The sequence below is a fragment of the Microbacterium sp. A8/3-1 genome (genome assembly GCF_040267695.1).
In the GTDB taxonomy this organism is placed as follows: Bacteria; Actinomycetota; Actinomycetes; order Actinomycetales; family Microbacteriaceae; genus Microbacterium; species Microbacterium luteolum.
Genome location: NZ_CP158357.1, coordinates 621088 through 732677, shown reverse-complemented (window position 1 = coordinate 732677; position 111590 = coordinate 621088). Strand labels below are relative to the sequence as shown.

The window sequence follows — 111590 nt, the reverse complement described above, 5'->3', positions numbered from 1 at the left end:
TGGATGAGCTGACCCGGCTTCACGCGGAACGACGGGCGGTCGACGAGCTGGCCGTCGACGAGGATGTGACGGTGCACGACGAGCTGGCGAGCCTGCGCGGTGGTGCGGGCGAAGCCCGAACGCACGACGAGCGCGTCGAGACGCATCTCGAGGAGCTCGACCAGGTTCTCACCGGTCAGGCCGTCGTGACGACGAGCCTCGTTGAACGTGTTGCGCATCTGCTTCTCGCGGATGCCGTACTGCTCGCGCAGACGCTGCTTCTCACGCAGACGGACGGCGTAGTCGCTGTCGGCCTTGCGCTTGGTGCGGCCGTGCTCACCCGGAGCGTAGGGACGCTTCTCGAGGTAGCGGGCGGCCTTCGGGGTGAGCGGGATGCCGAGGGCGCGGCTGAGCCGAACCTTGCGGCGGTCCTGGGACTTCGTGGTCACGAAGTTGTCCTTCCGATGACGTGGTCGCGTCTTTCACGACTCACGGACGTATCGTCCGCGTTCTGCCTGGGAGCGCACGCCGGGGCACCGACCAGGTGGGGTGTGAACGAGGAGATGCCCGAAAACTCGGTTTCGAGCCGGTCAAGTCTAACAGATCACCGGGTCGGCTCGATGATGCGGTTCAGCGATCGCCGAGGATGCGGCGGATCCGCTCCAGGCGGGCGGCGACGTCGCGCTCGGCCCCGAGGGTCTTCGGCTCGTAGTAGCGCCGGCCGTCGAGCTCGTCGGGCAGGTACTGCTGCGGCACGATGCCGTACTCGCTGTCGTGCGAGTAGACGTAGCCCTTGCCATGCCCGAGCCGCTTCGCGCCCGGGTAGTGCGCATCGCGCAGATGCACCGGTACCCGACCGAACCCGCCCTTGCGGATGTCGGCGATCGCGGCGTCGATACCGACGTAGGCGGCGTTCGACTTCGCGGTGGTGGCGAGGTACACGGTCGCCTCGGCCAGCGGGATGCGGCCCTCCGGCATCCCGATGAAGGCGACGGCGTCGGCCGCCGCGACCGCGATCACGAGCCCCTGGGGGTCGGCGAGACCGACATCCTCGGATGCCGAGATGACCAGGCGCCGGGCGATGAAACGCGGGTCCTCCCCCGCCTCGATCATGCGGGCGAGATAGTGGAGCGCGGCATCGGGATCGGACCCTCTGATCGACTTGATGAACGCGCTGATCACGTCGTAGTGCTCGTCGCCCTGACGGTCATAGCGCAGCAGCGCCTTGTCGACCGCCTGCGCGACGTCGTCGTCGGAGACAGAGGGCACGCCGCTCGCGTCGGAGTCCTTCTTCTTCTTGCCCTTCGCCTTCGCGTCAGCCGAATGCGACAGGGCCACCGCGGCAGCGGCTTCGAGACCGGTGAGCGCCCGGCGGGCATCGCCGGATGCGAGCCGGATGAGGGCGGATCTCGCCTCGTCGCTCAGTGCGACGGCGCCGTTCAGACCGCGCGCATCGCCGACGGCCCGATCGACCAGCAGGCCGATGTCGTCATCGGTGAGCGGCTGCAGGGTGAGCAGCAGCGAACGCGACAGGAGCGGCGAGATCACCGAGAAGGACGGATTCTCGGTCGTCGCCGCGATCAGGATGACCCAGCCGTTCTCGACACCGGGCAGCAGAGCATCCTGCTGCGCCTTGGTGAACCGGTGGATCTCGTCGAGGAAGAGGATCGTCGTCTGCCCGTAGAGGTCGCGCTGGGTGATCGCCTCCTGCATGACCTCGCGCACGTCCTTCACACCGGCGGTCACGGCCGAGAGCTCGACGAAACGCCGCCCCGAGGAGCGGGCGATGGCCTGCGCAAGAGTGGTCTTGCCTGTCCCGGGAGGGCCCCAAAGGATGATCGAGACCGCACCGGGCGACGTCGCCTCCGGGTCTGCGAGGGCCACGATCGGCGAACCCGATCGCAGAAGGTGACGCTGCCCGGCGACCTCGGCGAGGGAGACCGGGCGCATGCGCACGGCGAGAGGCGTCTGCCCGGAGAGCAGCGCGGCAGGGGACGTCATCCCACCAGGCTACTGGCGGGTCACGACACTCAGGCGACGCTCAACGCACCTCGCCGCCGACGGTAGGCTCTGAGGCGACGTGACGCACCGTCGCACGGATGGGAGATCGAGGCATGGCCGCACGCGGTTCGAGGAGCACCAGGCAGGAGCGCGTCCAGGCCGAGCGCCGCACCCGTCTGCACACCGCGCGCACGATCTGGCATCAGGGTCAGATCCGTCGGCGCACGCGCGACAACGCCATCGCCGCGATCGTCGGAGCCCTCATCGTCGTCGCGGCCATCGGCAGCCAGGTCGTGCACGCGCAGGTCACGGCTCCCGAGCCCACGCCCTCGCCGACGGTCGAACCGACGACCGGGCCGACGGAGACGCCCGCCGAGACGCCGGTTCCGATCCCCTCGGACACCCCTGCGGAATAGTCCGCTACGACGCGCGCCCGCGTCAGTACTCGATGACGGCCAGCCGATAGCCGCGCTTGACCACGGTCTGCACGAGCTCCGCGCCGCACAGGGATTCGCGCAACCGCGCCACGGCGACCTCGACCGCGTGGCCGTTGCGGTCGCTGCCCGGCAGCACTCGTCCGATCTCGGCGCGCGACAGCACCCGCCCGCCGGCGATGAACAGGGCTTCCATCAGACGCGCGGCGGTGTGGGACAGCGGCACGAAGCGCTCGTCGATGAGCACCCCTCCGCTGCGTACCTCGAGGCGCCCGGCATCCGTCTCCAGCGATGGGGCACGACCTCCGCCGAAGTGCGCGATCACGCAGCGGGCGAGTGAGCCGAGGCGTCCGCGGTCGGCGATCGTCGTCTCCAGATCCGCCGCGAGGAGCGGGCCGGCGGTGATGGGCCCCACGGCTGCGAGCAGAAGGCGCCCGGATGCTGCGCGGCGGCGGATGTCGTCGAGTGCCCCGGCCTCCTCGGCGACGGCCAGCCAGGAGGCTGCTCCGGGGGCGGAGGTGAACAGCACCGCGTCGGCCTCCCCCGCTCCTGCTTGCAGAGCCGACCGTCGGACGACCTCCGGGTCGGGCGGCGGCCCCCAGCGATAGACCGTGACGCTCACCACGTCGGCCCCGGCACCGGCGAGGAGCTCGTCGAGTCCATCGGCCCCGGCGCCGTGGTGCTGCACGACGATCCGCTTGCCGGTGATCCCGGAGGCGAGCAGGTACTCGCCCACCTCCGCGGAGGTCTCGGACTCCGCCACCCAGTCGGCGGTGAAACCGGCCTGCTGGATCGCGCCGTGCGCCTTGGGTCCGCGCGCGACGAACTGCGCCCCTCGCAGCGCCGCGGTGATGCCCTCATCGAGGCCGTGCTCATGCGCGGCATCCATCCACCCGCGGAAGCCGACGCCCGTCGTCACCACGACGATGTCCGGTGGCGCGGCGATGAGCTGCTTCGTCCTGCGCATCAACTCGGCGTCGTCGGCATTCGCGACGATGCTCAGCGCGGGGGCGCGGTGCGCGTGCGCACCGCGACGCTCCAACGCGGTGGCGAGGTCGACCGACCGGCGATCGGCGGCGACGATGATCGTGCAGCCGGCCAGGGCGGACTCGAGGGTCGGCGCGTTCGTCACGCCGAACTCTCCGCGAACTGCGATGTCGTGGGCAGCAGCAGGCCGGCGCGCGCGACGTCGCCGATCACGATCACGGCGGGATTGATCACGGCGGCCTCCTCTGCGTCGGCCACGATAGCGCCCAGCGTGCTGCGCACCGTGCGCTGTTGCGGCGTATGACCGTTCTCGACGACCGCGACCGGGCGATCCGCCGAGACACCGTGCTGCAGCGCCGCGGCGGCGAGACGCGGGAGCGCGGCGACCCCCATCAGCACGACGGTGGTGACGGAGTCGTCGGAGAGCGAGGCGAGCGTGCTCTCGGTGAACGGGCCCTGGCCGTTCACCACATGCAGAGCGGATGCCACGCCGCGATGCGTCACCGGGATGCCGGCTGCCTGGGGCACCGAGATCGCGCTGCTCACGCCCGGCGTCACCGATACGGGGATGCCAGCGGCCTCGCACGCGAGCACCTCCTCGCCGCCGCGGCCGAGGACGAAAGGATCGCCACCCTTCAGCCGCACGACGCGCCTGCCCGCCCGCGCGTGCTCGACGAGAAGCGCGTTGATCTGGGCCTGCGGCACGGGGTGGTGCCCCGGACGCTTGCCGACGTCGATGACCAGCACATCCGGTCCGAGCTGGGCGCGCACCTCGTCTGCGGGCCCGAGCCGGTCCGCGATGACCACATCGGCCTCGGCGAGCAGCCGGTGGGCGCGCAGGGTCATCAGGTCGGCCGGTCCTGGCCCTCCGCCGACGAGATCGACGCGCCCCACACGCGTCGATCCGCCGCTCGTCCACGATCCAGCCGTCCTCCTCCGGCGGAACCGGAACATCATGCGCCGTCCTCCCCGGCGGCGCCCCCGGCGACGTCGACGTGCACGCCGTCCGGGGTGACCCGGACGGGGTACACGCGCAGCGCTGCATCCGGCTTCCCCTGCGTCTCCAGACACACGCCGGTGCGCAGGTCGAACACCTGCTTGTGCAGCGGCGACGCGACCGTCGGCGCCTCTCCCCTGCTCCCCACGATGCCGCGGGAGATCACGTTCGCACCGCTGTACGGGTCGAGGTTCGAGACGGCGTGCACGCTGCCGTCGGCGAGCAGGAACAGCGCCACCTGCTCGCCGCCCAGCAGAGCCGCGCGGCCGCGTTCGACCTCCAGATCGGCCACGGCGCACACGCGCACGAGGGTCTCCTCCGCGATCAGACCGGTCATCGTCGTACCTCCAGTGCCGTCCCGGCGATCAGGACCGCGCCCGAACGCCGTTCCTCGGCCGTCGCCGGCCTGATCTGACCACGCTCGGCCACGTAACCGAGCGAGGGGTCGGGGGTGTCGGCGGCGTTGACGAAGGAGCGGAACCTCTCCAGCTTCTGCGGATCCTTCAGCGTCGCGGCCCACTCGTCCTCGTAGTGCTCCACGTGCAGCGCCATCGCGGCGTCGAGATCGTCGCAGATGCCGAGACTGTCGTCGAAGATCACGGACCGGAGGCCGTCGAGCCCTCCTTCGACCTCCTCGCACCACGGGGCGGTGCGCTGCAGGCGATCGGCCGTGCGGATGTAGTACATGAAGAACCGGTCGATCGCGCGGATCAGACCCTCGTCGTCCAGCTCGGACGCGAGCAGCTCCGCGTGTCGCGGGGTGAAGCCGCCGTTGCCGCCGACGTACATGTTCCACCCGTTCTCGGTCGCGATGATCCCGACGTCCTTCGAGCGGGCCTCCGCGCACTCCCGCGCACACCCCGAGACACCGAGCTTGAGCTTGTGCGGCGCCCGCAGACCCCGGTACCGCAGCTCGAGCTTCACGGCCATGCCCACCGCGTCGAGCACGCCGTAGCGGCACCACGCCGAGCCGACGCACGACTTCACCGTGCGGAGCGACTTGCCGTAGGCGTGACCGGACTCGAATCCCGCGTCGACGAGCCGCTCCCAGATCAGCGGCAGCTGCTCCAGACGCGCGCCGAACATGTCGATGCGCTGACCGCCCGTGATCTTCGTGTACAGGGCGAAGTCCTTGGCGATCTGCCCGATCGCCAGCAGTCCGTCCGGGGTCACCTCGCCACCCGGCATCCGCGGAACGACCGAATAAGTGCCGTCCTTCTGCATGTTCGCCATCACGTGGTCGTTCGTGTCCTGCAGCGTGGCGTTCTCGCCCTCGAGCACGTGCTGACCGACGAGCCCCGACAGGATGCTGGCGATCGCCGGCTTACAGATGTCGCAGCCGCGTCCGCGGCCGAAGCGCTCGACGATGGAGCTGAACGTCGACAGCTCGGCGATCCGCACGGCGTCGAACAGCTGGCGCCGCGACATGTCGAAGTGCTCGCACAGCGCGTTCGACACCGTCTGCCCGAGCTTCGTGAGCTCCTGGCCGACCACCTTCTTGACCATCAGCACGCAGGAGCCGCAGGTCGCGCCCGCCTTCGTGCAGCCCTTGACGGCGGCGGCGTCCCTGCACCCCTCCTCGTGAACGGCCTGACGGATCCGACCCGCCGAGACGTTGGAGCACGAGCACACCACGGCTTCGTCGGGTAGCTCCCCGACTGGGGCGGCATTGCCCCCTTCCGGCAGGAGGTAGGCCGACGGGTCGGCGCCGAGCTTCGCCCCCACGAGGGGGCGCAGCGAGCCATAGGCGCTCGCATCGCCGACGAGGATGCCGCCGAGCAGGGTCTGCGCATCGTCGGAGAGCACGAGCTTCTTGTAGACGCCGGCGACCGGGTCGGCGTAGACGACGTCGAGCGCGTCGGGCGTGCGAGCGAGCGCATCGCCGAAGCTCGCCACATCGACGCCCGAGAGCTTGAGCTTGGCGGATTCGTCATAGCCGGGGAAGCTGGCCTCTCCCCCGAGCAGCCGGGTCGCCGCGACCTCCGCCATCGCGTACCCGGGAGCCACGAGGCCCACGCACCGGTCGTCGAAGTTGGCGACCTCGCCGATCGCGAGGATGTTCGGGTCCGACGTCGAGCACCGCTCGTCGATCAGCACGCCCCCGCGCGGATGCACCTCGAGCTCCGCGTTCCGAGCGAGCTCGTCCCGCGGGCGCACGCCGACCGTGAACACCACCACGTCCGCGCGCTGGAACGAGCCGTCCTGGAACTCGAGAGCCGTGACGGCACCGGATTCGTCCGGATCGAGCCTCGTCGTCCGCGCCTGCGTGCGCACCGTGATGCCGCGGGACTCCAGGAGGCGCTTCAGCATCCCCCGCCCGCCTGATCGAGCTGCGCCGACATCAGGCGGTCCGAGTACTGCACGACCGTCGTGTCGACGTCCATCCCCTGCAGCGCACCCGCCGCCTCGAGCCCCAACAGGCCGCCGCCGATGACCGCACCGCGGAGGGGCCGGCCGAGCGCGGCCGTCCGCGCGGCCACGAAGTCCCGCAGCGACTGCACGTCGTCGAGCGTGCGATACACGAAGCAGCCCGGAAGGTCGGCGCCGTCCACGGCCACCCGCGCCGCGTAGGAGCCGGTCGCGAGCACCAGCGTGTCGTAGTCGTAGTTGCGACGGGAGCGCGTCCGCACCGAGCGGGCGGAGCGGTCGATGCGCAGGACGCGATCATTGTGGATCAGGCGCACCCGTGCGTCGCGGAAGACCGCGCGGTCGAGCTCCAGATCATCCGGCGTGGCTCCCGAGAAGAAGCTCGTCAGTCCCACGCGGTCGTACGGTCCGCGGCCCTCGTCGCCGATCACGGTCACCCGCACGTCCGCATCGGCGCGGCTGAGCAGGCTCTCGACGAACCGGTGCGCCACCATGCCGGCTCCGACCACCATGATCTCGTGCGGCGTGGATGCGGTGTCGTTCATGGGGCTCCTGTCGACCGGGGGAACTGTCGTGCTGGCGACGATAGGAGCGCCGTGTTTCCCGGAGAGGACGCTGCATGTTTCACCCGTCGAACGATCTCCTCACAGATCGGTAACGGTGATGTGAGAAGTGCCGGCCTCACCCGGAACCCGCGGGCGTACTAGGCTGAGCCTCGTCCTTTCCGCCTCCCGCGGCCTTACCGCGCAAGGAGAATCACCGTGTCTGCCACCGAGCCGTCGAAGCCGACTCCCCCCATTCCCGCACCCCCCGCCGTGCCGATGCCGCGAAAGGCGCCGACGCCTGCCGTCGTGCCTCCGGTGGCTCCGTCGCCGGCTTCATCCTCGTCGTCCGCCGAGTGGGGTCGCGTCTCCGAAGACGGCACCGTCGAGGTGCGTGAGGGCGAAGCCTGGCGCGTGGTCGGCCAGTACCCGGATGGAACCCCCGACGAGGCGCTCGCATATTTCGTGCGGAAGTTCGACGACATCGCCTTCAAGGTGCATGCCCTCGAACAGCGTCAGCAGACCGGTGGCGCGTCGGCGAGCGATCTCGCCAAGCAGGCCGGCCACCTGATCGACGAGGCGACGGATGCCGCCGCCGTCGGAGACCTCGCCGGTCTCCGCGATCGCCTGAACGCCCTCACCGCCTCGCTCTCCGAGGCCACCGAGCAGGAGGCGCAGCAGGCCAAGGAGCTCGTCGACAAGGCGATCGCCGAGCGGACCGTCCTCGTGGAGCGCGCCGAGGCGATCGCCGCGCGCGACCTCAGCAAGGTCCAGTGGAAGCAGGTCACGGCGGAGCTCGGCGAGCTGTTCGACGCCTGGCAGGCTCAGCAGCAGACCGGCCCGCGCCTGTCGAAGGGCATCTCGCAGCAGCTCTGGAAGCGATTCCGCGATGCGCGCGCTGTGGTCGACAAGCAGCGGCGCGCGTTCTACTCCGAGCTGGACGACACGCACAAGGTCGCTCGCGATGCGAAGTCCCGCCTGGTGGAGCGTGCCGAGGCGCTCGCGCCGCGCGGCACCGACGGCATCCCCGCCTACCGCAACCTCCTCGACGAGTGGAAGGCCTCCGGCCGCGCCGGGCGCAAGGCCGACGACGCGCTGTGGGCCCGCTTCAAGGCGGCGGGCGACGCCCTCTACGCCGCGCGCGCCGAGCAGGCCGCGGCCGAGGAGGCCGAGTCCGGGCCGAAGATCGAGGCCCGACAGGCCCTTCTCGAAGAGGCCAAGGCCGTCGCCGACGAGTCGAACATCAAGCGCGCACGTGCGCTGCTCACGCGCATCCAGCAGCAGTGGGACGAGATCGGACGTGTCTTCCCCCGGGAGAAGGAGCGCGCGCTGGACGACCGTCTCCGCGTGATCGAGCAGGGTCTGAAGGCCCGCGAGGAAGTCGACTGGAAGAAGAACAACCCGGAGACCAAGGCCCGCGCCAACGACATGAGCTCGCAGCTCCTCGAGGCGATCGAGAAGCTCGAGGCCGAGCTCGCCGCCGCTGAGAAGGCCGGCGACAAGAAGGCCGTGAAGACGGCTGCCGATGCGCTCGAGGCGCGACGCACCTGGCTCAGCGCTCTCGGCGGCTGACCCGGTTCTCCACAGGTCGCCCGCGATCACTCGCACGCGGGGTGCATCACGCCACACTGGCGTGATGCACCCCGCGTTCCTGTATCTGCCCGGCGCCCGTCTCAGCGAAGCCGAGCTGAGCGCGGCGCGGATCGACGGGCACGTGTTCGAGATCGGCGATGCCTACGTCCCGGCCGACCTGATCGAGACGGCCGATGTCCGGGCGACCGCCATCGCCACCCTCGTGCGCCCGGGAACAGCGGCGTCGGGACCGACCGCGGCCTGGATCCACGGCGCCGGCGACGTTCCTCCGTCGGTCCACCACGTCAAGCGCGCGGTGGACCGACGCCTGCGTCCGCACGTCAATGCACGGCTGGTGTTCCACGACACAGTGCTCCCAGCATCCGACCTGCAACTGATCGGCGGGATCGCCGTGTCGACGCCGGCGAGGACCATGCTCGATCTCGCCACGACGTTGCACAGGGACCCCAGGATGAAGCCGTGGATGGAGCGCCTCGCGCGACTCTTCCCCGAGCTCTCCTCGGAGACGGCGTCCGTGCTCCGGTCGCTTCGGCGGGTACCCGGAAGCCGGGTCGGGCTGGCTGCGCTGGAGCGTCTGGAACTCAGGAGGAGGTGACGCGGTAGACGTCGTAGACCGCGTCGATCCTGCGCACCGCGTTCAGCACGCGATCGAGGTGCACCGCATCGCCCATCTCGAACACGAACCGGCTGAGAGCGAGGCGCTCGTCGTTGGTCGTGACCGTCGCCGACAGGATGTTGACGTGGTGCTCGCTGAGCACCCTCGTCACGTCGGAGAGCAGACCGGAGCGGTCCAGCGCCTCGACCTGGATCTGCACGCGGAACACGCTCTTCTTCGTCGGAGCCCAGGAGACCTCGACGAAGCGGTCCTGCTCCGCGCTCAGCGCCTTCACGTTGACGCAGTCGGCACGGTGCACGGAGACGCCGCTGCCGCGGGTCACGAATCCGACGATGGAATCGCCCGGCACCGGGGTGCAGCACTTGGCGAGTTTGACCAGGATGTCGGCGGCACCGCGCACCAGCACACCCGAGTCGCCGGAACGCGGCTCCCGCGTCGGAACGCTGCCCGGGAGATCGATGGTTCCGGTCGCCGGATCGCTCGCGGCGACGAGCGCCGTGACCTTCTCGAGCACCGACTGGGTCGAGACGTGTCCTTCGCCGACCGCGGCATACAGGGCGGAGACGTCTTCGTAGTGGAGCTGGTGGGCGACCTCCGCGAAGGAGTCCTGGCTCATCAGCTTCTGCAGCGGCAGGTTCTGGCGGCGCATCGCCCTCGCGATGGCCTCCTTTCCCTGTTCGATCGCCTCTTCGCGGCGCTCCTTCGTGAACCAACCGCGGATCTTGTTGCGCGCGCGGGTGCTGGCCACGAATCCGAGCCAGTCCTGGCTCGGTCCGGCATCCGGGTTCTTCGAGGTGAACACCTCGACCACGTCGCCGCTCTTCAGCTCGGACTCCAGCGGCACCAGGCGCCCGTTGACCTTGGCCCCCATGGTGCGGTGACCGATCTCGGTGTGCACGGCGTAAGCGAAGTCCACGGGTGTCGCGCTGGCCGGGAGTCCGACCACCCGCCCCTTCGGCGTGAAGACGTAGACCTCCTTCGCGCCGATCTCGAAGCGCAGGGAGTCGAGGAACTCGCCGGGGTCGGCCGTCTCGGCCTGCCAGTCGGAGATGTGCGCGAGCCACGCCATGTCGGTGTCGGAGGCGCGAACCTCGGTCTTGCCGCCGCCGTTCATCCGCTCCTTGTACATCCAGTGCGCGGCGACGCCGTACTCCGCCTGCTGATGCATCTCGTGCGTGCGGATCTGGATCTCGACCGTACGACCGGCCGGACCGATCACCGTCGTATGGAGCGACTGGTAGAGGTTGAACTTCGGCGTCGCGATGTAGTCCTTGAAACGGCCGGGCAGCGGCGTCCAGCGGGCGTGGATCGCACCGAGCACGGCATAGCAGTCGCGAACCGAGGCGACGAGCACCCTGATCCCGATCAAGTCGTAGATGTCGTCGAACTCGCGACCCCGGATGACCATCTTCTGATACACGGAGTAGAGCTGTTTCGGCCGTCCGACGACCTTGCCGCGGATACGGAGATCACGCAGATCCTCGTCGATCTCCTCGACGACCTGACCCAGGTACTTCTCGCGCTGCGGGGTGCGCTGCGCGATGAGGCTGTGGATCTCGTTGTAGATCTTCGGATGCAGCACGGCGAACGAGAGATCCTCGAGCTCCGACTTGATGGCCTGGATGCCGAGTCGATTGGCCAGCGGCGCGTAGATCTCCAGCGTCTCCTTGGCCTTCTTCGCCGCTTTCTCCGGCGGGACGAAGCCCCAGGTGCGCGCATTGTGCAGGCGGTCGGCGAGCTTGATCAGGAGCACGCGGATGTCCTTGGACATCGCGACGATCATCTTGCGGACGGTCTCGGCCTGAGCACTCTCGCCGTACTTGACCTTGTCGAGCTTGGTGACACCGTCGACGAGCATGGCGACCTCGTCGCCGAACTCGGCCGTCAGATCGGTCAGGGCGTATCCCGTGTCCTCGACCGTGTCGTGCAGCAGGGCGGCCGCGATCGCGCGGGGTCCGAGACCGAGTTCGGCGAGGATCTGCGCGACGGCGAGCGGGTGCGTGATGTACGGCTCGCCGCTCTGCCGCTTCTGGCCCTCGTGTTTCTCCTTGGCGACCGCGTATGCGCGCTCGATGACCGGGAAGTCGCCGCGAGGATGGTTGGCGCGGACGGTGCGGATCAGGTTGTCGAGGTCGTTGATCCTGGACGCGCGCGAGAAGATGCGGGGCACCAGTCGTCGCAGACTGGAACCCTGCGACGACGTCTGCGGCTCCGCCATCCACTCACCTCCCGAATCTTCTCATCTTACGCGTGCTGTGCGGGACGAGCTCCCGCGAGAGGGAACGATCAGGCGTCGACGGACGCCTTGCTGCGGGCCTCGCGGATGCGGGCGTCCCGCTCCTTGAGCTGCGGCTCGTTCTCGCGGAACAGCGAGTACAGCGGAGCGGCGACGAACAACGTCGAGTACGTGGCGACCAGGATGCCGACGAAGATCGACAGCGAGATGTCGGTGAGCGACTCGGCGCCGAGCCAGAAGGCGCCGATGAAGAGCACCGCGCCCACGGGCAGCGCCGCGACGACGGACGTGTTGATCGATCGGACGAGCGTCTGATTCACGGCGAGGTTGACGGACTCCCCGAACAGCCGTGCGGACTTCTCCCCGTCCTCCGTGGTGTTCTCGCGGATCTTGTCGAACACGACCGTGGTGTCGTACAGCGAGTACGCGAGGATCGTGAGGAAGCCGATCACGGCGGCGGGCGAGATCTCGAACCCGGCCAGCGCGTAGACGCCGACCGTGATCACGAGCACGTCCAGGAGGCCGATAATCGCGGCGGCCGACATCTTCCACGTGCGGAAGTAGATCGCGAGGATGAGGAACGTCAGCGCCAGGAAGATCGCAAGACCCCACAGCGACTGCTTGGTGACGTTCTCGCCCCAGGCCGGGCCGATGAACGACGACGTCACGTCAGCCGCGTCGACCTTGTAGACATCGGCGAGGGCCGCGGCGACCTGCTGCGTCTCGTCGGCGCTCATCTGGTCGGTCTGCACACGGACGTCGCGGTCGCTCACGATCACGACCTTGGTAGCCGCACCGGGGACGACCGACTGCACGGCGGCGGTCGCCTTCTCCTGGTCGCGGCTGTCCGGTGCCTGCACCGTGAACTGCGACCCGCCGGTGAACTCGATCGAGAACTGGATCGGACGGATCAGCGGCACGAGCGCCGAGCCGACGACGAGCACGATCGCGATGATGAACCACAGACGGCGCTTGCCGACGAAGGGGAAGGAGGTCTTCCCCGAGTACAGGTTGTTGCCGAACTCACTCATGGAAGGCATCAGGCGTCTCCCTCCCTGGTTCCCTTGGTAGAACTGTCGGCGTTGGCGGGTCTCTCCCCGGCAAGGGCTTCCGCACGTTTGCGTTCGGCGATCGTCTGGCGACGGTCGGCCTCACCGCGGGCGCGGGCATTCTTCGCCCCGCGTCCGGTGGTGGCGCTGGAGACCTCTCGGAACTGCGAGCGGCTGCGGTAGACGGCGCCGAGGGCCTCGGGGTCGAGGCCGGACAGCTTGTGTCCGCCTCCGAAGAACCGCGTGCGTGCGAGGAGCTGCATCACGGGATGCGTGAAGATCACGAAGATGAACACGTCGATCAGGGTCGTGAGACCGAGCGTGAACGCGAAGCCCTTCACCGTGGCATCCGCGAGGATGTAGAGCACCACGGCGGCGAGGATGTTGATCGACTTCGAGATGTAGATCGTGCGCTTGGCGCGGCCCCAGCCGTCTTCCACGGCGGAGGTGATCGACTTGCCGTCGCGGAGCTCGTCTCGTATTCGCTCGAAGTAGACGATGAACGAGTCGGCGGTGAAGCCGATCGACACGATCAGCCCCGCGACGCCGGCGAGCGACAGACGGAAGCCCAGTCGCCAGGCCAGGATGCAGATGATGATGTAGGTCAGGACGCCCATCACGGCGATCGAGGCGATGATCACCGACCCGAGAGCTCGGTAGACGATGAGCGAGTAGATGGCCACGAGCGCGAGACCGATGAGACCGGCGATCAGGCCGATCTGCAGCTGCTGCGTGCCGAGAGTGGCCGAGATGGTGTCGGAGCTCTGCACGGTGAAGCTGAGCGGCAGCGCACCGAACTTCAGCTGGTCCGCGAGGGTCGTCGCGCTCTCCTGCGTGAAGCTGCCCGAGATGCTCGGGCGGCCGTCGAGGATCACACCGTTCATCCGCGGTGCACTGAGGACGCTGCCGTCGAGCACGAAGGCGAACTGGTCCCGCGGCGACAGGCCGTCGATGCGGTTCTGGTTCAGACGCGTGCTGACGATGCCAAAGGCGTCTCCGCCTTCGCCGCTCATCGTCAGCTGGACGAGCCACGCTCCCGACTTGGGGTCCCGACCGGCCGAGGCGTCCGTGATGGCCGTGCCGTCGAGCTCGGCCGGGCCGAGGAGGAACTTCTGAGTGGCGTCGGGCGAGCAGGCGATGAGCGGCTCGTCCTTCGGGGCGCGGGCCGGGTCGTTGTCCGGGTTGGCGCAATCGTAGGCCTGGAACTCGGCGGCGAGCTTCTCGGTCACCCAGGACAGGTCGCTGGCGTCCGTGGGCTCGACCGTGGGCGTCGCGTTCAGCGAGGGATCGGGCGACGGGAAGGGCGTGGATTCGCCGTCCTCGCCGACGAACTCTGTGCTGGCCGCGTTGGTCGCCAGCACCGGCCGGAACTCCAGCTGAGCGCTCGACTGGATCCGCTCGCGGGTCTGCTCATCGGCGACACCGGGGATCTGGACGACGATGTTCTGTCCGCCCTCGGTGGTGATGTCGGCCTCGGCGACGCCGGACGCGTCGACGCGCTGACGGATGATGGCCGCGGCCTGGTCGAGCTGCTCGGACGAGGGCGCAGCCCCGTCCTCGGTCTCGGCGCTCAGGACGATCTGCGTCCCGCCCTGCAGGTCGAGGGCGAGTTCAGGCGTCCACGAGCTCACCGCCTCCCCGTTGCCGTCCTTGATGAGGTAGACGCCCAGCGAGTTGATGCCGAAGAGCACGCCCGTCACGAGGAGCAGGCCGAGGAGGACCCGCCAGGCGTGACGGACCGGAGAGGATGAAGCCACGTGTGTTCAGCTTTCTGAGATGCCGGAGATGCGAGAGGCAGCGCTGGCGGCGGTCTTACTTGTCGTCTGCGTCCCGCTCGAGACGCGCACGCGTCTCCTCGGTGGTCTCGATCGCCGGAGCGTCGGTCTCGTTCGCCACGACGTCGTCCTCGACGACCACGGGCTCCTCGACGACGACGTCCTTGGGCTCGACGATGCGGAGGATGGCCTGGCTGTGCACCTCGATGATGGTGCCGGGAGCGATCTCGACGAGCGCCGGGGAGTCGAGGTCCTCGGGGTCGTAGGCGACGATCGTGCCGTAGATGCCGCCCTGCAGCAGCACCTTGACGCCGGGGACGGTCTTGGTCGCCTTCTCCTCCTGCTCGGCCTTCATCGCCTTGGTGCGCTTGCGCGTGTTGAAGATCATGAAGACGAGAAGAACGGCCAGAAGACCGAAGAGGATGAATTCCATGGGCATGGGGGAAGCGCCTTTCTCAGGTGCACGCACCAGCCTTTGGGCGCACAGAGGTATCCGGGGGGAAGTCTTCAGCGATTATAGGTCATCAAGACGAAGCGCCCCGTCTGGGTGCGGGACACCCAGGTGCGCATACGCCTCCGGCATCGCGACTCTGCCCCGCGGTGTGCGACCGAGGAACCCGATGCGGACGAGGTACGGTTCGACGACGCTCTCGACGGTCTCGCCCTCTTCGCCGACCGCGACGGCGAGCGTGCTGAGTCCCACCGGTCCGCCGCGGAACCGCCGGACGAGCGCTTCCAGCACGGCGCGATCCAGCCGGTCGAGACCGATCGCATCGACGTCGTAGAGCTCGAGAGCGGCCCGGACGTCGTGGATGGTTGCCGACCCGTCGCCGTGCACCAGTGCGTAGTCGCGGACGCGTCGGAGCAGACGGTTCGCGATGCGCGGAGTACCGCGGGAGCGCCGGGCGATCTCCGCGAGCGAGTCCCGGGGGATCTCCACGCCCAGCACGATCGCCGACCGCTCGATGACCTGCTCGAGCTCTCGCTCGTCGTAGAACTCCAGGTGTCCGGTGAATCCGAAGCGATCGCGGAGCGGGTTCGGCAGCAGCCCGGACCTGGTCGTCGCGCCGACCAGGGTGAACGGGGCGAGCTCGAGCGGGATGCTGGTGGCGCCGGCGCCCTTGCCGACCATGATGTCGATGCGGTAGTCCTCCATCGCGAGGTACAGCATCTCCTCCGCGGAGCGGGCCATTCGGTGGATCTCGTCGATGAAGAGGACCTCACCGGGGACCAGGCTCGACAGGAGCGCGGCGAGATCGCCGGCATGCTGGATCGCCGGCCCGCTGGACAGGCGCAGTGGCCGGTCGCTCTCGTGCGCGACGATCATCGCGAGCGTGGTCTTGCCGAGTCCGGGCGGGCCGGCCAGGAGGATGTGATCGGCGGGGCGGCTCTGGATGCGGGCCGCCTCGAGAAGCAGCTGCAGTTGCCCGCGGACTTTCTGCTGACCGACGAACTCACTGAGGCTGGCCGGGCGCAGGGCGCCCTCGATCGCGAGCTCGGTGTCGTCGACGGGCTCGGTGGCATCGCGGGCGTCAGACACGCGCCTGTCCTCCCTGAGCCGGTCCGAGCAGGGCGAGCGTGCTCCGCAGGAGCGAGGCGACGGAACTGCGCTCGGCGTCGGTGGCGTCGGCCGCGGTCTGCGCCGCTGCCTCGGCGGCGACCTTCTCCGACCAGCCGAGACCCACGAGGGCCGCAGCGACCTGCGAGACGACGTCGCCGCCCGTCGCGGGGATCGGCCTCGACGACGACACCGCGCTGGGATGCACCTTGCCGGCGAGCTGGAGCACGATGAGCTTCGCGGTCTTCGGACCGATGCCCGAGACCCGGCGGAACGGCGCGTCGTCCTCGGAGGTCACGGCATCCGCGATCTGGTCGACGGTGAGGTGCGAGAGCACTCCGAGCGCCGACTTCGGCCCCACCCCGGTGACGCTGATCAGCAGCCCGAAGACCTCCAGCTCGCTGCGGTCGGCGAATCCGAACAGCGACAGAGCATCCTCGCGGACGATGAGGCTGGTGTGCAGCCGGAGCTGCTCCCCCACGGTCGCCGTGTGCGCGACATCGGCCGGGACGGCGACGGAGAACCCGACTCCACCCACCTCGATGACGACCTGGTCGGGCGTCGAGTGCAGGACGACGCCGTGCAGAGAGGAGATCATCCTGTCAGCCTACGGCGTGACTCGTAGCTATGTTCGAGCGACACGCTCTGCGGCAGCCCAGGCACGCTGCGCCGGCGTGAGCGCGCCCTGCGTGGCGACCGCACCGCCGCGGCGCCAGGCGTGGCACAGGGCGATCGCGAGAGCATCCGCCGCATCAGCGGGCTGCGGCGGCGCGTCCAGGCGGAGGATGCGGGCGATCATGGCCTGCACCTGGCGCTTGTCGGCGGAGCCGTACCCGGTGACAGCCGCCTTGACCTCGCTCGGCGTGTGTGTGGCGGCGGGAAGGCCGGATTCCGCGGCGATCAGCAGCGCGACGCCGCTCGCCTGCGCCGTGCCCATCACCGTATGGGTGTTCTGCTGCGCGAACACACGCTCGACGGCCACGGCATCCGGTCGGTACTCGGCGATCACCTCGCGGATGCCGGCTGCGACGATCGCGAGACGGTCGCCGATCTCGGCATCCGGCGAGGAGCGGATGACCCCCACGTGCACGAGAGTTCCGCGGCGCGATCGGTCGACGTCGACGACACCGACACCGCACCGGGTGAGGCCGGGATCGATGCCGAGCACGCGCACGGAGGAGGTCACTCCCCCAGGCTAAGCCGGGCGGCCGAGGACGGCCGTCAGGCTCGCCTCAGGCGTCGTCGTTCTCGAGCTCCGCCTGCACCTCGGTCGACAGGTCGAAGTTCGTGAAGACGTTCTGCACGTCCTCGCTGTCCTCGAGCGCGTCGATGAGACGGAAGACCTTGCGAGCGGTGTCGGCGTCGATCTCGACCTTGAGGTTCGGGACGAACTCCACGTCGGCGGACTCGTAATCGATCCCGGCCTCCTGCAGCGCACTGCGCACCGCGACCAGATCATGCGCCTCGGTGATGACCTCGAACCCCTCGGCGTGCGGTTCGATCTCCTCGGCACCCGCCTCGAGCGCCGCCATCATCACGTCGTCTTCGGTGGTGCCCTCAGAGCCGACGACGATGACGCCCTTGCGGCTGAAGTTGTAGGCCACGCTGCCCGGGTCGGCGAGGGTCCCGCCGTTGCGGGTGAGTGCCGTGCGCACCTCTGCGGCCGCGCGGTTCTTGTTGTCGGTCAGACACTCGATCATGAGGGCCACACCGTTGGGTCCGTATCCCTCGTACATGATCGAGAGGTACTCGACGGCCTCGCCGCCGATGCCCGCTCCGCGCTTCACCGCGCGGTCGATGTTGTCCTTGGGGACAGAGGTCTTCCTGGCCTTCTGCACCGCGTCGAACAGGGTCGGGTTGCCGGCCATGTCGGCGCCGCCGAGCTTCGCCGCGACCTCGATGTTCTTGATGAGCTTGGCCCACGACTTCGCCCGTCGGGAGTCGATGATGGCCTTCTTGTGCTTCGTGGTCGCCCACTTGGAATGCCCGGACATAAGTCTCCGCTCGTCGTATCCGCCCCGGAGCTCGCGCCCAGGGCATCGTCAATCCTAACGAACTGCGCGAGTGGCGCAGGATGGAGATATGCGCAGATCCCGACACATCACCCCGGTCCTCCGCTCTTCCGAGGTGCGCGACGACGAGCCGACGCCTGCCGACACCTTGCGATACCTGATCCATCTGCCCGACGACTACGACGCCGACCCGGACCGACGCTGGCCGCTCGTGCTGTTCCTCCATGGCGCGGGCGAGCGGGGTGCCGACCTCGAACTGGCTGCGCTGCACGGCCCGCCGAAGCTGGCGGATGCCGGTCACGAGTTCCCGTTCATCCTCGTCACGCCCCAGTGCGCCGCCTCGAGCCAGTGGGTCGCAGAGCTCTCGACGCTGTCAGGGCTGCTCGACGAGGTCGTCGCGGCGCACCGCGTGGATCCGGCACGCGTATCGGTGACCGGGCTCAGCATGGGCGGGTACGGAACCTGGAGCCTGGCGGTGCGGTATCCCGATCGATTCGCCGCTATCGCGCCGATCTGCGGCGGGCTGTGGATGCAGAGCGCTGCGCCGATCCGCACGGTGCCCGTCTGGGCCTTCCACGGCGACGCGGATGATGTCGTGCCGATCTCCGCCACGGAGCAGATCGTGACCGAGCTCCGTTCACTCGGCACCGACCCGCAGTTCACCCGATACGCGGGCGTCGGCCACGATTCCTGGACCGAGACCTACGAGAACCCCCGGTTCTACGACTGGTTGCTCTCCCAGCGACGCCTCCCCTGATATCCGTCTGGTGCGAGAGGGCTCGCGGGTGTAGTCCTGACCCATGGACCCGAGTGGCTTCGACGACAGAACGCATGCTCTCGATGCCGCCCACCGCCTCGCGACGGAGTTCCTGGAGACTCTCGATGACCGACCGGTGTGGCCGCGCGCGAGCCTGGACGAGATGCTGGATGCCTTCGGCGGGCAGCTGCCGGAGGACGGCACCAACCCTGCCGCAGTGATCGAGGAGATCGCCGAGCGTGCGGAGCCCGGGCTCGTCGCGATACCGGGCGGGCGCTTCTTCGGCTTCGTGATCGGCGCCACGCATCCGGCCGCCCTGGCCGCGGACTGGCTCGTCTCGGCGTGGGACCAGAACTCCGGCTCGTCCACCCTCACACCCGCGACCGTCGCCATGGAGCGCATCGCCGGGCAGTGGATGCTCGAGCTCTTCGGCCTCCCCGCGACGGCGAGCGTCGGCTTCGTCACAGGTGGGCAGCTCGCGAACTTCACGTGTCTGTCGACGGCCCGCGTCGCCGTGCTGGGGCGCGCGGGGTGGGATCTCGCCGAGCGCGGTCTGCGCGGTGCTCCCCCGATGCGATTCGTGGTCGGCGCAGACCGGCACGGCTCTATCGATCGGGCGGCCCGGTTCCTCGGCATCGGGCGATCCGAGCTGACGGTCGTGGAATCCGACGACCAGGGCAGGATGCGAGCGGATGCGCTCGAGCAAGCCCTCCTCGGCGGAGACGGCCCGACGATCGTCTGCCTGCAGGCCGGCGAGGTGCACACCGGGGCGTTCGACGACTTCGGCACGCTGATCCCGATCGCCAAGAGACACGGCGCCTGGGTGCACGTCGACGGAGCATTCGGACTGTGGGCCGCGGCATCCGACTCTCTGCGCCCGCTCACACTCGGAATGGAGCAGGCGGACTCCTGGGCGACGGATGCCCACAAGACGCTGAACGTGCCCTACGACTGCGGCATGGCGATCGTGCGCGACCCGGCCGATTCGATCGCGGCGTTCCGGACCGGCGGCGACTATCTGATCTACTCAGGTCTCGATCCCTGGGATGTCACGCCCGAACTCTCGCGTCGCGCCCGCGGCGTTCCGGTCTGGGCGGCGATGCGCAGCCTCGGCCGGTCGGGCATCGCCGCCCTGATCGACCGCCTGCATGAGAACGCCGTCGCGATGGCGACGGGGCTCGCATCCATCGACGAGATCGAGATCCTCAACGACGTCGACTACACGCAGGTCATGTTCCGGGCCGGGACGGATGCCGCGACCCGGGCATTGGGCGAGGCGATCCTCCGCGACGGGACGGCCGCCGTCACCGGCGCGGAGTGGCGCGGCAGGGCATCGCTCCGCTGCTCGATGTCATCGTGGGCGACGACTCCCGATGACATCGAGCGCACGATCGGGGCGTTCCGCCGACTGGTCGTGAGCTAGGCGGCTGCCGCGGAGACGGCGCGCACCCTGTCGAGGAACCGCCGATGGAAGCGCGTCTCCCCCGTGATCTCGGGGTGGAAGCTCAGCCCGAGCAGGCTGCCCTGCTCCACGGCGACGACGCGTCCGTCAGGCAGAGCCGCGAGAACATCGGCGGCGGGACCGACGGATTCGACGACGGGGCCGCGGATGAAGGCGGCCTTCACCGGTTCCGGTCCGAGCTCTGCGACGGTGAGCTCCGCTTCGAAGGACTCGACCTGCCGCCCGAACGCGTTGCGCCGCACCACGGCGTCGATGCCCCCGAACGATTCCTGACCCTCGATCGCATCCACGACCGTGTCGGCGAGCAGGATCAGCCCGGCGCAGGTGCCGAGCACGGGCATACCCGCGGCGATCGCCGCACGGACCGGCTCCTGCATCCCGAAGATCCGGGACAGCTTGTCGATCACGCTGGACTCGCCACCCGGGATGACGAGGCCGTCGACGGCTGCAAGCTCCTCCGGGCGCCGGACGAGCGTGACGTCGGCTCCGAGTTCTGCGAGCAGGGCGGCGTGCTCGCGCACGTCGCCCTGCAGCGCGAGGACGCCGACCTTCGGCTTACCAGCCACGCTCGGCGAGACGGTGCGGCGCCGGCAGGTCGGAGACGTTGATGCCGACCATCGCCTCACCGAGTCCGCGCGAGGCCTCCGCGACGACCTTCGCGTCGTCGTAGAACGTGGTCGCCTTGACGATCGCCTTCGCGCGCTCGACGGGGTTGCCCGACTTGAAGATGCCCGAGCCCACGAAAACGCCGTCAGCGCCGAGCTGCATCATCATCGCGGCATCCGCGGGGGTCGCGACACCGCCGGCCACGAACAGCACGACGGGGAGCTTGCCGGTCTCGGCGATCTCGGCTACGAGCTCGTAGGGCGCCTGCAGTTCCTTCGCGGCGACGAACAGCTCATCCTTCGGCAGCGCGGTGAGCGCGGCGATCTCGCCGCGGATCTTGCGGATGTGCTTCATCGCCTCGGAGACGTCGCCCGTGCCGGCCTCGCCCTTGGAGCGGATCATCGCGGCACCCTCGTTGATGCGGCGGAGAGCCTCACCGAGGTTGGTGGCGCCGCAGACGAAGGGGACCTTGAAGCCGAACTTGTCGATGTGGTTCACGTAGTCGGCCGGCGAGAGCACCTCCGACTCGTCGATGTAGTCGACGCCGAGCTCCTGCAGGATCTGCGCCTCGACGAAATGCCCGATGCGCGCCTTCGCCATGACCGGGATCGAGACCGTGTCGATGATGCTGTCGATCATGTCGGGGTCGCTCATCCGCGAGACGCCGCCCTGCGCGCGGATGTCGGCCGGCACGCGCTCGAGCGCCATGACGGCGACGGCGCCGGCGTCCTCGGCGATCTTGGCCTGCTCGGCGGTGACGACGTCCATGATGACGCCGCCCTTGAGCATCTCGGCGAGGCCGCGCTTGACGCGCGAGGATCCGGTGGTGGTCTGGTCGGTCATGAGGACTCCTGTCGGGTGCGCCACTGTCGTGAGCAACAAAGTCTGGATTGATCTAGGCCAAACATAGCACTGTCCGAAACGACCTAGAATCGAGAAGCCATGAGCGACGAGATCACAGGAACCACGGCGGCGGACATCGCCGACAGCGTGCGCGGACTCCGCGACCGCGGCATCCTGCGTCCGGGGAGCCCGCTGCCGCCGGTGCGAGAGCTCGCCGCGCGTCTCGGCGTGAATCGGAACACCGCGGTGGCCGCCTACCGGCAGCTCGCCCAGGCAGGGCTGGTGGTCTCGCGCGGACGCGCAGGAACGGTCGTGACGGGCCACGAATCCGTCCCGCAAGAGGGCTATGCCGCCGACACCGTGCTGCGCGACGTCGGCACCGGCAACCCCGATCCCCGCCTCATCCCCGACCCCTCCCCTGCGCTCATGAACATCGCGAGCCGGCCCGTGCTCTACGGCGAACCCGTGATCGACCGCGGCCTCGACGAGTGGGCGCGGACCTGGGTCGCCGCCGACCTCGACGCCGAGTTCCGCGTGACGATCACGAGCGGCGCCGTCGATGCGGTCGAGCGCCTGCTCGCGCAGGCACTCATGCGCGACGATGCCGTGGCGCTCGAGGATCCGTGCTTCCTCGCCAGCATCCACACCGTGAGACTCGGCGGATACCGCGCCATCGCGGTGCCCGTGGACGAGCAGGGCATGACCGTCGACGGCCTGCGTGCGGCTCTGGACGCGGGCGTCCGTGCGGTCATCTGCACACCGCGCGCGCAGAATCCGACCGGCGCGAGCCTCACCGCCGAGCGCGCGGCCGCGCTGCGTGCGGTGCTGGCCGATCACCCCTACGTCCTGATCATCGAGGACGACCACTTCTCGATGCTCTCGCAGCGGCCCTACGAGTCGCTCATCGGTCCGGATCACCGCCGATTCGCCCTCGTACGCTCGGTGTCGAAGTTCCTGGGCCCGGACATGTGCCTCGCGGTCGCCGCGACCGACGCCGAGACCGCGGACCGGTTGGCGATGCGCCTGAGCCCCGGCACCACGTGGGTCAGCCATCTGCTGCAGCGCCTCGCGCTGACTCAGCTCACGGATGAGGCGGTGACCGCCGAGGTCGCCGCCGCGGCCGCGCACTACGCCGAGCGCAACGCCGCCTTCTCCGCGCGACTGCGCGACCACGGCATCCCAGCACCGACCTCGGACGGGCTGAGCCTCTGGGTCGAACTGCCTCAGTCGGCCCGTATCGTGGCCGAGCGCCTGATGCGGCGCGGCTGGCTCGCACGTACCGGCGACGAGTTCGCCCTGGACGATCGCGCCGAGCCCTCCCACCACCTGCGCCTCACCGTGCACGACCTCGACGATCAGGACGCCGCGACGCTCGTCGCGGACCTCGTCGCCGCCGTGCGTTGACCACCCGCCGCGGACACCGGGCCGCCTTGAATGAAAGGATCGGAGAATGAAGATCCTCTCCATCCAGTCGGCCGTCGCCTACGGCCACGTCGGAAACTCCGCCGCCGTCTTCCCGCTGCAGCGCATCGGCGTGGAGGTGCTGCCGGTCTACACGGTGAACTTCTCCAACCACACCGGCTACGGCGCATGGAGAGGGCCGCTGATCGCGCCCGACGATGTGCGCGAGGTCATCACCGGCATCGAGGAGCGCGGCGTCTTCGGGCAGGTCGACGCGGTGCTCAGCGGCTATCAGGGCGGCGAGGGCATCGGCGACGTGATCATCGACGCCGTCGCACGCGTCAAGGCCGCGAACCCGAACGCCGTCTACGCGTGCGACCCGGTCATGGGCAACGCGAAGTCCGGCTGCTTCGTCGCCCCGGCGATCCCGGTGCTGCTGCGGGAGCGCGTGGTGCCGGTGGCCGACATCATCACCCCGAACCAGTTCGAGCTCGGCTTCCTCACCGGCACCGAGCCGGACACTCTCGAGTCGACCCTCGCCTCGGCCGACCTGGCGCGGGCGATGGGGCCGCGGACGGTGCTCGTCACGAGCGTCGAGCGGCCCGACCGCGAAGAGGGCACGATCGAGATGCTCGTCGTCGACGACGCCGGCGCGTGGATCGTGCAGACCCCGCATCTGCCGATGAAGGCGAACGGCTCCGGCGACGTCACGGCTGCGCTGTTCACTGCGCACTACGTCGAGACAGGCAGCGCCCAGACGGCGCTGGAGCGCACGGCATCCAGCGTCTACGACCTGCTCAAGGCGACGCTCGACTCCGGGGAGCGCGAACTGCGGCTCGTCGAGGCCCAGGAGTTCTACGCGAACCCCCGCATGCAGTTCAGCGCGCGCCAGGTGCGCTGAGGGTCAAACCCGACGTCGGGTCCCTGCGGACGTTGGGTCCCTGGGCTTGTCGAAGGGCAGACGCTTCGACAAGCTCAGCGACCCAGCATCCGGTGGTCGTTGAGCGAAGCGACGCGAAGAAACGCGTTCAGCGCGGCCAGGCGTTCGCCACGGCCTCGCGCACCTCGCCGAGAAGCTGCGGCAGCGCCTTGGTCTTGGCGATGATCGGGAAGAAGTTGGCGTCCGATGTCCACCGCGGCACGACGTGCTGGTGCAGGTGGCCGTCGACGCCGGCGCCCGCCACGGCACCCTGATTCATGCCGAGGTTGAATCCGTCGCAGCGCGACACCTCGCGCAGGACGCGCATCGCCGTCTGCGTGAGCGCACCGATCTCGGCGACCTCTTCGGGCGTCGCCTGGTCGTAGGTCGCGATGTGGCGATACGGGCAGACCAGCAGGTGACCGGAGTTGTACGGGAACAGGTTCAGCAGCACGTAGGCCGTCTCCCCGCGCGCGACGATCAGCCGGTCGGCGTCCGCATGCTTCGGCGCCTCGCAGAACGGGCACTCGTCGCGCAGCGGTTCCGGCCCCGCCTGGATGTATGCCATCCGGTGCGGGGTCCACAGCCGCTGGAACTCGTCGGGCACGCCGACGAGGCGCCCGGCATCCTCCAGCTCAGCCATGGCTGAGTCCCTGAGCATGCCTGCGGGTCACGCCAGTTCCCCTGCCGTCTGCACCAGGGCGTGCGAGTCGATCGCCGCGCGGATGCGGGCGACGGCATCCGCGATCGGCACGCCGTTCTCCTGCGTGCCGTCGCGGTAGCGGAACGAGACAGTGCCGGCAGCACGGTCCTGCTCCCCCGCGATCAGCAGCAGCGGCACCTTGCCGGTGGTGTGGTTGCGGATCTTCTTCTGCATCCGGTCGTCCGAGGTGTCGAGTTCGGCGCGCACGCCGGAGTCCCGCAGCGTCGTGATGACCTCACCGAGGTAGTCGGCGTACTCTTCGGCGACCGGAATGCCCACGACCTGCACGGGCGACAGCCACACCGGGAAGTCGCCCGCGTAGTGCTCGAGCAGGATCGCGAAGAATCGCTCGATCGAGCCGAAGAGCGCGCGGTGGATCATGATCGGACGCTTCTTCTGCCCGTCCTTGTCCATGAACTCCAGGTCGAAGCGCTCCGGCAGGTTCGGGTCGACCTGGACGGTCGAGAGCTGCCAGGTGCGGCCGATCGCGTCACGGGTCTTCAGGTCGATCTTGGGCCCGTAGAAGGCCGCCTCGCCGGGAACCTCGGTGAGCTTGAGACCGGATGCCACGGCGACGCGGCGCAGCGCATCGGTCGACGACTCCCAGAACTCCTCCGAGCCGATCCACTTCGACTTCTCGTCGTCCTTCATCGAGAGCTCGAGCTCGAAGTCGGTCAGGCCGAAGTCGCGCAGCATCGAGAGGATGAAGTCGAGGACCTTCGAGACCTCGTCCTCGAGCTGGTCGGGCGTGACGAACAGGTGCGAGTCGTCCTGAGTGAAGCCGCGCACACGCGTGAGGCCGTGCAGGGCGCCGGAGAGCTCGTTGCGGTAGACCGTGCCGTTCTCGGCGAACCGCAGCGGCAGATCCCGGTAGCTGCGCGCGCGCTCCTTGTAGATGAGGATGTGCATCGGGCAGTTCATGGGCTTCAGGTAGTAGTCCTGGCCCTGCTTGGTGATGTTGCCCTCGTCGTCGCGCTCCTCGTCCATCACGATCGGCGGGAACATGCCCTCCTTGTATGTGACGAGGTGGTTCGAGGTGAGGAAGAGGTCTTCCTTCGAGATGTGCGGGGTGTACACGTAGGTGTAGCCGCCCTCGATGTGGCGCTTGCGGGCGTGCTGCTCCATCTCGCCGCGGATCATGCCGCCGCGAGGGTGCCAGACCGAGAGGCCGGAGCCGATCTCCTCCGGGAACGAGAACAGGTCGAGCTCCTTGCCGAGGCGGCGGTGGTCGCGCTTGGCGGCCTCCTCGAGGCGGTGCTGGTAGGCGCGCAGCTCGTCCTTCGTCGGCCATGCCGTGCCGTAGATGCGCTGCAGCTGCGGGTTCTTCTCGCTGCCGCGCCAGTAGGCGGCGGCGATGCGGGTGAGGTCCCAGCCGTTGCCGATCATGCGGGTGTTAGGCAGGTGCGGTCCGCGGCAGAGGTCCTTCCAGACGACCTCGCCGTCGCGCGTGGTGTTGTCGTAGATCGTGAGTTCGCCCTCGCCGACCTCGACGGAGGCACCCTCGGCGACCTCCTTGCCCGGGCCCTTGAGTCCGATGAGCTCCAGCTTGAACGGCTCATCGGCGAGCTCGGCGCGTGCCTCGTCATCCGTCACGACGCGGCGGACGAAGCGCTGTCCTTCGCGGATGATGCGCTGCATCTCCTTCGTGATGGCCTTGATGTCCTCGGGGGTGAACGGGGTCTCCACACCGAAGTCGTAGTAGAAGCCGTCGGTGATGGGCGGACCGATGCCCAGGTTCGCCTGCGGGTTGATGCGCTGCACGGCCTGCGCGAGGACGTGAGCGGCCGAGTGGCGGAGGATGTTCAGACCGTCGGCGCTGTCGATCGTCACCGGTTCGACCTCGTCGGCATCCGTCACGGTCGTGGCGAGATCCTTGAGGTCGCCGTTGACGCGCATGGCGACGACGTTTCGGTCGGTGAACAGGGCGAAGCCATCGTGCGGCCGGGCGTTTTCAGGCACAGAAACTCTCCATCTGGGTCACTACCCAGGTTACCGCTCCGCCCAGGCGCTCCGGACCGCTACGCGACGGCCTCGGATGCCGTGTTCGAGGCCGTCGGCGCGAGGATCACGATCGCGGCACCGACGAGGGCGACCGACGAACCGACCCAGTCCCACACAGTCGGCTTGAAGCCGTCGACGATGATTCCCCAGGCGAGCGAGCCAGCGATGAAGATCCCGCCGTACGAGGCGAGCACCCGACCGAAGTTCGCGTCCGGCTGCAGGGCCGCGATGAATCCGTAGGCACCGAGCGCCATCACGCCGAGGGCCGCGAAGATCCAGCCGCGATCCTCTTTCATTGCCTGCCAGATCAGCCACGCGCCGCCGATCTCGGCGAGAGCCGCGAGGACGAACAGAACCACGATGCGGAAGACGGTCATCCCGCCAGTGTGTCAGGGACGACGAGCCCGGTCTCGTAGGCGAGGATCACCAGCTGCGCGCGATCGGATGCACCGAGCTTCGACATGATCCGGTTCACGTGGGTCTTCGCGGTGTGCGGAGAGATGACCAGCTGCTCGGCGATCTGCTGATTGGTCGCGCCGCCGGCGACTCGGAGCAGCACCTCGCGTTCGCGGACGGTGAGCTGTCGCAACGCGGGCGAGTCCCAGACGTCTGCAGCGGGACGCCGCGGCATCACGGTGCGGGCGATCAGCGCGCGGGTCGCTGCGGGCGACAGCAGCGCCTCGCCGCGATGGATCGTGCGAACCGCCTCGACGATCTCCTCCGGTTCCGCACCCTTTCCGATGAACCCGCTGGCCCCGGCCCGCAACGCCGCAACGACGTACTCGTCCTCTTCGAACGTCGTGAGGATGAGCACCCGTGTGCCGCTCCCCTGGTCCGCGCAGATCTCCGCGGTTGCCGCGATGCCGTCGAGTTCCGGCATCCGGATGTCCATCAGGGCGACGTCGGGCAGGGTCTCCCGCGCGGCGACGACTGCTGAGCGCCCGTTCGCCGCCTCTCCGACCACCTGCAGCCCTCCGTCCGCGAGGATGTCGCGGACCGCCTGGCGGATCAGTGGTTGATCGTCGACGATGAGGACGCGCGTCATGCGTCATCTCCCGCTGTCGGGATCGCGACGTGAAGCCGGAACTCGTCCTGGTCGCGCAAGACGACGACACGCCCTCGCACGGCGGCCACGCGCTCCCGCAACCCACGCAGTCCGTGGCCGCTCGGCGTGGCATCCGGGCTCTCCTCGCCGACGGCGTTGGTCACGACGATGTCGACCACGCCGTCACCGCCGCGGATCGCGAGCGCCGCCCGATCGCCCTCTCCGTGCTTGTGGGCATTCGTGAGCCCTTCTCGAATCGCCAGGTAGGCCACATGATCGCTCGATCCCGCGAGCGCTCCGAGCTCCGCATCCCGGCGCAGGTCGACGCGCAACCCTGCCGCCTCGACCTGCGCCACAAGGTCGTCCACTCCGTCCAGTCCCACGGGCGGATGCCGGTCGCACGGTGCGTCCGTGTCGCCGTCGCGCAGCACCGACATCAGCCCACCGATATCGGTCAGCACGGTTCGAGCGGCCGCACGGATCGCGGTGAGCGCTTCTCGTGCCCGTTCCGGCCGCGCCTCGATCGCCGATGAGGCGACGCCCGCGTTCAGGCTGATGACCGCGATCTGGTGGGCGACGATGTCGTGGAGATCGCGAGCGATGCGTACGCGCTCCTCCGCCACGCGTCGCCGCGCCTCCTCTTCTCGACCGCGTTCGGCTCGCTCGGCGCGCTCTCTCATCGCCGCGGCGTACTCCCGCCGGGATCGGGTCGCGTCTCCGACGGCACCGGCGAGGACGATGAAGAGCAGGAACTGCAGGGCACGCGAGTCGAAGACCTCGCCGTCGAGCGTCATCGCGTTCGTGAAGAAGACCAGGATCGAGGCCGCGCCCACCAGCAGCAGCCCGACCGGCCGTGCCACCCGGTCGGTGACGGCGAAGGCCGCCACCGCGATGGCGATCATGACCCCGGGCGAGAGCACCCCGAACAGCGCGGTGACAGTGCTGCATCCCAGGCTGACGGCGAGGACCACGACCGGCAGGCGACGACGGAAGGGCATCAGCGCGGCCGGCAGCAAGGCCGGGACGAGCAGCAGCCCACGAGCCTGGAACACCGCATCGGGGTACGGAAGAAAAGCGAGCAGGATGACGATGGCCACCGCGAGGACGTCGGTCAGCAATGTCGCCGGACGGGGAAAACGGAAGGACGACACCCCTCCAGTATTCCGGGCTGACGCACGGGGCGAGTCCCTCCCGGGGATGAGACTCGCCTACCGCGAACGCGGTACGGAAGTGTCTGCGACGGGCGGATGCTTGCGCGCGCCTCCGAGATCAGGCTGGGAAGGTGCATGCATCGCGTGCTCGGAAAGGACAGCAATGAAGAAGGCAGTCAGACGCACACTGCTCACCCTCACCGGCATCGCGACGGTGATCGTCGTCGGCCTCGCCACGACGACGGTCGTGAACGTCGTCGCGACCGAATCGGAGAAGGACGCGATCGCAACCTACGGGCAGGCGGTCTCGGTGGACGGGCGTGACATGAACGTCCTGGTCACGGGCGAGGGGCCCGAGACGATCGTGATGCTCCCCGGGTTCGGCACCGCGTCGCCGGTGATCGACTTCAGCCCCCTCATCCCCGATCTCGCGGACGATCATCGCGTTGTCGTGGTCGAGCCGTTCGGCTACGGCCTGAGCGACGGCACCGAGAAGGCACGCACGACGGAGAACATCGTGAGCGAGGTCCACGATGCCCTGCAGTCGCTCGGTGTCGAAGAGTACACACTCATGGGGCATTCGATCGCCGGGATCTACGCGATCGAGTTCGCCGAACGCTACCCCGACGAGGTGAGGGCATTCGTGGGCATCGACAGCAGCCTCCCCGGGCAGCCGAGCGCAGACGTCGAGTTGCCGATCGGACTCCTCGTCACGGCCAGGAATCTCGGTCTGATGCGGATCATCGCCGGCGCGGCCGATGGCGGGTACATCCCGCCGACCTATTCAGCGGAGGATCGTGAGCAGATGCACATGTTCACGAATCGGAACACCTTGGCGCCGACCTATGTCGACGCGATGTCGCGTCTCGGAGAGACGTTCCGCGAAGCCGAGGGCAAGGAGTTCCCGGATGACCTCCCGCTGCTCCTGTTCGTCCAGAAGCAGAACAAGACCGTCCCCGAGTGGCTCGACCTGCACGAGCGACAGGCGGCGAGCGTGACGGACGGAACCGTCATCCCGCTGGCTGGAGACCATTACCTCCACCACACGCACGCGAAGGACATCGTCGACGGCTTCCTCGCGTGGGAGGCAGCGCGTCAGCCGTCGGACTGATCCGCCGGCTTCGCTCAGCCTCGGCTGACGTCGCCGGAACCCGACACGTCCTCCGTGACGCGGGCATCGCCGCTGTAGGAGATGTCGCCGCTGCCGTCGATGACGGCGTCGAGCGTCCCCTCCGCGGTCACATCGGCGCTGCCCGCGCCGCGAATGGTGACGAACGCCTGGGTGCTGCGCAGACCGGACGCCTCATAGCCGCCGTCGCCGTTGATGTCGACCCGTTGAGTTCCGGCGGTTCCCACGATCGAGACTCCGCCCGACCCATCGATCCGCACGACGAGCTCTGCGACCACGGCGTCGCGGACATCGATGCCACCAGAACCGTCGGTCGTGAGGATGGCGGTCCCGGCGTCGATGCCGGTGGCGTCGACATCGCCCGAACCGCGGACGGTGATGGTCGGCTCGTTCGCCCCAGAGAGGTCGATCGAGGCATCGCCCGATCCGAGGACGGTGAGCGACTCGAGAGAGCTCACCGTGAGCGCGTAGCGGATCTTCCCGTTGCCCAGCATCGGCTCTCCGTCTGTGCCGAGGCGCAGGACGCCGTCCTCCACATCGGCCGTGAGGCTGTCGATGACCCGCTCGCCGGCGGTCACGGTCAGTGACGGCGTCGCGCCGAGCGTGACCGTCAGGTCGCCGGAGCTGTCGAGTTCCACGACGCTGACATCCGAGATCTCCCGCTCTTGGGTGACTGCGGGTCCGGAGTCGAGCGCCGCGCACCCCGAGAGTGCCGTCGCAGCGGCGACGACGACGAGAGCGGTGGTGGCGAGAGCGAGGAATGGAGTGCGCATGACGTCAGCGTAAGGATGCGGCGCACCACGCCGACAGCTACCGGGGTGCCAACATCGTCTGCCCCCGGGGTATGACGCTCCTGGCGGCGAAGGACCGCCCCATCACGTACCGTGAGGGAATGAGAGCAGTCGCCCGATGGATCCTCGCGATCGCGCTCGGCGCGATCGGCGTCATGCACTTCACGTCGACCCGCGGGTTCCGCGTCGTCGTCCCGGACTGGGCGGTGGAGCTGACGAAGCTCGACAAGAACGAGATCGTCCTCGCCTCCGGTGCCGCCGAGATCGCTCTGTCCGCCGGCCTGATCGCGCTCCCCCGCGAACGGCGCCGGATCGGCTGGGCGACGGCGGCCTTCTTCGTCGCCGTCCTCCCCGGCAACATCCATCAGTGGCAGACGCGCCGCTCAACGCCGGGGCTCGATACGGATGCTCGACGGCTCGGGCGGCTCTTCCTGCAGCCGCTGCTCGTGCTCTGGGCGCTCTGGGCGACGAACGACGTACCGGCTCGCCGTCGCTGAAAGCCACAGAGGCGGGCACGTATTGTCGCCAGGGTCGGCGACAATGGGGCCATGTCCTCTCCCTCGATCGTCTGGTTCCGCGACGACCTTCGACTGGCCGACAATCCTGCCCTGCGCGCCGCGCTCGATCTCGGTGAGCCGATCATCGCGCTGTTCGTCCTGGATGAGGAGTCCGACGGCATCCGCGCCCTCGGCGGCGCCTCGCGCTGGTGGCTGCATCATTCGCTCGCCTCGCTCGCGGAACGTCTGCGGGAGCGCGGAGCGGAGCTGATCCTTCGGCGGGGCGCGGCCGGTCGCATCGTGCGTGACCTGGTCGCGGATTCCGGGGCCGGTGCCGTGTTCTGGAACCGCAGATACGGAGGTCCCGAACGAGACGTCGATGCCGGCGTCAAGTCGGCCCTGCGCGAAGAGGGCGTGACGGTCGCCTCGTTCGCCGCGTCGCTGCTTCATGAGCCCTGGACCGTCACGACGGGCAGCGGCACGCACTACTCGGTGTTCACGCCGTTCTGGCGGGCCTGCCTCGCGCTCCCCGCGCCTCGTGCTCCGCTCCCGGAACCGCGGGAGATTCCCGGCGCGACGCCGGTCCCGGCATCCGACGCGCTCGACGACTGGGAGCTCCTGCCCACGGCGCCGGACTGGGCGGCGGGTCTTCGCGAGACGTGGGAACCGGGCGAACCGGCCGCACGGCGGCGGCTGAGGGATTTCCTCGACACCGATCTCCCCGGGTACGACAGCGCTCGTGACGAGCCGTCTGCGGGTGCGACCTCGCTGCTCTCGCCGAGACTCCGCTGGGGCGAGCTGAGCCCCTTCACGGTGTGGCATGAGGCGGTCGGTGTTGACGGAGCGGGTCGCTTCCTCTCGGAGCTCGGCTGGCGGGAGTTCGCCTGGCACACGCTGTACCGCTCCCCGGATCTCGCGACGAAGAACCTGCGGCGGGAGTTCGACGCGTTCCCCTGGCCGCCGCTCGATCCGTCGCAGCTCGACGCCTGGCAGCACGGCGAGACGGGGATTCCGCTGGTGGATGCCGGGATGCGCGAGCTCTGGCACACGGGCTACATGCACAACCGGGTCCGGATGGTGACGGCGTCGTTCCTCATCAAGAACCTCCTCATCGACTGGCGGCTCGGCGAGGAATGGTTCTGGGACACGCTCGTCGACGCCGACGACGCGAGCAACCCGTTCAACTGGCAGTGGGTGGCAGGGTCCGGAGCGGATGCTGCGCCGTACTTCCGCGTTTTCAACCCCGAGCTGCAGGCGAAGAAGTTCGACCCCCAGGGCATCTACATCTCGCAGTGGGCATCGGATGCCCCGACCGAGCCGATCGTCGACCTCGGCGAGACCCGCAAGGCGGCTCTCGCCGCCTATGACGAGGTCAAGCGCGGGTCGCGGAGCGAGAGGTGAACGTCATGCGCCCGTGGGAGATGCACGACACGGTCGTGATCGGTGCCGGCGTGATCGGGGCTTCGATCGGCTACCACCTCGCTGCACGCGGATCGGCGGTGACCGTTGTGGATGCGGGTCTTCCCGCGTCCGGCGCGACCCGGCACTCGTTCGCCTGGATCAGCAGCGTCGGGGGCACCGATGGGCCGGCCGTCGGGCTCAGGGACCTCTCGGTGCAGGACTGGAGACGCCTCGGCGAGGAGATCCCGGGACTCGAGCTGGACTGGTCCGGAGCGCTCACGTGGGGTGACGAGTTCGGCCGCACAGAGGCGATCGATCCGCCGATCGACGTCGAGCCCCGGCTCTCCGAACTTCCCTCGTCCGCCCGATTCAGCCCGGAGGAGGGGTGGATCGATCCCGTTCGCGTCACGGAGCAACTGATCGAGGCCGCCCGTCATCGCGGAGCGCAGATCCAGCTCGGAGCGCCCGTGGTTCGACTGATCCGTGGTGAGGCCGCGGGCGTGATCGGCGTCGACCTCGGCCATGTCGTACTGGGAGCGTCGAACGTCATCGTCGCGGCGGGGACGGGGGCGGCCGCGCTCTGCAGCTCGGTCGGCGTCAGCCTTCCCCTGCCATCGGCTCCCGCGGTGATGGTTCGCCTCGCGGCCGAGCCGGGACTCATCGGGCACATCGTCGCGAATGACGAGTTCGAGGCCCGGCAGAGTCCGGACGGCACGATCCTCATGCCGCGCGGCTACGCCGGCGAAGACTCGGCCGAGTCGCTGCTGGCCACGGGCGAGATGGCCCGACGACTGCTGGTCGATTCGTTCGAGGGCGCAGAGGACGTCCGCCTGCTCGGCGCAGAGATCGGCTGGCGGCCGATGACGAGCGATGGAGAGCCCGCTGTCGGCGTCACGCGCATCCCCGGGCTCCACGTCGCCGTCGCGCACCCCGGCGTCTGCCTCGCGGCGACGATCGGAAGGCTCGTGGCCGACGAGGTCATGACCTCGATGCCCGCGCCCGAGTTGGCGCGCTTCCGTCCGACACGTTTCGACGGACCCGCGGGAAGGTCCGTCGCGGCCGACGATCAGGCGTCGACTCTCTGACCGGCCCGCACCCGGAACCACAGGCTGAGCTCGGCCAACGCGCGAAGAGTGGTCGATCGTTCGTCGGCATCCTCGAGGTCCGCGAAGGAATCGCGGAAGCCCGCCGGCGCATGGTCCCGCTCGCCCTGCAGACTCCGGTATCCCATGGTCCAGTCCTCGAACTGCCGTTCCTCGATGGGCTCCTCCATCAGGATCCGCATGTCGCGATGACGCACGTCCCGTCCGATGGTGCGGGCGAGTCCGCGCACGAGATGAGCGGGGCCCTCCAGAACCTGGATGAATCGCTCGCCGCGGTACAGCAGCATCCCGGTGATGTCGCGCGCACCGTTGAGGCTCCTGGCCTGCTCGAGAAGGTGCGTGAGGGCCGTCTCCCGGAACGGCGCAGCCGCTCGGCTCGTATACACGAGCGAGAGCAGCGTCGTGTCGTCCGCGCTCACAGCTGCACCACTCCCCTCAGCTGCTCGTCGGTGCCGTCATCCGGCGAGGACACCACCCCCGAGGATGAGACCGCGGCGGTCGCGCCGTCGAGGGTCGAGAAGCTGCCGAGCGCGCGAGAGCGTGCGTCGAACGCGGAGTAGCTGCCGTCCGGCTGCCGGTCGACGTACCCCAGGAAGTCTCCGCTGCGGCTGCCGACATGGAATCCTTCCTCGACGCACGCCCAGAGGACGTCGGAGGAAGCGGAGTGGGGATCGTTCACCCGTGAACACTATGAGGTCGCACCGATATTCTGCTTCCCCCTTGCGCAGCGGACGTCGGCTGTGGCAGGGGTGCGGGGTCAGATACGACGCACCGAGAGCATCTGCCAGCCCTCAGGCACCTTGGCCTCGAGGGCCGCCATGTCGTCCGCTTCGATCTCCTGAGGCTTGTCGCGCCGCTGGAAACGCCCCTCGACGATGCGGATGCCGCCGGGCCTCATCTCCACGTGAGCAGTGGCCATGTCCCAGCCCGCCGGAGCTTGGGCGAGAAGCTGTGCCCGGAGCTCCGGGATGTCGGTGCCCTCGACGGTCGCGGTCTTCTTCTCAGCGGGGCGGATCAGGGCAGCGAGCATTCGTCCAGCCTAGGCGAGGTGTCGAAGCGCCCGGCGCCGACATAGCGACTGCTCACTCCTCGATCGAACAGTGATCCCTCGTGTCGAACCACCCGACGTTGTTCCATTGCCACTCGCCCGGTGTGAAACTCTCCGAGCGGACCCTCACCGAGGAGAAGACGGACGCACCGACGGTGACTCGTACGAAACGGCGCACCAATCGTCCGCGTCGGAGACGCAAGTGACGTAGTCCACAGAACCATCGGAATTGTCGCTGTCGGACCTGGAGATGCGCGATCGTTACGCGGCCAGAGTGAGGGGTGGTCCCGGCAGGTCTGGGGAACCCTCGGGACCACCTGCCGGTGTTGCTGGGGACTTCACCGGCCCGTAGACCGCGATTTCCTGCGATCCATGCTCAACATACCGGTGAGGCCGTCGAGGCTGTCAATCCCCTAGCCGTGTCCGTGGTTCTCGCTACCGTTGTCACCTGCAGCGGATGCGTGCCGTTCTGGGGAACGCCGCGCGAAGCCCTGCAACCTTGAGGCCTGCCGTCGCGTGAAGGGATACGGCGGCAGGCCGCTTCACTGTTCCCGCACTCCCCCGGGACACGAAAAAACCCCCGGAGAACCGGGGGTTTGTCTGTGCGCGATACTGGGATCGAACCAGTGACCTCTTCCGTGTCAGGGAAGCGCGCTACCGCTGCGCCAATCGCGCCTGTACAGGCTATTCAGTTTGTATGCGACGAGGTGGCGACGGGATTCGAACCCGTGTAAACGGCTTTGCAGGCCGGTGCCTAGCCGCTCGGCCACGCCACCGTGTGGATTGACCCCACGTGCTTCGAGTCTCCAAGAGAAACTCACTGCACTCGAGCGGATGACGAGATTCGAACTCGCGACCCTCACCTTGGCAAGGTGATGCGCTACCACTGCGCTACATCCGCATTTGTTCCCGGTTGACCCGGGCACTCATGAAACATTAGCCGAAGATCGGCGAGGGTCCAAACCGGAATCGAATCCCGCGCGTGTCTGACGGAGTGGTCCGCACGGCCTCCGAGCGTCGGGTAGTATCTGTTGACGTACCCCACAGGTATGGGCGATTGGCGCAGTTGGTAGCGCGCTTCCTTCACACGGAAGAGGTCATCGGTTCGAGTCCGGTATCGCCCACAGTGAGAAGGCCCGGAATCACGCGAGAGTAGCGGATTCCGGGCCTTCGTCGTTCCGCCCTCAGGCGTCTTGTGTGTGCACTGTGTGTGCCCGAGCCCTCGGAATCATCGTCGCGACCATCTCCGCTTGCGCCCTATCGGCATCACCGACCCGGCTCACGTAGAGGTCGGCAGTGATGCGCGATGTCGAGTGGCCGAGTCGCTTGCTCAGCATCGTGACGTCTCCCCCGGCCGCGACCCACAACGACGCGTGCTCGTGCCGTGCGCCGTGGAGCGTGATCTTCGGAAGTTCGGCCTGACGGCGGAGCTTCTCGAAAAGGCGCGTCACGTAATCGGGCTTGACCGGCGCCCCGTCTTCCATGGTGAAGACGTGGCCGGTGTGCTGCCAGGCCTCGCCCCAGAGGTCGCGCTCCGCCTGCTGGCGGAACTTCCAAGCGAGCAACGCCCCGATCGCTGCATCATCGAGTGTGACCGTTCGGACGCCGCCATCTGTCTTCGGCGTCGATTCGACGATGCCGGCGCGAGCCTGAACTCGCGTCGCTCGACCCGCAGCGTTCGGGATGCGAGATCGACAGCTGACCAGTCGAGCCCGCAAAGCTCACCGCGTCTCATCCCTGTCAGGAACGCGAGTTCGTATAGCCTCCCTAGACGGTGCCCAGCCGCGACATCGAGGAACGTCCCCACCTGCTCACCTGTCCATGCGTCGAACCGCTTCGGCCGTTCAGCCTCGAGCGGTATCCGCAGAGCGGAATTGACGTCGACGAGGCCGTCTAGCAGCGCCGACGACAGTGCGGCCTGCAGAACCACGAGGATCTTGTGTCGGGTGCTCACGCCTCTGCCTTGCTCGGCGAGCGTGTCGAAGAACGCGACGGCGTCGGATATCTCCCAGCCGCATCCTCCCGAGGGCCGTTTGCGTGATGTCGTTCTCGATGTATCGGGCGTACTGGCCATGCGTAGTGTCCCGCAGCCCCTGACCGTTCCTGGCGGTGCGGCGGTGCCTGGGAAGCCACTTATCCAGGCCATCGAAAAGGCGGCCCGCATTCTCGATCGCGCCGGGTTGCCATCTCCGGACTATTCACTGCGCGATGTTCTCGACGTCCCTGGCATCGACCGAGAGAATATCGCGAGCTGGGGACATGGCATGCAGCTTCACTACGTCATGAGCGCCGGCGTCAGCCACAGTCCGGTGCCGATCGGGCAGCAGGTCGAGAAGGCTCTGGCCGAAGCAGTTAGAGCCGTCAGCATCGGGCGGGCGGTCGAGATCAAGAGCTGACAACGCCCTCGTCTGGCACCCAGCTGAGGTGACCAGTGGGACGGCACCTGCGCTGAGCGTAGCGGCCACGCGAGGTTTCAGAAGCGGCGTTCAGTCGTCTCCGCTGCAGCAGGGTCATCCTCGAAGGTCCACTGCAGAATCAGCACGTTGTCGTGACTCGATCCAGATCCGCCAGGCATAGCCCCGAACGGAACCGAGTCCCCGTGCTGGACGCGGATGGGGACACGGGGCGGGTCGAACACGTAGATGTTCCCGCCGGGTTTCAGATCGATCCCGGACACGACGACCGTTCGACCTGAGGTGTTCTGCACTGAGTACTTGTGCGTTCCGGCCCTTTTCTCGGGCTTTCCCCACGCGGGCGGCAGCGCGAGCTTCTGAGCGTCGAGGGCAGCTTGCGAAATCAGGTTCGCCCGCTGCAGAGCGTCGGCTGACTCCTGCTGAGCCTGCACAGCCCTGTCACGCGCTTTCTCGGCGTCGACCTTGCTATTCCTCGCCCGATTCGATGAGATGACCGACACGATCGCTGCCAGCGCGGAGACTCCGCTGACCACGAAGATGCCGATGTTGACGAGCAGCGCCGGGAGATCAGTCATGCCGCGATCGTAGCGGCCTACACCGGTGGTCCCACATACGGAAGGATTGGCGGGGTGCCGCGGGGAATTGTGTCTCGATAGACCGCACCCGCGGGGCCCTTCATCATCGTCTTGATCTTCTCGGGTCCCTTTCGACCGGACACGACGCCGATCGGTACACCGCCGGGCGCCACTGGCTTGACTCGCCTGCGTTCAACCATGCGTTTGATCCAGGATCGCGAATCGTCCGCGTCTTCTTGGCGACGTAGTTCATCGGCCATCGCGCCGGTCCGGATAAGCGGCTCCCATATCACGACAAATCGTCTCCGATCAGCCTGTGTTGAGTACACGTACCGGACCCATGCTTGCTCTAGAACGGGGCTGGTGACGAGCAGAGTGAACTTGCCTCCGGAAGCGAGTACTTCGGGGGCTCTGTTCTCGTTGTCGAGTTTCGCGTAGGCCCCGCATAGGGTGAGAGAGACGAGGCGAGCGGCGCCTCGTCCGAAGTTGTGAAACTCGAACACGTGGTACGTCCCGCTGGAGACCGTCGCAGTGGCGATCGGCTCCCAGCCGAGCATAAACACCGCGACCTGACGCCGTTTTCACGACGAACTCAGCTGTCGCGAAGACCAACGTCGCGAGTGCTAGAACAGTCGCGATCGATCCCACAGCTGTCCAGCCATTCCACGTCCAGAACGCATTCATGCGCCGAGCGTATCGATCTTGCGGCGCAACGCGGGGTGAGCCGTGGCCGCGTTCGGCGTGTCGGCAGCGGTGAGTATGCTTCGGGCATCGAAGCAGCGATTCACGCAGTATGGATGAAAGGACCCGCGATGGCCACCGATACCGAGACTCTGAAGTTGATCCTCCGCGAACTGGAGAACATCAACTTCCTAATGGGCGACGTCAACGAGATTCGCAACGGGAACTATGATCCTCCCGGTGGAGCTACCCCCGTACCCCGGCACGCCAAGACGAAGACGTTCGACGATCTCTTCAACGCTGTCGACGGGATCCAAGCCGAGAGCATGCGACAGACGGAGTTGCTTGAGAGCATTCTAGATGCCCTAACTGACGACGAGTAGATCGCTCGTCATGACGCGTGAGATCGAGGTGGAGTTCATCGGCGGTCCGAGGGCAGGGCGAGGCACCGTCGCAGTGAATAGCGGCTCGCGGTTGCCTGAGCGAATCGCAGTACACGAGGGCAGCTACCGGTTCAATCACGCCGGAAGCACGTGGGATGGCGAGTATCACTATCGCAACCCGGAGTACCGCTTCGAGCCTCGATAGAGTCCCCCTCATGGAGATCGCCGGATTCATCGTTGCTGTGCTCGCCGTCGTTGCCTCAGGCGCTGCAGCGCTATATGCGCACGGCGCGAACCGTCGAGCAGACGCGGCAAACAGAACGGCAGAGGAAGCGCTCAAACTGCAGCGGGCCGCGCTACCACCCGTCTGGAGCGCGGTCGAAGCCATCGGGGAAGGAACGATGGCGTTCCGCAACCAGTCGAGCCGAACAATCGAGGTGCTCGGCATCACAGTCGAGCCCGATGCGGCCGCTCAATTCGTCGGAGCTCCACCGCGGCCTCATTCGGTGGAATACGGAGACTTTCTCGCCCTGCAGGTGCGAGCTAGATACATGTCGCAACCAGCGCATCGCATCTTCATCGAGTGGCGTTACGAGGGCGAGGATCACGTGCACAAGACCATGCGGCAGGTCTAGGACGCGGGCTCCCAGACACGACGGATCGACTCCTCAAGGTCACTGACGTCGCCGAGATCCTCGGCGTCGGAATCGACTGGGTCTACGAGCGCATCAAGCGCGGCGAGCTGCCCGTCGTCGAACTCGGCGATACCCGCAAGAACCAACGAATCTCAGAAGCTGATCTCGCAACCTTCATCGCGAAACGTAGACACTCGACGACACCGGCGACTTAGACTCCGCGGTCCACTGGCAGATCGCCGTGAACGACCGAGGAGCAGACTCATGCGCCGCAAGACCCACCCCACCAAGCCGATCTGGTGCCATCGAGGCGGACACTGGTTCCGTCATCAGGGCACGATCACGGATCGGATCCCACCGCTGGATTGCCCAGAACACGACGGGTAGACTCGACCACAGAAGGCGGCAGGCAGTTCACTAGGACAGCTGAGCCGCCTTCGGCTTGAGCGGGCGTCAGTCGCGCCGCAGCAAAAGACCGGAGTTGAGAAGGTCGCCCTGACGGAGATGAGCCGCGATCTCGCGGAGACTACGGGCGTAGTCCGCGTCATCGTCAGCTTCGCGATCAGCAGCGTACCCATCGAGCCACTTCGCAATCCGAAGATGATTGATGTACAGCGCGGGCTCGGATTCGAGGACGGCGGACATGCGAGCATCATCGAACCGCGCGAGACGCTCGACATCGAAGTCAAGGAACTCAGGTGTTGGCATGTCCCGAGGCTACTCGATTGGACCAGACCGTTCCGCCGCAGGTGCGTCATCGCCCGCCGGAGAATTCGCCGGCTGTGCGGATCCGAACAATCGAGCGGTGCGCTCCTCCTGGTTCTTCCAGCGAGCCTCGCGCTCCTCCTGAGTCCGTTGCCGGGCGGTCTGAACGCGGAATCCTGCCTCAAGGTGCACGTTCAGCGAGTCCGCAGCGCGAGTCAGGGCCTCGTCGGCCTGCTTCTGGTTGTGTGCGGCCTCCACGAGCTTCTTGAGTTGACTGGTGACGTCGGCGTAGCGGTCGCGCTCGACGAGAGTCGCCGCCCACTGATCCACGTCGAGAACACTCTCGCTGTCCCACGAATCGCCGGCGGGCCCGTCGTAGATAGCCTTGACCTCATATCGGCGCGGCAGATCAGTCGGGTTCTGGTCATCGTCATAGCGGTTCAGCATGTAGCTGATCTTCCGCCCCGGCGCCAGGAACGGAATACTGCCGTCGACCATGGCGCGATCCAGAGCCTCCTGACTTCTTTCGTCCAATGCGACCGGGCGCTCGCTCCACTCAAACCGAATATTGCGAGCGGCTGTCTGTCCGGCATTCGAGACGTCAACACACGCATAAAGAGCACCCAGGAACCGGAAGTCAACCACGACGAACGGGCGTGCCTGCTCGAGCCGGCTGTTCACCGAGATTCGATATTGACGGAGCGCGATGATCGCGGCGACGAGGGCGATGGCAGCGGTGACGAAGGCCCAGAACGCTTGCCACTCCGCAGCATTCGGCCAACCGTCCCAACGGAACAAGTCGATCATGTGCAGCTTGGCCAAGTTCATGCGTGCACTCTATCGGCGACGCGTCCGTGTGTGCGGGAGTGTGTGCACACGGAACAGGAAGGGGCAGTATGGACGCGCATCCACCCGGATCACTCGACGGGCATTCCCCTACCAATCACGCCCGATCAGCATTCATCCGGAGCTAGCCGGACGGGTCGCACTTGATTCACACGGAAGAGGTCATCGGTTCGAGTCCGGTATCGCCCACAGAAAACCTCGGCAGATCCCAGATCTCCCGAGGTTTCTTCGTGTCCGGCACGGGCCGGCGGCTGTCCACCAATATCTTGGTCTCATGAATCCGCGCGTCGCCGCCATCGTCTTCCGCCTCGTCTTCGCTGTACTCTCGCTCACGGCCGTGGGCGTGCAGTTCTTCGCCGTGACGATCCCCCAGGGCCACAGCATCCTCAACTTCTTCTGCTACTTCACGAACCTCTCGAACATCATGATCTCGATCGTGTTCATCGTGAGCGCCCTGCGGCTGATCTCCGGACGCAAGGATCCGTCCGAGTCCGACGTCGCGATCCGCGGCGGTGCCGTCGTCTACATCGTGTTCGTCGGGGTCGTGTTCAACACGATCCTCGCCGACACCGACCTCGGCGAGCTGATCCCCTGGGTCAATGTCGTCCTTCACATGATCGTTCCGGTCGCCGGCCTGGTCGACTGGATCATCTGGGCTCCGCGCCGTCGCCTTCCCTTCCGCATCGCGCTGTGGTGGATGGTGTGGCCGGCGGCGTACTCGATCTTCTCGGTGGCCCGCGGAGCGATCGACGGCTTCTACCCGTATCCGTTCTTCAACCCCGCGGCCTCCGGCGGATACGGCGGGGTCGCGCTGTGGTGCCTGGTACTGGTCGTCGCCTTCTTCGTCCTCGCGGTGCTCGTGCGCTGGATCGGGAACCTGCGACACCGAACCCTGCACTCGCGATCGGCCGCAGAGGCGACATCGCTCTGACGCCGACGGATCTGCCCCGATCGCCCCTCGGTCGCCGACGCGTCACCCGCGCGCGACGCGGACGATCCGATCGTCTCCCTCGGACGGCCCGCCGCGACCGTCCGTGTTGTTCGTGAGGATCCACAGTGCGTCGTCGGGTGCGACCACGACGTCGCGGAGACGCCCGTACTCGCCGACAAGAAGCTCGGTCGCCGCACCGAGATCGTCGAGGGAGACCTCTCGAAGGCGCTCGCCCCGCAGGTTCGCGATCCAGAGCGCTCCGTCCGCGACGGCGATGCCGCTGGGACTGGCGACATCCGGACTCCACTGCTGGACGGGATCGATGAATCCCTCACGACCGGCGATGCCCTCGACCTCGGGCCAGCCGTAGTCGCCACCGGCCTCGATCACGTTCAGCTCGTCCCAGGTGTCCTGACCGAACTCGCTCGCGTACATCGTGCCACCCTCATCCCAGGCCAGACCCTGCGGATTCCGGTGCCCGTAGCTGTAGACCGGCGAGTCCTCGAAGGGATTGTCGGCGGGAATCGCTCCCTCCGGCGTCAAACGGAGGATCTTCCCGGAGAGAGAGTCGAGATCCTGCGCGCTCGAAGGATCTCCCGCATCGCCCACGGTCGCGTAGAGCATCCCGTCGGGGCCGAACGCGATGCGCCCGCCGTTGTGATTGCCGGCCGCGGCCATTCCGGAGATGACGCTCTCGGCCCGTCCCAGCGCGAGATCTCCAGCTGCGCCGGTGAGTTCGAAACGCTCGATGCGATTGTCCTCCGGGCCCGTGAAGTAGGCGTAGAGGTAGTCGTCGAGGACGGCGATGCCCAGCAGCCCGCCCTCACCCCTCGGGGCGACACCCTCGATGACGCCGACCTCCCGCGCACTGCCGTCGGCGGCGAGTTCGAGGATGCGGGCGGAATCCCGTTCGCTGATCAGAGCGACGTCATCGTGGAACGCGATGGACCACGGCACGTCCAGGTCCTGCGCCACGACGGTCGCCTCCCCCGGCTCCGCCGACGACGACGCGGAACTCGTTGCCGCGGGTGGACGCGGGACGGGCGCGGCCGTGCAGGCGACGAGCACGAGAACAGCGGATGCTGCCGCACCCGAGCCAAGGATCCTTCTGGTCGCCGCCGTCATCGCCTCTCTCCCTTCGCGCTGCCTTCGACACTATGCGCCCGCCCCGTTCCTCGAAACCATCGGTCGCTCCCGCCGCCCGGTGTCGGAGCCTGCTCCTATCGTTCGAGTCATGCCGTCGAATCGTGACCTGCCCGGCCCTTGCCTCCTCTGCGGAGGCGGCTCGGGGTCGCGCATCGGCAACGCCTGGATCTGCGAGACCTGCGGCTGGCGGTACGGCGATGTTCCCGACAGCGATCTCCCGCTGCCGCAGATCGAGGTCGTCTACTACCTGCGATACGACCGGCGCGTGAAGATCGGCACGAGCAGACGCCCTCGGCAGCGGCTCGCCAGCATCAAGCATGACGAGCTGCTCGCCTTCGAACGCGGCGGCAGGCCGATCGAACAGCAGCGGCACCGCGAGTACGCCGCGATCCGCGAAGGCGGCGAGTGGTTCACCCTCGACGCCGAGCTGCGCGCCCACATCACGCGCCTCCGCGCCGTGGGCGACCCGTGGCAGCTCTACGCACGCTGGTTCAGCGAGGCGCTCCGCGCATGACAGAGGCGCCCCGGGCCGGTGGGCCAGGAGCGCCTCTGCGGCAGGTGACGATCAGGCCGTGGCGACCCGACCCCGTGCGGTCGCCGGCTGCGGCTGGGAGAACAGCACGACCACGATGACCGCGGCACCGACCACGACGTGCGGCAGCCAGACGTTCAGGGCTTCGCCGGAGAACCCGAAGATCCACGGCGACAGCGCCAGGAACAGGCTCGCGACGATGTCGAACACGAGGTGGACGGGCATCGGGATGAATCCGAAGGGGCCCCACTCGTACTTGGTGAACAGGCTGTAGACGATCAGGCCGATACCGAGCACGATCGGGATGATGACGGCAGGACCGCCCATGCCGGCGAATCCGAAGAGCCACGGTGCAGCGATGAGAGCCACGCCGACGATGTAGTCGAGGATGCCGTGGACCTTGGTGGGGATGAAACGCATGATTCCTCCTTGAGCTTCGCCGCGATCGCGGCTCACAGATGATTCGTCGCACTCGGCGAATCGGATTGCTCGGCTCGCGGCGGAGTCCCAGGCCGCCCTGCTACGGTGAGCGAACCGGCATCTTGCTGGTATCAGGGAAGACTTCTTGTCGACCAACGGGCCGTTCTCGGCCATTTCGTTCTCCGTCGCCTCCTCTGTGCGATCCGAGGAGAGCCATGTCTCACCCATCCCTGCCCGTTGCTTCGAGCGATTCCTCCGCCCACTCCTGGGCCGAGCCGCAGCTCCCCACCGGCACGACCGCAGTCATCTACTGCGAGGGTCAGTTCGGCGAGCAGGACGGCAAGACCGCCAACGGGCTGGTCCGCCACTCCGAGAAGTACGAGATCCTCAGCGTCATCGACAGCACCCATGCGGGCGCGGATGCCGGCATGCTGCTCGACGGCACGACGATCGGCATCCCGATCCTCGACGGCCTCACCGCCGCGATCGCTCACGCCGGACACGTACCCGACTATCTGATCTGCGGTGTCGCGCCCGCCGACGGTCTGCTCTCACCCGGCCAGCGCACCGTGCTGCTCGACGGGATCGCCCGCGGTATGCACATCATCAACGGCCTGCACGAGTTCCTGACGGATGACGCGGAATTCGTCGCGGCGAGCCTGCTCGCCGGCGTCACGATCACCGACATCCGCCGCCCGAAGGAGAAGAAGGACCTCCACCTCTTCTCCGGGCGGATCTTCGACGTCACGTGCCCCCGCATCGCCATCCTCGGAACCGACGGCGCGATCGGCAAGCGCACGACGGCGACCCTGCTCGTCCGTGCTCTCAACGACCACGGCATCCACGCCGTGATGGTCGGGACCGGCCAGACGACGATCATCCAGGGCGGGAAGTACGGCGTCGCACTCGACGCGCTCGTCCCGCAGTTCTGCTCGGGCGAGGTCGAGAACCAGGTCGTCGCCGCCTTCGAGGGCGAGGATCCCGACGTGATCATCGTCGAGGGTCAGGGTGCGCTCAGCCACCCCGCGTACATCACCTCGGCGCACATCCTCCGCGGCAGTCAGCCGGCCGGCGTCATCGTGCAGCACGCCCCGGGACGGAAGAACCTCGGCGATTTCCCGATGGTCACGATGCCCACGGTGGAGAGCGAAGTCGCACTCATCGAGGCCTTCGCAGACACCAAGGTGATCGGCATCACGGTGAACCACGAGAACCTCTCGGAGCCTCAGCTCAGCGCGTCGATCGACGAGATCGAACTGAGCCTGGGTCTCCCTGCCACCGATCCTCTGACGCGCCCGCTGACCGAGCTCGTCGAGATGGTGTTGCAGGCGTTCCCGTCGCTCAGCCCGCTGCAGCCCAGCCGTAGCGGCGTGTGAGCGCACTCGCGACCCTGTCGTAGCGCCCGCGATCGAGCACCGCCGCCTCACGCCGCAGGCCGTGCTCGTGCACGCTGTACAGCTGCTCGATGTCGACCCAGGACTCACGCCCCTGCGAGTCCCAGGGGCCGGCGCCGATCGCGAGGAAATCGCGGTCGCCGTCATGGGCCCGACTGGTCATGCGCACCGCGTACACGCGATCGGCCGACGCACGTCCGATGACGAGCACCGGCCGGTCCTTGCCTCGACCGTCGTTCTCCTCGTACGGGACCCAGGTCCACACGATCTCTCCGGCATCCGGCGCGCCGTCGCTCTGGGGCGAGTACCCGACGAGCAGATCGTCGATGCGCTCCGGGTCGATCCGGATCGTGGCCGTGCCACCGCCGCTCCCCCGGTCGTGCTGCACACGAGCGGGTCCGCGCGCCTCGGAGGATGGCCGCAGACGCGCGACCGGGCGCCTCGGACGATCTTCCGTCCGAGGCGCCCGGTTCGATCCCCGCAGAGTCTGCAGGAACTTCACGATTGCTGCGAGGATGCCGTCGGTGTTGCTCACACGGTCACCCTAACCGCTTGTCATGCGTCCGCGAGAGCGTAGCCCTCCTCGCCGTGCACGACCTGGTCGACACCGGCGATCTCGTCCTCGTTCGTGACACGGAAGCCGATCGTCTTCTCGATCGCGAAGCCGATGATGAAGGCGACGACGAAGGAGTAGATCAGGACGCCGAGGGCGGCGATCACCTGGACGGCGAGCTGGCGGGCGTCTCCGCCGACGAACAGGCCGGTGCCGGTGGCGAAGAAGCCCAGGTACAGGGTTCCGATCAGACCGCCGACGAGGTGGATGCCGACCACGTCGAGGGAGTCGTCGAAGCCGAGACGGAACTTCAGCTCGACCGCGAGAGCGCAGACGATACCCGCGACCGCACCGAGCAGGAGCGACCAGCCGGGCGTCAGGTTGGCGCACGCCGGGGTGATGGCGACGAGACCGGCGACCGCACCGGATGCCGCGCCGACCGAGGTGGGCTTGCCGTCCTTGATCTTCTCGATCAGGATCCAGCCGAGGATGGCCGCAGCCGTAGCCCCCAGCGTGTTGAGACCGATGAGGCCGACACCGCCCATGTCCTCGGCGAGCCACTCCGCGCCGGCGTTGAAGCCGAACCAGCCGAACCACAGCAGTGCGGCGCCGAGCAGCGTCAGCGGCACATTGTGCGGCTTGAGGATGCCCTTCTGGAAGCCGATGCGCTTCCCGAGGACGATGGCGAGAGCGAGGGCCGCAGCACCCGCGTTGATGTGCACGGCGGTACCACCGGCGTAGTCGATGACGCCGATGCCGCTGTCCTCACCGAACAGCGTGGTGCCGAGGTTCATGATCCAACCGCCGCCCCAGACCCAGGCGGCGACCGGGAAGTAGCCGACGGTGGCGAAGACACCCGCGAAGATCAGCCAGCTGCCGAATTTCGCGCGGTCGGCGATGGCGCCGGAGATCAGGGCGACCGTGATGATCGCGAAGGTGGCGCCGTACGCGACACCGAGAAGGGCGACGTTCGATCCCTCACCCGCGGCGAGGCTCGACAGACCGAAGTCCGCGAAGGGGTTGCCGGCGAAGGCGGTCGGGCTGTCGACGGCGCTCATGGAGAAGCCGAAGAGAATCCACAGCACGGCGACAAGGCCGATCGAGCCGAAGCTCATCATCATCATGCTGACGACGCTCTTCGCCTTGACGAGACCGCCGTAGAAGAAGGCGACGCCAGGCGTCATGAGCAGGACCAGCGCTGTCGCGGTGATCGCCCACGAGATGTTGCCGGGAGCATCCATAGGAAAACCTCACATCCGAAGTAATTGAGAGCTTCAGTGTGACGACGCGCGGTTTCGCGCATGCGTGAGGTTTGTTTCCCCGGTGTTACAGAAGGGCTCCGGGTGTGAACATCGCGTTACACGGGCCTGCGGGCTCACGCAGAATGCGTCAGCGCGTTCAGTCGCGAGATGGCGCGGAGGTACTTCTTGCGGTATCCGCCGGCGAGCATCTCATCGGAGAACACGGAGTCCAGACCGAGGCCCGTGGCGATGATCGGGAGCTGCGCGTCGTACACGCGATCCACGAATGCGACGAACCGGAGCGCCTCGGACTGGTCCGTCAGCTGGCGGACGCCGCGGAGACCGACCTGGTCGAGTCCGTCGATCACCCGGATGTAGCGAGACGGATGCACCTGGGCCAGGTGACGGATCAGATCATCGAAGCGGTCGTCGGATGCCGTGCCGGTGGTCGCGCCCGCCTCTCGCGCGGCGTCGTAGGCCTCGTCGTCGAGGACGACGGCGTGTCCGTCGAGAGCGCGCTGCCGGAAGTCGACGCCGTCGATGCGGATCGTCTGGAAGCTGTCGGACATCGCGTGGATCTCGCGAAGGAAGTCCTGCGCGGCGAAACGTCCTTCGCCGAGAGCGTTCGGAGGGGTGTTCGAGGTCGCGGCCAGGCGGGTGCCCGTCGGGACGAGCTCGCCCAGCAGGCGCGTCATGACCATGGTGTCGCCCGGATCGTCGAGCTCGAACTCGTCGATGCAGAGGAGATCGGCGCCCTTGAGCAGGTCGACCGTGTTCTTGTAGCCCAGCGCACCGACAAGTGCGGTGTATTCGATGAACGAGCCGAAGTACTTCCGGCGTGCGGGCATGGCGTGATAGATCGACGCGAGGAGGTGCGTCTTGCCGACGCCGAAGCCGCCGTCGAGGTAGACCCCCGGCTTGACCTCGGGCTCCTTCTTCGCACGGCTGAAGAACCCGCCGCGCTTGACCGGACCGCCGCGGCCGGCGAAGCGGATGAGCGTCTCCTTGGCCTCCTCCTGGGAGGGATAGGCAGGATCCGCGCGATAACTGTCGAACGTGGCCGTGTCGAACTGCGGCGGCGGCACCAGGCTCGCCAGCATCTCGGGTCCGCTGACGGCGGGCTGGCGCTCGGTGAGGTGCACGATTCCTGTGCGGCTGGTCGTGTCGGTCATCACGGTCCTGAATCGGGTGCGCACCTGTGTCGAAGTCTTACGATTCGGGCGCAGGGCGCGCTGCGGGGATCTATCGTCGAAGGGACGGCTCAACACTACGCCGTTCGCACCCACCCCCTCGTCCGCTCAATGCTTCGGAGAACCCATGGCCATCGAGTTCGATTCCTCCTCCCCCAAGTTCGCCGAGTACGCCGAACCCGGCCGCCTCGTGACAACCGAATGGCTCGCGGAGCGACTCGGAACGCCCGGACTCGTCGTGGTCGAATCCGACGAGGATGTGCTCCTCTACGAGACCGGCCACATCCCCGGCGCGGTCAAGGTCGACTGGCACACCGAGCTCAATGACCCGGTCGTTCGCGACTACGTCGACGGCGAGGGCTTCGCCGAGCTCCTCAGCCGCAAGGGCATCGCCCGTGACGACACGGTCGTCATCTACGGCGACAAGAACAACTGGTGGGCGGCTTACGCCCTCTGGGTCTTCTCCCTCTTCGGACACGAGGACGTGCGACTGCTCGACGGCGGCCGCGACCGCTGGATCTCCGAGGGACGCGAGCTCACCCGCGAGGCCACCACGCGCCCCGCGACCGAGTACCCCGTCGTCGAGCGCGACGACTCCGCGATCCGCGCCTACAAGGAGGACGTCCTCGCACACATCGGCAACCCGCTGATCGACGTGCGCTCGCCCGAGGAGTACAGCGGTGAGCGCACCACGGCTCCCGCCTATCCCGAGGAGGGCGCGCTGCGCGCCGGGCACATCCCCACCGCGCAGAGCGTGCCGTGGGCCAAGGCCGTCGCAGAGGACGGTGGATTCAAGAGCCGCGCTGAGCTCGACGCGATCTACCGCGACGGCGCCGGCCTGAAGGACGGCGACGACGTCGTCGCCTACTGCCGGATCGGTGAGCGCTCGAGCCACACCTGGTTCGTGCTCACGCACCTGCTCGGCTTCGAGAACGTGCGCAACTACGACGGCTCCTGGACGGAGTGGGGCAGCGCGGTCCGGGTTCCGATCGTGACGGGCGCAGAGCCCGGCGCGCTCTGAACATGGGAGGATGTCAGGGATGAGCGCCAGCGACCTTCCTGACATCCTCGCCGACATCCGCGACGGCTTCCTGGAGACCCCCGAGGCGGATCGGCTCCTTCTGCTGCTCGAGTACTCCGACGAGCTGCCCGCTGTCTCCGACGAGGTCGCGAATCATCCGGAGATGTACGAGCGCGTCGCGGAGTGCCAATCCCCGGTCTACATCTACGTCGAGGTGAACGACGACATCGTCACCATGCACGCGACGGCGCCGCCGGAGGCGCCGACCACCCGCGGTTTCGCCAGCATCCTCGTCCAGGGCCTCACCGGGCTCACCTCCGACGAGGTGCTCGCCATCCCGGACGACTACCCCCAGTCCATCGGACTCACCAAGGCGGTCTCACCGCTGCGGATCGGCGGGATGACCGGGATGCTGATGCGCGCGAAGAAGCAGGTCAGGCAGAAGCGCTGAAGCCCTGCGCCTCGAGCCAGTCGGTGATCGCCGCCGTCCAGCCGGGCTGGTCGTAGTTCCAGATCTTCGTGTGCCGCGCGACGCTGAACTCCGGCATGGTCACGAGATCCGGCCGCGCCCGCTGCAGCGCCAGGGAGGAGTCGATCGGCACGAAGCCGTCGTCGGCGCTGTGGAGGATGAGCATCGGCGCGGTCAGCTCCCCCGACCGCGCGACCATGTCGAGACGGTCGAACGAGATCGCGTCGTCCGCACCGCTGATGCGGGCGGTGAGAGGCCGCTGCAGGGCACTCATCGCCAGCTCCGGCAGCGGAGCACGGACTCCCGCGATCCGCGCCTGGAACCGCAGCACCGTGCGCCAGTCGACGACCGGCGACTCGAGGATCAGGCCGACGATGCGATCCCGGTAGCTCGAGTTGACCGACGCCTGCAGGGAGACGGCGCCGCCCATGGACCAGCCCATCAGGATCACACGCTCGGCGCCGTGGCGCAGCGCATAGGCGATCGCCGCATCCACGTCGCGCCATTCCGCGGTCCCGAGAGCGTAGGCGCCCGCCCGGCTGCGCGGCGCCTCGGTGTCGTTCCGATACGAGACGACGAGGTTCGGGAACCCCGCCGCGTGCAGGACCGGAACCGCTCGCAGGCATTCGACGCGCGTTGCACCCCGCCCGTGCACCTGGATCACCCACGTCGACGACGCTGCGGGGAAGAACCACGCGGGACAGGGTCCTGCCGGTGATCCGATCAGCACGTTCTGCCAGGACAGGTGCAGCTCGCTCGGCGACGAGTAGTAGTAGCCGCTGAAGCCCGCGCCCCGATCCACCCGAGCGCCGGTCTCGATCTTGGTCAGGAGCTTGCGCCGCACACTGGTCACATCGACGCCGAGGACCGCTCCCAGCTTCACGTAGCCGTACGTGCCCGTGGTGAACAGCCCGTAGCGACCCGGGAGCTCGGTGTCGGCCGTGCGCTCGAGTTCGATCGTCTGCGCGCCGGTGTCGACGGCGAGGATCTGCGTGTCGACCGGTCTCCGCATCGGGGTGACCACGCGTCGGGCCACTCCGAAAACGAGGAACGACAGCGCGGCCCCGAGCGCGAGCACTGCGGGGACAAGGAGTGCAACGGCGTGCCTGAGACTCTTCATCGCCTCCTGACTCTAGCCTGTTGCCGTGACCGCACACCCCGATGCCGGGACCCCTTTCGACAGCGCGATGGCCGAACTGCGCGAGACCGCGTTCCGCGACGACATCACGGTGCGCGAGATCTCCACGCCCCAGGGCCTCGCGCCCTTCGCCGTCGCTCTCGCCGCCGACGTGCGTCCGGAGGGCGACGGAGAGTCGATCTACGGCACCGGCCGGTTCGTGCTGCTGCACGATCCGGACGAGCCAGGAGCCTGGGGCGGGGCGTGGCGCATCGTGATCTTCGCGCAGGCGCCGCTCGAGAGCGAGATCGGCACGGACCCCCTGCTGGCGGACGTGACGTGGTCCTGGCTGGTCGATGCGCTCGACTCCCGCGAGGCGATCTACCACTCGGCATCGGGCACTTCCACGAAGACGCTGTCCAAGGGATTCGGCGGCCTCGCCGTCGAAGGCGACGGCGCACAGATAGAATTGCGGGCGTCCTGGACTCCGGATGGCCCGTTCCGACCTCACGTCGAAGCATGGGCCGAGCTGGTCGGAATGCTGGCGGGACTTCCGCCGGGCTCCGAGGGCATCGCCGTGATCGGCGCTCGAAAGGCAGTACGTGACTGAATACTCCGTGATCTCGGATGTCGACGAGTTCCGCGCGGCGTGCGCCGCGCTCGCGGCCGGCACCGGACCGGTCGCCGTCGACGTCGAGCGGGCGTCCGGCTTCCGCTACTCGCAGCGCGCCTACCTGGTCCAGGTGTTCCGGCGGGACGCGGGCGTCTTCCTGTTCGATCCCCCGGAGCTCGGCGACTTCTCCCCGCTCCAGGAGGCGATCGGCGAGACGGAGTGGGTCTTCCACGCCGCGAGCCAGGACCTCCCCTCCCTCCGCGAGCTCCACCTCGAGCCGCCGTCGATCTTCGACACCGAGCTCGCGTCGCGCCTGCTAGGGCACGAACGCGTGGGCCTCGCCGCCGTCGTCGAGGACGCCCTCGGGATCACGCTCAAGAAGGAGCACTCCGCCTCGGACTGGTCGACCCGTCCGCTCCCGGACTCGTGGCTCGACTACGCGGCGCTCGATGTGCTGCACCTGATCGACGTGCGCGACGCGCTCGTCGCCGAGCTCGAGGAGCAGGAGAAGACGGAGTTCGCCGCCGAGGAGTTCGCCGCGACGCTGACCCGCCTGCCCAAGCCCCCGCGCGAGGACCCCTGGCGCCGTCTGAGCGGTCTGCACCAGGTGCGCGGCGCACGCAATCTCGCGGTCGCCCGGTCCCTGTGGCAGGCCCGCGAGGCGTTCGCGCAGGAACAGGACGTCTCCCCGGGCCGACTGGTTCCGGATCGCTCGCTCGTCGCCGCTGTGATGGCGAACCCGCAGTCGAAGCAGGCTCTGGCCGGTGTCAAGGAGTTCCAGGGTCGTGCGAGCCGCACGCAGCTGGACCGCTGGTGGCAGGCCATCGTGGACGGCCGCGCCACGGAGGAGCTCCCCCGCGAACGGGTTCCGAGCGACACCCTGCCGCCGCCGCGTGCGTGGTCGGATCGCAACCCCGAGGCCGACGCGCGTCTGAAGGCCGCCCGCCCTGTCGTCGAGGCGGTCGCCGAGGAACTGGGGATGCCGACCGAGAACCTGCTGACCCCGGAATTCCTGCGACGCGTGGCCTGGGACGCGCCCGGTGAGACCGCGGAGGACATCGGAGCCGCCCTCTCGGCGCTCGGCGCACGTCCGTGGCAGATTGCACAGACCTCACAGAAGATCGCGGCTGCCTTTGTAGAGGCGGCGCAATCGCCTGACACCACGCCCGCACCCGCTTCGTAGGTTCGATCCAACCGATTCTTCCCGGTTTCGGCGCCTTCCTAGACTGAGGCGACCGCACAAACTTGGAGGCAGAGTGGCCGAGATCTCGGACGTCTTCTTCGTCGATGGAGTGCGCACCCCGTTCGGGCGCGCCGGCGAAAAGGGCATGTACTGGAACACCCGCGCTGATGACCTCGCCGTCAAGGCGACCATCGGCCTCATGGAGCGCAACGCGGCCGTCCCGGCCGACCGCATCGATGACGTCGCGATCGCCGCGACGAGCCAGACCGGCGACCAGGGCCTCACCCTCGGGCGATCCGTGGCGATCCTCGCGGGCCTCCCGCAGACGGTCCCGGGCCTCGCCGTCGAGCGCATGTGCGCCGGTGCGATGACCAGCGTCACCACCATGGGCGCATCCATCGGCGTCGGCATGTACGACTTCGCCCTCGCGGGCGGCGTCGAGCACATGGGACATCACCCGATCGGCGGCAACGCCGACCCGAACCCGCGGTTCGTCGCCGAGAAGATGGTCGACCCCGGTGCCCTCAACATGGGCGTCACGGCCGAGCGGATCTTCGACCGCTTCCCGCATCTCACGAAGGAGCGCTCCGACCGCTTCGGCATGCTGAGCCAGCACAAGGTGCAGGCCGCATACGACGCGGGAAAGATCCAGCCCGACCTGGTCTCCGTCGCCACGAAGGGCGCTGACGGCGCCTGGGGGCTCGCGACCGAGGACGAAGGCCGTCGCCCGCAGACCACGATGGAGGACCTCGCCGCGCTCAAGACGCCGTTCCGTCCGCACGGACGCGTCACCGCGGGCACCTCGTCTCCCCTCACCGACGGCGCGACCATGTCGCTGCTCGCCGGCGGCGGTGCGGTCAAGGAGTTCGGTCTCGCCCCGAAGATGCGGATGGTCTCGTTCGCGTTCGCCGGCGTGCAGCCTGAGATCATGGGCATCGGGCCGATCCCCTCCACGGAGAAGGCCTTGAAGAAGGCCGGCCTGCAGATCTCCGACATCGGACTGTTCGAGCTGAACGAAGCGTTCGCCATCCAGGTGATCTCGCTGCTCGACCACTTCGGCATCGCGGACGACGACCCGCGGGTCAACCAGTGGGGCGGCGCGATCGCGCTCGGCCACCCGCTCGCGGCATCCGGTGTGCGTCTGATGATCCAGCTCGCGTCCCAGTTCGCCGAGCGCCCTGATGTCCGCTACGGCCTGACGGCGATGTGCGTCGGCCTGGGCCAGGGCGGTTCGGTCATCTGGGAGAACCCGCACTACGACGGAAAGAAGAAGAAGTGAGCTACGAAGACGTCGACTTCTCGCCCATCCAGGCGCTCACCGAGGGAGAGGTCATCACGCACTCCCCTGTGCGCGACATCCGCCTCGCCTCCGGCAAGACCCTCGCGCTGATCACGCTCGACAACGGTCGCGACCACAACCGGCCCAACACGCTGGGACCCGCCACGCTCACCGAGCTCGGCGAGACCCTCGACGGACTCAAGGCCCGGGCGGCAGCAGGTGAGATCCAGGCGGTCGGCATCACCGGCAAGCAGTACATCCTCGCCGCCGGCGCCGACCTGTCCGACATCAGCAAGGTCGGGTCGCGCGACAACGCGAGACTCATCGCGCAGCTCGGCCACAAGGTCCTCGGCAAGCTCGGCGAGCTCGGGGTCCCCTCGTTCGCCTTCGTGAACGGCCTGGCGCTCGGCGGCGGGCTGGAGATCGCGCTCAACTCGTCGTACCGCACGGTCGACGCCTCCGCCGCGGCGATCGCGCTGCCCGAGGTCTTCCTCGGCATCATCCCCGGCTGGGGCGGCGCCTATCTGCTGCCGAACCTCATCGGCATCGAGAACGCCCTCGAGGTCGTCATCTCGAACCCGCTGAAGCAGAACCGGATGCTGAAGCCCCAGCAGGCGTTCGACCTGGGGATCGTCGACGCGATCTTCCCCGCGGCGAACTACCTCGAGAACTCGCTCGCGTGGGCGGACGCGGTCCTCGGCGGCAAGAAGGTCGAGCGGAAGAACGAGCCGGGCAAGATCGAGCGACTCACCAAGTGGCCGATCGCGATCAAGATGGCGCGCGGGATGCTGGAGTCGAAGATCGGCACCGTTCCGAAGTCCCCGTATGCGGCGCTCGACCTTCTCGACAAGGCGAAGAGCGGCACCAAGGCAGAAGGTTTCGCCCGCGAGGACGAAGCCCTCGCCGAGCTCGTCACGGGTGACCAGTTCGCCGCCTCGATGTATGCGTTCGATCTGGTGCAGAAGCGTGCGAAGCGCCCCGTCGGCGCACCCGACAAGGAGCTCGCGAAGAAGGTCACGAAGGTCGGCATCATCGGCGCGGGCCTCATGGCCAGTCAGTTCGCCCTGCTCTTCGTGCGCAAGCTCCAGGTCCCGGTGCTGATCACCGATCTGGATCAGGCGCGCGTCGACAAGGGCGTGGCGTACATCCACGAGGAGATCGGCAAGCTCGAGGCCAAGGGCCGGCTCGACTCCGACGCGGCGAACAGGCTGCGCGCGCTCGTCACCGGCACGACCGACAAGAGCCTCTACGCGGACTGCGACTTCGTGATCGAGGCCGTGTTCGAAGAGGTGGGCGTCAAGCAGCAGGTGTTCGGCGAAATCGAGAAGATCATCGCCGAGGACGCGATCCTCGCGACCAACACCTCGTCGCTCTCGGTCGAGGAGATCGGGTCGAAGCTGGCGCACCCCGAGCGCCTGGTCGGCTTCCACTTCTTCAACCCGGTGGCCGTGATGCCGCTGATCGAGATCGTGAAGACGCCGGCGACGGCGGATGCCGCACTCTCGACCGCCTTCGTCGTCGCGAAGAACCTCGGCAAGAACGCGGTGCTCACCGCTGACGCGCCCGGTTTCGTCGTGAACCGCCTGCTCGCCAAGGTCATGGGCGAAGCGGCGCGCGCCGTCTACGAGGGCACCCCGATCGCCGATGTCGAGAAGGCCTTCGGTCCGCTCGGCCTCCCGATGGGTCCGTTCCAACTGATCGACCTGGTCGGCTGGAAGGTCGCCGCGCACGTGCAGGACACGATGGTGCACGCGTTCCCCGACCGCTTCTACGCGAACGAGAACTTCCACGCTCTCGCCGAGTTGGACGCGGTCGTAGAGAAGGACAAGGGCGGTCGGGTGACCGGCTGGACGAAGCAGGCGGAGAAGGTGCTCAAGCCGGCTGTCGGCAAGGCGCCGGCCTCGGCGGCGACCATCCTCCAGCGCGTGCAGGACGGTCTCGCCACCGAGATCAAGCTCATGCTCGACGAGGGAGTCGTCCCCGAGGTCGAGGACATCGATCTCTGCCTCATCCTGGGCGCGGGCTGGCCCTTCATCGACGGTGGCGCTTCGCCGTACCTGGACCGCGAGGGTGCATCGGACCGTGCGTTCGGCGCTTCGTTCCACACTCCGCAGATCCGCGGCATCGAGAGCCGCTGAACGCGAAACCGCACGGCGCGGCGCCCCATCCGGATCGTTCACGATTCGGATGGGGCGCTTCGCTGTGCGCCGAGGGCTCGGGGCCTAGCCTGAGAAGATGATCGACCGACCATCGCCGCGCACCGCCGAGCACCCCATGGCGTTCCGCTGGAGCGAGTTCCGTCGGGGTGCGCTCGCCGCGTTGATCTCCTTCAACGTGCTGTTCCTGCCGGTCGCGACGATCGTCGGCACGATCTCGACCGGCAACCCGAGCGGCATCCTCGTCGTCTTCTTCTACGTGGCGCTGCTCCATCTGGTCTACGTCCTGGCGATATCCGCGGCCGCGACGGTGATCGGCGGGTGTGCGGCGTACGGCCTGGGCGTGCTTCTGCGCGGAGTCTCGAGCGTCCGTCGGCACGTCTTCGCGTTCGCCGGCCTCGGTCTCCTGGTCGGCGGGATCGTCATCCTGATCGTCGGCTCCTGGCCCAAGGCCGAGAACGACATCTACGGCACCCTGCTCGACCAGATCACCACACCGATCGTCGCCCTGCCGCTCCTCGCTCTGTGCGCGTTCAGCGTCGCCTACGGCTGGCATTGGACTGCTTCTCGTGCGCTGGAGGCCGACGGCGTCGAACCGGTCTCCACCCCCGAAGGTCAGCTCCCGGACTGACGGGGTCTCCGGTCCTCCTCACCACGACGCGGCCAATGCGACAGCGCCCGCTCGGCGAGAGCGGTGATCGTCAGCGAAGGGTTCACCCCGGGATTCGCCGGCACGGCCGCGCCGTCGACCACATGCAGTCCCGGATGCCCCCACACGCGGTGGTACGCATCGATCACGCCGTTCGCCGGCGACTCGGAGATCACCGCCCCGCCGAGGAAATGCGCGGTGAGGGGGATGCCGAAGACCTCGGGCCACGATCCGCGCGCCTCGGCGGGAACGCCGCCTTCCCTGCGCATCCGCGCGGCGATGGCACGCGCGGCGCGATGCGCCTGCGGCAGATGGCTCGGATTCGGCTCCCCATGACCTTGAGCGCTGGTCAGGGTGAGGCGACCGAGCCTCTGTCGCAGCGAGAGCGTGAGCGAGTTGTCCGCCGTCTGCATCACGAGAGCGATGATGCCGCGCTCGCTCCAGCGCCGCAACGACCCCAGGCGCCACTGGCGTACCGGCGACCGCACGGCGCGTGCCACGACGCCGCCGAGCCGCCGGGCGAGCGAGCGGTCTCCCGGCACCATCACGGTCGCGAGTGCACCCATCAGGTTCGAGCCCGGTCCGTAGCGGACGTTCTCGACATGCGTGTGCTCGTCCACGTGGAAAGACGTCGTGATCGCCACGCCGTGGGCCAGCGCGAGGGAATCAGGGAGCCTCGTCGCCACCGCGCCGTCCAGCGCCTCGGAGTTGGTGCGGGTGAGCCGGCCCACGGCATCCGACACGTGCGGGAGCGCCCCGGCGTGCTTCATGCGGTGCAGCAGCTGCTGCGTGCCCCAGGTGCCCGCTGCGAGCACGACCTGGCGTGCGGTCACGGTACGCCGGCCATGTCGGAGCCACGCGCCGCTGCGCTGCGTCGTGACGGCGAACCCACCGCTCTCGAGGGCCCGCACCTCGGTCACGGTGCGGAGCGGCTCGATGGCGGCTCCTCGACGTTCCGCGAGGGCGAGGTAGTTCTTCATCAGGGTGTTCTTCGCGCCGACCCGGCATCCGACCATGCAGTTTCCGCAGAGCGTGCACCCGGTGCGCTCTGGCCCCTCCCCGCCGAAGAACGGATCCGCCGTGCGCTCCCCCGGCTTCCCGAACCAGACGCCGACGGGCGCGTGACGGAACGTGCTCCCCACGCCGAGATCCTCGGCGGCGCCGGCCATGATCCTCTCCACCGGTCCGCTGTGGGGGTATCGCTCGACGACGCCCAACATCCGCTTTGCCGTCACGTAGTGGGGCGCGAGCTCGGTCTCCCAGTCGGCGAGTCCCGCCCACTGCCGGTCGGCGAAGAACGCTGCGCCGGGCTGATAGAGGGTGTTCGCGTAGTTCAGCGAGCCGCCGCCCACTCCGGCACCCGCGAGGATCATCACGTGGGGCAAGCGGTGGATGCGCTGCACGCCGAAGCATCCGAGTCGCGGCGCCCAGAGGTAGCGGCGCACGTCCCAGCTCGTCTTCGCGAAGTCCTCGTCCTCGAAGCGTCGCCCCGCCTCGAACACCCGCACGCGATACCCCTTCTCGGTCAGGCGCAGGGCGGCCACCGACCCGCCGAATCCGGAGCCCACGATCACGACGTCTTCATCGAAACCGCTCATGATCGGCCTCCCTCAGCTGGGGTCATCACGGTCAGCGCCGCCGCGCGCACCGAGATGGTGCACTCGTCCTCACCGAGACGCTCGCCGTCGGCGTACACGACGAGACCGGGCGCGCTCACCGTGACCGTCCGTGCGCGGCGATGGTGCACTTCGGGACGCGAGAGATGCCGTCCGCTCAGGAGCAGCGGGAACAGCCGCAGGAGCCGCAACCGCCCGAGCTGCGCCACCTGCACCAGATCGAGCATCCCGTCGTCGGGCTCCGCTCCGACGCACACCGGCATACCGCCCCCGTAGCTCGCGGTGTTGCCCACCGCGACGAGGGTGCCGAGCGCTGTGACGGGCGCCTCCCCGTCCACCGCGACCGTGAAGCGCAGCGGCCGGAGGCGGGCGAGTTCGATGACGAGCGCCAGGTAGTAGCGAAGAGCTCCGTGCGGCCAGCGAAGCCTGTTCGTGCGGTCGCTGACCTTGGCGTCGAATCCCAGCGCGGCGATGGTGAGGAATCGCGCTGTGCGGTCACCGGTCGTCACCTCGCCGACGTCGATCACGCGTCCGGCGCCGGTCAGTGCGAGTTCCGCGGCGGCAGCCGGATCGTGCCGCGGCAGCCCGAGCGCGCGGGCGAGGTCGTTGCCCGTACCGGCGGCGACGAGCGCGACGGGGACGGATGCCGCGCAGACCGCGTCGAGGATCGCGGAGAGCGTCCCGTCTCCTCCGACGACCACCAGGACGTCAGGGCCGTCGTCGAGCGCGCGCACGGCGAGCTCGACGGTCGCCGACGCGGAATCGCCGACGTAGACGCGCACGTCGGATCCCTGCGACCGCAGGTGCGAGACCGCGGCATCCGTCGCGTGTAAGCCCCGCCCCTTGCCGGCGTACGGATTCGAGAGCAGGGCGATGTGGCCCACGTCAGCCGATCCTCTCGAGCGGCGCCGACGCACCGACGACGGCTCCGGGGTTCATGATGCCGCGCGGATCGAGCTCCCGCTTGATGGCGGTCAGGATGCGGATGCCGGTCTCGCCGATCTCCTGCGCCAGCCACGGTGCGTGATCGCGCCCCACCGCGTGATGATGGCTGATCGTGCCCCCTGCGGCGAGGATCGCGTCGTTCGCGCGCGCCTTCACCGGCAGCCAGGTGCTCAGTGGATCGGAGCGGATGCCGGCGAGCACGGTGAAGTACAGCGATGCGCCCGTCGGGTAGACGTGCGAGACATGACACATCACATACGACTTGGCTCCGGCATCCGCGAAACCCTCGCGCAGGGCGTTCGCGACGGCGGTGCGCAGACTCTGCAGATTCGCCCAGGTGGTCGCCGTCTCCAGCGTCTCGCAGAAGACGCCCGCGTCAAGGAGGGAGTCGCGAAGGTACGGTCCGTCGAAGCGCCCTGACACCCACTCCTCGGCGGCACCCTGGCCGGACGAGGTTCCTCCGGCCGCCGCGAGCAGAGCGGCGGTCCGCTCGCGTCGCTCGGCGATGCCATCGCCCTCGTACGCGGTGACGACGCTCGCGCCCTTCGCCAGCGCCTTTCCGATGCGGCCGACCTGCGCCAGGCTCACGGCGGTCTCCGCTTCGTCCGACAGCCGTATCACCGTCGGTCCGCCGCCGTGCTGCGCGACCGCGCGCAGTCCCTCCGCACCGCTCGCGAAGTCGGGGAACGACCACGCCTCGAAGATCCTTTCCGTCGGAACAGGGTGCACGCGCACGCGCACTTCGGTGATCACGCCGAAGATCCCCTCCGAACCGAGGAAGACGCGGATCAGGTCGGGACCCGCAGCGGAGCCCGGTGAGCGGCCGAGGTCGATGTCGCCGGTGGGCGTCGCGACGCGGATGCCGGTCACCATCGTGTCGAAGCGGCCGTACCCGGCCGAGTTCTGTCCGGAGGATCGGGCGGCGGCGAACCCGCCGATCGTCGCGTAGCGGAAGCTCTGCGGGTAGTGGCCCAGTTCGAGGCCGTGCGCCGACAGCAGCGCCTCGGCTTCAGGCCCGGTGGTCCCGGCCGCCAGCACGGCCTCGCCGCTGACCTGGTCGAGCTTCAGGAGTCCGCTGAGGCGCCGGAGATCGAGGCTGATGACGGCGCGGTGTGCTCCGCGCTCAGGGTCGAGCGCACCGACGACGCTGGTGCCGCCGCCGAACGGGATCACTGCGATGTCACGAGCGGCGGCGAGGGCGAGGCAGTCGCGCACCTCGTCGTGACTGCCGGGACGGATGACCGCATCCGGCACCTGCTGGGTGGTCTCACGGCGGCGGAGGAGATCGAGCGTCGATCTGCCCCCGGCGTGTCGGATCCGCCCCTCCGCGGACGCGTCGATCTGTTCGCTCCCGACGACGTCGGCGAACCCCGCGATGTCCTCTGCGGTCAGCGCGCACTCGGCGATGCGGACCTCGTCGAGTGCGGGCGCGGCCGGCGGGCGGCGGATGCGGCCCAGCAGGAGCGGCAGAAGCGCTCGCACCGCACGTGGCAGCTCGTGTGCCTGGGCAGGATCTCCCCAGCCGTTCCAGCGCATCGGACCGGCCTCGGCGCCTCTGCCGTTCTCTTGCTCCATGCGTTACAGTGTGACAGATCATGGAAGAACGTCAACCAGGAAGATCCGCTCTCCTCGCCGCTCGCCCGCAGTGGGACGCGACGCAGGCCCGCGTCCTCGACGCGGCCGACGCCCTCATCGGCCGTCGCGGAGTCCACGGCGTGACCATCGCCGAACTCGCACGGCGCTCGTCGCTGAGTCGCCCGACGATCTACCGCAGCTGGAACGATGCGGACGACGTCGTCCGCTCCGCCCTGTTGCGGCGCGTCGTGGGGCTCATCGATCAGTTCCCTGCTCCGGCTCGCACCCGCTCCGCGCTCGTCGACGACGTCATGAGATTCACCTCCCTGTTCCGCAACGACGCGGTGTACGGCCGCCTGCTCGCCGATGAGCCGGAGGCGTTCACCCGGTACACGCTGCAGCGCGTCGGCTCCAGCCAGCGGATGATCCTGCAGTGGCTCGCCACGGCCATCGGCGCCGCGCAGGACGACGGCTCGGTGCGCACGGGCGAGCCGCAGGAGATCGCGGTGATGCTGCTCCTGATCGCACAGTCGGCCGTGATCTCGCATGGCACGGTCGCCGATCTCATCGATGAAGCCGCCTGGGAGCGCGAGCTGCGCGCGGCGCTCGACGGACATCTGCGGGCATGAGTCGCCCGCCGTCCGACCTCGATCCTCGTCGCCGTCGCCGAGAGCTGGACCGGTCGTCCCTCGACGAGGTCGACGTGCTCGTGGTGGGCGGCGGGATCACCGGAGCAGGCGTCGCGCTCGACGCCGCATCCCGGGGGTTGAGCGTGACGCTCGTCGAAGCCGAGGACCTGGCCTTCGGGACCAGCCGGTTCAGCTCGAAGCTCGTGCACGGTGGGCTCCGCTATCTCGCGACCGGTGACATCGCGACCGCGAGGGAGAGCGCCCAGGAGCGCCACCTCCTCATGACGGCGATCGCGCCGCACCTCATCCGTCCACTGGCACAGCTGCTGCCCTTCCGCCCCGGCGTGACCTGGCGGCAACGAGGCGCCGGCGCGGTGGGGATGACTCTCGGCGACCTTCTGCGCATGCAGGCCCGCACTCCGCGTTCTGTGCTGCCCGCGCCGCGCCCCGTGTCGGCACGGACCGCGGCGCGCCTCTTCCCGGCGCTCGACGCGCGGGGCCTCCGCGGCGGCATGCTCTCGTACGACGGGCAACTGGTCGATGACGCGCGGCTCGTCGTGACCGTGGCGAGAACGGCAGCCGGGATGGGGGCACGCATCCTCACGCACGTCCGCGCCCAGCGGCTGCACGCCGGCGGGGCGGTCGTGACGGACGAGCTCACCGGCGAGCGGTTCGAGATCCGCGCGCGCTGCGTGATCAACGCGACGGGTGTGTGGACCGGCACGCTCGACGACGCCATCTCCGTCCGACCCAGCCGGGGCACGCATATCGTGCTCGACGCAGCGGACCTCGGCGATCCGTCCGCCGCCCTCACGATTCCGCACGAGGGTTCGATCAGCCGCTACGTGTTCGCTCTCCCCCAGCGAGGGCGACGCGTGATCGTGGGACTCACCGACGAGAGCGCGCCTGGACCCGTTCCCCGGATCGCGGAGGCGAGCGAACCCGAGATCGCCTTCCTCCTCGCCACCCTGAACCGGGTGGTGTCGACGCCGATCCGACGCGACCAGGTGCGCGGCTCCTTCGCCGGCCTGCGTCCCCTGGTCGACAACGGTGCGGATGCCACTGCCGATGTCTCGCGCCGGCACCTGGTCGCCGTCTCCGAGGGCGGATTCGTCACCGTCCTCGGCGGCAAGCTCACAACCTACCGACGGATGGCGGAGGATGCCGTCGACCTGGCCGTGCGCACGCGCGGCCTGCCCCTCGCGCCGAGCCGCTCGGCGTCGATCCGACTGATCCAGGATGACGTGGTCGGCCGCGCCCGCCTCGCGGACGCGGAAGCCGAGGTCGCGGAAGGCATCGCGGTCACCCGCGCGGAAGTCGAGTTCGCCGTGCGGGCCGAGGGCGCGATGACGGTCGACGACGTGATGGAGCGTCGGACGCGGATCGGACTCGTCGATGCCGATCGCGAGCGCAGCCTCCATGTCGTCGAGGAGATCGTCGCGCAGACGCTCGCGCAGATCGACTGAGACGACCGGGAGAGGAATCGGCCGCGAAATCCACGTGAACATCGGGTGCGCGGGCTCTCCGAGCGGACTCCGACGGCGCCGCAGCGTGCAGAGTATGAGCGTGGACGCGATCTTCAGCATGTTCAGCAGTGGTGGAGCGATGGGTGGCCTGGTCAAGACCGGGACGGCGGTGCTCACGGTCCTCCTCGTCGTGCCGGCGATGCTGAAGCTGTTCTTCGTGACGGTCGACGAGGGCTGGGCGGCGATCCGGACGCGCAACGGCAAGCCGATCATCCGCCGCGCACGCCTGGGCAAGACGGGAACACCCGGAGTCGGCGAGGTGGTCGTGCTCACACCCGGCTCGCACGGCGCTTTTCCGCTGTTCTACTGGTACAAGCTCATCGATGTGCGGTGCCGGGCGACGGACCTGCCCGCACGGCACCTCACCGCGGCCTCCGGGCACCAGCACCTCGTGCACGCGTCGTTCGAATGGCGTCCTGTCGTGTCGGGCCGCGACCTGCGGGTGTTCGAGCTCGATGTCGTGAACGTCACCGAGCGCGCCGCCAACATCATCTCGGCGGCACTCCGCGACGCGGTTCGTTCGCTCGAGGGAGCCGAACTCCCCCGCAACGACGAGTTGAGCACGCAGGTTCTGGCGCTGTGCGGCGAGAAGGTGCGGGCGGCCTGCGGAGTCGAGGTCGTCGACGTGCTCATCACGGGAGACGCCCTCACCGACGGCTACCTGCTGTCTCAGGCCATCCGCGGCACCGACAACGCCCCCGAGGTCGTCGCCGCCCTGCACGCGCTGAACTGAGGCCCGTCGGCCTGCGGCTCGGTCAGCGCCGTTCGCGCAGAGGCAGATCGATCGCCTCGGTCTCGCCCGTCTGCCGCGCGACCGGGATCCGGGTACCGAGCACTTGAGAGACGATGTCCTGCGCGATCTTCGAGGGGGTCAGCCCCGCATCCGTGAGGATCTGATCGCGTGAGGCATGGTCGATGAACTCGTCCGGAAGGCCCAGTTCGTCGACGGCTGTGTCGATGCCGGCCTCGCGGAGCACCTGGCGCACGCGCGTTCCGATGCCACCGACGCGGATGCCGTCTTCGAGCGTGATCACCAGTCGGTGCTGCCCGGCGAGCTTCACGACGGAGGGCTGCACGGGGATCGCCCACCGCGGATCGATGACCGTCGCGCCGATCCCCTGAGCGCGGAGACGGTCGGCGACGTCCATGGCCAGCGCGGCGAACGGTCCGATCGCGACGATCAGCACGTCTTCGGACTCGCCGCGGGCGAGCACATCGACGCCGTCCTCCAGACGTTCGATGGCCGGCAGGTCGGCCGCGACCTCTCCCTTGGGGAACCGGATCACGGTCGGTGCGTCGTCGACGTCGACCGCCTCGGCGAGGGCCTCGGTGAGGCGCGCAGCATCCCGAGGCGCAGCGATCCTGATGTGCGGCACGATCTGCAGCATCGCGAGATCCCACATGCCGTGGTGGCTGGGGCCATCGGGGCCGGTCACGCCGGCGCGGTCGAGGACGAAGGTCACACCGGCACGGTGCAGGGCGACGTCCATCAGCACCTGGTCGAACGCGCGCCCCATGAAGGTCGCATACAGCGCTACGACAGGATGCAGTCCGCCGAAGGCCAGGCCGGCGGCCGAGGCGACGGCGTGCTGCTCGGCGATTCCGACGTCGTAGACCCGATCGGGGAAGCGCTCAGCGAACGGCGCGAGACCCGTCGGCCGGAGCATCGCCGCAGTCATGGCGATGACGTCGGTGCGGCGCTCGCCGATCGAGACGAGGGAGTCGGAGAACACGTCGGTCCAGCTGCGCCCGCCGGACGACAGCTCCTCACCTGTGGCCGGATCTATGCGTCCGACGGCATGGAACTGGTCGGCCTCGTCATCGCGGGCGGGCTGATAGCCGCGGCCCTTCTCGGTGATGGCATGCACGATGACCGGTGCCCCGTAGGACTTCGCGAGCTCGAGCGTCTCGAGCAGCGCGGGGAGATCGTGCCCGTCCACCGGGCCGAGGTACTTGATGTCGAGATTGGAATACAGGGCCTCGTTGTTGGTGAAACGCGAGAGGAAGCCGTGCGTGCCGCCGCGGACGCCGCGGAACACCGCACGCCCGACCGGTCCGAAGGCGCGGAACAGGCGATCCGACTTGTGGTGCAGCTCCTTGTAGGCCGCGGCCGTGCGCACGCGGTTGAGATACCGCGACATCCCGCCGATCGTCGGAGCGTACGAGCGACCGTTGTCGTTCACGACGATCACGAGGTTGCGGTCGTTGTCATCGGAGATGTTGTTCAACGCCTCCCAGGTCATTCCGCCGGTGAGCGATCCGTCGCCGACGACGGCCACCACATGACGATCGGCCCGTCCCGTCGCGGTCAGGGCGCGTGAGACGCCGTCCGCCCAGCTGAGCGAGCTCGAGGCGTGCGAGGACTCGACCACGTCGTGCGCGCTCTCGCTGCGCTGCGGATAGCCGGCGAGTCCGCCGCGGACCCGGAGACCCGAGAAGTCCTGGCGCCCGGTGAGCAGCTTGTGCACGTACGACTGGTGACCTGTGTCGAAGATGAAGGGATCGTCCGGGGAGGAGAACACGCGATGCAGCGCGATCGTCAGCTCGACCACACCGAGGTTCGGGCCGAGGTGGCCGCCGGTGCGGGAGACGTTCTCGACGAGGAACGTGCGGATCTCCGCAGCGAGCTCGCCCAGCTGTTCGGTGGACAGCGCGTCCAGATCACGGGGTCCTGAGATGCTCGGAAGAATGGGCATCTGCACCTCCTCACAGGCTCTGTCTCTGGCGTTCGACAGGGGCCGGACGTCCTCTCGATCCTACCGCGCCGGGCAGGGAAAGCTCGGAGAGCGGGTACCCCTTGACATGCGGAGAGGGGCCCGTGTCCGAAGACGCGGGCCCCTCTCCGTTATGTGCTCAGACGAGCGAGCGCAGCACGTACTGCAGGATGCCGCCGTTGCGGTAGTAGTCCGCCTCACCGGGGGTGTCGATGCGGACGACCGCGTCGAACTCGACCGCCTGCTTGCCCTCGGGCGAGTTCTCGCTCGGTGTCGCGGTCACGCGCACCGTCTTGGGCGTGACACCCTCGTTCAGCTCCTCCAGGCCCGTGATCGAGACGATCTCGGTGCCGTCGAGCCCGAGGGACTCCCAGCTCTCGCCGGCGGGGAACTGCAGCGGGACGACGCCCATGCCGATCAGGTTCGAGCGGTGGATGCGCTCGAAGCTCTCGGTGATGACGGCCTTGACGCCCAGCAGGCTCGTTCCCTTGGCTGCCCAGTCGCGCGACGAGCCGGAGCCGTACTCCTTGCCACCGAAGATGACGAGCGGGGTGCCCTGCTCCTGGTAGTTCATGCTCGCGTCGTAGATGTACGACTGCGGTCCACCCGGCAGGGTGAAGTCGCGGGTGTAGCCGCCCTCGACGACCTGGCCGTCGTTGACCGCGGAGACCATCATGTTCTTCAGGCGGATGTTCGCGAACGTGCCGCGGATCATGACCTCGTGGTTGCCACGACGGGAGCCGAAGGAGTTGAAGTCCTTGCGGTCGACACCGTGCTCGGTGAGGTACTGGGCCGCGGGCGTGCCGGCCTTGATGTTTCCGGCCGGCGAGATGTGGTCGGTCGTGACCGAGTCGCCGAGCGTCGCCATCACGCGCGCACCCTCGATGTCGCGCACCGGGGTGAGCTCCATCGTCATGCCGTCGAAGTACGGAGCCTTGCGGACGTAGGTCGAGTTGTCGTCCCACTGGAAGATCGCGTCATCCGGCGTCGGAAGGCTCTTCCAGCGCTCGTCGCCGTCGAACACGGTCGCGTACTGCTTGATGAACTGCTCGCGGGAGATCGACGAGTCGACGAGCTCCTGCACCTCGGCGGGCGTCGGCCAGATGTCGCGGAGGAACACGTCGTTGCCGTCGGTGCCCTTGCCCAGTGCGTCGTTCTCGAAGTCGAAGTGCATCGATCCGGCCAGCGCGTATGCGATGACCAGCGGCGGGCTGGCGAGGTAGTTCATCTTCACGTCGGGGCTGATGCGCCCCTCGAAGTTGCGGTTTCCGGAGAGGACGGCCGTGACCGCGAGATCGTGGTCGTTGATGGCCGCGGAGACCTCTTCGATGAGCGGGCCCGAGTTGCCGATGCAGATCGTGCAGCCGTAGCCGACCGTGTAGAAGCCGAGGCCCTCGAGGTCCTTGTCGAGACCGGACTTCTCGTAGTAGTCGGTGACGACCTTCGAGCCCGGGCCGAGCGTGGTCTTGACCCACGGCTTCTGCTTCAGGCCCTTCTCGAGCGCCTTGCGCGCGACGAGACCCGCGGCGATCATGACCGAGGGGTTCGAGGTGTTCGTGCACGACGTGATGGCCGCGAGCGTGACGGCGCCGTTGTCGAGGATGTACTTCTCGCCCGACGGCGTCGTGACCGGCACAGGCTTCGACGCGTTCGCCGGGGCGCCGCTGTTGATGTGCACCGGACGCGTCGTCGTGGGCTCCTCCTCGCCGGGGACCGAACCGGGGTCGGATGCCGGGAAGGAGTGCTTCGACTCGAGATCGACGACGGAGTCCGAGGTCGAGGCCGATGCGTACGCCAGGATGTCCTGCTCGAACTGCGACTTCGCCTCCGAGAGGAGGATGCGGTCCTGCGGGCGCTTCGGGCCGGCGATCGACGGGACGACGGTGCCGAGGTCGAGCTCCAGGTACTCGCTGAAGGTCGGCTCGTGCGCCGAGTCGTGCCAGAGCTTCTGCTCCTTGGCGTACGACTCGACGAGCGCGACGGCCTCCTCGCTGCGACCGGTGAGGCGCAGGTAGTCGAGGGTCACGTCGTCGATCGGGAAGATCGCGGCGGTGGAGCCGAACTCGGGAGACATGTTGCCGATGGTCGCGCGGTTGGCGAGCGGGACGGATGCGACGCCCTCGCCGTAGAACTCGACGAACTTGCCGACGACGCCGTGCTTGCGCAGCAGGTCGGTGATCGTGAGCACGACGTCGGTCGCGGTGACGCCGGCGGGGATCTCGCCGCTGAGCTTGAAGCCCACGACACGCGGGATCAGCATCGACACGGGCTGACCGAGCATCGCGGCCTCGGCCTCGATGCCGCCGACGCCCCAGCCGAGCACGCCCAGGCCGTTGACCATCGTGGTGTGCGAGTCGGTGCCGACGCAGGTGTCGGGGTAGGCGCGGAGCACGCCGTCGACGTCGCGGTCGTAGATGACCTTCGCCAGGTGCTCGATGTTCACCTGGTGGACGATGCCGGTGCCCGGGGGGACGACCTTGAAGTCACTGAAGGCCGTCTGGCCCCAGCGGAGGAACTGGTAGCGCTCGCCGTTGCGCTCGTACTCGATCTCGACGTTGCGCTCGAGGGCGTTCTCCGAGCCGAACAGGTCGGCGATGACGGAGTGGTCGATGACCATCTCGGCCGGCGAGAGCGGGTTGATCTTGTTCGCGTCGCCGCCGAGCGCGGTGACGGCTTCGCGCATGGTGGCGAGGTCGACGATGCAGGGAACTCCGGTGAAGTCCTGCATGACCACGCGGGCCGGCGTGAACTGGATCTCGGTGTTCGGCTCCGCCGCGGCATCCCAGGACCCGAGGGCCTCGATCTGCGCCTTCGTCACGTTCGCGCCGTCCTCGGTGCGGAGCAGGTTCTCCAGGAGGACCTTGAGACTGAAGGGGAGCTTCTCGAAACCGGGCACCGTGTCGATGCGGAAGATCTCGTAGTCGGTGCTGCCGACCGTCAGGGTGCTCTTGGCACCGAAGCTGTTCACCGTGGACACGAATCCGTCTCCTTCTATTCGGATGGGAGCGACAGGCGCCTCCATCTTGCTCGCCAGGGAGCCCCTGCGGCTAGGAAGGCGGACCTAACCAGTCTGCCCCGCGGGAGTCGCTGGCGAAAGCCTGCGATTTATCTTGATGTCAAGATAAATCTATCATGCCTCGGCGGGTTCGTCGCTCCCGGACGCGCGCGGATAGAGAGCTCGCACCACGAGCCAGGTGACCGCGATCAGCGGCGCGAACAGCGGGAGGCCCATGATGAGCTTCAACGTGCCGAGCGCCGTGACCTGCTCGGTGAGGTAGAGCGGCAGCTGCACGGCGAGGCGGGCGAAGAAGAGCGCCGCCCACGCGATCCCGAGCCAGAAGAAGGCCCGGCGCTTGCGACGATCCGCGCGCCAGGCCGTGCCCTCCCCCATCAGGAATCCCACGGCGATCCCGATCAGCGACCAGCCGATCAGCGCCGACACGAGGATCACGGTTCCGTAGGCCGCGTTCGTGATGAGGCCGGGGACGAAGTTGTCCTGCCCGCGCCCCGTCCACAGGGCGAGGGCGGCAGCCGCAGCGGCGGCGATCAGTCCGCCGAGCGCGGCGGAGGGCGGTGACTTCTGCAGGAGGCGCACGACCGTGAAGACCGCAGCGAGGCCGACGGAGACGCCCAGGGCGAGGATCAGCGGCTCCGGACTGATCGTGAAGAGGATCACGAACGCCAGGCTGGGCAGGACGGATTCCAGGATGCCGCGCCATCCTCCGATCGCGGACCAGACGACCTTGTGCGTGCTCGCGCTCTCCGCGGGATCCAGACCAGCGCGGCGTGCGGCACCGCCGAGGGCAGCGCCGAGGATGTCCGACGCGCTCTGCTCGCGCTCGTCGCCCGGACCGGGCTCGGTCACGCGGATCCCGGCGTCGCCGGCATCTTCAGGGGGATCAGGTCGCGCGGAGGCATCGGGGCGCTGCCGCGGACGACCACGATCGAACGGAAGAGGTCCTCGACCTTGGCGGCCGCCTCGGGGTCGGATGCTCCCGCCCCGCCGATCACACCGCGAAGGAACCAGCGCGGACCGTCGATCCCGATGAACCGCGCCAGCCGGAGGCCCGATCCCTCGTTCGCGGTCGCGGGCACCTCGGCCAGCAGCTCTTTGCCCAGGGCGCCCTCGCGCTCCTCGACCCGACCGCCCTGCGCCTTGACCTGATCGCGCAGCTGCACGCGGGTCTCATCCCAGAGCCCACCGGACCGCGGCGCGGCAAAGGGCTGCACCTGCAGCGAGGAGTCCGCGTAGTCGAGGCCGACAGCCACGATTCGCTTGGACTGCTCCTCGACCTCGAGGCGCAGGTTCAGTCCCTCGCGCGGCAGGATCTTGATCCCGCCGAGGTCGATGTAGGGCCGAACCGGGTTCGCCTCGGAATCGTCGAAGGGTCCCTCGGTGGCCCGGTCGTCGGGCGCCGACTTCGAGGGGGTCGCATTGTTGTCAGTCATCAGCCTTGTCCTGCTTCGTTCTGGTGGAGCCCTGCCTGGTACCCGGTGGAGCCGAAGCCCCCATCGCCGCGGACGCTGTCGGGCAGCTCGTCGACCGGGATGAACGTGGCGCGTGTCACGGGCATGACGATCAGCTGCGCGATGCGATCGCCGACGGCCACATCGTACGCGTTCCGGATGTCGGTGTTGATCAGGCTCACCTTGATCTCGCCGCGGTACCCGGCGTCGACCGTTCCGGGAGAGTTCACGATCGAGATGCCATGCTTCGCCGCGAGTCCGCTCCGCGGCACGACGAAGGCGGCGAATCCGTCGGGCAGCGCGATACGCACGCCGGTGGCGACGAGGGCGCGCTCCCCCGGCTCGAGACGGACGGCCTCCGCGGCCACCAGGTCGGCACCGGCATCGCCCGGGTGGGCGTATCCGGGGACCACAGCGGCGATAATGGGGACATCAACGGAATCGGTCACCCCATGAGGCTAATGCAGAACACCGCCACAGACGCACGTCCGCGCTACCGCGAACGGCTCGCTCCGAGCCTCTGGCTGCTCGTCACCGTCGCACTCGCCGGACCCATGGTCTCGCTCATCTTCGTGCCGGTCGGCTCGACCGTCGCACTGATCGCGGGGGCGGCCGTATCGGCGGTCCTCGTGACGTCCTTCATCGCCGCCGCCCCTGTCGTCTCGGTCGAAGGCACGACGCTGCGGGTCGGACGCGCGCACATCGATGCCCGCTTCCTCGGCGAGCCGGTCGCGCTCACGGGTGAGGACGCTCGGCAGGCGCGCGGCCCCGGCCTCCCGGCACGTGGCTGGCACCTGATCCGCGGGGGCATCGACGGCATCGTCGTCGTGCCGGACACCGACCAGGACGACCCGGTCGAGGCGTGGACGATCTCCAGCAGGACGCCGGACCGTCTCGCCGCCGCCATCCGCGCCGCCCACTGAGAAGGGCGCCGCAGACGACAGCGCGCCCCTGATCGGATGATCGGGGGCGCGTGAGACGTCGCTCAGAGGGCTGCTACGCAGCGCACTCCTTGCAGATGGGCCCGGATGCGCCCTCGTGGTCGAGCTGCGAGCGGTGCTTCACGAGGAAGCAGCTCATGCATGTGAACTCGTCCTGCTGCGCGGGCAGCACGACGACGTCGAGCTCGAGGTCGGAAAGGTCGGCACCCGGGAGGTCGAAGTTCGACGGGTTGTCGGAGTCTTCGTCCCCGCTTGAGCCGGAGGATTTGTCCGGCACACGCTCCTTGAGGGCTTCGATCGACTCGGAGTCGTCTTCACTCTTGCGGGGAGCGTCGTAATCGGTTGCCATGCGGTAGATCTCCACTTTCATGGTGCGAGTGGGTGGTGCGCCGTCGGGTAATCGGCGGCCATAGTTTGCACGACCCGAACGCAATAAGCAAATGCCGGTCCGTGCGACATACCAAACTCACGGCACGCCCAGGCTATTCCCGGTCGCAGCGGCCGTCGCGTGGCACCATGAACGCACACCCATCAGAGGGGCATTCGCATGGAAAACGTCACCATCGTCGGCACAGAGGCAGGAGTGCTCGTACTCGCCACCGAGTCGGGCGAGCGCTTCGCGCTGCCCATCGACGACGTGCTGCAGCGCGAGATCCGACGCGCCACTCGCCAGGCGGAGCCGGCGGGTCAGCGGCTCGCCGCAAGTCCTCGTGACATCCAGGCGCAGATCCGCGCCGGACTCACCGCGATCGAGGTCTCCGAGCTCCTCGGGATCAGCGTCGACGACGTCGCGCGCTTCGAAGGTCCGGTCCTCGCGGAGCGCGAGCACATCATCGGTCAGGCGCTCGCCGTGCCGGTCCTGATCGGGAGCGAGGTCGAGCCCGACGCGCAGCCGACGTTCGGCGCCGCCGTGCGCGACAAGCTCGCCGACGTCGCCGCATCCTCGGAGCGCTGGGCGAGCTGGAAAGAGGAATCCGGCTGGGTCATCAAGCTGGAGTTCACCGCCAACGACGTCGACCACGACGCGCGCTGGAGCTTCGACCCCCGCCGCAGCGCGCTGGCGCCACTCAACGCCGACGCCACGCAGCTCTCGCGCCAGGGCTCGCTGCCCGAGGGGCTCATCCCCCGCCTGCGCGCCGTTGACCACGAGCGCACCACCTCGCCGTACAAGGACGAGAGCCGGTTCGACTCCGGCGCCTTCGGTCCTCGGCTGCTGCCTACGCCGGACGGCGGCGTGGAGGACCCGTCCCTGCCGGAGCGGTCCGACGCCGCTGCACAGGACGCCGCGATCAATCGCGCGCCCGAGTCCCAGAAGACCAACCCCGAGACCGCCGATCTGCTCGAGGCGCTCCGCCGCCGCCGCGGTCAGCGCGAGACCGCACCGCTGATCGACGACGTCGAGGAGTCCGACGGCGGACAGAGCCCGATCTCGCTGTTCGACGCGTTCGACCAGCCGGCCGACGAGCCGGAGCCTGCGGCGCCGACGCCCAAGCCGTCCGGCGGCGACGCGGCGGATAGCGGTGCACGCCGACGGCGCCGCAACGCCATGCCGTCGTGGGACGAGATCGTCTTCGGCGCCCGCACCGACGAATAGACCCGCGCGGACGAAGAGCACCGACGAGGAGCACAGGCCTCAGCGGGCGAAGGCACCGAGCCTGATCAGCGGAACCTGACGTTCCTCCGGTGTGAGGCCGCCATGCTGTCCGACCATTCCCCGGCCGCGCTGATCCGCCGCCGTACCGTCGTACACGGCACCCGCGCCGCGGGCGGCGACCAGCAGGTCCCCGATCCGTGACGCCGCCGCGGCGCCGACCGTCGGGCCGAACAGCCCGTGTCCGATGGCTTCGTCGCGCGTGACGACATCGGCCGCGCCGTCCAGATCGGCGCGCCAGCGCGCGGTGACCGCGGCGCGGTCGGCATCCGGTTCCAGGTAGACGTGCAGCATCCGCGGCTCACCGCCCACATGGCGGATGCCGGCGAGATGCTCCTCCCCGAGCACGACCTGCCGATTCGCCGGGACATCGACCATCCCGTGATCGGACGTGACGAGCACCCCGACTCCCGCCGGTGCGCGCACCGCGAGGGCTGCGTCGATGTCCTCCAGCGCGGTCACCCATTCGGGCGAATCGACGCCGTGCTTGTGGCCGGCCTTGTCGACCTCCGGCAGGTAGCAGTAGACCAGCGAACCCGGATGCCGCTGCGCGAGGTCGTAGGCGGTCGCCACGCGATCCGCGGGCGTGGTGGCGGCGACGAACTCGGCCCCGCGCAACGTCGCCCTGGTGAAGCCGCTGCGGGCGTAGGCGGCGACGCCCACGGCGAAGCTCCCGTGTCCTCGCGCGGTCGCCCGTTCGAAGATCGTCTCCGCCGGCTGCCAGACCAGCGGATCGATCCCGTCGGTCTCCCAGCCGCTCAGCTGGTTGACCAGCACGTCTCGACTCCGGTCGAGCACCCGGTATCCGACGAGACCGTGCTCGCCGGGCCACACTCCCGTGACGATGCTCGTCAATGCCGCGGCCGTCGTCGAGGGGAAGACCGAGTGCGCGACATCGCGCTTCGCCATCCCCGCCGTGAGCGCCCTGGCATGGCCGGCGTGCGCGCGGAGGCTGATGGCACCGAGGCCGTCGATCACGACCAGCACCACCGATTCCGCGCGCGGCAGCACGGCGGATTCACCGCGCAGCGCGGCGAACAGGTCGTCCGCCACCCCGACGATGCTCCGGGCACCGGGCGACTCGGACGGTAGAATGAAGGACATCCGAGCCAGTCTGACACAGGCTCCTCTACGCCCCCAGGAAGTCCATGCCGAAAACCCCGCCGCCCGAGCCCGTCGAGGAACGCATCCAGGACATCGACCTCGGAAGCGAGATGCAGGGCTCGTTCCTCGAGTACGCGTACTCGGTGATCTACTCGCGCGCCCTGCCCGACGCACGCGACGGTCTGAAGCCGGTGCAGCGTCGAATCCTGTACCAGATGGCCGAGATGGGCCTGCGCCCCGATCGCGGCCACGTCAAGAGCGCCCGCGTCGTCGGCGAGGTCATGGGAAAGCTGCACCCCCACGGCGACACCGCGATCTACGACGCCCTCGTACGGCTCGCTCAGGAGTGGGCGCTGCGGGTACCGCTGGTCGACGGACACGGCAACTTCGGCTCGCTCGACGACGGGCCGGCCGCCGCCCGGTATACCGAGGCGCGCCTGGCGGCTCCCGCGATGGCCCTGACCGAGAACCTCGATGAGGACGTCGTCGACTTCATCCCGAACTACGACGGTCAGTTCCAGCAGCCGGCGGTGCTCCCCGCGGCGTTCCCGAACCTCCTGGTCAACGGCGCCAGCGGCATCGCGGTCGGCATGGCGACGAACATGGCGCCCCACAACCTCATCGAGGTCGTGGCCGCCGCGACGCACCTGCTCGAGAACCCGGATGCCACCACCGAGGAGCTCATGGAGTTCGTCCCGGGCCCGGACTTCCCGTCCGGGGGCATCCTGATGGGGCTCGACGGCGTCAAGGACGCCTACACGAACGGCCGCGGCGCGCTCAAGGTGCGCGGCAAGGTCTCGGTCGAGCCGCTCGGACCGCGGCGCACCGGCATCATCGTCTCGGAACTGCCGTACATGGTCGGCCCCGAGCGTCTCATCGAGAAGATCCGCGACGCGGTCCAGGCGAAGAAGCTGCAGGGCATCAGCGACGTCACCGACCTCACCGACCGCAACCACGGTCTGCGCGTCGCTATCGGCATCAAGACCGGCTTCGACCCGAACGCCGTGCTCGAGCAGCTCTACCGGCTGACGCCGCTGGAGGACTCCTTCAGCATCAACAACGTCGCTCTCGTCGACGGCCAGCCGCGCACGCTCGGCCTCAAGGAGATGCTGAGCGTCTACGTCGGCCACCGCCTCGAGGTCATCACCCGACGCAGCCGCTACCGTCTGGCCCGCCGTGAGGAGCGCCTGCACCTCGTCGAGGGGCTGCTCATCGCGATCCTCGACATCGACGAGGTCATCCAGGTCATCCGCTCGTCCGACGACTCGGAGCAGGCTCGAGCGCGGCTGCGCTCGGTCTTCGATCTGAGCGAGCTGCAGGCCGAGTACATCCTCGAGCTGCGTCTGCGCCGACTCACCAAGTTCTCCCGCATCGAGCTGGAGGCGGAACGCGACTCCCTGCTCGCGGAGATCGCCGCGCTGCGCGAACTGCTGGAGAGCCCGGTGCTGCTCCGTGCTGTGGTCGCACGCGAGCTGGATGCCGCCGCCGATGCCTACGGCACCCCGCGCCGCACACTGCTCATGAACGCCGCTCCCCCGAAGCCGCGCGCCACGAAGGGATCCGTCGACCTGCAGATCGCCGACGCCCCCACCGTGCTCGTGCTCTCCACGACCGGCCGCGCCGTGCGCGTCGACCGCGTCGAGGGACAGGAGCTCGGCGTTCCGGCTCGACGGAGCAAGCACGACGCCATCCTGACGACCGTCGAGACCACGGTGCGGGCGGAGCTCGGCGCGCTGACCAGCGCAGGCCGCGTCATGCGCTTCTCCCCCGTCGATCTCCCGTCCGTGCCCGCGACATCCGTGCAGCTCGCAGCCGGGACGCCTCTCCGCGACTACCTCGGACTTCTGTCCAAGAACGAGCGGATAATCGGCTTCGTGCGCTTCGACAGCGAGACGCCGATCGCTCTCGGCACGGCTCAGGGCACCGTCAAGCGCATCGTCCCGGCATCCCTCCCGGTCCGTCCCGAGCTCGAGGTCATCGGCATGAAGCCCGGCGACACCGTGGTCGGCGCGGCCGAGGCGCCGGACGACGCCGAACTCGTTTTCGTGACGACCGATGCGCAGCTGCTGCACTTCGCGGCATCCGCGGTCCGGCCGCAGGGCGCTCCTGCCGGCGGAATGGCGGGCGTCAAGCTCTCCGCCGGCGCCTCCGTGCTCTTCTTCGGCGTGGTCGCCCCGGGCTCCGACGCGGTCGTCGCGACGGTCTCGGGCGGCGACAGCATCCTGCCGGGCACCGACCCGGGGCGGGCGAAGGTCTCGACGTTCAGCGAATACCCGGCGAAGGGTCGCGCGACCGGCGGTGTGCGGGCGCATTCGTTCCTGAAGGGCGAGGACCGGCTCACGGTCGCCTGGGTGGGTCCGAGCCCCGCACAGGCCGTCGACCCGACCGGCGCGGTGCGCAAGCTCCCGGAGCCCGGAGCGCGTCGCGACGGCTCCGGTCAGCCCATCGACGGGGTCATCGGCAGCATCGGCCGCACGATCGTCTGACGAACGGGAGTCGTCCCGGCGTCAGAGGCGCAGCGCGAGCACGTTCGCGGTGAGCCCGGCGGCGGTACCGCAGAGGATCACGGTGTCGCCGGCGCCCACTCGTCCCGCGTCCAGAGCCCGCGTGAGCATGAACGGCACGGACGCGGAGACCATGTTCCCGAACGCCGCGACCTCGTCAACGCGGCGATCCACCGGGATGCCCAGGCGGTCGAGCATGGGGCCGAGCGCGGCGGAGGCCTGGTGCGGGACCCACAGCGCCACGTCGTCGTAGTCGATGCCGTGGCGTTCGTGGAAGCGCTCGAAGAATGCGGGCAGCACGCGCATCATCCCAAGGAGCGCGCGGCGACCGTTCATGTCGAAGAGGTAGTCGCCGGGGTCGCTCTCCGCGTAGAGCTGGGCAGGCGAGTGCGAGAGTCCGCCGCGGATCTCGGTGTCGTGCGCGTAGGCGGGCCAGGTCTGCTGTGCGCTGGCGATCACGCCACGCGACGGGTCGTCCGATCGACGCAGCACGACGGCTGCCGCGGCATCGCTGAACAGCTCGTAGCTCTCCCGCTGGTCGGGGTTGAGGAACCGTGTCCCGACATCGCCCGAGAACACGAGGATCGTGTCGTGGTCGCCGGAATCGAGGTACCGCGAGGCGACGTCGAGCGCGGTGATGAAGCTGGTGCAGGTCGAGTTCACGTCGAACGCCGCAGCATTCCCCTCGAGAGTCAACCGCTCGAGGACCAGCGCCGCCGTGCACGGGATCGGCTGGATGCCGGCCGCCGACGCCCCGAGGACGAGATCCACCTCTTCGATGCCGATACCGGCGCGCGTCAGGGCCCGCTCGCACGCCGCCGCCAGCATGTCCAGATGCGACATGTCGTCCGCGATGCGATAGCGCACCTCGTCGCCGAAGCGCACGGTCCGCTCGGGCAGCACGCTGCCCCAGCCGACGATCTCACAGCTCCTCATCGGCATCCCCCCTCCAGGTCCGCGCCACACGGCGCAGCTTCACCGATCCGTCCCGCATGTACGGCAGGAAGACGATCTCCGGCCGCTCGCAGCCCAGTCGCTCGGCGAGGGCATCCACCTCGGCGGTGACGCTGCCCATCGTCCGATCATCGAGCACGTCCAGGGATATCTCGAGCAGCGACGCGTTCGTCTGCACCACTCGATACTCGTCGAAGCCCTCGGCATAGAGCAGCGCACGCGACATGACGTCGGCGAACACCGGGACCCGACGACCGTCGAGCCCGCGGAACACCAGAGTGTCCCCCACCCGCCCCTCGATGCGCTCGATCGCCGCGAGGGCGCTCCCGCACCGGCACGGGCCCGTACGGGCGCGCAGCACGTCGCCGAGCCGATAGCGCACGATCGGCTGCGCGCGGCGGCGGAGATCCGTGACGATCGGCGTGAACCGCTGGTCGTCGAGCTGCTCGCGCTCGAAGAGAACGCTGTCCTCGTTCAGGTGGATCACGCCCGCCTCGCAGGTGTGCGCGAGGAAGCCCTCGGTGCACTGATAGAGCTGGTGGATCCTCGGCTGCCGCAGCGACGTCGCGATCCGCTCCTCGTCGGCGATCTCGAGCACCTCGGCGACCGCGTACACCTTCTGCGGAACGGTGCGGAAGCGCCCGGCGTCCGCCGCGCGGGCGATCAGACGGAGGACCGAGGGCGGTGCGACGAGGATGGTCGGCCGGTACGCCTCGAGGCGTCGGATGTTCTCGTCCATGTCGGCGTACACGTCGAAGTAGGAGAACGAGACCACCTTCGAGCCGACCGATTCGTACAGGCTGTTGTCCGCGCGCAGGAAGAGGGCGATGCGATGCCCCGTGAGCCGTCCGCGCGGCAGCGTCCGCGCGAGCACGGTGCCGACCCAGGCGTCCCGCTCCCTCGGGCAGACGATGAAGAGTCCGCGGTGCCCGCTGGTGCCGCTGGAGAGGCCTACGGAGTTCTCCCCGAGGTCGGCGTCGAACTCGCGGGACCGCTCGTTCGCGATGGCCAGGGCCAGGGCCTCGTCGCGCTGCACGCCGACCGTGTTGATCTCGTCGAAGCGGCCCATCATCACGCTCTTGTCCATGAGCGGGAGCTCGGCGAAGGCGTGCGTCTCGAGCAGCCGACGGAAATGCGGTGATCGGTGCCGCAGGAACCGGAGGTGACGCCTCAGGAGACGCGCCTGGCGCCGTTCGACAGCCGCGCGCGTGCGCAGGGGCCGTCCCCACCGCACGGCGGCGAACTCCCGAAGGATGCGCAGCGTCGACATCAGTCCAGCAGCTCCTTCGCTCCGAGGGGGTCGTGACTGCAGATGATGCGGATGCCGGCGGCGGCGACGTCCTGCAGGAGCACGGCCGTTCGTCGGTAGGCGACGTGGTCGTGCTGCACGGCCCGAGGGATCGCGCGGAGGTCGGCGGTCGCCGCGAGCAGGTCCCGCCCCCATGCCGCGTCCCCGGCGAGCAGGACGCGCCCGTCCACCAGCGCGCCGATGTGCCCGTCCGCGTGGCCGGGAAGATCCACGACGACGACGGACCCGTCGCCGAAGAGATCCGCGCCGCGGAGGGGGATGCCGCCGAGATCGATCACCTGGAACGCCTCGTCGTCGAGCACGATCCGCCTCGCGTCGTCGAACCAGTCCGGAAGGAGACCCGTGAGGATGCCGGCGCGCAGGCGCGGTGCGGCCAGCGAATTCCGCTGGCCCGACGTCATCACGAAGGTCGCCGTGGGGAACCTCGCGATCCCCCCGATGTGGTCGGGGTGCAGGTGGGAGAGCACGACGTGGGTGATGGACGACGGGTCGACGCCGTCGTCGGCCAGCTGCCGGGCGATGTCGTCACCGACTTCGACCTTCGGCGGGAGCAGGCGGCGGTAGGCCGCGCCCCGCCACCCCGTGCGCCAGGTGCCGGGTGCGTAGCCGGTGTCGAAGAGCACGCGCCGTCCGTCCGAGCCGTCGAACAGGAACACGCCGGAGGGGAACTCGCGCGACTCGCGCGCGCCGCCGCGGAACATGGCGGAGAGATCATGCGCCGTGCTCCCGCAGACGTAGTGCCGCAGACGCGCGCTCACGCGTGCGCCTTCTGGTCGGCGGCCGCACGGGCGAGCGCCTCGTCGAGCGACACGAGCGGCCGGTAGCCGAGCTCGGCCTTCGCCCGCGTGAGATCGAGAGTCTGCGAGTAGGCGATCGTGCTCAGCGTGTAGCGGGTGAGAGGCGGTTCCGGGCGACCGGGGATCACACGGCAGACGGCATCGAGGGCCGAGGCCAGCATCCACGCGAACCGTCTGTTCATGGGGCGCATCCGAGGCACCTCTCCCATGAGCTCGAGAAGGGTCGTGAGCAGGTCGCGGAACGGCCGGGGATCGTCGTTGGTGATGTTGTACACGCCACCCGCGGGATCGCCGGCATCGAGCGCGAGCCGGAGCGCCGTCGCCACGTTCTCGACCGCCGTGACATCGATCAGGTTCCCTCCCCCGTCGAACAGCGGGATCCCGACGCGACGATGCACGTCCAGCAGACGCGGCACCAGGCTCGGGTCCCCCGCCCCGATCAGACCCCGGGGTCGCACGATCACGAGCTCCGGGAAGGCCGCCGCCCGCCGGGCGTCCTGGAGAAGGGCCTCGGCGGCGATCTTCGAGCGGATGTATCCGTTGAGGCGATTGCGTGTGTCCACGTCGTCCTCGCGGATGGCGACGCGATCACGCGGTGCCGCGTAGACACTCGGCGAGGACACATGCACGACCCTTCGCACGCCGTTGCGGCGGGCGAACTCGACGACATGCGCCGTCCCTTCGATGTTCGCCTCACGGAAGGCCCTCCACGGGCCCCAGGGCGTCGAGAGGGCGGCGCAGTGGATCACGGCGTCGACGGGAAGCTCCGCGGACGCCAGGGACGCCAGATCGCCGATGATGAGATGCTCTCCGTCGGCGACCTTCGCGAGGGCGGCGACGTTGCGCCCCGCGGCGAAGACCTCGAACCCGTGAGAGCGCAGATCACGCACGACGTGACCGCCGAGGAACCCGCTCGCCCCCGTCACCAGCACACGGGCTCCGGACATGCTCTTCACCATAGCGGCCCTAGTCTGAGGGGGTGCGCATCGCCCTGGTGACCGACTACTACCTGCCCACGCTCGGCGGTGTGCAGACGGTGATCAAGGCGCACAAGGAGGAGCTGGAGCGCGACGGACACGACGTGCTGGTCTTCGCCCCGCTCGCCGAGCCGAGCACCGACCCCGCGGTCGTCCGGCTTCCCACTGCCCGGGGCTTCGCACCGGACGGCTACCCGTTCACCTGGACGCCGTCGGCCGCCGCGGCCTTCCTGCAGGACGAGCTCCGAAGCCGCGCGGTCGACGTCGTGCACGTGCACACAGAGATGTTCGCCGCCCTCGCGGGGTTCGCGGCAGCGAGGGCGCTCGGCATCCCGATCGTGCAGACCATGCACGGCCGGATCGACGTCTACACGCGCTCGGTCCTCCCGCTGCCGAGCGTGACCACGGCGCTGCTCGCCGGGATGCACCGGCGGCGGATGAGCCACGACCGCGCCCGCGTCGACTCCTCGGCTCCGTACACCCGCACGCGGACGGCCCGGCGGATGTGGCGGCTCATGGTCAGTCAGGCGAACCATGCCGACCAGGTGATCGTGCCCTCCGCCCACTTCGCCGAGAAGCTCCTCGCCCAGGGCGTGGACACCCCGATCACCGTGCTGTCGAACGGCCTCGAGCAGTCGGTCCTGGATGACATAGGCGATGCCGAAGCGCGCGTGATTCGACCCGGTGAGCCCTTGCAGGTGATGTGGTGCGGGCGGCTGTCACCCGAGAAGCGTCCGGAGGTCTTCCTCGACGCCGTCGGCCAGGTGCCGGGCATCGTCGCGCACCTGTACGGCGACGGGGTCTCCCGAGGCGCGGTATCGCGACATGCGGCCCAGATCGCCGACGGCCGCGTCGAGGTCCACGGACCGGTGCCGCAGTCCGAGGTCCTCGCGGCGATGCGTCGGGCGCATGTGCTGGTCTCGAGCTCGCTCGACTTCGACAATCAGCCCATGGTGCTGCTCGAGGCGATCGCCTCCGGCCTCCCCGTGGTCGTCACGGACCCCGATCTGGCCGAGACGCTGCCGCCCGGCGGCGGGATCGTCACCCCGACCCCGGATGCCGCTGGCCTCGCCGCCGTCCTGGCGCGCCTGCGCGACGATCCCGCGCAGGTCGCTCGGCTGAGCGCCGCCGCCGTCGCGCATCGCGAGCAGATCGCGCAGACGACGCACCGCGCCGCGCTCGTCGGCGTCTACGAGGCAGCCCTCGCGACGGTCCGCTGACGCGATCAGGCGTCGATGGCCTCGCGCGACAGGCGCCCGGAGGAGTCGATGATGAACTCGCGGCGCGGGGCGACCTCGTTGCCCATGAGCAGCTCGAAGACGCGACCGGCCGCCTCGGCATCCTCCATGCGCACCCGGCGCAGCAGGCGCCCGGAGCGGTCCATGGTGGTGTTGGCCAGCTGCTCGGCATCCATCTCACCGAGACCCTTGTAGCGCTGGATCGGCTCGTGCCAGCGCTTGCCCGACTTGCGGAGCTTCGCCAGCAGCGCGTGCATCTCTTGCTCGCTGTAGGTGTAGATCGTCTCGTTCGGCTTCGAGCCGGGATTCATCACGATGACCCGATGCAGCGGCGGCACGGCGGCGAAGACACGGCCGTCCTCGATCAGCGGCCGCATGTACCGGAAGAACAGCGTCAGCAGGAGGGTGCGGATGTGCGCGCCGTCGACGTCGGCGTCGCTCATCAGGATCACCTTGCCGTAGCGGGCGGAGTCGATGTCGAAGGTGCGACCCGACCCTGCGCCGATCACCTGGATGATCGATGCGCACTCGGCGTTCGACAGCATGTCGCTGACCGACGCCTTCTGCACGTTGAGGATCTTGCCGCGGATCGGCAGCAGTGCCTGGAACTCGCTGTTGCGGGCGTTCTTGGCGGTGCCGAGCGCCGAGTCGCCCTCGACGATGAAGAGCTCGCTGCGTGCGACCTCGTTCGTGCGGCAGTCGACGAGCTTCGTCGGCAGCGTGGAGGATTCCAGGGCGTTCTTGCGACGCTGCGTCTCCTTGTGCGCCCGCGCAGAGACGCGCGCCTTCATCTCGGAGACGATCTTGTCGAGGAGCTGCGACGCCTGATTCTTGTCGTCGCGCTTCGTGGAGCTGAAACGCTGCGCGAGGTCCTTGCGGAGCACCTGCGCGACGATCTGCCGCACCGCAGGGGTTCCGAGGATCTCCTTCGTCTGCCCCTCGAACTGCGGCTCGGGCACGTTGACCGTGAGCACGGCGGTGAGCCCGGCGAGCACGTCGTCCTTCTCGAGCTTGTCGTTGCCGACCTTGAGCCTGCGGGCGTTCTGCTCGACCTGCGATCGGAGCACCTTCAGCAGCTCCTGCTCGAACCCCTGCTGATGCGTGCCGCCCTTGGGGGTCGCGATGATGTTGACGAACGAGCGCACCGTCGTGTCGTATCCGGTGCCCCAGCGCAGCGCGACGTCGACCGCGCAGGTGCGCTCGACCTCGGTCGCGATCATGTGGCCGTCGGCCTGCAGCACGGGGACGGTCTCCTTGAAGGTGCCCTCCCCCTGGATGCGCCAGTTGTCCGTCACCGGCGGATCGGTCGCGAGGTAGTCGACGAACTCGGAGATGCCGCCCTCGTAGCGGTAGGAGATCTCGCGGGGCACCTCGTCGACGACGCCGGCGAGCACGCCCTCCGCGGATGCCGCTGGGGTCTGCGGGCCGCGATCCCGGTCGTCGCGGACCAGGATCTCGAGTCCCGGCACGAGGAACGCCGTCTGACGGGCGCGCGTCTCGAGGTCCTTCAGCTGGAAGGCCGCGTCCTTCGTGAAGATCTGGCGGTCGGCCCAGTACCGGATCCGTGTGCCGGTCACGCCGCGCGGAGCCTTGCCGATGACGCGCAGCTCGCTCTTGTCCTCGAACGGGCGGAAGGGCGCGTCGGGCCGCTTCTCCCCCGTGTCCGTGAAGATCCCGGGTTCGCCGCGGTGGAACGACATCGCGTAGACCTTGCCGCCGCGGTCCACCTCGACGTCGAGCCGCTCGGAAAGCGCGTTCACGACCGAGGCGCCGACGCCGTGCAGACCGCCCGACGCGGCGTACGAGCCGCCGCCGAACTTCCCGCCGGCGTGCAGCTTGGTGAAGACCACCTCGACGCCGCTCAGGCCGGTGCGCGGCTCGATGTCGACGGGGATGCCGCGACCTCGGTCGTGCACCTCGACGCTGCCGTCGTCATGGAGGATGATGTCGATCTTGTCGCCGTTGCCGTCGACGGCTTCGTCGACGGCGTTGTCGATGACCTCCCAGAGGCAGTGCATGAGCCCGGGCGATCCGTTCGACCCGATGTACATGCCTGGGCGCTTGCGGACAGCCTCGAGCCCCTCAAGCACCTGGAGATGATGGGCGGAATACTCGGCGGTCACAATCTCCGAGTCTATTCTCGACATGACCCACCGGCCCGCAGACACTCCCCACGGGCATCCAGCCCGCGCGGATCGCGTACGCGCTGAGCGAAACACGCCGTGATCCGGGCATGCCCACAGGTGCAGCGTGGTTGTATTGAGCACGACCCACAGCGAGGCCGACACCCGAGGAGGCACCGAGATGAATGCAACAACCGAACGTGAGGCCACCGCCATCGAGTTCCGCCTGACTGCCATGGATCGCTGCGATTCATGCGGCGCTCAGGCGTACATCGCCGCAGAGGTCAACGGATCCGAGCTCCTGTTCTGCGCCCACCACGGCCGCAAGTACGAAGAGAAGCTCCGCAGCATCGCCACCAGCTGGCACGACGAGAGCGCCCGCCTCGTCGAGACCGTCTGACGCCTGCTCGCCGGCTCCGGCCGACTTCCGACCCCGGGTCGCGCATTCGCGCAGCCCGGGGTCTTTCTCATTCCCGGACGATGCGGCGCACGCGCGGGGTCAATCGGGTGAGGATCTCTTCACCCACGCTGTCGATCCGCTCCGCGAGGGTCGTCGCGCTGACCTCGCCGGATGCGCCCGGACCGAACAGCATGACCTCGTCGCCGACTCGGACCCCCGGCCACCCCTCGACGACCGAGGTGGTCTGCCCGATCTCGGTGAGGGTGCGCGTACCGTCTGACGTGCCGACCGGCATCCCGGAGAGGGTCGACGGCAGACCGTCGAAGCTCCCGATCGCGATCACCGCGGCACCGTCGACGACATCTTCGACGAGCGCGCTCAGTGAGGCGACGGGTCGGACGCCCTCGAGCTCCGGGCCGTCGGCGGACCGGATGCCGTAGCAGAACGCGCCGATGCGCGACACGCTGCCGCGCAGTTCCGGACGCCACCACGACGCGGCCGACGCCGTCAGGTGCAGCAGTGCCGGCGCGGGCCCGGACTCGCCGGCGATGCGCACGGCGTCGAGGAACGCGGTCTGAGCCTCGTCATCCTCGGCGTCGCTCGCCTCGGCGATGTGGCTCCACACGCCGACCAGTTCCAACTGCCCGAGCTGCTCCGACGCGCGCGCCTCCGCGAGCGCATCGGGCCACTCCTCCGGAAGCACGCCGTTGCGGTGCAGTCCGGTGTCGATCTTGAGGTGCACTCGGGCTGGTGCACCGAGGACGGCGGCGCGAGCGATGACCCGACTCAGGTATTCCCGGGTGCCGACGCCGAGATCGATGTCGTGTGCCAGCGCCTCGTCGATCTCGTCGTCGGTCGACGTGGCCCACGCGAAGATCCGCGCCTCACGACCGGCGATGCGACGCGCCTCCAGACCGCTGCGGATGTCGTAGCTGCCGAACCACCGGATGCCGGTCTGCACGGCGGTCTCGACGGCCCACCGCAACCCGTGCCCGTAGGCATCGTCCTTCAGCACCAGCATGAGCGTCGACGGCGCGATGCGAGCACGCACGGCTTCGATGTTCGCGCGGAACGTCTCGCTGCTGATCCGCAGCTCCGGGCGGCTCATGCCTCCCACCCCCGTGCCGCGTGGGCGCCGGCGACGGTGACGAGCTCGGCGACGGACATCGCGGTGATGGCGGCCCATCGGCTCAGACCTGATCCGGCCGATCCGGTTCCGCCGAAGTAGGTGACCTCTGTTCCGGAGGCGACGTCTCGTCCTTCCAGGTCGACCACGCACACGTCCATCGCGACGCGGCCGACGATCGGTCGCACGGCTCCCTCGACGTCGACGTGCGCCTGATTCCCGAGGGCACGGACGATCCCCTGCGCGTACCCGCCGGTCACGAGCGCCACTGTGGTGTCCGCCGGCGCGCGATACGTGTAGCCGTAGGACACGGCGTCTCCCGCGCGGAGGCGCTTCGTGGACAGGACCCGACCGGTGAGGCGCATCACGGGCTGCAGGGTCAGGGCACCGGAAGCGTCGGGGAGGCCGTAGAGCAGGGACGGATCGATGTCCGCGACTCCTGAAGTGACGGCGTCGATCCCCTCGAGGCGCAGCGCGTCGACCTCGCCCTGGGAATCGACGAGCACTCGATCCGCACCGGCGGCGATGACCGCCTGCGCGACGGAGAGCACCCCGTGCCCCCACGCATCCCGCCGGAGGTCGCCCGTTCGACCGCCCGCACGGACGGCAGCGGATGCCGCAGCGGCGAGTGCCGAGCGGGAGATCACGGCACGCGGGAGGGCGCTGGAGGTCGTCTCACACACGCGTTCCAGCCTAGCTTCCGCGTTCCTGGTCGTCCCCCGGGAACGCAGAAGGCCCGGATGCCGAGCATCCGGGCCTTCTGCCATCGATGGGTCCCTGACCTGACTTTCGGGTCCCTGAGCTGACTACTGGGTCCCTGAGCTCACCATTGGGTCCCTGAGCTGACTATTGGGTCCCTGAGCTTGTCGAAGGGGCGTCAGACCTCGCGGACGATTCCGAGCGGCGTGGACTCGCGGCCCTGACCGAGCGGGTTGTCGCCGAGGATCTTCACGAGACGACGTTCGCCGTGCCGGTCGAGCGTGGAGCCGAGGATGTTGCCGCCGAGGTCGTTGATATCGACCACGGCCACCTCGAGCTCGCCGCCGAGAAGCGACTTCAGGTGCGCGGCGACACCGCGCGGATCCTTCGGACCGAGCACGACCGCCTCGTTGTACGGCGGGATCGTGTGGCTGGTCGGTCCGTCGATCGCCCTGGCCTTGTCGCCCGCGATCCGGTAGAAGTCCCCGCGACGGCCGAAGGCCTTGGTCACGGCGGCGACCGCGGATGCGAACAGGATGCGCGGCGTGCCGCACTCGCGCAGCGCCATCTCCATCGTCTCGGGCATGCCGAGTCCGATGCCGTACGGCGTGCGGGTGACGTACTTCGACAGGAAGAGCGCGAGCTTGCGCGGCTTGATCTCGTCGAGACGGTATGACCGGCCCTGCGTGATCGCGACGATCTTCTCGGTCACGAACAGCAGGTCGCCCGGACGCACCGAGTCCTTCGCGTACTCCGTGATGACGGCGTCGAGGTCGTCATCCGGCATGACGACTCGTGTGCGCAGCGGAATCCGCGCGAAGCTCTTTCCATCGACACTCGTCTCGAGCGCCTTGCCGTCGTTCGCCTGGCTCATTCGAGGTAGTCCCGCAGCGACTGCGAGCGGCTCGGGTGACGCAGCTTCGCCATCGTCTTCGACTCGATCTGACGGATACGCTCGCGGGTCACGCCGAACGTGTCGCCGATCTGGTCGAGCGTCTTGGGCTGACCGTCGCCGAGGCCGAAGCGCATGCGGATCACTCCGGCTTCGCGCTCGGAGAGCGAGTCGAGCAGCTGCTCGAGCTGGCGCTGCAGCATCGTGAAGCCCACGGCATCGGCCGGGACGACCGCTTCCGTGTCTTCGATGAGGTCACCGAACTCGCTGTCGCCGTCCTCGCCGAGGGGGTGTGCAGCGAGATGGGCTCGCGGCCGTACTTCTGGACCTCGACGACCTTCTCGGGCGTCATGTCCAGCTCGCGGCTGAGCTCCTCGGGCGTGGGTTCGCGTCCCAGGTCCTGCAGCATCTGCCGCTGGACGCGGGCGAGCTTGTTGATGACCTCGACCATGTGCACCGGGATGCGGATGGTGCGGGCCTGGTCGGCCATCGCGCGGGTGATCGCCTGACGGATCCACCAGGTGGCGTAGGTCGAGAACTTGAAGCCCTTGGTGTAGTCGAACTTCTCGACCGCACGGATCAGACCGAGGTTGCCCTCCTGAATCAGATCCAGGAACTGCATGCCGCGGCCGGTGTAGCGCTTCGCGAGCGAGACGACGAGACGGAGGTTGGCGCCGAGCAGGTGGCTCTTGGCACGCTGGCCGTCACGGGCGACCCACTGCAGGTCGAGTCCGAGCTGGCCGGTCTTCTCCGCAGCCGACATCGCCGAGAGCTTCTCCTCGGCGAAGAGACCCGCCTCGATCCGCATGGCGAGCTCGACCTCTTCGGCCGCGTTCAGCAGCGCGACCTTTCCGATCTGCTTCAGGTAGTCCTTGACCGGGTCGGCCGTGGCACCGGTGATCTGTGTCGAGTAGACCGGGACGTCCTCGTCGTCGTTCGACGAGATGACGATCGCGCCGGTCGGCAGCGGCTCGGTGAACTTCGGCTTGGCGTCGTCGTCCTCGTCGTCGCCGTCCTCGGCAGCGCCGGCGGCAGGAGCCTCGTCTTCTTCGACGACGTCATCCGACTTCTTCTTCTTCACGGGGGCACGCTTGGCGGCCGCACGCTTCGCTGCGCTCAGCGGCGCGGGCTTCTCAGGAGCGTCGACCTCGACCTCTGCGTCGACGGCGGTCTCTTCGGCCTTGGTCGTCGTCCGGGTTTTCTTCGTCGTGGCAGGAGTCACGTTTCGCCTTTCACGGGGCTGCGGGACCGCCCCGGGACATTTCGGACACTAGTAAGACCCTTGTCAAGTCCGGCGTTCGAAAACACCGATTGACAACGGGTCAGACTCCTAGTATCGCACACGTGTGGCGATGCGGATGCATTCCGGCGAAGTTGTCGGGAGATTCGTCTAACCGCGCCCGGGCTTGTCGTCGTCTCCCGAGGGACGCGAGGCCAGGTAGCGTTCCAGCTCCGCAGCCAACTCGTCGGCGCTCGGCAGATCGCGTTCGCTGAAGCCGCCCTCGTCGTACGTGTCGTCGTCGGGGTTCCGACCGGCCATATAGGCGTCGTAGCGGCGTTCGAGGTTGTGCACCATCTGCTGCAGCTCCTCGTTGCCCGCGACCTGCTCGTCGACCCGGGTGAGGTAGTCCTCCCGGCGCTCCTGCACCGCATCGAGGAGGAGCACCAGCCCCGTCGACGCCATCAGCTTGTCCGCAGCGGCGATCACGGCATCCGGGTTCTCGGTCTCGGCGAGGTAGTGCGGCACCAGCAGCACGAAGCCGACGGCACGGCGCCCGCTCTCGACGAAGCGGAACTCCAGGAGGTGGCCCGCCGTCGCCGGCACCTGGGTGCGCGGCCGCCACACGGAGTGCGCGACCGTGAGCTCGCGGCGGTTGCCGCTGACGGTGGTCCCGATCGGACGCGTGTGCGGCACGGGCATCGCGATCGAGTGCACCCAGTTGAGCCCGGACACCTCGAACTCGGCCGCGAGATCGAGGACCGTCTGCGCGAACGCGTTCCACGCGAAGTCCGGCTCGTAGCCGGCGAGCAGCAGGAAGGGCTGTCCGAGGGCGTCGGTCGCGAGAGAGAGCTCCAGGCGCGATGGACGGAACTCCGTGAGGTGATCCTGATCGAAGGAGATCACGGGGCGACGGGCACGGTAGTCGAGGAGGGCGTCGTTGTCGAACACCACGACAGGCTGCGGCGACGCGGTCTCGCGCAGGTGATCGATGAGACCGGACACCGCGCTCCCCGCGTCGGTGAATCCGGTCAGAAGGACGACCAGGGGCAGGCCGTGGGGCACCGCCGGCGCATTCGCGACGCGTTCGTGGATCTCACCGGAGAAGGGCATGACTCCATGCTACGAGCAGGTCCCGATGCCCGGGCTGGGCTCATCATGCTGAGAGCGAACACGCGGACGGGCCTCGCGCACCCGGGCAGCGGCGAGGATCCTAGGATGGAGGCATGACGCTTCCCGTGCTCTCGCACACCACCGATCATTTCCCCGGAAGCGCTGCAGATGCCGCAGTGCTCGTCGTCCCCGATCTCTCCGAATCGGCCGAGTCGCTGGTCGCCTACCCCGGTCTCGCCGACGCCCTCGCCGGAATCGGATTCACGGGAGCAGCCTCCTCGTATACGCGCGTGTACGCACCCGAGGTCACGTCTTTGCCGTTCGCCGTCGTCGGAACGGGCTCGGCCGCGAACGAAACGGCTGTGCGCAATGCCGTCGGCGCCGCGCTGCGCTCGCTCACCGGGTTCGAGAACGTGGCCGTCGGGCTCGCCGCAGGCCTCGAGCAGTTCGCCGCCGCGGCCGCCGAGGGCGCTGTGCTCGGCGGTTACCGCTTCGACACGTACCGGTCGGAGAAGGGCAAGTCCCGCGCGGCAGCCGTCACACTGCACGCCGAGATCGACGAGGCATCGATCGCGAAGGCGCAGGCCATCGGCGAAGCGGTCGCGCTGATCAAGGACCTGGTGAACGTGCCTGCCGAGTGGCAGAGCCCGGAGCAGCTCGCCCAGAGCGCGGCGGACAGCGTCGCCGACCTCGACGTCTCCGTCGAGATCCTCGACGAGGCCGCGCTCGCGGAACAGGGCTTCGGCGGCATCCTGGGCGTCGCACAGGGCTCCGACCGCCCGCCGCGACTGGTGCGGCTCGACTACTCCCCCGCCGCCGCGACGCGCCACATCGCCCTCGTGGGCAAGGGCATCACGTTCGACACCGGCGGACTCTCCCTGAAGCCCGCTGCCTCGATGGTCGGAATGAAGTTCGACATGGCCGGCGCGGCCACGAGCCTCGCCGCTCTCCGCGCGATCGCGACGTTGGGTCTTCCCGTCCGGGTCACGGCGTGGCTCGCGATCACCGACAACATGCCCTCTGGCCGCGCGCTCCGTCCCGGCGACGTCGTCCGCATCCTCGACGGAACGACGGTCGAGGTGCTCAACACGGATGCCGAGGGCCGGCTCGTCCTCGCCGACGGGCTCGTCGCAGCGAGCCGCGAGCACCCGGACGTGGTCGTCGACGTGGCCACGCTCACCGGCGCCATCGTCGCGGCACTCGGCCACCGCCACACCGGCGTGTTCGGCGATGACGACACGGTCGCCGAGATCCTCGCCGCGGCCGAGCAGGCGGACGAGCTCGCGTGGCACATGCCGCTGCCGTCGTACATGGAGGACTCGATGGAGTCTCCGATCGCCGACCTCCAGAACGTCAACATGAGCGATCGCATGGGCGGGGCCTCGTACGCCGGGCTCTTCCTGCGCCGCTTCGTCGGGCGCACCTCCGAGGCGAAGGACGCGCCCCGCATCCCCTGGGTGCACCTCGACATCGCGGGCTCCGGCGAGCACGCCGGCTCCGCGTACGGCTTCACCGAGAAGGGCCCCACCGGCGCGATGGTCCGAACGATCATCGAACTGGCCGCAGCATCCCACAAGGAGGCATGACACATGACAACCCACACCTTCGACATCGTCGTCCTGGGCGGCGGAAGCGGCGGCTACGCCGCAGCACTCCGTGCCAGCGAGCTCGGCAAGTCGGTCGCCCTGATCGAGAAGGACAAGGTCGGCGGCACCTGCCTGCACCGCGGCTGCATCCCGACGAAGGCGCTCCTGCACGCCGCTGAGGTCGCCGAGCACGTGCGCGACGCGGCACACGTCGGCGTGACCGCCACGCTGGAGGGCATCGACCCCGCAGGCGTCCGCGCCTACCGCGAGGGCATCGTCGCGAAGAAGTTCAAGGGACTCGAGGGGCTGGTGAAGGCGCGGGGCATCACGACCGTCGCCGGACTCGGCCGCCTGAACGCCGACCGCAGCATCAGCGTCGGCGATGACGTGTACGTCGGCGCCGACGTCGTCCTCGCCACCGGTTCGTACAGCCGATCGCTGCCCGGACTCGAGATCGGCGGCCGCGTCCTCACGAGCGAGCAGGCTCTCGCTCTCGACGTCATCCCGGAGCGCGTGCTCGTCCTCGGCGGCGGTGTGATCGGCGTCGAGTTCGCCAGCGTCTGGCGTTCCTTCGGCACCGAGGTCACGATCATCGAGGCGCTGCCGCACCTCGTCCCGAATGAGGACATCGCGCTCAGCAAGGGTCTCGAGCGCGCCTTCCGTCGGCGGGGCATCCAGTACTCGCTGGGCGTGCGCTTCCAGACCGCCGTGCAGGACGAGACCTCGGTCACGGTCACGCTGGAGGACGGCAAGGAGTTCACCGCCGACTACCTCCTCGTCGCCGTCGGACGCGGACCCGTCACGGCGGACCTCGGCTTCGAGGAGGCCGGCGTGAAGCTCGATCGCGGCTTCGTGAGCGTCGATCAGGATCTTCGCACGGGCGTTCCCGGCGTCTGGGCCGTCGGCGACATCGTCCCGGGCCTCCAGCTCGCCCACCGCGGCTTCCAGCAGGGCATCGCGGTCGCCGAGCGCATCGCCGGCCTCTCGCCGGTGAACATCCCGGACTCCCAAATCCCCAAGGTGACGTACTCGAGCCCCGAGGTCGCCTCCGTCGGCGTGACAGAGGATGCCGCGATCGCCGAGCACGGTGCGGATGCGGTCGTCGCCTACGAGTACAACCTCGCCGGCAACGGCAAGAGCGAGATCATCGGGACCAGCGGACTGGTCAAGGTCGTCCGCCTCAAGGACGGGCCCGTCGTCGGCGTTCACCTGCTCGGTGACCGCGTCGGCGAGCTCATCACCGAGGGGCAGCTCGCCGTCGCCTGGGAGGCGCACCCGGAGGACATCGCTCCGCTGATCCATGCGCACCCCACGCAGAGCGAAGCCCTCGGCGAGGCCTTCCTCGCACTGGCCGGAAAGCCGCTGCACGCCCTCTGAGCACCAACCGGTGCCCGAGTCACTAAGCTAGATACGCGTCATACAACTTCTTGAAGGAGACTCAGTCATGAGCACATCCGTGGTCCTCCCCGCTCTCGGCGAGAGCGTCACAGAGGGTACGGTCACCCGCTGGCTCAAGCAGGTGGGCGACACTGTTCAGGCGGATGAGGGCCTGCTCGAGATCTCGACCGACAAGGTCGACACCGAGATCCCGTCCCCCGTCAGCGGTGTGATCGAGGAGATCCTCGTGGCCGAGGACGAGACCGTCGAGGTCGGTGCTCTGCTCGCACGCATCGGCGACGGCAGCGCTGCGGCCCCGGCTTCGGATGCTCCGGCAGAAGCCGCGCCCGCTGAAGCCGCACCCGCTGAAGCCGCACCCGCGGAAGAGGCTCCGGCCGAGCAGCCTGCGGCTGAGGCGGCACCGGCCGCTGAGCCGGCGCCTGCGGCGGAAGCCGCACCGGCCGCTGCGCCCTCCGGCGACGCGAAGGACATCGTCCTCCCCGAACTCGGCGAGAGCGTGACCGAAGGCACCGTGACGCGCTGGCTGAAGCAGGTCGGCGACACCGTCGAGGTCGATGAGGCTCTCCTCGAGATCTCGACGGACAAGGTCGACACCGAGATCCCGTCGCCGGTCGCCGGCGTGCTGCAGGAGATCATCGCCGCCGAGGACGAGACCGTCGCCGTCGGCGCCGTTCTCGCTCGCGTCGGTTCGGGCGCTGCGCCCGCCGCCGAGGCTCCTGCTGCGCCTGCTGAGGCTCCCGCTGCCCCCGCCGCCGAGGCACCGGTGGCTCAGGCCCCCGCCGCCGAGGCCGCACCGGCACCGGTCGCTCCCGCGCCCGCTGCGGCACCCGCTGAGCCGGCACCTGCTGCCGCATCCGCACCTGCTGCCGCATCCGCACCTGCTGCTCCGGCCGCAGAGCCTGCCGCGCCGAAGCTCAGCCTGCCGACCGACAACGACAACCTCTACGTCACGCCGCTGGTTCGCCGTCTGGCCTCCCAGCAGGGCGTCGACCTGGCGTCTGTCACCGGCACCGGCGTCGGCGGTCGCATCCGCAAGGAAGACGTGCTGAAGGCGGCCGAGACCGCTGCCAGCGCTCCGGCCGCTTCTGCTCCGGCCGCAGCTGCCGCTCCGGCGCCGCTCGAGGTCTCGCCGCTGCGTGGCACCACGCAGCCGATGTCGCGTCTGCGCAAGGTCCTCGCGAAGCGCGCGGTGGAGTCCATGCAGCAGACGGCTCAGCTGACCACCGTCGTCGAGGTCGATGTCACTGCCCTCGCGGACTACCGGGACAGCGTGAAGGCCTCCTTCCTGGAGAAGACCGGCGACAAGCTGTCCTTCCTCCCCTTCTTCGCTCTCGCGACCGCCGAGGCCCTGCAGGCCTTCCCGATCGTGAACGCGACGGTCGACGGCGAGAACATCGTCTACCCCGCGAGCGAGAACGTGTCGATCGCGGTCGACACCGAGCGCGGCCTGCTCACGCCGGTCCTCCGCGACGCGGCGTCGAAGAACATCGCGCAGATCGCACACGAGATCGCCGACCTCGCCGCGCGCACGCGTGACAACAAGCTGAAGCCGGACGAGCTCGCGGGCGGCACCTTCACGCTGACGAACACGGGCTCACGTGGCGCGCTGTTCGACACGCCCGTCGTGTTCCTCCCGCAGTCGGCCATCCTCGGAACCGGCACGGTCGTCAAGCGCCCGGGTCTGGTGAAGGTCGGCGGCGCCGACGCGATCGCGGTCCGCTCCTACGCGTACCTCGCGCTCTCGTACGATCACCGGATCATCGACGGTGCCGATGCCGCGCGCTTCCTCGGCGCGGTGAAGGCTCGCCTCGAGTCGGCGCAGTTCGCCGCTCAGCTCGGAGCCTGACACTCGCATCACTCTGGCTGGTCCGCGACGCCGTAGACGTCGCGGACCAGCCATTTGTCGTTCTGGCGCACGAGCACCATCATCTGCTCGGCTGCCGGCGCCGCCTGTTCGTCTCCGCCCTCGGGAAGACCATCAGCGGAACCGAGCCGCACCACGGCGACATCGCCGTATTCGTCCACGAGCTCGACCGTCGGTGTGCGCTCTCCGCGGGCGCCGAGCGCGTCGACGACCCCGGCGGAACCCTCTGCGACAGCATCGGCGCAGAGGAGATCCTCCGCCACGCTGCATTCGGCCACCAGCGCCAGGAGGGCGGTCGCAGCGGCCTCCGGACCGCCATCGTCTGCGGGCGCAGACGGAGCGGCATCCGTCTCCGATCCCTCATCCGGCGGTGAGGGGCTCGTAGAAGCGGGGCTGGCTGACTGCGCCGGAGGGTCCGTGGCTCTGGCAGCATCCGCCGACTCCGCCGGGTCATCCGCCGGCCAGAGCAGCCCGCCGACAAGCACGGCCAGCGCCGCCACTCCCCCGACGAGGAGAGCGGGACGCCGCCGGGATGATGCGCCTCGCGAATCCGCTCCCGCGGCAGCCCTCGCCGTCCGCCGGGCACCGGATGCGCCCGTCCGCCGAGGGAGGCGTTCGCGGACGGCAGCCCCGGCGGACCGCAGCGCGCCGACGCACACGGCGACGGGAGAGGTCGTCGTCCGGTGATGTGGGGACGCCGACCGCTCCCCTCGCCTCGTCGCACGAGAGGGCGCCAAGCGCCCTTCGACGTCGAAAGCCGCCCGGGCGACGTCGCGTGCGCGCTCGGGAGCGTGCGACTCCCGCGAGATCGGGCGAGGCGCGGCGATGGCCAAGAGCTCCTTCTCCCACTCCTCCAGCACTCGCTGCGGCACCCGCGGCTGCGGCAACGCCTTGACCAGGCCCTGCTGCACGCCGGTGAGAACGCGGCCCAGCGCCTTGTCCCCGCAGTCCTCGGCCAGACGCTCGACGATCTCCGCTGCCCCGGATCGCGGATCGTCCCCGTCGCCGAGGACGAGGATGGGGCGGCCGCCGTCGGTCAGCCACCACATCCCCGTCTGCACCCCGGCGGCGCCGGCTCCGAGCTCGTCGAGCCCCCGCAGCAGGCTCACCACGAGCGTGCTGCATTCACCCGATGACAGCGCGGAGCCGGCAGCCGTCCGGCGGACCAGGAACCCCAGCACCCGGTCGGTGCACCATGGCAGCAGCGCGTCGTGTCCGTCGGCGCGCCGGATGACGTCGACAGGTCCCGCGACGTGCTCCGCTCCCGCGAAGCGCCACCCCACCCATCCGGCGAGAGAAGCGGCATCCACCCGCACAGCCACGCCGTCCCCACGAGTGACCAGTGCGCCGGCGAACGGACCTTCTGTCGGATCGAGAACGCGGACCACACGATGAGCTCCCGGGAGGAGCGCGGTGCCCCGGTCTTCGATCTCGACGTCTGCCATGCCCCCATCACAGTGGACAGCGCCCCCGCGAGGGACTGATCCGCGTCGATGTGGATGGATCGGCGCGATCCCGGCCAATGTGGAGGAAGAGTCCGGTCGGTCGTCGCTCCGCTGGGCGCGAACTCGACATCACGGCATCCGCGAACTGGGTAGGCTGGTCCTCATGGCAAAGCGTGCTCCCGAACCCGAGAAGCGTCCTGGGTTCTTCTCCCAGATCAAGTCCCTCTTCCGGTTCACTCGTGAGGCCTACCCGTGGCTTCCGTGGCTCCAGGTGGGGATCCTCCTCATCGGCGTGCTCCTCGGTCTCGTCGCCGGCTACCTGATCCCGCCGTTCCAGATCTGGACGCTCGTGCTCTGGGGTATCACCGGTCTGATGCTCGGCGTGCTCGGCGCGCTCTTCCTGATGACGCGGCTGTCGACGTCGGCGATGTACACGAAGATCGACGGCATGCCCGGTGCGACCGGCCACGTGCTCAGCACCAGCCTCGGCCGCAGCTGGCAGGCCTCGGAGACCCCCGTCGGGATCAACCCCAAGACGCAGGAGGCGGTCTACCGCACCGTGGGCCGCGGAGGCATCGTCGTCGTCGGCGAAGGCGCTCGCGGACGACTGACCCGTCTCGTCAACGAGGAGCGCAGCAAGGCGCAGCGCGTCGCGCACGGCGTCCCCGTCACGGTCCTGTACGTCGGCCACGGAGAAGACGAGGTAGCGATCGCCGATCTCTCGAAGACCATCAAGAAGCTCCCCAAGGCGATCGACAAGACGACCATGGCCGCGGTCATCCGGCGCATCGACTCCGTGTCGCAGTCGCTGTCCTCGCTGCCGATCCCGAAGGGCATCGACCCCACGAAGGTCCGCGCTCAGCGTCCGCGCTGATCCCGCGACATCCGCCTCGAGAAGCGCGGCCGCCCTCATCCCGAGGAGCGGCCGCGCTTTCGTTCACTCCGAGAGCGGCTGGCGCGGCAGGCGGCGCACCTTGGCGCGGCGACGGCGCCGCTCGGGGACCATGGAGCGCATCTCGTCGAGCTTGCCGAAGCAGAAGAGCCGGTCGTCGGCTTCGAGCACGACGTGCTTGCGCGGGTTCGGGATCACGCTGACACCGCGGTGCAGCGTCAGAACCGTGATGTCGCGCTCCCAGAGGCCCGCTTCGCCCAGGGTCTTGCCCACCAGGTCGACAGCGCCGTGGACCATCAGCTCGGCGACCCCGTACCCGGTCGACACGGTCAGTCGCTGACGCACGTCGATCTCCGGGAACGCGACCTGGCCGGCGATGTAGTCGATGATCGCTCCCGCGACATCGAGCTTGGTGGCGCTCTCGATGCCCTGCAGGCCCGGCGAGGAGTTGACCTCCATCACCAGGGGCCCGTCCTCGCCCTCGAGCATGTCGACCCCCGCGACGCGCAGACCCATGATCTGGGCCGATCGCACCGCTGCGCGCTCGTACACCGGGTCGAGCTCGATCGCCGCGACCGACCCTCCGCGGTGCACGTTCGAGCGGAACTCGTCGCCGGCTGCGGACCGACGCATCGCTGCGACGACCCGGTCGCCGACGACGAGAGCACGGATGTCGCGGCCGCGGCTCTCGGCGATGAACTTCTGGATGAGCACGTTCTGCTTCGTGGAGTGCAGGGTCTCGATGATCGCCTCGGCGACCTTCACCTGCGGCGCGAGGATGACGCCGATCCCCTGGGTTCCCTCCAGAAGCTTGATCACGACCGGTGCGCCGCCGACGCGCTCGATCGCCGGACGCACGTCCGCACGGTTGCGCACGAACGCCGTCGGCGGCATCGCGATGTTGTGCCGGGACAGGATCTGGTTGGCGCGCAGCTTGTCGCGCGCGCTCGAGATGCCGTTCGCCGTGTTCGGCGTGTAGACATCCATCTGCTCGAACTGACGGACCACGGCGGTGCCGAAGTAGGTGATCGAGTTGCCGATGCGCGGCAGGATCGCGTCGTAGTCGCTGAGCTGACGCCCCCGGTAGTGCAGGTCCGGTTCATCCGCCGTCAGGTCGATCGCGAAGCGCAGCGTGTTGAGCACCTTCACGTTGTGGCCGCGCTGGAGCGCGGCCGCGCGCAGTCGCTGGGTGGAGTACGCGTGGGGCGCACGGGAGAGCACTGCGATCTTCACGGAGAATTCCTGCCAGGATGGGTCGAGTGAACAAGTCTCCCCATTCAAACACCCTTACGGGGTGGCGCGAGTGGGTGAGCCTGCCGGATCTCGGAGTCGACTGGCTCAAGGCCAAGATCGATACCGGCGCCCGCACCTCCTCGCTGCACGCGTTCGACGTCCGCGAGTTCGAACGCGAGGGCGAGGACTGGGTCCGCTTCCGGGTCAAGCCCTGGCAGGACAGCCAGGAGGATGCCGTCGTCGTCGAGACGCCCGTGCATGACCGCCGTGCCGTGCGCAGCTCATCCGGTCACGCGCAGGAACGCCTGGTCGTGAAGCTGCTGGTCCGTCTCGTGGATCGCGAGGTGCTCGCCGAGGTCACGCTCAGCAACCGTGACGAGATGGGCTTCCGGATGCTGATCGGGCGCGAGGCCCTGCGCCGCGGCTACATCGTCGACCCGGCGCGCTCGTTCCTCGGCGGACGGGCGCCCCGCGAAGCGCGTCGCCGCAACCGCGGTCGGATCTGACGCGCGCTCAGGCGCGGATCAGGAGGGTGCCGATCGCCTTGTCGTGCAGCCCGCGCTGATCCGCGTCCCAGATCACCGCGGGCACCACCACGATCAGCAGCAGGGTGCGCACGATCGGCCGCCACAGACCCACCCATGCGCCGTCCAGACGCACGACGCGCATGCCGAGGATGCGGTGGCCCGGGCTTCCGCCGATGGTCGGGATGAAGAGGATCTGCAAGATCGCGAACACCATCATCGGCGCGAACTGCGAGAGCCCTGCCTCGGTGGGCAGCGCGAACTGGTCGAACCCGAAGAAGGCCGTCGCGATGATCGTCGCCGCGGCGTAGTCGATGGCAAGAGCACCGATACGGCGACCGACTCTGGCTACGCTTCCAGGGCCCGAAACCGGCAGTCCGAGTCGTTCACCGGGGTACGTGTTCACAGCATCCGTCACTGCTCCAGCCTAGGCGACCCCTGTAACATGCCCGAAACAATACGGACACCCCGGGGAAACGCCCCAGCCGTACTGTGCACAATGGCCGTGAAGCCATCGATCCGCAATCCAGGAGTCGTACATGTTCAAAGATTCGTCCGAGGTTCTGAGCTACATCAAGGAGAACGACGTCAAGTTCCTTGACATCCGTTTCACCGATCTCCCGGGTGTGCAGCAGCACTTCAACATTCCTGCGGCGACGGTGGACGAGGCGTTCTTCACCGAGGGCCAGCTCTTCGACGGCTCCTCGATCCGCGGCTTCGCGAGCATCCACGAGTCCGACATGCAGCTCATCCCCGATGTCACCACGGCGTACGTCGACCCGTTCCGCGAGGCGAGCACCCTCGTGATGATCTTCGACATCTACAACCCGCGCACCGGCGAGATCTACTCGAAGGACCCGCGTCAGGTCGCCAAGAAGGCCGAGAAGTACCTCGCGTCCACCGGCATCGCCGACACCGCGTACTTCGCTCCCGAGGCCGAGTTCTACATCTTCGACGACGTGCGCTACTCGGTCACCGCCGGTGAGAGCTTCTACAAGGTCGACTCCGAGGAGGCCGCGTGGAACACCGGCCGCGAGGAGGAGGGCGGAAACCTCGCCAACAAGACCCCGTACAAGGGCGGCTACTTCCCCGTCTCCCCCGTCGACAAGACGGCCGACCTGCGCGACGACATCACGCTCAAGCTGATCGAGGCCGGCTTCATCCTGGAGCGCTCGCACCACGAGGTCGGCACCGCCGGCCAGCAGGAGATCAACTACCGCTTCGACACGATGGTCCACGCGGCGGACGACATCCTCAAGTTCAAGTACATCGTCAAGAACACGGCTGACGAGTGGGGCAAGGTCGCGACCTTCATGCCCAAGCCGCTCTACGGCGACAACGGCTCCGGCATGCACACGCACCAGTCGCTGTGGGACGGCGGCAAGCCGCTGTTCTACGACGAGGCCGGCTACGGACAGCTCAGCGACATCGCGCGCTGGTACATCGGCGGCATCCTGGCCCACGCGCCGGCGCTCCTCGCCTTCACGAACCCGACCCTCAACAGCTACCACCGTCTGGTCAAGGGCTTCGAGGCTCCGGTCAACCTGGTCTACTCGGCCGGCAACCGCTCCGCTGCGATCCGCATCCCGATCACGGGCTCCAACCCGAAGGCCAAGCGCATCGAGTTCCGCGCGCCTGACGCCTCCGGCAACCCTTACCTCGCGTTCGCCGCGCAGCTGATGGCGGGCCTCGACGGCATCAAGAACCGCATCGAGCCGCACGAGCCGGTCGACAAGGACCTCTACGAGCTTCCTCCCGAGGAGGCCAAGGGCATCCCCCAGGTCCCGAACTCGCTGCTGGACTCGCTCGACGCACTGGCCGAGGACCACCAGTTCCTCCTCGAGGGCGGCGTGTTCACCAAGGAGCTCATCGAGACCTGGATCTCGTACAAGTACGAGAACGAGATCCTGCCGATGGCCCAGCGCCCGCAGCCGTTCGAGTACGAGCTGTACTTCGGAGTCTGATCCAGATCGCCGTCGAGAGCCCCCGGAGCACTGCTCCGGGGGCTTTTCTCGTACGCGGCCGTCGCGTAACGCGCGGTGTGGTGATAAGCAACCCCCTCGGCAAGGAGCGACGCGACGAACAGGATGAGAGTCCACCCAAGTGCGAAAGGGACGACTCTCATGACCGACACCACCCCCACCCAGCGGGTCGCCGAGCTGATCAAGGACTTCCGCTTCGCGATGTTCACCACGCGCAACGCCAACGATCGGCTGGTCTCCCACCCGCTCACCGTGCAGGAGGCGGAGTTCGACGGGGACCTCTGGTTCCTCGTCTCCCGCAGCGCATCGCTCGTCGCCGACATCGCGAAGGACGAGCGCGTCGGGATCTCTCTGAGCTCGAACGACTCGTGGGTATCGCTCTCGGGCACCGCCGCCCTCGTCGAGGACAAGGCGAAGGTGAAAGAGCTGTGGAGCCCGACCGTCGAAGCGTGGTTCACGAACGGACCGGACGACCCCGACGTCGGGTTGCTGAAGTTCTCCGCCGAATCAGCCGAGTACTGGGACAGCCCGGGCGGGAAGATCGCCTCGCTCTTCAGCTTCGTGAAGTCGAAGATCACGGGTGAGCCGTACGACGCCGAGAACGAGACGGTCGAACTCTCCGGCAAGTGACTGTTCGCTACGCGGCGTCGCGCGCCCCGTCAAGGGCCTGCGCGACGCCGCGTCGGCGCTGTACGTTCGGAGCATGTGGACCGTACTGATCATCCTGCTCGTCGCCTGGGCCATCGTCGCCGTCGTCGGCTTCGCGATCGAGGGTCTGCTGTGGATCGCCATCATCGGGATCATCCTCTTCGTCGGGACGATCCTCTTCGGCGTCATCCGCAATCGCACCCCGAAAGCCTGATGCCGCCCCTCGCGTGTCCAGCCGGTTGTCCGCGCTGATGAGGCATGATCGACGGGTGAGTCTTACAACCGACCGGGGGAATCATGCGGCGTAGAAGAGTGATCGCGAAGACGGATGCTGCTCCGGTCGTCGGGACCCCGGAAGTGAAGCGATCCCAGCCGTCCAACGGCGTCGCCGCATACGCGCGGACGAACCCGTTCATGTTCGGCCTGCTCGGCGCGCTCGGTGTGCTGGTCGCGCTCGTGATCGGCGGGATCGTCGACCAGCTCGCCACCGTGCTCGTCTACATCGGCGTGGCCATCTTCCTCGCGCTCGGCCTCGACCCCATCGTCACCTTCATCGAGAAGAAGCTCCCCCGTGCCGCCGCGGTCGCCATCGTCGTGGCCGCCGTCGTGCTCGCCTTCGCGGGCATCATCCTGGCGATAGTCCCTCTCCTCGTCGAGCAGATCAGCAATCTGATCAAGAACGGTCCGACGATGATCCAGGACTTCATGAACACCGACTGGTTCAAGGACGTCAGCGGCCAGTTTGGCTCCACGATCGAGGATGCGGTCCAGGGCGTGCTGAGCTTCGTCCAGGATCCCGGCAACTTCGCCGACATCGGCGGCGGCGTGTTCGCGGTGGGTGCCGGCATCGCCGGCGGCTTCACCGGCATCACGATCGTCCTGATCCTCACCCTGTACTTCATGGCGTCGCTGCGCAGCATGAAGCGCACCGCCGCGCGCTTCGTCCCGGCCTACCAGCGCGACACCTTCAGCGAGCTGCTGGAGGACGTCTCCGGAGCCGTCGGCCGCTACGTCATCGGCCAGGCCAGCCTCGCCCTCATCAACGGTGTGCTGAGCCTCATCTTCCTCAGCATCATCGGCGCGCCCGTGCCGGCCCTCCTCGCGCTGATCGCCTTCATCGGATCGATGATCCCGCTGGTCGGAACCCTGACGGCCTCGATCATCAACGCGCTGATCTGCCTGTTCGTCTCGCCGCTCACAGCGCTGATCGCGATCGGCTACTACCTCGTCTACATGCAGATCGAGGCGTACGTGCTCTCGCCGCGCATCATGAGCAAGGCCGTCGCGGTCCCCGGGGCCCTCGTGGTGATCGCCGCGGTCGCCGGTGGAGCCCTCGGCGGCATCCTCGGAGCGCTCGTCGCGATCCCGGTGGCCGCCAGCATCATCATCATCGTGCAGAAGGTGACGTTCCCCGCTCAGGACCGGAAGACCGTCCCGCCCGTCGTCACGATGTGACGGGGTCTCAGCGGACGAGCAGGGCGCCCGGCTGCACGCGCACGTCGAACGCGGAGACCTCGCCCATCTCCTCGCCGTCGATCTCGAAGACGAGCGGGGTCTCCAACTCGACGGAGAGCGTCTCCACGGGCAGGTGACGCGCCGAGTCGGTGCTGACGGCCTCGTCGGTCGCTCCGAACAGGCGACGGATGCCGTTGTCCCAGACGAACGAGCGCACGGTGTCGAGCCACTGCAGCGCTCCGTCAGCACTGATCATCAGGACGTCGAGCTTGCCGTCGTCGAGCACGGCGTCGGGCAGCAGTCGGATGCCGCCCTGTACCATCCCGCAGTTGCCGATGAGCATCGTGTGGCCGCGCACCGCGACCGCCTTCTCACCGTCGATCGCGAGGGTGATGTCGGTCATCTCGGTGCCGGCGAGGGCCCGCCCCATCGCCTCGACGTAGGCCAGCCATCCGGCCTTCGACTTGAGGTCATCATCCGTCTCGACGAGCATCTGCGCGTCGACGCCGAAGCCGACCATCACGGCGAAGGCGTGCTCGGTGCCGTCGTACGACACCCACCCGAGATCGATACGGCGCGGCTCGGAGTCGCGGACGCGCTCGAGAGCCGCCTTCACATTGTTGAGGGGCACCTCGAGGTTGCGCGCGAGCAGGTTCCCGGTGCCCTGCGGCACGATCCCCAGCGCGGTCTCCGAACCGGCCAGGGACTCCGCGACCGCGCGGACCGTCCCGTCGCCGCCGACCGCGATGACGATGTCGCGCCCGTCCTCCCGAGCCTCGCGGGCCATGCCACGACCCGGGTCCTCCGGCGTGGTCTCCCACCAGCGGATGTCGGTCTGATCGTCGAACACGCCGCTCACCGCAGCCTGCAGAACCTCCTGCTCGACCTTCGAGGGGTTCCAGACGATGCCGATGCGTGCGTGGGTCATAGCGTCAGCATGGGTCACGGCTGGGGATACTGCAAATTCGCTCTCTCGGCTATCCGTAGAAGAGATGCTCGAAAGCCTTGCGGGCCCGTCGCGTGACCCCGAGGTAGTCCTCTTCGAGCTCGGTCGCCGACCGGTCGGGATAACCCAGGAGGCGGGCGATCGCGTCGAGCTCTCGACGATCAGCGGGCAGCACATCGCTCGTCTTCCCGGTCAGGAGAGTGATCGCCGAGCGGAGACGGCTCGCCAGACGCCAGGCCTCCCGCAGGAGCTCGGCGTCCGATTCCGGCACCAGGTCGGCCGCCACGGCGGCATCCAGCGCCGAGAGCGTCGAGGTGGTCCGCAATCCTGGAACGGCGTGCGCGTGTTGGAGCTGGAGCAGCTGCACGAGCCACTCGACATCGCTGAGCGTGCCAGGGCCCAGCTTGAGGTGCCGCCGCGGATCGGCCCCCTGGGGCAGCCGCTCCCCCTCGACGCGCGCCTTGATCCGCTTGATCTCACGGGTGCCCTGCAGATCGACGGTCTCGGGGTAGCGGATCGAATCCGCGAGCGCCGTGAAGCGGGCCATCAGTTTAGAGCTCCCGGCGATCCCCCTGGCGCGGAGCAGCGCCTGAGCCTCCCAGGACAGGGACCAGCGCCGGTAGTACTCGGTATAGGCCTCGATGGACCGTACGACGGGCCCCTGGCGCCCTTCCGGACGGAGATCGGCATCCAGGTCCAGCGGCACGCGATGATCCGTGAGGTGCTCGCGCAGCCCCGCGACGATCTGCGTGGCGAGGGTCTGCGCGCGCTGACCGTCCACGCCGTTCGCGTCGTAGACGTAGAGGATGTCCGCGTCGGACCCGAAGCCGAGCTCGGCGCCGCCGAAGCGCCCCATCGCGATCACCGCGAAGTCCAGGGCGTCGTCCTCAGGCGGCACGACCTCCCGGATGACGGCGCGCAATGCGGCTTGGATCGTCGCCTCGGTGATCTCGGTGAGGGCCGTCGCGACCTCCTCGATCGTCAGCACGTCGAGGACGCCGCCCATCGCGGTGCGCAGGAGTTCACGGCGCCGCAGCGCGCGGACGGCCCGTAGCGCGTCGGCGACCGTCTCGTGACGGGTCTGGATCGCGCGCGCCTCCTCGTCCAGCGCGGCCGCACCGCGCGGCCGCAGTCGTTCGGCGCTGTCGAGCCAGGCGACAGACTCCGGGATCCACTCCATGAGCTCGCCGATGTAGCGCGACGACGACAGCAGGCGCGTGAGGCTCTCCGCGGCCCCGGAGGAGTCGCGGAGCATCCGGAGGAACCACGGGGTGTCGCCCAGGCGCTCGCTGATCCGTCGGAAGGCGATGAGAGCGTAGTCGGGGTCGCTGCCGTCGGCGAACCAGCGCACCATGATCGGCATCAGGGCGCGTTGAATCGTCACCTTGCGGCTGAGCCCGGTCGTCAGCGCGCCGATGTGACGCAGAGCACCGGCCGGATCCCGGAATCCGATGGCCGCCAGCCGGTCGTGCGCCTGGGCGGCGGAGAGCGTGCGCTCCTCCTCGGGAAGGCCCGCCACAGCACTGAGCAGCGGACGGTAGAAGAGGCGCGTGTGGATCTCGCGCACTTCGCGTCGCACGCTCTCCCAGCGCGTCCAGATGCCCTCGCCGCTGTCGGCGAGCCCGGTGCTGCGCGCCAGCACGCGCCGACCTGCCGGTGTTCGCGGCAGCAGATGGGTACGGCTCAGCTCCCGCAGCTGGAGGCGATGCTCCATCAGCCGGAGGATGCGGTAGTCGTCGGCGAAGGTGCCGGCATCCGCGCGACCGATGTACCCGCCGGCGACGAGCGCATCGAGGCTCTCGAGCGTGCCGCGGGTGCGCAACGACTCGTCGGTGAGGCCGTGGACGAGCTGGAGCAGCTGCACCGTGAACTCGATGTCCCGCAGCCCGCCGGCGCCCAGCTTGAGCTGATACGGCGCGTCCTCCGGGTCGATGTGTTCGGTCACGCGCTCGCGCATGCGCTGCACGCTCTCGACGAAGTCCTCTCTGGCTGCACTGGACCAGATCTTCGGCTGTACGGCCTCGATGTACTCCGCCCCGAGTTCGGGGTCACCGGCGAGCGGTCTCGCCTTGAGCAGCGCCTGGAACTCCCAGCTCTTGGCCCAGCGGTCGTAGTACGCGAGATGGGAGGCGAGTGAACGCACCAGAGCACCCTGCTTGCCCTCCGGCCGCAGGTTGGCGTCGACCTCCCACAGCGGAGGCTCCACCTCGATGCTGTCGAGGCCACGCATGGTCTCGCGGGCCAACCGCGTGGCGATGTCGATGGCTCGCGCCTCGGCGACGATCTCCTCGTCGCTCGTGCCGCCGACGAAGATGACATCCACGTCGCTGACGTAGTTCAGCTCCCTGGCCCCGGCCTTCCCCATCCCGATGATCGAGAGCCGCGTCGCCGCGATCTGCTCCTCAGGCACGGTGTCGCGCAGGCGGGCCCGCGCGATCGCGAGCGAGGCCTCGAGGGCGGCGCCGGCCGCATCCGCGAGGGCGGCGGAGACCGCGGCCACGACCGTCTGCGGATCCGGGTGCGTCAGGTCGTAGGCGGCGATGGCGGCGAGACTCCGCCGGTATGCGACCCGCACCGCGACGACGGCAGCATCATCGCCGGCGCTCGCGAACCCGTCGCGCGTGCCCACCGCAGCAAGCAACTGATCACGAAGCACCTCGGGGGTGGCAAGAGACGTGATCGACTCCCCCAGCACGGAGAGCTGCTCCGGATGCCGGAGGAAGAAGTCCGCGAGACCCTCCGAGGCGCCGAACACCCGCCACACGCGGTGGCGCGACGGTGGATCCTCGAGCAGTGCCTTCAGGGGTCCGGCATCCCGGCGCGCGACGCGCACCATCCCCCGCACCGCAGCATCGGGGTCCGCTGCATCCGCACCCTCGAGCAGCGATTGCCGCGGCATCCCGAGAGTCGTCGCCAGCTCGGAGAGGGATGCCGCAGCCTCACTGAGCTCGGCGAAGCCGAGCCTGGCCAGAGCGGAGAGAGAGACGGAATCGTCCGGACGGGCCATGGGCGACGCTCAGAGGAGTTCGAGGTTGTTCTTCAGCTCCAGCGGCGTGACCTGGCCGCGGTAGGCCTCCCACTCCTTGCGCTTGTTGAGCAGCACGTAGTTGAACACCTGCTCACCGAGCGTCTCGGCGACGAGCTCCGACGCCTCCATGAACTCGAGAGCGTGATCGAGGCTCGCCGGCAGCGCGGAGTAGCCCAGCGCGCGCCGTTCGGCGTCGCTCAGAGCCCACACGTTGTCCTCGGCCTCGGGCGGGAGCTCGTAGCCCTCCTCGATGCCCTTCAGGCCCGCGGCGAGCAGCAGGGAGTACGCGAGGTACGGGTTCGCCGCCGAATCCAGAGCGCGGTACTCGACACGCGAGGACTGCCCCTTGTTGGGCTTGTACATCGGCACCCGGACGAGCGCCGAACGGTTCGCATGGCCCCACGTGACGAAGCTCGGGGCCTCATCGCCGCCCCAGAGCCGCTTGTACGAGTTCACGAACTGGTTCGTGACCGCGGCGATCTCGTTCGCGTGCCGCAGGAGACCGGCGATGAAGTGACGCCCGGTCTTGGAGAGCTGGTACTTCGCACCCTCTTCGTAGAAGGCGTTCTGGTCGCCCTCGAACAGGGACATGTGCGTGTGCATGCCGCTGCCCGGGTGGCCGCTGAGGGGCTTCGGCATGAACGTCGCGTAGACGCCCTGCTCGATCGCCACCTCCTTGATGACCGTGCGGAACGTCATGATGTTGTCCGCCGTCGTCAGCGCGTCCGCGTAGCGGAGATCGATTTCGTTCTGACCGGGCCCGCCCTCGTGGTGACTGAACTCCACGGAGATGCCGAGATCCTCGAGCATCCGCACCGATCGACGACGGAAGTCGTGGGCCGTGCCGCCCGGCACGTTGTCGAAGTAGCCGGCGGAGTCGACGGGCACCGGACCCTCGGGGCCGAACGACGACGACTTGAGCAGGTAGAACTCGATCTCGGGGTGCGTGTAGAAGGTGAACCCGGCATCCGCGGCCTTGGCCAGCGTGCGCTTGAGAACCTGTCGCGGGTCGGCGACCGCCGGCTGCCCGTCGGGCGTCGTCAGGTCGCAGAACATGCGCGCCGTCGGATCGATCTCGCCGCGCCACGGCAGCGTCTGGAAAGTCGTCGGGTCGGGCTGCGCGAGCAGATCGGACTCGTGGCTGCGCGTGAGTCCCTCGATCGCCGAGCCGTCGAATCCGATGCCCTCGGCGAAGGCGCCCTCGACCTCGGCCGGTGCGATCGCGACCGACTTGAGCGTGCCGATGACGTCGGTGAACCACAGCCGCACGAACTTGACGCCGCGCTCCTCGATCGTCCGGAGGACGAAGTCCCTCTGCTTGTCCATGACTACTCTGCGCCCTGGCCCTTTGCGTCGCCCTTGACGTCCCAGCCCTGCTCGGCGGCTTCCTCTTCGGCCCAGGCGCGCGCGCGCTCCTTGAGCACCTCCGGTGCACGAGTCGCCTCCGCCTCGGTGTCGAACGGTCCGACCCGGTCCACGGAGGGCGAGATCATGCCGAACTCGACCTGACCGGTCTCGGAGTTGTACCAGTACTTTGCGTCGCCGTCAGACATAGCTGCCCCTTCTTCGCGTGATGTCATCGATCCTACTGGCGTGTGCGGTGGTCGCTAAGCTATCGCCCATGGCAAAAGCGATCGGCGTCGACATCGGCGGCACGGGAATCAAAGCAGGAATCGTCGACCTCACGCACGGCACCATGGCCTCCGACCGGGTGCGCGTCCCCACTCCGGAGGGCGCAGCACCGCAGGACGTCCTCGTCGCCGTGCAGTCGGTGCTGAAGACCCTCGACGTGCACGACTCGACCATGCCCCTCGGCGTCGCCTTCCCGGCGATCGTCAAGCGCGGCAAGACGCTGTCGGCGGCGAACGTCTCGAAGGAGTGGATCGACTTCGACGCGGAGCGGTTCTTCCGCGACGGACTCGGTCGCAACATCGTCTTCGTGAACGACGCTGATGCGGCCGGTGTCGCCGAGGCGCGTCACGGCGCGGCCAGGGACGTCCGCGGACTCACGCTCCTGACCACCCTCGGCACCGGGATCGGCTCGGCCTTCCTCTACGACGGCGTCCTGCTCCCCAACACGGAGCTCGGCCACCTGAACTTCCGCGAGTTCGAGTCCGTCGAGCAGTGGGCGGCGACCTCGGCGCGCGAGCGCGAGAACCTCAGCTGGGCGGCCTGGGCCGAGCGGCTGCAGGCGTTCTACTCGCACATCGAGTTCCTCTTCAGCCCCGACCTGTTCGTGGTCGGCGGCGGCGTGTCGAAGAACGCGGGTGACTTCCTCCCGCTGCTCGAGCTCAAGACCCCGATCGTCCCGGCGATCCACCGCAACAACTCGGGCATCATCGGCGCGGCGTCGCTCGCCGGCGACTGATCCCCACGCCCACTCCAGACATCGCTACGCGCCGCCCGGAGCCTCCGGGCGCGTGGCCCCTCTTGTTCTGGAGTGCCTTGCCCGGCGAACGCACGACGAAGGCCCCGCTCATCGAGCGGGGCCTTCGGCATATCTGAGGCGAATGGGCCGACCTGTACGCCGGGTTCTGTTCCGGGGTTCTTCGCCCCTTCGACGGCCATCTCTCTCGGCGACACGTTGCCGTGGCACTCTAGCGGTCTACCCGAGGACTCGGCGAGCCGCGTCAACATCCTCTGTCTGACCTTGCTCCGGGCGAGGTTTACCTGGCGGGTCATGTCACCATGACCCCCGGTGGTCTCTTACACCACCCTTTCACCCTTACCCCTTGCGGGGCGGTCTGCTCTCTGTGGCACTTTCTCGCGGATCACTCCGGGTGGGTGTTACCCACCGCCCTGCCCTGTGGAGCCCGGACGTTCCTCGGTGCGGTTGCCCGCCACGCGGCCGTCCAGTCGACCCATTCGCGTCTCCAGTGTACTTCTCCGCGTCCGCGGCGACGGCGGCTACTTCTCCGCCGACTCGGCGATGCGCAGGTCGAGGGGAACGTCGATCGGGAAGTCGCCGAACAGCCTTCGTGTAGCGACGGCCGCGGCGACCCGCACGGCGTCGGCTGCGGCCTCGGCCTGCTCCTCCGGCACGTGCAGGATGACCTCGTCATGGAGGAAGAAGGCCAGATGGGGCTGCCGCGCGAACGGTCCGGATGCCGTTGCCGGCACAGCCGCCTCCGGCGCACGCTGCAAACGGTGCCGGATCTCCGCCAGCCAGATCAACGACCACTCGGCCGCCGTCCCCTGCACGATGAAGTTGCGGGTGAACCGACCCCAGTCCCTGGCTCGCCGCCGGGCCAGGGCGACCTCGGCGGGATCGGCATCCGCGCCCGTCGCCCTCGACTGGAGTTCCGCCCACTCCGCCGACGGCCGCGGCGAGGAGCGACCGAGCCAGGTCGACACCACTCCGCCGTCCTCACCGGTGCGCGCGGCCTTGTCGACCAGCGCCATCGCCCGCGGATAGACCTTGCGCAGCCGCGGCACCAGGCGGCCGCTGTCCCCGGTGGTGGCGCCGTACATCGCGCCGAGCACGGCGTACTTCGCCTCTTCGCGGGTACCGACGGCACCGGATGCCACGACTCCCTCGTACAGGTCGCTCCCCTGGGCTGCGCGTGCCATGGCCGCATCGGACGCCATGGCCGCCAGCATCCGCGGCTCCAGCTGCGCCACGTCGGCGACCACGAGGGTCCAGCCCGGGTCGGCGCGCACGGCCGGCCGCAGACTGCGCGGAAGCTGCAGTGCACCTCCGCCCGCCGACGCCCATCGTCCGGTCACGACGCCTCCGGGGATGTAGACCGGGCGGAACCGGCGATCATGCACCCACTCGGCCAACCACGCCCAGCCGTTGGCGCTGAGCAGACGGGAGAGCTTCTTGTAGGCCAGCAGTGGTTCGACGACCGCGTGCGACTGGCTCGCGAGCTCCCAGCGGCTCGTCGACTCGACGTGCACGCCGACGCGGTGCAGAGCACGGAGCAGCTTCGGCTGGCTGTCGAGGTGCAGCGTCGAGTCGCTGAGGATCGCGCGCACGCGGTCGCCCAGTTCGACCATCCTGCTGGGCAGACCTCCTGCCGCGGGCCGTGTGCCGAGCGTCTCGGTCAGGATCGCGTCGTGGACGCCCTCGTCCCAGGGGAGCCCGGCCGCCCGCATCTCCTCGGCGATCAGACCGCCCGCCGATTCCGCGGCGCACAGAAGCGTCAGACGGCCGTCGCGCTCCTGATCGATCACCCGGCGCTGTGCGCGGAACTGATCGAGCGCCTCGGCGACGGGGTCGTCCGCATGGTCGTGCTCGACGACATCGAACAGGGCGGGCGCCGCATCCGTCGGCTCACGGCGCACCCACGCCGCCGAGGGCGGCAGAGGTCGCGCCACGGTATCCGTATCGCGCAGGATCGCGTGGCAGAGCAGCAGGTCGTGCGTCCGGCCGAGTCGCACGCCGCCTGCGAGCAGCATCGGGTAGATGTCTCTGGCGCTGCGGATGATCCACCGCGGCGCTTCCGTCTTCTCGAGCTCCGCGACCCACGTGAGGAGTTCCGTACCGCCCAGCGGCACGCGGCTGCGTTCGCCGCCGTCCTCGTCGAGCTCCACAGCGACGTACCGCCCGTCACCGAGCGCGATCAGCGCGATCCGCCGTCCCTGCGCCGTCGACGAGCTCATCGACGGCGTGCGGGGACCCCGCTCAAGAGAGCCCGGATTCCTCGGTGCGCACGAGGATGCAGCCGCACTCGGGGCAGAAGACGACGAGTTCGTCCGCCGCGCGGCGGATGTCGTTCAGGTCGGTGCTGGGAAGAACCATGCGGCATCCTTCGCACGTGCCGCGAGTGAGCAGTGCGGCACCCGCGCTGTTCGCGGCGCGACGCGTGTACTCCGCGACGAGGTCGGCGGGCACCGTCGCGACGACCGCCGCGCGATCGCGTGCCAGCTCGGCACCACGGTCGGTCGCCGCCGCGACATCGGCCTTCGCCTGAGAGGTGAGCGCGGATCCC

Annotated in this window: 106 protein-coding genes, 4 tRNA genes, 1 other RNA gene and 2 pseudogenes (2 of these 113 only partly in view); 44 read left to right on the top strand and 69 right to left on the bottom strand. The window is 68.6% G+C overall.

Translation table 11 applies throughout. From position 1 onward, the window contains the following. Together rpsD and ABS642_RS03655 are read right to left on the bottom strand one after the other, a co-directional pair. Nucleotides 1–428, bottom strand: the 5' portion of a protein-coding gene (rpsD, locus tag ABS642_RS03660) for a 30S ribosomal protein S4 (RefSeq protein WP_282217100.1). It extends 202 nt beyond the left edge of the window; only the first 428 of its 630 coding nucleotides appear in the window; it begins with the start codon at nucleotides 426–428; the stop codon falls past the left edge of the window. Nucleotides 429–609: 181 nt separating this feature from the next. Next, nucleotides 610–1980: a replication-associated recombination protein A gene (locus ABS642_RS03655; RefSeq protein ID WP_350352286.1), complete on the bottom strand. Its 1371-nt coding sequence runs from the start codon at nucleotides 1978–1980 to the stop codon at nucleotides 610–612. A gap of 113 nt (nucleotides 1981–2093) precedes the next feature. Between ABS642_RS03655 and ABS642_RS03650 the strand changes: the two genes are divergently transcribed. Continuing rightward, the gene (locus tag ABS642_RS03650; protein ID WP_282217098.1) at nucleotides 2094–2396 is read left to right on the top strand and encodes a hypothetical protein; all 303 of its coding nucleotides are present in this window, start codon (nucleotides 2094–2096) and stop codon (nucleotides 2394–2396) included. A 22-nt stretch (nucleotides 2397–2418) separates the two neighbouring features. On the opposite strand, the gene ABS642_RS03645 is transcribed toward ABS642_RS03650, so the two are convergent. The 4 genes and pseudogenes from ABS642_RS03645 to nirB form a co-directional block, all read right to left on the bottom strand. Continuing rightward, entirely contained in the window at nucleotides 2419–3546 is a 1128-nt protein-coding gene (locus tag ABS642_RS03645) for a uroporphyrinogen-III synthase (protein WP_350352285.1), read from the bottom strand. Continuing rightward, a complete protein-coding gene (gene cobA, locus ABS642_RS03640; protein WP_350352284.1) occupies nucleotides 3543–4358 on the bottom strand; it encodes a uroporphyrinogen-III C-methyltransferase in 816 nt (271 codons plus the stop codon). Before cobA ends, ABS642_RS03645 begins: the two co-directional genes overlap by 4 nt. Continuing rightward, the gene (gene nirD, locus ABS642_RS03635; RefSeq protein WP_350352283.1) at nucleotides 4355–4735 is read right to left on the bottom strand and encodes a nitrite reductase small subunit NirD; all 381 of its coding nucleotides are present in this window, start codon (nucleotides 4733–4735) and stop codon (nucleotides 4355–4357) included. Before nirD ends, cobA begins: the two co-directional genes overlap by 4 nt. After that, nucleotides 4732–7310, bottom strand: a pseudogene (gene nirB / locus ABS642_RS03630) (nitrite reductase large subunit NirB). The gene nirD and the pseudogene nirB overlap by 4 nt, the downstream one beginning before the upstream one ends. 216 nt (nucleotides 7311–7526) lie before the next feature. Between nirB and ABS642_RS03625 the strand changes: the two are divergent. Beyond that, nucleotides 7527–8879, top strand: coding sequence for a DUF349 domain-containing protein (locus ABS642_RS03625; RefSeq protein ID WP_282217093.1), 1353 nt, complete (start codon nucleotides 7527–7529; stop codon nucleotides 8877–8879). A 64-nt stretch (nucleotides 8880–8943) separates the two neighbouring features. Continuing rightward, on the top strand, nucleotides 8944–9495 hold the full coding sequence (locus ABS642_RS03620; protein WP_350352282.1) for a type IV toxin-antitoxin system AbiEi family antitoxin: 552 nt from the start codon (nucleotides 8944–8946) through the stop codon (nucleotides 9493–9495). Here the strand turns inward: ABS642_RS03620 and ABS642_RS03615 are convergent. The 8 genes from ABS642_RS03615 to ABS642_RS03580 form a co-directional block, all read right to left on the bottom strand. Beyond that, nucleotides 9482–11734, bottom strand: a complete 2253-nt coding sequence (locus tag ABS642_RS03615) for a bifunctional (p)ppGpp synthetase/guanosine-3',5'-bis(diphosphate) 3'-pyrophosphohydrolase (RefSeq protein ID WP_282217091.1) — start codon at nucleotides 11732–11734, stop codon at nucleotides 9482–9484. The two genes, ABS642_RS03620 and ABS642_RS03615, sit on opposite strands and share 14 nt — an antisense overlap. A 68-nt stretch (nucleotides 11735–11802) precedes the next feature. After that, entirely contained in the window at nucleotides 11803–12792 is a 990-nt protein-coding gene (secF, locus tag ABS642_RS03610; RefSeq protein ID WP_282217090.1) for a protein translocase subunit SecF, read from the bottom strand. Then, entirely contained in the window at nucleotides 12792–14558 is a 1767-nt protein-coding gene (secD, locus tag ABS642_RS03605; RefSeq protein WP_350352281.1) for a protein translocase subunit SecD, read from the bottom strand. Before secD ends, secF begins: the two co-directional genes overlap by 1 nt. A gap of 55 nt (nucleotides 14559–14613) precedes the next feature. After that, nucleotides 14614–15015, bottom strand: a complete 402-nt coding sequence (locus ABS642_RS03600; protein ID WP_350352280.1) for a preprotein translocase subunit YajC — start codon at nucleotides 15013–15015, stop codon at nucleotides 14614–14616. 75 nt (nucleotides 15016–15090) lie between these two features. Beyond that, a complete protein-coding gene (gene ruvB / locus ABS642_RS03595) occupies nucleotides 15091–16116 on the bottom strand; it encodes a Holliday junction branch migration DNA helicase RuvB (RefSeq protein WP_282217088.1) in 1026 nt (341 codons plus the stop codon). Then, a complete protein-coding gene (gene ruvA / locus ABS642_RS03590) occupies nucleotides 16109–16732 on the bottom strand; it encodes a Holliday junction branch migration protein RuvA (RefSeq protein ID WP_350352279.1) in 624 nt (207 codons plus the stop codon). Before ruvA ends, ruvB begins: the two co-directional genes overlap by 8 nt. Before the next feature lie 27 nt (nucleotides 16733–16759). After that, complete coding sequence (gene ruvC, locus ABS642_RS03585) at nucleotides 16760–17320, bottom strand: crossover junction endodeoxyribonuclease RuvC (protein WP_350352278.1); 561 nt, start codon at nucleotides 17318–17320, stop codon at nucleotides 16760–16762. A 46-nt stretch (nucleotides 17321–17366) separates the two neighbouring features. After that, on the bottom strand, nucleotides 17367–18128 hold the full coding sequence (locus ABS642_RS03580) for a YebC/PmpR family DNA-binding transcriptional regulator (protein ID WP_282217085.1): 762 nt from the start codon (nucleotides 18126–18128) through the stop codon (nucleotides 17367–17369). A gap of 88 nt (nucleotides 18129–18216) precedes the next feature. Here ABS642_RS03580 and ABS642_RS03575 point away from each other — a divergent pair, with 88 nt between their 5' ends. Then, entirely contained in the window at nucleotides 18217–18903 is a 687-nt protein-coding gene (locus tag ABS642_RS03575) for a PHB depolymerase family esterase (RefSeq protein ID WP_350352277.1), read from the top strand. Nucleotides 18904–18946: 43 nt separating this feature from the next. Continuing rightward, nucleotides 18947–20326 (top strand): aminotransferase class V-fold PLP-dependent enzyme, encoded by a 1380-nt coding sequence (locus ABS642_RS03570; protein WP_350352276.1) that lies wholly within the window; start codon nucleotides 18947–18949, stop codon nucleotides 20324–20326. Here the strand turns inward: ABS642_RS03570 and pdxT are convergent. Together pdxT and pdxS are read right to left on the bottom strand one after the other, a co-directional pair. Then, nucleotides 20323–20931, bottom strand: a complete 609-nt coding sequence (pdxT, locus tag ABS642_RS03565) for a pyridoxal 5'-phosphate synthase glutaminase subunit PdxT (RefSeq protein WP_350352275.1) — start codon at nucleotides 20929–20931, stop codon at nucleotides 20323–20325. The two genes, ABS642_RS03570 and pdxT, sit on opposite strands and share 4 nt — an antisense overlap. After that, entirely contained in the window at nucleotides 20921–21814 is an 894-nt protein-coding gene (pdxS, locus tag ABS642_RS03560; RefSeq protein ID WP_350352274.1) for a pyridoxal 5'-phosphate synthase lyase subunit PdxS, read from the bottom strand. The genes pdxT and pdxS overlap by 11 nt, the downstream gene beginning before the upstream one ends. 99 nt (nucleotides 21815–21913) lie before the next feature. Here pdxS and ABS642_RS03555 point away from each other — a divergent pair, with 99 nt between their 5' ends. After that, complete coding sequence (locus ABS642_RS03555) at nucleotides 21914–23218, top strand: aminotransferase class I/II-fold pyridoxal phosphate-dependent enzyme (protein WP_282217080.1); 1305 nt, start codon at nucleotides 21914–21916, stop codon at nucleotides 23216–23218. A gap of 46 nt (nucleotides 23219–23264) precedes the next feature. After that, nucleotides 23265–24116 carry a pyridoxal kinase PdxY gene (gene pdxY, locus ABS642_RS03550; protein ID WP_350352273.1) on the top strand — a complete coding sequence of 284 codons (852 nt, stop codon included), beginning with the start codon at nucleotides 23265–23267 and terminating at the stop codon, nucleotides 24114–24116. 127 nt (nucleotides 24117–24243) lie between these two features. Here the strand turns inward: pdxY and ABS642_RS03545 are convergent, their stop codons facing one another. The 5 genes from ABS642_RS03545 to ABS642_RS03525 all read right to left on the bottom strand — a co-directional run bounded on the left by ABS642_RS03545 (nucleotide 24244) and on the right by ABS642_RS03525 (nucleotide 29034). Beyond that, nucleotides 24244–24777: an HIT domain-containing protein gene (locus ABS642_RS03545; protein WP_350352272.1), complete on the bottom strand. Its 534-nt coding sequence runs from the start codon at nucleotides 24775–24777 to the stop codon at nucleotides 24244–24246. Nucleotides 24778–24804: 27 nt separating this feature from the next. Beyond that, on the bottom strand, nucleotides 24805–26733 hold the full coding sequence (gene thrS, locus ABS642_RS03540) for a threonine--tRNA ligase (RefSeq protein ID WP_350353391.1): 1929 nt from the start codon (nucleotides 26731–26733) through the stop codon (nucleotides 24805–24807). Between the two features lie 122 nt (nucleotides 26734–26855). Then, a complete protein-coding gene (locus tag ABS642_RS03535; protein WP_350352271.1) occupies nucleotides 26856–27215 on the bottom strand; it encodes a YnfA family protein in 360 nt (119 codons plus the stop codon). Continuing rightward, on the bottom strand, nucleotides 27212–27883 hold the full coding sequence (locus ABS642_RS03530) for a response regulator transcription factor (protein ID WP_350352270.1): 672 nt from the start codon (nucleotides 27881–27883) through the stop codon (nucleotides 27212–27214). The genes ABS642_RS03535 and ABS642_RS03530 overlap by 4 nt, the downstream gene beginning before the upstream one ends. Continuing rightward, nucleotides 27880–29034, bottom strand: a complete 1155-nt coding sequence (locus ABS642_RS03525; protein ID WP_350352269.1) for a histidine kinase — start codon at nucleotides 29032–29034, stop codon at nucleotides 27880–27882. Before ABS642_RS03525 ends, ABS642_RS03530 begins: the two co-directional genes overlap by 4 nt. Nucleotides 29035–29197: 163 nt before the next feature. On the opposite strand from ABS642_RS03525, the gene ABS642_RS03520 reads away from it, so the two are divergent. After that, nucleotides 29198–30145, top strand: a complete 948-nt coding sequence (locus tag ABS642_RS03520) for an alpha/beta hydrolase (RefSeq protein ID WP_350352268.1) — start codon at nucleotides 29198–29200, stop codon at nucleotides 30143–30145. Nucleotides 30146–30159: 14 nt separating this feature from the next. On the opposite strand, the gene ABS642_RS03515 is transcribed toward ABS642_RS03520, so the two are convergent. Further along, entirely contained in the window at nucleotides 30160–30936 is a 777-nt protein-coding gene (locus ABS642_RS03515) for a DUF2807 domain-containing protein (protein ID WP_350352267.1), read from the bottom strand. A gap of 119 nt (nucleotides 30937–31055) precedes the next feature. Between ABS642_RS03515 and ABS642_RS03510 the strand changes: the two genes are divergently transcribed. Genes ABS642_RS03510 through ABS642_RS03500 form a run of 3 tightly spaced genes read left to right on the top strand, consistent with a single transcriptional unit; the run spans nucleotide 31056 to nucleotide 33937 of the window. Continuing rightward, nucleotides 31056–31451 carry a hypothetical protein gene (locus tag ABS642_RS03510; protein WP_350352266.1) on the top strand — a complete coding sequence of 132 codons (396 nt, stop codon included), beginning with the start codon at nucleotides 31056–31058 and terminating at the stop codon, nucleotides 31449–31451. A 51-nt stretch (nucleotides 31452–31502) separates the two neighbouring features. Beyond that, entirely contained in the window at nucleotides 31503–32852 is a 1350-nt protein-coding gene (locus ABS642_RS03505) for a deoxyribodipyrimidine photo-lyase (RefSeq protein ID WP_350352265.1), read from the top strand. A gap of 5 nt (nucleotides 32853–32857) precedes the next feature. Continuing rightward, entirely contained in the window at nucleotides 32858–33937 is a 1080-nt protein-coding gene (locus ABS642_RS03500) for an FAD-dependent oxidoreductase (protein ID WP_350353390.1), read from the top strand. Here the strand turns inward: ABS642_RS03500 and ABS642_RS03495 are convergent. The 6 genes from ABS642_RS03495 to ABS642_RS03470 all read right to left on the bottom strand — a co-directional run bounded on the left by ABS642_RS03495 (nucleotide 33919) and on the right by ABS642_RS03470 (nucleotide 35904). Then, on the bottom strand, nucleotides 33919–34374 hold the full coding sequence (locus tag ABS642_RS03495; RefSeq protein ID WP_350352264.1) for a BLUF domain-containing protein: 456 nt from the start codon (nucleotides 34372–34374) through the stop codon (nucleotides 33919–33921). The two genes, ABS642_RS03500 and ABS642_RS03495, sit on opposite strands and share 19 nt — an antisense overlap. After that, on the bottom strand, nucleotides 34371–34634 hold the full coding sequence (locus ABS642_RS03490) for a hypothetical protein (RefSeq protein WP_350352263.1): 264 nt from the start codon (nucleotides 34632–34634) through the stop codon (nucleotides 34371–34373). Before ABS642_RS03490 ends, ABS642_RS03495 begins: the two co-directional genes overlap by 4 nt. A gap of 78 nt (nucleotides 34635–34712) precedes the next feature. Then, nucleotides 34713–34985, bottom strand: a complete 273-nt coding sequence (locus ABS642_RS03485; RefSeq protein WP_350352262.1) for a hypothetical protein — start codon at nucleotides 34983–34985, stop codon at nucleotides 34713–34715. Between the two features lie 621 nt (nucleotides 34986–35606). After that, nucleotides 35607–35678 (bottom strand) — tRNA-Val (locus tag ABS642_RS03480). Nucleotides 35679–35708: 30 nt separating this feature from the next. Next, a tRNA-Cys gene (locus ABS642_RS03475) sits at nucleotides 35709–35779 on the bottom strand. A gap of 53 nt (nucleotides 35780–35832) precedes the next feature. Then, nucleotides 35833–35904, bottom strand: a tRNA-Gly gene (locus tag ABS642_RS03470). Nucleotides 35905–36054: 150 nt separating this feature from the next. On the opposite strand from ABS642_RS03470, the gene ABS642_RS03465 reads away from it, so the two are divergent. Further along, a tRNA-Val gene (locus ABS642_RS03465) sits at nucleotides 36055–36127 on the top strand. Nucleotides 36128–36187: 60 nt separating this feature from the next. On the opposite strand, the gene ABS642_RS03460 is transcribed toward ABS642_RS03465, so the two are convergent. Both ABS642_RS03460 and ABS642_RS03455 read right to left on the bottom strand, forming a co-directional pair. Continuing rightward, the gene (locus ABS642_RS03460) at nucleotides 36188–36568 is read right to left on the bottom strand and encodes a tyrosine-type recombinase/integrase (RefSeq protein WP_350352261.1); all 381 of its coding nucleotides are present in this window, start codon (nucleotides 36566–36568) and stop codon (nucleotides 36188–36190) included. Then, nucleotides 36451–36738, bottom strand: a complete 288-nt coding sequence (locus tag ABS642_RS03455; RefSeq protein ID WP_350353389.1) for a hypothetical protein — start codon at nucleotides 36736–36738, stop codon at nucleotides 36451–36453. Before ABS642_RS03455 ends, ABS642_RS03460 begins: the two co-directional genes overlap by 118 nt. Before the next feature lie 211 nt (nucleotides 36739–36949). Here ABS642_RS03455 and ABS642_RS03450 point away from each other — a divergent pair, with 211 nt between their 5' ends. Continuing rightward, on the top strand, nucleotides 36950–37399 hold the full coding sequence (locus ABS642_RS03450; protein ID WP_350352260.1) for a hypothetical protein: 450 nt from the start codon (nucleotides 36950–36952) through the stop codon (nucleotides 37397–37399). Nucleotides 37400–37476: 77 nt separating this feature from the next. On the opposite strand, the gene ABS642_RS03445 is transcribed toward ABS642_RS03450, so the two are convergent. Beyond that, nucleotides 37477–37992 (bottom strand): hypothetical protein, encoded by a 516-nt coding sequence (locus ABS642_RS03445; protein WP_350352259.1) that lies wholly within the window; start codon nucleotides 37990–37992, stop codon nucleotides 37477–37479. Nucleotides 37993–38804: 812 nt separating this feature from the next. Here ABS642_RS03445 and ABS642_RS03440 point away from each other — a divergent pair. From ABS642_RS03440 to ABS642_RS03430, 3 genes are all read left to right on the top strand, one after another. Next, a complete protein-coding gene (locus ABS642_RS03440) occupies nucleotides 38805–39056 on the top strand; it encodes a hypothetical protein (protein ID WP_350352258.1) in 252 nt (83 codons plus the stop codon). A gap of 215 nt (nucleotides 39057–39271) precedes the next feature. After that, nucleotides 39272–39691 (top strand): hypothetical protein, encoded by a 420-nt coding sequence (locus ABS642_RS03435; RefSeq protein WP_350352257.1) that lies wholly within the window; start codon nucleotides 39272–39274, stop codon nucleotides 39689–39691. Then, nucleotides 39640–39906, top strand: coding sequence for a helix-turn-helix domain-containing protein (locus ABS642_RS03430; protein ID WP_350352256.1), 267 nt, complete (start codon nucleotides 39640–39642; stop codon nucleotides 39904–39906). The genes ABS642_RS03435 and ABS642_RS03430 overlap by 52 nt, the downstream gene beginning before the upstream one ends. 238 nt (nucleotides 39907–40144) lie before the next feature. On the opposite strand, the gene ABS642_RS03425 is transcribed toward ABS642_RS03430, so the two are convergent. Next, a complete protein-coding gene (locus ABS642_RS03425; protein WP_350352255.1) occupies nucleotides 40145–40336 on the bottom strand; it encodes a hypothetical protein in 192 nt (63 codons plus the stop codon). A 72-nt stretch (nucleotides 40337–40408) separates the two neighbouring features. Further along, on the bottom strand, nucleotides 40409–41224 hold the full coding sequence (locus ABS642_RS03420) for a hypothetical protein (RefSeq protein WP_350352254.1): 816 nt from the start codon (nucleotides 41222–41224) through the stop codon (nucleotides 40409–40411). Nucleotides 41225–41516: 292 nt separating this feature from the next. Here ABS642_RS03420 and ABS642_RS03415 point away from each other — a divergent pair, with 292 nt between their 5' ends. Continuing rightward, nucleotides 41517–42173 (top strand): Pr6Pr family membrane protein, encoded by a 657-nt coding sequence (locus ABS642_RS03415; RefSeq protein WP_350352253.1) that lies wholly within the window; start codon nucleotides 41517–41519, stop codon nucleotides 42171–42173. A gap of 42 nt (nucleotides 42174–42215) precedes the next feature. Here the strand turns inward: ABS642_RS03415 and ABS642_RS03410 are convergent, their stop codons facing one another. Continuing rightward, nucleotides 42216–43298, bottom strand: a complete 1083-nt coding sequence (locus ABS642_RS03410; RefSeq protein ID WP_350352252.1) for a PQQ-dependent sugar dehydrogenase — start codon at nucleotides 43296–43298, stop codon at nucleotides 42216–42218. A gap of 109 nt (nucleotides 43299–43407) precedes the next feature. Between ABS642_RS03410 and ABS642_RS03405 the strand changes: the two genes are divergently transcribed. After that, nucleotides 43408–43833, top strand: coding sequence for a GIY-YIG nuclease family protein (locus ABS642_RS03405; protein WP_350352251.1), 426 nt, complete (start codon nucleotides 43408–43410; stop codon nucleotides 43831–43833). A 51-nt stretch (nucleotides 43834–43884) separates the two neighbouring features. Here the strand turns inward: ABS642_RS03405 and ABS642_RS03400 are convergent, their stop codons facing one another. Next, nucleotides 43885–44271: an SPW repeat protein gene (locus ABS642_RS03400; RefSeq protein ID WP_282217062.1), complete on the bottom strand. Its 387-nt coding sequence runs from the start codon at nucleotides 44269–44271 to the stop codon at nucleotides 43885–43887. A gap of 215 nt (nucleotides 44272–44486) precedes the next feature. Here ABS642_RS03400 and ABS642_RS03395 point away from each other — a divergent pair, with 215 nt between their 5' ends. Next, nucleotides 44487–45647 carry a DUF1611 domain-containing protein gene (locus tag ABS642_RS03395; protein ID WP_350352250.1) on the top strand — a complete coding sequence of 387 codons (1161 nt, stop codon included), beginning with the start codon at nucleotides 44487–44489 and terminating at the stop codon, nucleotides 45645–45647. Here ABS642_RS03395 and ABS642_RS03390 read toward each other — a convergent pair. The 3 genes from ABS642_RS03390 to zapE all read right to left on the bottom strand — a co-directional run bounded on the left by ABS642_RS03390 (nucleotide 45613) and on the right by zapE (nucleotide 48631). Further along, a complete protein-coding gene (locus ABS642_RS03390; protein WP_350352249.1) occupies nucleotides 45613–46200 on the bottom strand; it encodes a type II toxin-antitoxin system PemK/MazF family toxin in 588 nt (195 codons plus the stop codon). The two genes, ABS642_RS03395 and ABS642_RS03390, sit on opposite strands and share 35 nt — an antisense overlap. 20 nt (nucleotides 46201–46220) lie before the next feature. Then, nucleotides 46221–47459, bottom strand: a complete 1239-nt coding sequence (locus ABS642_RS03385) for an ammonium transporter (protein ID WP_282217059.1) — start codon at nucleotides 47457–47459, stop codon at nucleotides 46221–46223. A 134-nt stretch (nucleotides 47460–47593) separates the two neighbouring features. Beyond that, entirely contained in the window at nucleotides 47594–48631 is a 1038-nt protein-coding gene (zapE, locus tag ABS642_RS03380) for a cell division protein ZapE (protein WP_350352248.1), read from the bottom strand. A 145-nt stretch (nucleotides 48632–48776) separates the two neighbouring features. Here zapE and ABS642_RS03375 point away from each other — a divergent pair, with 145 nt between their 5' ends. Next, nucleotides 48777–49670 carry a sulfurtransferase gene (locus tag ABS642_RS03375; protein ID WP_282217057.1) on the top strand — a complete coding sequence of 298 codons (894 nt, stop codon included), beginning with the start codon at nucleotides 48777–48779 and terminating at the stop codon, nucleotides 49668–49670. Nucleotides 49671–49689: 19 nt separating this feature from the next. Beyond that, nucleotides 49690–50121 carry a SufE family protein gene (locus ABS642_RS03370; protein WP_282217056.1) on the top strand — a complete coding sequence of 144 codons (432 nt, stop codon included), beginning with the start codon at nucleotides 49690–49692 and terminating at the stop codon, nucleotides 50119–50121. On the opposite strand, the gene ABS642_RS03365 is transcribed toward ABS642_RS03370, so the two are convergent. After that, on the bottom strand, nucleotides 50105–51259 hold the full coding sequence (locus ABS642_RS03365; protein WP_350352247.1) for an alpha/beta fold hydrolase: 1155 nt from the start codon (nucleotides 51257–51259) through the stop codon (nucleotides 50105–50107). The genes ABS642_RS03370 and ABS642_RS03365 overlap by 17 nt on opposite strands. Nucleotides 51260–51326: 67 nt before the next feature. Between ABS642_RS03365 and ABS642_RS03360 the strand changes: the two genes are divergently transcribed. The 5 genes from ABS642_RS03360 to ABS642_RS03340 all read left to right on the top strand — a co-directional run bounded on the left by ABS642_RS03360 (nucleotide 51327) and on the right by ABS642_RS03340 (nucleotide 57118). Next, on the top strand, nucleotides 51327–51866 hold the full coding sequence (locus ABS642_RS03360; RefSeq protein ID WP_350353388.1) for a DUF3000 domain-containing protein: 540 nt from the start codon (nucleotides 51327–51329) through the stop codon (nucleotides 51864–51866). Beyond that, nucleotides 51859–53052, top strand: a complete 1194-nt coding sequence (locus ABS642_RS03355) for an HRDC domain-containing protein (protein WP_350352246.1) — start codon at nucleotides 51859–51861, stop codon at nucleotides 53050–53052. The genes ABS642_RS03360 and ABS642_RS03355 overlap by 8 nt, the downstream gene beginning before the upstream one ends. 73 nt (nucleotides 53053–53125) lie before the next feature. Next, the gene (locus ABS642_RS03350; RefSeq protein WP_350352245.1) at nucleotides 53126–54331 is read left to right on the top strand and encodes a thiolase family protein; all 1206 of its coding nucleotides are present in this window, start codon (nucleotides 53126–53128) and stop codon (nucleotides 54329–54331) included. After that, nucleotides 54328–56469 carry a 3-hydroxyacyl-CoA dehydrogenase NAD-binding domain-containing protein gene (locus ABS642_RS03345; RefSeq protein WP_350352244.1) on the top strand — a complete coding sequence of 714 codons (2142 nt, stop codon included), beginning with the start codon at nucleotides 54328–54330 and terminating at the stop codon, nucleotides 56467–56469. The genes ABS642_RS03350 and ABS642_RS03345 overlap by 4 nt, the downstream gene beginning before the upstream one ends. A gap of 97 nt (nucleotides 56470–56566) precedes the next feature. Next, complete coding sequence (locus ABS642_RS03340) at nucleotides 56567–57118, top strand: hypothetical protein (protein WP_350352243.1); 552 nt, start codon at nucleotides 56567–56569, stop codon at nucleotides 57116–57118. Here the strand turns inward: ABS642_RS03340 and ABS642_RS03335 are convergent. The 3 genes from ABS642_RS03335 to ABS642_RS03325 are packed head-to-tail and all read right to left on the bottom strand — an operon-like array spanning nucleotide 57103 to nucleotide 61272. Then, nucleotides 57103–58734, bottom strand: coding sequence for a GMC family oxidoreductase (locus ABS642_RS03335; RefSeq protein ID WP_350352242.1), 1632 nt, complete (start codon nucleotides 58732–58734; stop codon nucleotides 57103–57105). The genes ABS642_RS03340 and ABS642_RS03335 overlap by 16 nt on opposite strands. Next, nucleotides 58731–59636: a YegS/Rv2252/BmrU family lipid kinase gene (locus ABS642_RS03330; RefSeq protein ID WP_350352241.1), complete on the bottom strand. Its 906-nt coding sequence runs from the start codon at nucleotides 59634–59636 to the stop codon at nucleotides 58731–58733. Before ABS642_RS03330 ends, ABS642_RS03335 begins: the two co-directional genes overlap by 4 nt. Nucleotide 59637: 1 nt before the next feature. Continuing rightward, the gene (locus ABS642_RS03325) at nucleotides 59638–61272 is read right to left on the bottom strand and encodes an FAD-binding oxidoreductase (RefSeq protein ID WP_350352240.1); all 1635 of its coding nucleotides are present in this window, start codon (nucleotides 61270–61272) and stop codon (nucleotides 59638–59640) included. A gap of 20 nt (nucleotides 61273–61292) precedes the next feature. On the opposite strand from ABS642_RS03325, the gene ABS642_RS03320 reads away from it, so the two are divergent. From ABS642_RS03320 to ABS642_RS03310, 3 genes are all read left to right on the top strand, one after another. After that, nucleotides 61293–61901 (top strand): TetR/AcrR family transcriptional regulator, encoded by a 609-nt coding sequence (locus ABS642_RS03320; protein WP_282217046.1) that lies wholly within the window; start codon nucleotides 61293–61295, stop codon nucleotides 61899–61901. Next, on the top strand, nucleotides 61898–63367 hold the full coding sequence (locus ABS642_RS03315) for a glycerol-3-phosphate dehydrogenase/oxidase (protein WP_350352239.1): 1470 nt from the start codon (nucleotides 61898–61900) through the stop codon (nucleotides 63365–63367). The genes ABS642_RS03320 and ABS642_RS03315 overlap by 4 nt, the downstream gene beginning before the upstream one ends. 94 nt (nucleotides 63368–63461) lie before the next feature. Then, nucleotides 63462–64160, top strand: a complete 699-nt coding sequence (locus ABS642_RS03310; RefSeq protein WP_282217044.1) for an SPFH domain-containing protein — start codon at nucleotides 63462–63464, stop codon at nucleotides 64158–64160. Between the two features lie 22 nt (nucleotides 64161–64182). Here the strand turns inward: ABS642_RS03310 and dxs are convergent, their stop codons facing one another. The 5 genes from dxs to dut form a co-directional block, all read right to left on the bottom strand. Then, nucleotides 64183–66123 (bottom strand): 1-deoxy-D-xylulose-5-phosphate synthase, encoded by a 1941-nt coding sequence (gene dxs, locus ABS642_RS03305; protein ID WP_282217043.1) that lies wholly within the window; start codon nucleotides 66121–66123, stop codon nucleotides 64183–64185. Nucleotides 66124–66280: 157 nt separating this feature from the next. After that, a complete protein-coding gene (locus ABS642_RS03300) occupies nucleotides 66281–69118 on the bottom strand; it encodes an aconitate hydratase (protein WP_350352238.1) in 2838 nt (945 codons plus the stop codon). 153 nt (nucleotides 69119–69271) lie between these two features. Then, nucleotides 69272–70006, bottom strand: coding sequence for a DUF3159 domain-containing protein (locus ABS642_RS03295; protein WP_350352237.1), 735 nt, complete (start codon nucleotides 70004–70006; stop codon nucleotides 69272–69274). After that, nucleotides 70003–70590, bottom strand: a complete 588-nt coding sequence (locus tag ABS642_RS03290; protein ID WP_116634865.1) for a DUF3710 domain-containing protein — start codon at nucleotides 70588–70590, stop codon at nucleotides 70003–70005. The genes ABS642_RS03295 and ABS642_RS03290 overlap by 4 nt, the downstream gene beginning before the upstream one ends. Beyond that, nucleotides 70590–71057 carry a dUTP diphosphatase gene (dut, locus tag ABS642_RS03285; RefSeq protein ID WP_282217040.1) on the bottom strand — a complete coding sequence of 156 codons (468 nt, stop codon included), beginning with the start codon at nucleotides 71055–71057 and terminating at the stop codon, nucleotides 70590–70592. Before dut ends, ABS642_RS03290 begins: the two co-directional genes overlap by 1 nt. A gap of 12 nt (nucleotides 71058–71069) precedes the next feature. On the opposite strand from dut, the gene ABS642_RS03280 reads away from it, so the two are divergent. Next, a complete protein-coding gene (locus ABS642_RS03280) occupies nucleotides 71070–71531 on the top strand; it encodes a DUF3093 domain-containing protein (protein WP_282217039.1) in 462 nt (153 codons plus the stop codon). A gap of 73 nt (nucleotides 71532–71604) precedes the next feature. Here the strand turns inward: ABS642_RS03280 and ABS642_RS03275 are convergent, their stop codons facing one another. Continuing rightward, on the bottom strand, nucleotides 71605–71898 hold the full coding sequence (locus tag ABS642_RS03275; RefSeq protein ID WP_105725536.1) for a DUF4193 domain-containing protein: 294 nt from the start codon (nucleotides 71896–71898) through the stop codon (nucleotides 71605–71607). A 198-nt stretch (nucleotides 71899–72096) separates the two neighbouring features. On the opposite strand from ABS642_RS03275, the gene sepH reads away from it, so the two are divergent. Then, nucleotides 72097–73143 (top strand): septation protein SepH, encoded by a 1047-nt coding sequence (sepH, locus tag ABS642_RS03270; RefSeq protein ID WP_350352236.1) that lies wholly within the window; start codon nucleotides 72097–72099, stop codon nucleotides 73141–73143. A 39-nt stretch (nucleotides 73144–73182) separates the two neighbouring features. On the opposite strand, the gene ABS642_RS03265 is transcribed toward sepH, so the two are convergent. Continuing rightward, nucleotides 73183–74304, bottom strand: a complete 1122-nt coding sequence (locus tag ABS642_RS03265) for a nucleotide pyrophosphatase/phosphodiesterase family protein (protein ID WP_350352235.1) — start codon at nucleotides 74302–74304, stop codon at nucleotides 73183–73185. A gap of 44 nt (nucleotides 74305–74348) precedes the next feature. Between ABS642_RS03265 and ABS642_RS03260 the strand changes: the two genes are divergently transcribed. Continuing rightward, entirely contained in the window at nucleotides 74349–76790 is a 2442-nt protein-coding gene (locus ABS642_RS03260; RefSeq protein ID WP_350352234.1) for a DNA topoisomerase IV subunit A, read from the top strand. A 21-nt stretch (nucleotides 76791–76811) separates the two neighbouring features. Here ABS642_RS03260 and ABS642_RS03255 read toward each other — a convergent pair whose 3' ends face one another. Genes ABS642_RS03255 through ABS642_RS03240 form a run of 4 tightly spaced genes read right to left on the bottom strand, consistent with a single transcriptional unit; the run spans nucleotide 76812 to nucleotide 80815 of the window. Continuing rightward, a complete protein-coding gene (locus ABS642_RS03255; RefSeq protein WP_350352233.1) occupies nucleotides 76812–77744 on the bottom strand; it encodes a 3-oxoacyl-[acyl-carrier-protein] synthase III C-terminal domain-containing protein in 933 nt (310 codons plus the stop codon). Next, complete coding sequence (locus ABS642_RS03250) at nucleotides 77731–79032, bottom strand: F390 synthetase-related protein (protein WP_350352232.1); 1302 nt, start codon at nucleotides 79030–79032, stop codon at nucleotides 77731–77733. The genes ABS642_RS03255 and ABS642_RS03250 overlap by 14 nt, the downstream gene beginning before the upstream one ends. Next, on the bottom strand, nucleotides 79032–79829 hold the full coding sequence (locus tag ABS642_RS03245; RefSeq protein WP_350352231.1) for an MBL fold metallo-hydrolase: 798 nt from the start codon (nucleotides 79827–79829) through the stop codon (nucleotides 79032–79034). The genes ABS642_RS03250 and ABS642_RS03245 overlap by 1 nt, the downstream gene beginning before the upstream one ends. Then, on the bottom strand, nucleotides 79826–80815 hold the full coding sequence (locus tag ABS642_RS03240) for an NAD(P)-dependent oxidoreductase (RefSeq protein ID WP_350352230.1): 990 nt from the start codon (nucleotides 80813–80815) through the stop codon (nucleotides 79826–79828). The genes ABS642_RS03245 and ABS642_RS03240 overlap by 4 nt, the downstream gene beginning before the upstream one ends. Before the next feature lie 32 nt (nucleotides 80816–80847). Between ABS642_RS03240 and ABS642_RS03235 the strand changes: the two genes are divergently transcribed. Continuing rightward, complete coding sequence (locus ABS642_RS03235; protein ID WP_350352229.1) at nucleotides 80848–82065, top strand: glycosyltransferase; 1218 nt, start codon at nucleotides 80848–80850, stop codon at nucleotides 82063–82065. A 5-nt stretch (nucleotides 82066–82070) separates the two neighbouring features. On the opposite strand, the gene ABS642_RS03230 is transcribed toward ABS642_RS03235, so the two are convergent. After that, nucleotides 82071–84230, bottom strand: a complete 2160-nt coding sequence (locus ABS642_RS03230) for a DNA topoisomerase IV subunit B (protein WP_350352228.1) — start codon at nucleotides 84228–84230, stop codon at nucleotides 82071–82073. A gap of 157 nt (nucleotides 84231–84387) precedes the next feature. Between ABS642_RS03230 and ABS642_RS03225 the strand changes: the two genes are divergently transcribed. Continuing rightward, the gene (locus ABS642_RS03225; protein WP_223628754.1) at nucleotides 84388–84606 is read left to right on the top strand and encodes a hypothetical protein; all 219 of its coding nucleotides are present in this window, start codon (nucleotides 84388–84390) and stop codon (nucleotides 84604–84606) included. Nucleotides 84607–84673: 67 nt separating this feature from the next. Here the strand turns inward: ABS642_RS03225 and ABS642_RS03220 are convergent, their stop codons facing one another. The 5 genes and pseudogenes from ABS642_RS03220 to ABS642_RS03200 form a co-directional block, all read right to left on the bottom strand. After that, complete coding sequence (locus ABS642_RS03220; RefSeq protein ID WP_350352227.1) at nucleotides 84674–85714, bottom strand: alanine racemase; 1041 nt, start codon at nucleotides 85712–85714, stop codon at nucleotides 84674–84676. Beyond that, on the bottom strand, nucleotides 85711–86415 hold the full coding sequence (locus ABS642_RS03215) for an alanine racemase C-terminal domain-containing protein (RefSeq protein ID WP_350352226.1): 705 nt from the start codon (nucleotides 86413–86415) through the stop codon (nucleotides 85711–85713). Before ABS642_RS03215 ends, ABS642_RS03220 begins: the two co-directional genes overlap by 4 nt. Before the next feature lie 194 nt (nucleotides 86416–86609). Next, a complete protein-coding gene (locus tag ABS642_RS03210; protein ID WP_350352225.1) occupies nucleotides 86610–87305 on the bottom strand; it encodes a coenzyme F420-0:L-glutamate ligase in 696 nt (231 codons plus the stop codon). Further along, a pseudogene (locus ABS642_RS03205) lies at nucleotides 87302–88545 on the bottom strand (RNA polymerase sigma factor). Before ABS642_RS03205 ends, ABS642_RS03210 begins: the two are co-directional and overlap by 4 nt. 168 nt (nucleotides 88546–88713) lie before the next feature. Next, nucleotides 88714–89655, bottom strand: coding sequence for a PAC2 family protein (locus ABS642_RS03200; RefSeq protein ID WP_282217025.1), 942 nt, complete (start codon nucleotides 89653–89655; stop codon nucleotides 88714–88716). A 113-nt stretch (nucleotides 89656–89768) separates the two neighbouring features. On the opposite strand from ABS642_RS03200, the gene ABS642_RS03195 reads away from it, so the two are divergent. The 3 genes from ABS642_RS03195 to sucB all read left to right on the top strand — a co-directional run bounded on the left by ABS642_RS03195 (nucleotide 89769) and on the right by sucB (nucleotide 94485). After that, the gene (locus ABS642_RS03195; RefSeq protein ID WP_350352224.1) at nucleotides 89769–91241 is read left to right on the top strand and encodes a leucyl aminopeptidase; all 1473 of its coding nucleotides are present in this window, start codon (nucleotides 89769–89771) and stop codon (nucleotides 91239–91241) included. 3 nt (nucleotides 91242–91244) lie between these two features. Further along, on the top strand, nucleotides 91245–92618 hold the full coding sequence (gene lpdA, locus ABS642_RS03190; RefSeq protein ID WP_350352223.1) for a dihydrolipoyl dehydrogenase: 1374 nt from the start codon (nucleotides 91245–91247) through the stop codon (nucleotides 92616–92618). Nucleotides 92619–92685: 67 nt separating this feature from the next. After that, a complete protein-coding gene (sucB, locus tag ABS642_RS03185) occupies nucleotides 92686–94485 on the top strand; it encodes a 2-oxoglutarate dehydrogenase, E2 component, dihydrolipoamide succinyltransferase (RefSeq protein WP_350352222.1) in 1800 nt (599 codons plus the stop codon). An 8-nt stretch (nucleotides 94486–94493) separates the two neighbouring features. On the opposite strand, the gene ABS642_RS03180 is transcribed toward sucB, so the two are convergent. Further along, nucleotides 94494–95948: a hypothetical protein gene (locus ABS642_RS03180; protein ID WP_350352221.1), complete on the bottom strand. Its 1455-nt coding sequence runs from the start codon at nucleotides 95946–95948 to the stop codon at nucleotides 94494–94496. Between the two features lie 163 nt (nucleotides 95949–96111). Here ABS642_RS03180 and ABS642_RS03175 point away from each other — a divergent pair, with 163 nt between their 5' ends. After that, nucleotides 96112–96822 carry a DUF4191 family protein gene (locus ABS642_RS03175; RefSeq protein ID WP_282217020.1) on the top strand — a complete coding sequence of 237 codons (711 nt, stop codon included), beginning with the start codon at nucleotides 96112–96114 and terminating at the stop codon, nucleotides 96820–96822. A gap of 63 nt (nucleotides 96823–96885) precedes the next feature. Here ABS642_RS03175 and ABS642_RS03170 read toward each other — a convergent pair whose 3' ends face one another. Further along, nucleotides 96886–98073 carry a RimK family alpha-L-glutamate ligase gene (locus tag ABS642_RS03170; RefSeq protein ID WP_282217019.1) on the bottom strand — a complete coding sequence of 396 codons (1188 nt, stop codon included), beginning with the start codon at nucleotides 98071–98073 and terminating at the stop codon, nucleotides 96886–96888. A 17-nt stretch (nucleotides 98074–98090) separates the two neighbouring features. On the opposite strand from ABS642_RS03170, the gene ABS642_RS03165 reads away from it, so the two are divergent. Beyond that, nucleotides 98091–98579, top strand: coding sequence for a RimK/LysX family protein (locus ABS642_RS03165; RefSeq protein ID WP_282217018.1), 489 nt, complete (start codon nucleotides 98091–98093; stop codon nucleotides 98577–98579). A 7-nt stretch (nucleotides 98580–98586) separates the two neighbouring features. Here the strand turns inward: ABS642_RS03165 and ABS642_RS03160 are convergent, their stop codons facing one another. Then, complete coding sequence (locus ABS642_RS03160; protein ID WP_350352220.1) at nucleotides 98587–99015, bottom strand: RDD family protein; 429 nt, start codon at nucleotides 99013–99015, stop codon at nucleotides 98587–98589. A gap of 121 nt (nucleotides 99016–99136) precedes the next feature. Between ABS642_RS03160 and glnA (ABS642_RS03155) the strand changes: the two genes are divergently transcribed. The 4 genes from glnA (ABS642_RS03155) to ABS642_RS03140 all read left to right on the top strand — a co-directional run bounded on the left by glnA (ABS642_RS03155) (nucleotide 99137) and on the right by ABS642_RS03140 (nucleotide 102682). Further along, a complete protein-coding gene (gene glnA, locus ABS642_RS03155; protein WP_350352219.1) occupies nucleotides 99137–100561 on the top strand; it encodes a type I glutamate--ammonia ligase in 1425 nt (474 codons plus the stop codon). Nucleotides 100562–100720: 159 nt separating this feature from the next. Continuing rightward, nucleotides 100721–101209, top strand: a complete 489-nt coding sequence (locus tag ABS642_RS03150; protein WP_116634843.1) for a pyridoxamine 5'-phosphate oxidase family protein — start codon at nucleotides 100721–100723, stop codon at nucleotides 101207–101209. 73 nt (nucleotides 101210–101282) lie between these two features. Continuing rightward, complete coding sequence (locus tag ABS642_RS03145; RefSeq protein ID WP_165808032.1) at nucleotides 101283–101441, top strand: hypothetical protein; 159 nt, start codon at nucleotides 101283–101285, stop codon at nucleotides 101439–101441. A gap of 83 nt (nucleotides 101442–101524) precedes the next feature. Further along, nucleotides 101525–102682 carry an AI-2E family transporter gene (locus tag ABS642_RS03140; RefSeq protein WP_350352218.1) on the top strand — a complete coding sequence of 386 codons (1158 nt, stop codon included), beginning with the start codon at nucleotides 101525–101527 and terminating at the stop codon, nucleotides 102680–102682. Nucleotides 102683–102689: 7 nt separating this feature from the next. Here the strand turns inward: ABS642_RS03140 and ABS642_RS03135 are convergent, their stop codons facing one another. From ABS642_RS03135 to ABS642_RS03120, 4 genes are read right to left on the bottom strand one after another with little or no spacing between them, the layout of a single operon-like run. Further along, nucleotides 102690–103610 (bottom strand): diacylglycerol kinase family protein, encoded by a 921-nt coding sequence (locus tag ABS642_RS03135; protein WP_350352217.1) that lies wholly within the window; start codon nucleotides 103608–103610, stop codon nucleotides 102690–102692. A 49-nt stretch (nucleotides 103611–103659) separates the two neighbouring features. Continuing rightward, nucleotides 103660–106635, bottom strand: a complete 2976-nt coding sequence (locus tag ABS642_RS03130; RefSeq protein ID WP_350352216.1) for a bifunctional [glutamine synthetase] adenylyltransferase/[glutamine synthetase]-adenylyl-L-tyrosine phosphorylase — start codon at nucleotides 106633–106635, stop codon at nucleotides 103660–103662. A 9-nt stretch (nucleotides 106636–106644) separates the two neighbouring features. Next, nucleotides 106645–107982: a type I glutamate--ammonia ligase gene (gene glnA / locus ABS642_RS03125; RefSeq protein WP_116634839.1), complete on the bottom strand. Its 1338-nt coding sequence runs from the start codon at nucleotides 107980–107982 to the stop codon at nucleotides 106645–106647. Between the two features lie 2 nt (nucleotides 107983–107984). Continuing rightward, complete coding sequence (locus ABS642_RS03120) at nucleotides 107985–108209, bottom strand: SPOR domain-containing protein (RefSeq protein ID WP_282217009.1); 225 nt, start codon at nucleotides 108207–108209, stop codon at nucleotides 107985–107987. A gap of 68 nt (nucleotides 108210–108277) precedes the next feature. Here ABS642_RS03120 and ppgK point away from each other — a divergent pair, with 68 nt between their 5' ends. Next, complete coding sequence (gene ppgK, locus ABS642_RS03115; protein ID WP_350352215.1) at nucleotides 108278–109024, top strand: polyphosphate--glucose phosphotransferase; 747 nt, start codon at nucleotides 108278–108280, stop codon at nucleotides 109022–109024. A 139-nt stretch (nucleotides 109025–109163) separates the two neighbouring features. Here the strand turns inward: ppgK and rnpB are convergent. The 3 genes from rnpB to ABS642_RS03100 form a co-directional block, all read right to left on the bottom strand. Then, an RNA gene (rnpB, locus tag ABS642_RS03110) (RNase P RNA component class A) lies at nucleotides 109164–109520 on the bottom strand. Between the two features lie 43 nt (nucleotides 109521–109563). Further along, on the bottom strand, nucleotides 109564–111261 hold the full coding sequence (locus tag ABS642_RS03105) for a bifunctional 3'-5' exonuclease/DNA polymerase (RefSeq protein WP_350352214.1): 1698 nt from the start codon (nucleotides 111259–111261) through the stop codon (nucleotides 109564–109566). A gap of 22 nt (nucleotides 111262–111283) precedes the next feature. Continuing rightward, nucleotides 111284–111590, bottom strand: partial view of a C4-type zinc ribbon domain-containing protein gene (locus tag ABS642_RS03100; protein ID WP_350352213.1) — the 3' portion only. It continues 428 nt past the right edge of the window; 307 of the gene's 735 nt are visible here — the last part of the coding sequence; its start codon lies off the right edge, out of view; its stop codon occupies nucleotides 111284–111286.

What these genes read in the sequence shown, in the direction of transcription:
- ABS642_RS03210 (WP_350352225.1), bottom strand. Translation starts at nt 87,305, where the DNA reads ATGAGCCAGGCGAACGACGGCAAGGCGCTCGAGACGAGTGTCGATGGA.
- ABS642_RS03575 (WP_350352277.1), top strand. Translation starts at nt 18,217, where the DNA reads ATGCGCAGATCCCGACACATCACCCCGGTCCTCCGCTCTTCCGAGGTG.
- ABS642_RS03260 (WP_350352234.1), top strand. Translation starts at nt 74,349, where the DNA reads ATGCCGAAAACCCCGCCGCCCGAGCCCGTCGAGGAACGCATCCAGGAC.
- sepH (WP_350352236.1), top strand. Translation starts at nt 72,097, where the DNA reads ATGGAAAACGTCACCATCGTCGGCACAGAGGCAGGAGTGCTCGTACTC.
- ABS642_RS03280 (WP_282217039.1), top strand. Translation starts at nt 71,070, where the DNA reads ATGCAGAACACCGCCACAGACGCACGTCCGCGCTACCGCGAACGGCTC.
- cobA (WP_350352284.1), bottom strand. Translation starts at nt 4,358, where the DNA reads ATGATGTTCCGGTTCCGCCGGAGGAGGACGGCTGGATCGTGGACGAGC.
- ABS642_RS03320 (WP_282217046.1), top strand. Translation starts at nt 61,293, where the DNA reads ATGGAAGAACGTCAACCAGGAAGATCCGCTCTCCTCGCCGCTCGCCCG.
- ABS642_RS03400 (WP_282217062.1), bottom strand. Translation starts at nt 44,271, where the DNA reads ATGCGTTTCATCCCCACCAAGGTCCACGGCATCCTCGACTACATCGTC.
- ABS642_RS03145 (WP_165808032.1), top strand. Translation starts at nt 101,283, where the DNA reads ATGTGGACCGTACTGATCATCCTGCTCGTCGCCTGGGCCATCGTCGCC.
- ABS642_RS03395 (WP_350352250.1), top strand. Translation starts at nt 44,487, where the DNA reads ATGTCTCACCCATCCCTGCCCGTTGCTTCGAGCGATTCCTCCGCCCAC.
- ABS642_RS03175 (WP_282217020.1), top strand. Translation starts at nt 96,112, where the DNA reads ATGGCAAAGCGTGCTCCCGAACCCGAGAAGCGTCCTGGGTTCTTCTCC.
- ABS642_RS03335 (WP_350352242.1), bottom strand. Translation starts at nt 58,734, where the DNA reads ATGAGCGGTTTCGATGAAGACGTCGTGATCGTGGGCTCCGGATTCGGC.
- ABS642_RS03500 (WP_350353390.1), top strand. Translation starts at nt 32,858, where the DNA reads ATGCGCCCGTGGGAGATGCACGACACGGTCGTGATCGGTGCCGGCGTG.
- ABS642_RS03570 (WP_350352276.1), top strand. Translation starts at nt 18,947, where the DNA reads ATGGACCCGAGTGGCTTCGACGACAGAACGCATGCTCTCGATGCCGCC.
- ABS642_RS03360 (WP_350353388.1), top strand. Translation starts at nt 51,327, where the DNA reads ATGGCCGAACTGCGCGAGACCGCGTTCCGCGACGACATCACGGTGCGC.
- ABS642_RS03615 (WP_282217091.1), bottom strand. Translation starts at nt 11,734, where the DNA reads ATGGCGGAGCCGCAGACGTCGTCGCAGGGTTCCAGTCTGCGACGACTG.
- ABS642_RS03410 (WP_350352252.1), bottom strand. Translation starts at nt 43,298, where the DNA reads ATGACGGCGGCGACCAGAAGGATCCTTGGCTCGGGTGCGGCAGCATCC.
- ABS642_RS03485 (WP_350352262.1), bottom strand. Translation starts at nt 34,985, where the DNA reads ATGCTCGCTGCCCTGATCCGCCCCGCTGAGAAGAAGACCGCGACCGTC.
- glnA (WP_116634839.1), bottom strand. Translation starts at nt 107,982, where the DNA reads ATGGACAAGCAGAGGGACTTCGTCCTCCGGACGATCGAGGAGCGCGGC.
- ABS642_RS03425 (WP_350352255.1), bottom strand. Translation starts at nt 40,336, where the DNA reads ATGTCCGCCGTCCTCGAATCCGAGCCCGCGCTGTACATCAATCATCTT.
- ABS642_RS03600 (WP_350352280.1), bottom strand. Translation starts at nt 15,015, where the DNA reads ATGCCCATGGAATTCATCCTCTTCGGTCTTCTGGCCGTTCTTCTCGTC.
- ABS642_RS03130 (WP_350352216.1), bottom strand. Translation starts at nt 106,635, where the DNA reads ATGGCCCGTCCGGACGATTCCGTCTCTCTCTCCGCTCTGGCCAGGCTC.
- pdxY (WP_350352273.1), top strand. Translation starts at nt 23,265, where the DNA reads ATGAAGATCCTCTCCATCCAGTCGGCCGTCGCCTACGGCCACGTCGGA.
- ABS642_RS03375 (WP_282217057.1), top strand. Translation starts at nt 48,777, where the DNA reads ATGGCCATCGAGTTCGATTCCTCCTCCCCCAAGTTCGCCGAGTACGCC.
- ABS642_RS03250 (WP_350352232.1), bottom strand. Translation starts at nt 79,032, where the DNA reads ATGTCGACGCTGCGCATCCTTCGGGAGTTCGCCGCCGTGCGGTGGGGA.
- ABS642_RS03310 (WP_282217044.1), top strand. Translation starts at nt 63,462, where the DNA reads ATGAGCGTGGACGCGATCTTCAGCATGTTCAGCAGTGGTGGAGCGATG.
- ABS642_RS03510 (WP_350352266.1), top strand. Translation starts at nt 31,056, where the DNA reads ATGAGAGCAGTCGCCCGATGGATCCTCGCGATCGCGCTCGGCGCGATC.
- nirD (WP_350352283.1), bottom strand. Translation starts at nt 4,735, where the DNA reads ATGACCGGTCTGATCGCGGAGGAGACCCTCGTGCGCGTGTGCGCCGTG.
- ABS642_RS03255 (WP_350352233.1), bottom strand. Translation starts at nt 77,744, where the DNA reads ATGAGGAGCTGTGAGATCGTCGGCTGGGGCAGCGTGCTGCCCGAGCGG.
- ABS642_RS03365 (WP_350352247.1), bottom strand. Translation starts at nt 51,259, where the DNA reads ATGAAGAGTCTCAGGCACGCCGTTGCACTCCTTGTCCCCGCAGTGCTC.
- ABS642_RS03545 (WP_350352272.1), bottom strand. Translation starts at nt 24,777, where the DNA reads ATGGCTGAGCTGGAGGATGCCGGGCGCCTCGTCGGCGTGCCCGACGAG.
- ABS642_RS03620 (WP_350352282.1), top strand. Translation starts at nt 8,944, where the DNA reads ATGCACCCCGCGTTCCTGTATCTGCCCGGCGCCCGTCTCAGCGAAGCC.
- pdxS (WP_350352274.1), bottom strand. Translation starts at nt 21,814, where the DNA reads ATGACCGACCAGACCACCACCGGATCCTCGCGCGTCAAGCGCGGCCTC.
- ABS642_RS03220 (WP_350352227.1), bottom strand. Translation starts at nt 85,714, where the DNA reads ATGAGCCGCCCGGAGCTGCGGATCAGCAGCGAGACGTTCCGCGCGAAC.
- glnA (WP_350352219.1), top strand. Translation starts at nt 99,137, where the DNA reads ATGTTCAAAGATTCGTCCGAGGTTCTGAGCTACATCAAGGAGAACGAC.
- ABS642_RS03435 (WP_350352257.1), top strand. Translation starts at nt 39,272, where the DNA reads ATGGAGATCGCCGGATTCATCGTTGCTGTGCTCGCCGTCGTTGCCTCA.
- ABS642_RS03225 (WP_223628754.1), top strand. Translation starts at nt 84,388, where the DNA reads ATGAATGCAACAACCGAACGTGAGGCCACCGCCATCGAGTTCCGCCTG.
- ABS642_RS03120 (WP_282217009.1), bottom strand. Translation starts at nt 108,209, where the DNA reads ATGTCTGACGGCGACGCAAAGTACTGGTACAACTCCGAGACCGGTCAG.
- ABS642_RS03555 (WP_282217080.1), top strand. Translation starts at nt 21,914, where the DNA reads ATGAGCGACGAGATCACAGGAACCACGGCGGCGGACATCGCCGACAGC.
- zapE (WP_350352248.1), bottom strand. Translation starts at nt 48,631, where the DNA reads ATGACCGACACGACCAGCCGCACAGGAATCGTGCACCTCACCGAGCGC.
- ABS642_RS03230 (WP_350352228.1), bottom strand. Translation starts at nt 84,230, where the DNA reads ATGTCGAGAATAGACTCGGAGATTGTGACCGCCGAGTATTCCGCCCAT.
- ABS642_RS03505 (WP_350352265.1), top strand. Translation starts at nt 31,503, where the DNA reads ATGTCCTCTCCCTCGATCGTCTGGTTCCGCGACGACCTTCGACTGGCC.
- ABS642_RS03445 (WP_350352259.1), bottom strand. Translation starts at nt 37,992, where the DNA reads ATGACTGATCTCCCGGCGCTGCTCGTCAACATCGGCATCTTCGTGGTC.
- ABS642_RS03290 (WP_116634865.1), bottom strand. Translation starts at nt 70,590, where the DNA reads ATGACTGACAACAATGCGACCCCCTCGAAGTCGGCGCCCGACGACCGG.
- ruvA (WP_350352279.1), bottom strand. Translation starts at nt 16,732, where the DNA reads ATGATCTCCTCTCTGCACGGCGTCGTCCTGCACTCGACGCCCGACCAG.
- ABS642_RS03195 (WP_350352224.1), top strand. Translation starts at nt 89,769, where the DNA reads ATGACGCTTCCCGTGCTCTCGCACACCACCGATCATTTCCCCGGAAGC.
- ABS642_RS03580 (WP_282217085.1), bottom strand. Translation starts at nt 18,128, where the DNA reads ATGTCCGGGCATTCCAAGTGGGCGACCACGAAGCACAAGAAGGCCATC.
- ABS642_RS03440 (WP_350352258.1), top strand. Translation starts at nt 38,805, where the DNA reads ATGGCCACCGATACCGAGACTCTGAAGTTGATCCTCCGCGAACTGGAG.
- ABS642_RS03150 (WP_116634843.1), top strand. Translation starts at nt 100,721, where the DNA reads ATGACCGACACCACCCCCACCCAGCGGGTCGCCGAGCTGATCAAGGAC.
- ABS642_RS03650 (WP_282217098.1), top strand. Translation starts at nt 2,094, where the DNA reads ATGGCCGCACGCGGTTCGAGGAGCACCAGGCAGGAGCGCGTCCAGGCC.
- ABS642_RS03140 (WP_350352218.1), top strand. Translation starts at nt 101,525, where the DNA reads ATGCGGCGTAGAAGAGTGATCGCGAAGACGGATGCTGCTCCGGTCGTC.
- ABS642_RS03315 (WP_350352239.1), top strand. Translation starts at nt 61,898, where the DNA reads ATGAGTCGCCCGCCGTCCGACCTCGATCCTCGTCGCCGTCGCCGAGAG.
- ABS642_RS03385 (WP_282217059.1), bottom strand. Translation starts at nt 47,459, where the DNA reads ATGGATGCTCCCGGCAACATCTCGTGGGCGATCACCGCGACAGCGCTG.
- ABS642_RS03655 (WP_350352286.1), bottom strand. Translation starts at nt 1,980, where the DNA reads ATGACGTCCCCTGCCGCGCTGCTCTCCGGGCAGACGCCTCTCGCCGTG.
- ABS642_RS03370 (WP_282217056.1), top strand. Translation starts at nt 49,690, where the DNA reads ATGAGCGCCAGCGACCTTCCTGACATCCTCGCCGACATCCGCGACGGC.
- sucB (WP_350352222.1), top strand. Translation starts at nt 92,686, where the DNA reads ATGAGCACATCCGTGGTCCTCCCCGCTCTCGGCGAGAGCGTCACAGAG.
- dxs (WP_282217043.1), bottom strand. Translation starts at nt 66,123, where the DNA reads ATGCCCATTCTTCCGAGCATCTCAGGACCCCGTGATCTGGACGCGCTG.
- secF (WP_282217090.1), bottom strand. Translation starts at nt 12,792, where the DNA reads ATGCCTTCCATGAGTGAGTTCGGCAACAACCTGTACTCGGGGAAGACC.
- thrS (WP_350353391.1), bottom strand. Translation starts at nt 26,733, where the DNA reads ATGCGCGTCAACGGCGACCTCAAGGATCTCGCCACGACCGTGACGGAT.
- ABS642_RS03420 (WP_350352254.1), bottom strand. Translation starts at nt 41,224, where the DNA reads ATGAACTTGGCCAAGCTGCACATGATCGACTTGTTCCGTTGGGACGGT.
- ppgK (WP_350352215.1), top strand. Translation starts at nt 108,278, where the DNA reads ATGGCAAAAGCGATCGGCGTCGACATCGGCGGCACGGGAATCAAAGCA.
- ABS642_RS03275 (WP_105725536.1), bottom strand. Translation starts at nt 71,898, where the DNA reads ATGGCAACCGATTACGACGCTCCCCGCAAGAGTGAAGACGACTCCGAG.
- ABS642_RS03530 (WP_350352270.1), bottom strand. Translation starts at nt 27,883, where the DNA reads ATGACGCGCGTCCTCATCGTCGACGATCAACCACTGATCCGCCAGGCG.
- ABS642_RS03535 (WP_350352271.1), bottom strand. Translation starts at nt 27,215, where the DNA reads ATGACCGTCTTCCGCATCGTGGTTCTGTTCGTCCTCGCGGCTCTCGCC.
- ABS642_RS03515 (WP_350352267.1), bottom strand. Translation starts at nt 30,936, where the DNA reads ATGCGCACTCCATTCCTCGCTCTCGCCACCACCGCTCTCGTCGTCGTC.
- ABS642_RS03135 (WP_350352217.1), bottom strand. Translation starts at nt 103,610, where the DNA reads ATGACCCACGCACGCATCGGCATCGTCTGGAACCCCTCGAAGGTCGAG.
- ABS642_RS03405 (WP_350352251.1), top strand. Translation starts at nt 43,408, where the DNA reads ATGCCGTCGAATCGTGACCTGCCCGGCCCTTGCCTCCTCTGCGGAGGC.
- ABS642_RS03240 (WP_350352230.1), bottom strand. Translation starts at nt 80,815, where the DNA reads ATGTCCGGAGCCCGTGTGCTGGTGACGGGGGCGAGCGGGTTCCTCGGC.
- ABS642_RS03415 (WP_350352253.1), top strand. Translation starts at nt 41,517, where the DNA reads ATGAATCCGCGCGTCGCCGCCATCGTCTTCCGCCTCGTCTTCGCTGTA.
- lpdA (WP_350352223.1), top strand. Translation starts at nt 91,245, where the DNA reads ATGACAACCCACACCTTCGACATCGTCGTCCTGGGCGGCGGAAGCGGC.
- ABS642_RS03200 (WP_282217025.1), bottom strand. Translation starts at nt 89,655, where the DNA reads ATGCCCTTCTCCGGTGAGATCCACGAACGCGTCGCGAATGCGCCGGCG.
- ABS642_RS03265 (WP_350352235.1), bottom strand. Translation starts at nt 74,304, where the DNA reads ATGTCCTTCATTCTACCGTCCGAGTCGCCCGGTGCCCGGAGCATCGTC.
- ABS642_RS03180 (WP_350352221.1), bottom strand. Translation starts at nt 95,948, where the DNA reads ATGGCAGACGTCGAGATCGAAGACCGGGGCACCGCGCTCCTCCCGGGA.
- ABS642_RS03165 (WP_282217018.1), top strand. Translation starts at nt 98,091, where the DNA reads ATGGGTCGAGTGAACAAGTCTCCCCATTCAAACACCCTTACGGGGTGG.
- ABS642_RS03340 (WP_350352243.1), top strand. Translation starts at nt 56,567, where the DNA reads ATGATCGACCGACCATCGCCGCGCACCGCCGAGCACCCCATGGCGTTC.
- ABS642_RS03455 (WP_350353389.1), bottom strand. Translation starts at nt 36,738, where the DNA reads ATGAGACGCGGTGAGCTTTGCGGGCTCGACTGGTCAGCTGTCGATCTC.
- ABS642_RS03520 (WP_350352268.1), top strand. Translation starts at nt 29,198, where the DNA reads ATGAAGAAGGCAGTCAGACGCACACTGCTCACCCTCACCGGCATCGCG.
- ABS642_RS03105 (WP_350352214.1), bottom strand. Translation starts at nt 111,261, where the DNA reads ATGAGCTCGTCGACGGCGCAGGGACGGCGGATCGCGCTGATCGCGCTC.
- ABS642_RS03325 (WP_350352240.1), bottom strand. Translation starts at nt 61,272, where the DNA reads ATGGAGCAAGAGAACGGCAGAGGCGCCGAGGCCGGTCCGATGCGCTGG.